The following is a 114353-nucleotide window of genomic DNA, read 5'->3' as shown; positions in this document are numbered from 1 at the left end:
GTACTGGTTGCGCAGCCAGTCGGCCATGGACCGGCCCATCTGCTCCGTCTGCAGGCGCAGTTCGCTGGTTTCGCGGGTGTGCAGCACCCAGTCGTTGAGTTGGCGCACATGCACCCAGTCGGCACGGCGCCAAGCGCCTGTGGCCTTGGCGATGAGGGCCATGTCGCCGCGTGCCTGGGTGATGTGGAGCTGGTCCAGCAGCCAGTCGGCCACGGCGGATTCACTGGACATGCCCGCGTTTTCAATGGCGCTCTCCAGCCCCTCGGAATACGAAAAACCGCCCACAGGCAAAGCCGGGGAGGCCAGCCACATCAGCTGCAAAAAGCTGGCGGCGGGCAGGGAGGCGGTGCGGTCCAGGCGCATGAAATCGCTGCGACGTCTCAGTGGTCGTGGTTGCAGTGGGGGCCATGCACATGGCCCTGGGCCACGACCGGGATGGACACGAGGCGGGCAGGGGCCGGAGCGTGGGCGTGGTCATGCGCGTGGTCATGCGCATGGTCGTGACCGGCATCGTGGGAATGCCCATGGTCATGCCCACCGCCATGCCCTGTCGCATAGGCGCCGCCTTCGGGTTCAAAGGGAAGGTCTTGTGCTTTCACGATGAGGTGCATGGCGCGCAGCATGTCGGCCAGCACATGGTCGGGCTCGATCTTGAGGTGGTCGGGCTGCAGTTCGATGGGCACATGGCGGTTGCCCAGGTGGTAGGCGGCGCGTGTCAGGTCAAACGGTGTGCCATGGTTGGCGCAGTGGGTGATGACCAGCACGGGCTGCGGCGCCGCAATCACGCGCACCAGCGAGCCGTCTTCGGCTACCAGCACATCGCCGCCGCGCACCAGGGTGCCGCGCGGCAAAAAAATGCCCAGTTCGCGCCCGGCCGAATCGGTGGCCGCAAAACGGCTTTTCTGGCGAACGTCCCAGTCGAGTTCGACCGTGGTGGCGCGCTTGAGAAAAACGGGTGCAAGGCCTTGGCCATGGGGGATGAGTTTGGAGACCTGGATCATTGATGGAGCGTCAGAAAAGGAAGTAGCGCTGCGCCATGGGCAACACCGTGGCGGGTTCGCAGGTGAGCAATTGTCCATCGGCGCGCACGGTGTAGGTCTGCGCGTCCACTTCCATTGTGGGCGTGTAGCTGTTGTGCACCATGTCGCGTTTGCGGATGCCACGGATGTTGTGCACGGCACTCAAGGTTTTGCGCAAACCAAAGCGCTCGCCAATGCCCGCAGTCAAACCCGCTTGCGAGACGAAGGTGAGCGAGGTCTTGGCAATGGCGCCACCAAACGCGCCGAACATGGGGCGGTAGTGCACAGGCTGCGGTGTGGGGATCGATGCATTCGGGTCGCCCATGGCGGCCATGGCGATCAGCCCGCCCTTGAGGATGAGCGCGGGCTTCACGCCAAAGAACGCGGGTTTCCAGATCACGATGTCGGCCCATTTGCCGACTTCGAGCGAACCCACTTCGTGGCTGATGCCGTGTGCAATGGCGGGGTTGATGGTGTACTTGGCCACGTAGCGCCTGATGCGCTGGTTGTCATTGCGGGCCGTGTCACCAGCCAGCCAGCCGCGCTGTACCTTCATCTTGTGCGCGGTTTGCCAGGTGCGCAGGATGACCTCGCCCACGCGGCCCATGGCCTGGCTGTCGCTACTCATCATGCTGATGGCACCCAGGTCGTGCAGGATGTCTTCGGCGGCGATGGTCTCCTTGCGGATGCGGCTTTCGGCAAAGGCCAGGTCTTCGGCAATGCTCGCGTCCAGGTGGTGGCACACCATGAGCATGTCCACATGCTCGTCCAGCGTGTTGTGCGTGTAGGGCATGGTGGGGTTGGTGGACGAGGGCAAGAAGTTGTCCTCGCCCACCACCCGCAGGATGTCGGGCGCGTGCCCGCCGCCCGCGCCTTCTGTGTGAAATGCGCAAATGCCGCGCCCGGCCACGGCGGCAATGGTGTTCTCCACGAAGCCCGATTCATTGAGCGTGTCAGAGTGGATAGCGACCTGCGTGTCCGTCTCGTCCGCCACATCCAGGCAGTTGCTGATGGCCGATGGCGTGGTGCCCCAGTCCTCGTGCAGCTTGAGGCCAATGGCGCCCGCGCTGATCTGCTCGTGCAGCGCATCGGGCAGGCTGGCGTTGCCCTTGCCGAGGAAGCCCAGGTTCATGGGGAAGGCGTCGGCCGACTGCAGCATGCGCTCCATGTTGAAGGGGCCGGACGTGCAGGTGGTGGCCAGCGTGCCGGTGGCGGGGCCGGTGCCACCGCCCAGCATTGTGGTGATGCCGCTGGCCAGGGCCTCTTCGATCTGCTGCGGGCAGATGAAGTGGATGTGGCTGTCGATGCCGCCCGCAGTGACGATGTTGCCCTCGCAGCTGATGACCTCGGTACCGGGGCCGATGATGATGTCCACGCCGGGCTGCACGTCGGGGTTGCCCGCTTTGCCGATGGACGCGATGCGCCCGGCCCGCAGGCCAATGTCGGCCTTGAAGATGCCGGTGTGGTCGATGACCAGGGCATTGGTCAGCACGGTGTCCACCGCGCCGCTACCGCAGGGGCCTGTTCCAGTCCCGGCGTTGGTGCGCTGGCTTTGCGCCATGCCGTCGCGGATGGTCTTGCCGCCGCCAAACTTCACCTCTTCGCCATAGCTGCCTGCGCGCAGCGTGTGGTCGGCTTCCACTTCAAGGATGAGTTCGGTGTCGGCCAGGCGCACGCGGTCGCCCACGGTGGGGCCGAACATTTCGGCGTAGGCGCGTCGTCCAATGGTTGCCATGGGGTGTGCTCCGCGAGAACTGATTACTATGTTTTTGATAGCTGCTGGCGCTTATCCATCAAGCGCTAGAGGCTGTTTTGGCTTGAAATTTCTACAGCGCGCCGTGCGTCAGCCTCTGAAAGCCGAACACGCGGCGCTCGCCCGCGTAGTCCACCAGCTCCACGGTGCGCTCCTGGCCCGGCTCAAAGCGCACGGCGGTGCCCGATGCGATGTTGAGCCGCATGCCGCGTGCGGCGGCGCGGTCAAAGCCCAGGGCGTTGTTGGTCTCGGCAAAGTGGTAGTGCGAGCCCACCTGGATGGGGCGATCACCAGTGTTGCGCACGACCACCGTGAGCGTGCGGCGGCCGGTGTTGAGCAGGTGTTCGCCCGCGTCGGTAAAGAGTTCGCCGGGGATCATTGGGGGGCTCCTGGGTGACGTTACTTGCGGCCTTGCCAGATAGCCAGGGCCAGCACCAGACCCAGGGCGACAAAGCCCCACAGATCGGTGGCGTGCCAGTGGCTGCCCTGCAGTCTGTGGCCGTCATGGGCAAATGTGGTGGCGGCGCACAGCCAAAGGGCACAGGCCGTGATGAATCGGATCGGTTTTCGGGTAATGCGCAGCATGAAGGCGAGTCCTGTGGGGTTGGGTCAAAGAATGGGCTGATGGACGGTGACGAGCTTGGTGCCATCGGGAAAGGTGGCCTCCACCTGGATGTCCGGAATCATCTCGGCGATGCCGTCCATCACATCGGCGCGGGTCAGCACGGCGCGGCCTTCGCTCATGAGTTGGGCCACAGTCTTGCCGTCGCGTGCGCCTTCCATCACCGCCGCGCTGATCAGCGCCACGGCCTCGGGGTAGTTGAGCTTGAGGCCCCGGGCCTTGCGGCGCTCGGCCAGCAGGGCGGCGGTGAAGATCAACAGCTTGTCTTTTTCGCGAGGAGTCAGTTCCATATCGTTTCACTCAATGCTTGTGTCATTGGCTCGCGCAGCCGCAAGGGCGGCCGAACGCGAGGAGTCAGTTCCATGGTGTGCAGGGGAAAAAATGAAATGGGTGCAGTTCGACATTGCAAAGCAAGCCTCGTGCCGACCCTGCGCCTTGGGGCTACATCGACCAGATGCGTGGCGGCTCGGCACACAGCTGCCACAGCGCTGCGCGCCATGCGGCCCGAACCTGCTGGAGCAGTTGCATGGCGGGCTCCACCTGCGGGGCCAGCGCACGCACCACCAGCACCTGGCCGTTGGGGCTGGTGGCGCCTGCGGAGGCCTTGAGCGCGTGGGCGTCCATCACGGCGCGGGCGGCGTCCAGGGCGGTGTCGCGCCGGGCGCGTTCCAGCGGGGTGCCCACCACAAAGAACAGGCTGGCCATGCAGCGCTGTCCGGCCAGACCCAGCGGGCTCTCCAGCAGGCGGTGATCGGCCGCGTCGATCACGCCGCGCTCCAGCCACCGGCCGGGCGCTTCGATGTGCTGCACAAAGCGCCCGGTATCAAAGGGCTGCCCGGCATGCGGCAGGCCCAGTGCGGTCACATCCCAGCCCATGCACTCGGCGCCAGGGGCGAGGTTCAGCGTGAGGTGGTTCTCGGCATTGCAGGCGTTGTAGCAAAGCGCCTCCAGTGGCAACCACTCCAGCCGCGCACCCTCGGCCAGGGTGAGGTGCGTGCGTTGCAGGGCCCGTTCGCCGGTAGACCGGTAAAAGCGGGTGGCCCCCGGTGTGGTGACGAGGCCATGCGCGCCAGGGCCCACCGTGGCCGTGATGTCCAGCGTGTCGCCGCCCACCAGTCCGCCGGGTGGGTGCACCAGCACGTTGTGGCACACCGCATCGCCCTCGGGGTACAGGCTTTGCAGAATGCGCAGCGGGCCGTTGTGCGCATGGCGGGCGACCGTGCGGGTGCCTTCCAGGGTGTAGTCCAGTTGCAAGCGTGCGTGCCAGGGCATAAGAGTTGTTTGCTATTGAAAAAAATAGCTGATCAGGGTTGGCAGACAGGCTGCAGGGGCTCGTTTTGATCACAGTGCATGCACCCAAAGCGGCGTGCCCAAACCATCTGGCGACGGCAATGCCTACAGCCAGGGCTGGAGCCAGCCCAGCCCGTCCGATGTGGCGTGGGGCGCAGCGCCGCGTGCCGGGCGGTATTCGCAGCCAATCCAGCCACCATAGCCCAGGCTGTCCAGCAGCGTGAACAAATAAGGGTAGTGCACCTCGCCCACATCGGGCTCGTGGCGCTCGGGCACGCCCGCAATCTGAAAGTGGCCCACCTGGCCCGTGGGGATGTACTGGCGGATTTTCATGGCCAGGTCGCCCTCGGTGATTTGCGCGTGGTACAGGTCCATCTGCACCTTGACGTTGGCCGCGCCGATCTCGGCGATCAGCGCATGGGCCTGGTCCTGGCGGTTCAGGAAGTAGCCGGGCATGTCGCGGTGGTTGATGGGTTCGAGCAGGATGTGGATGCCGTGCGGGGCAGCCTGCTCTGCCGCGTGGCGCACGTTGGCGATGTAGCTGGCGCGCACGGTGGATGTGTCAGCGCCCTGCGGCACCACGCCAGCCATGACGTGGATGCGGGGGCATTGCAGCGCGCAAGCGTATGCAAGGGCCTGGGCAATGCTGTCGCGAAACTCCGCCTCGCGCCCGGGCAGGCAGGCCAGGCCGCGCTCGCCCGCATCCCAGTTGCCCGGCGGGGCGTTGAACAGCACCTGCTGCAAGCCATTGGCCTGTAGACGCGTGGCCAGGTCGTGCGCCGGGTAGGCGTAGGGAAAGAGAAACTCCACGCCCTTGAAGCCATCACGGGCGGCAGCGGCAAAGCGGTCGATAAAGTCCACATCGTTGTAGAGCATGGACAGGTTGGCGGCAAAACGGGGCATGCAAATGTCTTTCAGGCTGCGGTGGTGCAGGGCCGGCCTGGAGGGCGTCGGGTGGATGACAAAAGGCGCCAGTGGCGCCCCGGGTGCATTGTCGCCGCCTGTGTCACTCGCCCTGCGAGCCCCGGTGTGCCCAGCCGGTGGTGTGCTTTTCAATCACGCTGAACAGCTCGTACATGGCCATGGCCATGGCGCCCACCACCATCAGGCCCGCAAATGCCAGGCCCATCTGCATGGACGAGCCCGCGCTGATGAGCAGGTAGCCAATGCCCTCGTTGGCCGCTGTCATCTCGGACACCGTGGTGCCCACAAACGCCAGCGTGATCGCTACCTTGAGCGAGCCAAAAAAGTAGGGCATGGAGCGCGGCAGCCCCACCTTGGTCAGCACATCCCAGCGCTTGGCCCCCAGCACGCGCAGCACGTCTTCGAGCTCGGGCTCCAGTGTGGCAAGGCCGGTGGCGATGTTCACCATGATCGGAAAGAAGCTGATGAGGAAGGCGGTAAGGATGGCTGGCCCCACGCCAATGCCGAACCACACCACGAGGATGGGCACGAAGGCGGCCTTGGGCAATGCGTTGAAGGCCGTCATCAGCGGGTACACGGCCGCATAGGCCAGGCGCGAGCTGCCAATCACAAAACCCAGCAACACGCCCACGACGATGGCAATGCCAAAGCCCGCCATCGTGACCCAGTAGGTGCGCCAGGCGTGGGCGGCAATCACACCGCCAAACTCGACCAGCTGCGTGCCGATGGCCCAGGGGCTGGGGAAGATGAACTCCGAGACATTGAAGGCCGAGCAGATGATCTGCCACAGCACGACGATGGCGCCCAGCAGGATCCAGGGGGACCAGCGTTCTGCGGTTTTTTTGTGCATGGTGCTTGTGTGTCGATGGGTGGTTACTGCGGGATGGGGGCGCCAGCTTTGCCTGCACCCTGGCGCAGGGCGCCGATGTGGCCGCGCAGCTCATGCACGATGTCGGTGAACTCTTTGGTGTAGGTGATCTCCAGCTCGCGCGGGCGCGGCAGCTCGATCTCTTTCTTCACCACAAAGCGGCCGGGGCTCTTGCTCATCACATACACGGTGTCGGCCAGAAAGACCGACTCGCGCAGGTCGTGCGTGACCAGAATCACGTTGAATTGCTGCTCGGTCCAGAGGTCGCGCAGGATGCACCACAGCTCCTCGCGCGTGAAGGCATCCAGCGCGCCAAAGGGCTCGTCGAGCAGCAGCATCTTGGGCTCGTGGATGAGCGCGCGGCAGATGCTGGCGCGCTGCTGCATGCCGCCCGACAGCTGCCACGGAAACTTGTCTTCATAGCCCGCCAGCCCTACTTTTTGCAGCAGCTTGCGGGCGCGCTCTTCGTATTCCTTGCGCTTTTGCTTGAAATTGCTGCGGTAGGGCTCGACGATCTCCAGCGGCAGCAGCACGTTGTCTACCGTGGTGCGCCAGGGCAGCAGCGAAGGTGCCTGAAACGCCATGCCCGAGACCTTGAGCGGCCCCGTCACGGGCTGGCCGTCGATGAGGATCTTGCCCATCGACGGCATCTTCAGTCCGGTGGCCAGCTTCATGAAGGTGGATTTGCCACAGCCCGAGGGACCGACGATAGCGATGAATTCGCCTTGCCGGACCTGCAGGTGGATGGCCTCGACGGCGAACTGGTTTTTCGCGCGCAGCTCGTCGTTGTAGGCGAGCCAGACGTCGCGGAAGTCCACAAAATAGGAATCGGCAGCCTGCATCAGGGGTCCGTATAAAGAGGTTGCGCACAGGACCGCGTGTGCGGCCCGTGCATTTCAGTTATCCACAGCGCTGCGCGCCACCCAACACCGCACGAAACTGGCGCGGCCCAAGCCAGCGCCCCCGCGCAAGGGCCGCCATGCCGCGTAGGCGGCGCTTCGCTTGCGTGCACTGGGGGCGTCCCCCTCCCGACTCGCGTAGCGAGTTGAGAGAGGGGGAAGGCGCAAAGCGACTCAGGGGGGGGTTCATTTCTTCGGCAGGATGTTCAGCTCTGCCGCGCTGGGCAGAAAACTCGCGTTCCACACATGGTCGGCATTCACGCGCGTCTTGGTGTTGAACGCATCCGACACCTGCGACGCCATCAGCGCCAGGCGGCCGGGTTGGGCCTGGCCAAAGCCTTCGGCGCGGGCATCGGGGCTGTTGATGACGGTGTCGATGGCCAGTTGCAGGCGGCGGGTTTCGAGTGGCACGTTCACGATGCCATCGCGCGCCTTGACGTGTTCGATGGCGGCAGCCGGGTTGGCAATCACTTCCTTGGCGCCCTTGGTGAAGGCCGAGAGGAAGGCCTTGATGGCAGCCGGGTTCTCCTTGATGAGCTTTGGCGACGCGATGACCACGTTGCCATACAGCTTCACGCCGAAGTCGGCATAGGGCAGCACCAACACATCGGAGGCTTTGGCGCCACGGGCTTCCAGGTTCAGCAGGGAGGTGAAGGTGAAGCCGGTGATGGCGTCCACGTCGCCGCGCACCAGCATGGTTTCGCGCAGCGGTGGGTCCATGGCGGTCCACTGCACGGCGCCGATGCCGTTGGCCTTCTGGAAGATGGGAAACGCGCGGCGGCCTGCGTCGAACACGGGTGCGCCCAGCTTCTTGCCGGTCAGGTCGGCGGGCTTGGTGATGCCGCTCTTCTTGAGCGCCATCACCGAAGCGGGCGTGTTGTTGTAGACCATCATTACCGCCACGGGCTTGTTCTGCGCGTCGGGGTTGTTGGCGTGGAACTCCATCACGGCGGCCAGGTCGGCAAAACCCATGTCGTAGCTGCCCGAGGCCACGCGCTGCACGGCGCCGCCCGAGCCGTTGCCGGCGTCCACCGTCACGTCCAGGCCGGCGGCCTTGAAGTGGCCCTTGGCCACGGGCTGCAGGAACAGGGCGGCGGGGCCTTCAAAACGCCAGTCGAGCTGGAACTTGATGGGGGTGGGCGTTTGCGCTTGTGCCAGCGAGAACGTGCTGACAGCGGCCAGCAGCGCGGCGGACTGCAGGAAAGATCGCTTCTTCATGGGGAGGGCTCCTGTCGGGGAAAGGCGTTGAAAGGTGCCGTCTTCACGGCCGTGTGGCCATGTACTCAGCAAAATCAATGCCCGCTTTCGCCGCAGCAGAGCCAGGCACGAAGCCAGTGTTCCCCGAAGTGGTGCATGGGGGCATGCTGGGTTTCCCGACTGGGGGCGAAACCCTGCGTGCCTGCACCGCCCTGGACTGCAGGGCGCCCGTGGCTCTTGCCGACGCCCTTGTCGGCGTCCTTACCGACGCCCTTGGCTCTTGCCCTTACCTGGGGCGCGCTGCCGCGCTGGCCACGGCCAGTGCCGTCATATTGAGCACCCGGCGCACCGTGGCGGCCGGGGTCAGGATGTAGGCCGTGGCGGCTGCGCCCATGAGGATGGGGCCCACCGTGACGCCGCCACTGGTGGTGGTTTTGAGCACGTTGTAGAGGATGTTGGCGGCATCCAGGTTGGGGCAGATCAGCAGGTTGGCCGAGTCCGTCAGGGTGGAGTCCGCCATGTAGGCGTTGCGGATGTTGGGCTCCAGCGCCGCGTCACCATGCAGCTCGCCGTCGCATTCGATCTCGGGGTGGGCGGCCACAAACAGGTCGCGTGCCAGGCGCATCTTTTTGGCCGATGCGCGCTTGGACGAACCGTAGCTCGAATGCGACAGGAACGCCACCTTGGGGGGAATGCCAAAGCGTTGCACCTCTTGCACCGACATCCAGGCGATGTCGGCCAGCTGCTGGGCCGTGGGGTCTTCATTCACATAGGTGTCGGCAATGAAGAGCGTGCCCCGGTTGGTCATCAGCGCATTGAGCGTGGCGTAGTCGCGCGCGTCCGCCTGGCGGCCGATGATGCTGTGGATGCGCTCCAGGTGCGTCTCGTAGGTGCCCACCAGGCCGCAGATCATGGCGTCGGCGTCGCCCAGCGTCACCATCAGCGAGGCGATGATGGTGTTGGACCGGCGCACGGCGGCCTTGGCCACTTCGATGGACGCGCCATTGCGCTTCATGAGTTGGTGGTAGTGCTCCCAATACTGGCGAAAACGCGGGTCGCCCTCGGGGTTGCACACCTCCACATCCCCGCCCAGCTGCATGCGCAGGCCGGCCTTGGCGATGCGGGCCGCAATCACGGCGGGGCGGCCAATGAGGATGGGCACGGCGATCTTGTCGTCAATGGCCATCTGTGCGGCACGCAGCGCGCGCTCGTCTTCGCCATCGGCATAGGCCACGCGCTTTTGCGCGTCGGGCAGGGCCTTGGCCGCCATGATCACGGGGCGCATCAGCATGCCGGTCTGGTACACGAAGCGCGACAGGGTCTCCTTGTAGGCCTCCATGTCGGTGATGGGGCGCGTGGCCACGCCGGAATCTGCCGCAGCCTGGGCCACGGCGGGCGCGATCTTGAGGATCAGGCGCGAGTCAAAAGGCGTGGGGATGAGGTAGTCGGGGCCAAAGGTCAGCTCTTTGCCCGCGTAGGCGCTGGCCACTTCTTCGCTGATGTCGGCCTTGGCCAGGTCGGCGATCTGGCGCACGCAGGCCAGCTTCATGGCTTCGGTGATCTTGGTGGCGCCGCAGTCGAGTGCGCCCCGGAAGATGTAGGGGAAACAGAGGACGTTGTTGACCTGGTTCGGGTAGTCCGAGCGGCCCGTGGCGATGATGCAGTCCGGCCGCACTGCCTTGGCCAGCTCGGGGCGGATTTCGGGCTCGGGGTTGGCCAGCGCCAGGATGATGGGCTTGGCGGCCATCGTCTTGACCATCTCGGCCGTGAGCACGCCAGGGGCCGAGCAGCCCAGGAACACGTCGGCGCCATTGACGGCATCGGCCAGCGTGCGCGCATCGGTCTGCCGGGCGTAGCGGGCCTTGGACTCGTCATAGCCGCCGGGGCGGCCTTCGTAGATCACGCCCTTGGAGTCGCACATGAAGATGTTCTCCACCTTCACGCCCAGGCCCACCATCACGCCCACGCAGGCAATCGCGGCGGCGCCAGCGCCCGATACCGCGATCTTGACGGCGCCGATGTCCTTGCCCACCAGCTCCAGGCCGTTGAGCAGCGCGGCGCTGGAGATGATGGCCGTGCCATGCTGGTCGTCATGGAACACGGGAATGTTCATGCGCTTGGACAGCTCACGCTCGATGTAGAAGCACTCGGGCGCCTTGATGTCTTCGAGGTTGATACCGCCCAGCGTGGGCTCCAGCGCCGCGATGATGTCGATGAGCTTATCGGGGTCGCGCTCGGCCAGTTCGATGTCGAACACATCGACGCCGGCAAATTTTTTGAACAGGCAGCCCTTGCCTTCCATCACTGGCTTGGCGGCCAGCGGGCCGATGTCGCCCAGGCCCAGCACGGCGGTGCCGTTGGTGATCACGGCCACCAGGTTGCCGCGCGAGGTGTAGTCGAACGCCTTGGACGGATCGGCCTGGATGTCCAGGCAGGGGTAAGCCACGCCGGGCGAATACGCCAGCGACAGATCGCGCTGGTTGGACAGCGGCTTGGTCGGGTTCACCGATATCTTGCCCCGGCTGGGGTTGCGGTGGTATTCGCGCGCGGCATCGCGCAGCGCGGCTTCGGCGGCGGACAGTTCTTGGGTCATTCGGTAATCCTCAACGGTAGGCAAATTGAGCTTACTCCACTGCGGCGAACCCCTTTGTTGCAGGAGGCCCGGGCGGCCTGCAAAAAGCGCTGCCCCGCCAGGCCAGGGGCTGGGGCGGGGCGGTCACCACCGTGGAGGCGTGGCCGTGAATCGGGCTCTTGGGGCAGCGCGGGTGCGACGCGAGTGGGCGTCGGCCTGGCGTGCGGCAGGGACAGCGGCGGAGGTGTCGCGGCTGGCGCCATTGAAGAAAACGTTCAGGACCACGGCTGTGATCGAGGCACGCAGGATACCGGATTTGTCGACCGGTACGGCGACTCAGGCGAGCAGATCGCTCAGGGTGCGCGCGATCACCTTGGTGGCACGGCGCAGGTCTTCGAGATCGAGACGTTCGTCAGCGCGCTTGGCATGCGATTCCAGCACGGTGCGCGGGCCCGCGCCGTAGATCACGCCGGGAATGCCGCGCTCCCCATACAGGCGCACGTCGGTGTATAGCGGCGTTCCAACGGCAGGCACGGGTTCGCCGATTACGGCCTGGGCGTGCTTCTGGATCGCAGCGACCAGCGGCGCATTGCCTGCCAGCGGCGTCATGGCGTTGGCCAGCAGCAGGCGCTTGATGTCCACGCTGATGCCGGCGCGCTCGCCAGCTGCCTGCTCGATCACGCGGCGGATGGTGGCTTCCACCTCCACCGGGTTCTCCTCGGGGATCATGCGGCGGTCGAGTTTGAAGCTGACCTTGCCCGGCACCACGTTGGTGTTGGTGCCGCCCTCGATGCGGCCCACGTTGAGGTAGGGGTGCTGAATGCCTTCGATCTTGGACGTGACCTTCTTGTACCCGTCGTTCTGCGCATACAGCGCGTTCAGGATGTGCACCGCGCCTTGCAGTGCATCCACACCCGTGTGGGGCACGGCGGCATGGGCCATCTTGCCGTGTACGGTTACTTCCATCTGCAGGCAGCCGTTGTGGGCGGTGACCACTTCGTACGAGAAGCCTGCCGCGATCATCAGGTCGGGCTTGGTAAGCCCCTTTTGCAGCAGCCAGCCGGGGCCCAGTTCGCCGCCAAACTCTTCGTCGTAGGTGAAGTGCAGCTCCACCGCACCGCGTTTGGGCTGGGCCACGGCTTCGAGCGCGCGCACGGCAAAGGTGAAGCTCGCAAAGTCGCTCTTGCTCACGGCGGTGGCGCGGCCGTACATCTTGCCGTCCACAATTTCGGCGCCATAGGGGTCGTGCGTCCAGCCTTCGCCGGGCGGCACCACGTCGCCGTGCGCGTTCAGGGCGATGGTTTTGCCGCCCTGGCCGTAGGGGCGGCGCACGATCAGGTTGGTGATGGATTCCATGCCATAGGCCTGAACATCGGCGGCGGGAACGGCGTGTTTTTCAGCTGTGTAGCCAAAGTCCTGCAGCAGCTCGGCAGTGCGCTCTGCATGCGGCGCGTTGTTGCCGGGGGGCGTGTCGGTGGACACGCGCACCAGGGCCTGCAAAAAGCGCACTTCCTCGTCAAAGTGCTGGTCGATCCAGGCGTCCAGGGCGGTGTAAGAGGCCTGCGTGGGGGTGGTCATGGCTGGGTTTCCTCGGCAAGCTGGTGCAGCACCTGGGTGAAGGCGTCCACGGCCAGTTGCATGTCGTTGTTGGTGGTGGATTCGAGCGGGTTGTGGCTGATGCCGGAGTTTTCTCCGCGCACAAACAGCATGGCCTGCGGCAGGATGGCGTGGAGCTTCATGGCGTCGTGGCCCGCGCCGCTGGGCATGCGAAACACAGGCACGCCCAAGGCGTTTACCGCGCGCTCCCAATGGTGTTGCCAGGCGGGTGCGCTGGGGGCTGCTGCGGCGCGCATGGATTCTTCCAGCGTGTAGCGCAGGCCGCGCCGCTGGGCGATACGCGCCAGCTCATCGAGCACGTCGCTCACCAGCGCATCACGCTGCGTGTCGGTGGGCGCGCGCAGGTCCAGGCTGAATTGGCAGCGGCCGGGCACCACGTTGATGGAGCCGCCCGGCACCAACAGCTGCCCGATGGTGCCGACCGAGTCGCCGTCCTGCGCCGCGCGCTGCTCCACGTACAGCGCCAGTTCTGCCACGGCCACGGCAGCATCGCGGCGCCGGTCCATGGGGGTGGTGCCCGCGTGGCTGGCGGTGCCGATCATTTCGGCAATAAAACGCACCCCGCCGTTGATGGAGGTGACCACGCCCAGGGGCAGGTCCAGCTCATTGAGCACCGGCCCCTGCTCGATGTGGACCTCGATAAAGCCCAGGTAGTGCGCTGGGTCGCGCTGCAGCGTGGCAATGTCGTCAATGCACAGGCCTGCGTTGTGCATGGCCGCGCGCATGGTGATGCCGTCGGCGTCCTTCTGGTCCAGCCAGGTGGGGTTGAAGTGCCCGATGAGCGCGCCCGAGCCGAGGAAGGTGGCCTTGTAGCGCTGGCCTTCTTCTTCCGCAAACGCCACCACTTCAATGCCGAACGGCAGGCGGCGGCCGGCGCGGTGCAGTTCGCGCACACAGGCCATGGGCACGAAGATGCCCAGTCGGCCGTCGTACTTGCCGCCGTTGCGCACGGTGTCGTAGTGCGAACCTGTCATGAGGTAGCGCGCGCCTTCTGTGGCCGGGTGGTAGCGCCCCACCACATTGCCCACGGCATCGGTCTCCACACTGTCAAAGCCGCAGTCGCGCATCCAGTGGCTGATGCGCTGTGCACAGGCACGGTGTGCGTCGGTGAGGTAGGTGACGGTGAGCTGGCCCTTTTCGGCAAAGCCGGGGTCGGAGTGCTCGGCGAGCTGTTCGTGCCAGTCCCACACGTCGTTGCCCAGCAAGGGCTCGGCATCCAACTTGTCGTTCAGGCGGATTTCGGCGATGCGGTGGATGTTGCGCAGGGCCTCGGCGCGCTCGAAGTCTGCGTGGTTGTCCAGGCGCCGCGCAAAAGTGTCGATGATCTGCTGTTTGCTCAGCCCCGTGCCCCGTGGCCCGCGCACCGCCAGGATGAACGGGAAGCCGAAGCGCGCGTTGTACTCGGCGTTGAGCTGCTGAATGCGCGCAAATTCCTCGGGCGTGCACTGCGTGAGGCCCGCCTTCGATTGCTCGTGCGTCGATTCGGCCGTGAGGCTTTGCGCCACCATGGCCTTGCCTGCCAGCTCGGGGTGGTCACGGATCAGGCCGAGTTGCGCGTCGGTGCTGGCCGTGCGCACGGCATGGGCCATGGCGTGCTTCAGGTGCGCCAGCGAGCGAAAGGGCCGCTGCGCCAGGGCTTGCTCGGCAATCCAGGGCGAATGTTCATACACACCGTCCAGCAGTTGCAACGCCTCGGCGGCGCTGGCGGTGTTCAGTTGTTCCAGGGTGAGGGGCATGGTGCGTGCTTCAATAAAGTGAGCTGCTTGCGCTTATGGGATAAGCGCCAGAGGCTGATTTGACTCAAAATTTTGGTGCGGGAAACCGCTGCGCCCAGTGGCGTGCGATGTCGATGCGGCGGGCCACCCACACCTTGCCGCGCTGTGCGATGTGGTCCAGAAAACGCTGCAGCGCCGTGATGCGCCCCGGGCGGCCCAGCAGGCGGCAGTGCATGCCAATGCTCATCATCTTGGGGGCGTTGTCGCCGGCGGGGTCGCCTTCTGCGTACAGCGCGTCGAAGGTGTCTTTCAGGTACTGGAAGAACGGGTCAGCGTGCGAATAGCCCTGGGGCAGCGCAAAGCGCATGTCGTTGCAGTCGAGTGTGTAGGGCACGATGAGCTGGGGCACGGCGCTGCCGTCGGTCTTTTGCACCTTCATCCAGAAGGGCAGGTCGTCGCCGTAGTAGTCGCTGTCGTAGGCAAAGCCGCCAAAGTCGGCCACGAGGCGGCGGGTGTTGGGGCTGTCGCGGCCGGTGTACCAGCCCAGGGGTCTTTCGCCGGTCATGCGCTCGATGATGGCCATGGCCTCCGCCATGTGGGCACGCTCCACCGCTTCGGGGATGTGCTGGTAGTGGATCCATTTGAGGCCGTGGCAGGCAATCTCGTGGCCCAGCTCCACAAACGCCGCCGTCAGCTCGGGGTGGCGCTGCAGCGCCGTCGATACCCCAAATACCGTCAGCGCCAACCCGCGCTTTTCAAACTCGCGCAGGATGCGCCACACGCCCGCACGCGCGCCGTATTCGTAGATGCCCTCCATGCTCATGTGCCGCTCGGGGTAGCTGGCGGGGTTGAACATTTCCGACAAAAACTGCTCGCTACCGGCATCGCCATGCAGCACGGCGTTTTCGCCGCCTTCTTCGTAGTTCAGCACAAATTGCACGGCAATGCGGGCGCCGCCCGGCCATTGCGCGTGGGGCGGGTTCTGACCATAGCCAATCAGGTCACGCGGGTAGGGCAGGGTGGTGTCGTAGATCATGGAGTGCAGCAAGAGTCACGGGTGCAGGGTCTGTCAGCGGACAGCGCAGCCGCCAGATGGCAGCGGGGCGTTGGCGGGCAAAGCCTTGGCAAGCAAATGACAGGCCAGCCCGGCATTGGGGCGCCGGCGCTGGAGGGCGCCGGCACGCGCCAAGGCCTCGGCGAGGGCGCTGGCAGGCGACGAAAACATGGACCGGATGATAGGTTGAACGGTGCACAGTGCATACACTTTGGGCACCACACGGCCCGTTTGCGGCCATCCACCTTCAGGAGATTTCACCATGGGCTTGAGCACCCACGTTCTGGACACCATGCACGGCTGCCCCGCGGCCGGCATGGCGGTGTCGCTGTTTTCCACCCAGGGTGACGAGGCCACGCTGCTCCAGCGCCTGGTGCTCAACCACGATGGCCGCACCGATGCGCCGCTGTTTGACAACGCCAGCCTGCGCAAGGGCACCTACCGCCTCACGTTCGATGTGGCGGCTTATTTCAAGGCCCGGGGCGTGGTGTTGCCAGAACCCAACTTTCTCGACCGTGTGAGCCTGGATTTTGGTATTGCGAATGCCGACCAGCACTACCACGTGCCGTTGCTGGTGAGCCCGTGGAGCTATTCCACGTACAGAGGATCGTGAGGAGTGCTCCTGAAAAAGGAGCTTATCGCGCTTTATCGGCGGTGATTTGTGCCAAGAAAGTGCTTGAAACCTATAAAAAGCAGGCGTCAGCAGCTCTGTTTTTGTGAGCGCGGCGTGCCAGGGCGCCAAGACGTTCTCAGAGCTGGCCTTCGGTCAGGGTGTCCAGCTGAAAATGCCCACTTTTGTCCCACAGCCAGGTATCGGTGTAGACGACCCGGCCCATGCGCGCAGGCACCGGAAACGGGGCCGCGGCGCGCACGGTGCGCTCGATCTCGGCAACCACTTCCGGCGCATGGCGCGGTGCGCGCATCCAGTGCAGCTTGGTGACGTGGCCGCTGCGGTCAATGGCTACTTCCAGCACGCCAATGGCGTACAGCATGGGCGGCAGCTTGCCCTTGAAAACCCGCTGGGGGTTCAGGTTGTACACGTGGGTTGCCGCGTCGCGGCGATAGGCGCGCGCGCTGATGGCCGCCGAGGGGCTGGGCAACGCCGATCTGCCCGGTGCCTGCCCTGCGTTGGTGCTGGGCATGCGGCTGTCGGGAGGTGGCGGCGGGGCTTCCGGGGCAGATTTGCAGGCCGCAACGATGGCACCCACGGCCGCCATAAGTCCGGCCAGCAGCCAGTGGCGGCCGGTTCGGGAAGAACGTTGGGGCAAAGTGGGTGGCATGGTGCGGTCGCTATGCTGGTGGGCACGGTCCATGCGAGCTGTGCATGGTGTGCCGTGAACATACTGAAAGTTGGTTGTGACTGATCTGTTGTTGCTGCTGGAGGGCCTGAAGGCCGCCCCGGCCTGTCTGGTGACCGTCGAGTCTACACAAGGCTCTGCTCCGCGGGAAGTGGGGGCCTGGATGGCTGTTTTTGCCAACAGTCTGGTGGGCACTATCGGCGGCGGGCATATCGAACACCAGGCCATTGCCCAGGCGCGACGTCGGCTGAGCGGGCTTGCCGGTGCGCCGCGGCAGCGCTACGCGCTTGGCCCGGCCCTGGGGCAGTGCTGCGGGGGCGTGATGCACCTGGGGTTTGAGTTGGTCGGGGCGCAGCATGCGCAAAGCCTTCAGCAGCGCCTGGCGCCAGCGCTCTACCCTGTGGCCTTGTTTGGTGGTGGGCATGTAGGCCATGCATTGGCGCGCGTGCTGGCGCCGCTGCCGTTTGCCCTGACCTGGATCGACAGCCGCGACGGGGTTTTTCCAGATCCTGCACCCGAGGGCGTGCGGTGTGAACACTCTGAACCAGTGCAGCTGGCCGTGCCCCGGCTGGCCCCTGGCAGCCGCGTGCTCATCATGAGCTTCAGCCACGCCGAAGACCTGGACGTGGTGGCTGCCTGCCTGCGCCGCCAGCGCGAGCAGGGCGATCTGCCGTTTATCGGTCTTATCGGCAGCAAGACCAAGTGGGCCACGTTTGCGAACCGGCTGCAGGGGCGGGGTTTCATGCCGCACGATCTGGCGCAGGTGACCTGCCCGATCGGTGTGCCGGGCATACACGGCAAAGCGCCCGAGGTGATTGCGGTGGCAGTGGCTGCACAGCTGCTGCAAACCCTGTACGCAGCGCCAGCCCTGGAAAAAGTGCGAGCGTCGGTAACAGCCATGCACCCGCATCCTGGGTAATGCCTGCCGCAGCTGGGCCACCGGGCTTCGGTGGTGTGTGCGCTGACCAGGAACAGTTCCTGCATACACTTTGTGCCGAAACGTGAGAATGGTGGGTCGCAGCGGTGCCCCGGCAGTGTGTTGCCATGGTGCGCGGCCCTTTTGTCTGCTCAGAGCGCCCGCAGTGGTGAGCAGGTTGCACATGTGGCGCGCGCTTTGGCGTGCCGCGAAGGTTGAGAACCGTAAACATGGAAAGCTATCTTCTCGACTGGGCCAACCTGCTGCTGCGCTGGGTCCACGTCATCACAGCGATTGCCTGGATTGGCTCGTCGTTCTACTTCGTCTTTCTGGACAGCAGCCTCACGCCGCCCGAGGATGAAGACCTGAAGCAACAGGGCGTGAGCGGTGAGCTATGGGCCGTGCACGGCGGCGGGTTCTACCACCCGGTCAAGTTTGCGGTGTCGCCGCCCCGGCTGCCCAAACACCTGCATTGGTTTTTCTGGGAGAGCTACAGCACCTGGCTCAGCGGGTTTGCGCTGTTCACGGTGTCGTACCTCTACAGCGCCAGCACTTACCTCATCGACAAGTCGCGCATGGACTGGGCGCCCGCCACCGCCATCGTGGTGGCGCTGGCGTTCTTCGTGGTGTTCTGGCTGCTGTACGACGCCATCTGCCGCATCTTCGGCCAGCGCAAGAACGGCGACGCCGTTGTGGGCGCACTCGTCTTTGTGCTGGTGTGCGTGGCCTCGTGGCTGGCCTGCCATTGGTTTGCAGGCCGCGCGGCGTTTTTGCTGGTGGGCGCCATGATGGCCACGGCCATGAGTGCCAACGTGTTCTTCTGGATCATCCCCGGCCAGCGCACGGTGGTGGCGCAGATCAAGGCAGGCCTGCCGGTGGACCCGATTCACGGCAAACGTGGCAAGCAGCGCAGCGTGCACAACACCTATTTCACGCTGCCGGTGCTGTTTGCCATGCTCAGCGGCCACTACAGCTTTACCTGGAGCCATCCGCAAAACTGGCTGGTGCTGATCATGATGATGTTCGCGGGAGCGGCCATTCGCCAGTTCTTTGTGATGCGCCATGGCTACAAGCTGGGCAAGAGCGGTAATCCGCTGCCGTATGCGCTGGTGGGGGTGGCCGTGATGGTGGCCATGGTGGCCTGGCTGCGGCCTGCGCCGCCGACGGTGCAGATGGTGCAGATGGGTGCTACTGATTTAGTAGCTAAGGGCGCTTATCCCATAAGCGTTACAGGTCAAATTGACTATAAATCAGTGCAAAAAGTGCTGGAGCAGCGTTGCTACATGTGCCATGGCGAGCAGGTACAGATGAAGAACCTGCGGCTGGATTCGACCGCCCTGGTCAAGCAGCACGCCCAGGCCATTTACCAGCAGGCCGTGGTGCAAAAGCTCATGCCCATGAACAACGCCACACAGATGACCGACGAAGAACGCGCACTGATCGGGCGCTGGTACCAGGCGGGTGCCGCCACCCAGTGACCGGGTGGCGGGGTTGGATGGGCCGGATGCAATGATCCGGCGCGCATATCAGCCGGGTACCGTGTCGTGCAGGCCAAGGCCCCTCAGGTACACATCCAGCGCCGCACGGCCGTTGGCCTGCAGGTCAAATGCTTCGGTATTGAGCAGCCATTGGTGCACCAGCCCTTCCACCAGCACCTGCAAGCCCCGGGCGGCAAAGTCCAGCGCCATGGGTGGGGGCTGGCCGCGGGCGGCAAAGGCGCGTTGCAGCGCAGCATGGTTGCGCGCCACGCAGCCGCCGTGCACGCTCAGGTGGCGCTCCAGCACGGCGCCCATGTCGGTGGTGTATTCGACCTGGTGGGTGGCGATCTTGAGGACGCGGCAGGTTTGCTCGTCGGTGGCAATCAGGCGCAGCGCCTCCAGCATGGCACTGCGGATCTCGGCCACGGGGTGGGCTGACTGCTCCACATACGCCACCACCAGGGTTTGCTCCAGCGGCAGGGTCACGCGCTCCATCATGGCGTTGAACAGATCGGCCTTGTCCTTGAAATGCCAATAAATCGCCCCCCGCGTGGTGCCTGCGGCCGTGGCAATGTCATTCAGGGAAGTGTGTGAAACGCCACGCGATTGAAACAATTGTTCCGCAGCATCCAGAAGGTTGTTGCGCGTGGTCTGTGCGTCCGCCTTGGTGCGTCGGGCCATGAAATACCTCACTTGATGGGGTGTATTCGTCACTATACATACATTCTTGAATGTATGTATGCTTTAATGCAAGCCTTCGTTGCCGTGCCGTGGGCCATGTTGCAGGCCTGTGCGCAGATCGGCGCGCCACACTAAACTGGTTCACTCTGCGGATTTGCCGCACCTTTTTCTCCAAGGAACACCATGTCTGCCTTGCCCAATGTCAAGACTGCCCCCGTTGTTGCCTCTGCCTTGTCCCCTGCGCGTGTGCGCCTGGGCGTTGCGGCGGGTGGCCTGTCCGTTGTATTGCTGTTGGCGGCCTGTGGCAAGTCCGAGGCGCCACCGGCGGCGGCCGGTGGCGGCATGCCGCCACCCGAAGTGGGCGTGGTGGTGGCCACACCGGGTGATGTGGGTTTGGTGACCGAGCTGCCCGGGCGCCTGGAAGCCTCGCGCGTGGCGCAGGTGCGGGCCCGTGCTGCCGGTATCTTGCAAAAGCGGCTGTTTCGCGAAGGCAGCGACGTCAAGGCAGGGCAGGCCCTGTTTACGATTGACGCCGCTCCCTATGCGGCGGCGCTGCAAAGTGCCCAGGCCACGCTGGCCCGCGCCCAGGCCAACCTGACGCAGGCGGCCGCGCTGGCCGAGCGCTACAAGCCACTGCTGGCCGCCAACGCGGTCAGCCAGCAGGAATACGCCAACGCCGTGGCGGCGCAAAAGCAGGCCGAGGCCGACGTGGCCGCAGGCCGTGCCGCCGTGCAGACCGGCCGCATCAATCTGAATTACGCCAGCGTCACGGCGCCCATTTCGGGCCGCATCGGCCGCGCCCTGGTCACCGAAGGCGCTCTGGTGGGGCAGGGCGAAGCCACGCAACTGGCCGTGATCCAGCAGGTTGATCCGGTGTATGTCAACTTCACCCAGTCGGCTGGCGAGGTAATGAAACTGCGCCGTGCCCTGGCCGATGGCCAGCTCCAGCGCGCCGGGGGCAGCGAAGCCGCCATCGTGCGCGTGGTGCTGGAGGACGGCAGCGAATATGCGCTCCCCGGCAAACTGCTGTTTTCCGACCTGACAGTGGACCCGAGCACCGGCCAGATCACGCTGCGCGCCGAGGTGCCCAACCCCAAGGGTGACTTGCTGCCCGGCCTGTATGTGCGCGTGCGTCTGGAGCAGGCCCAGGTGGCCAATGCCATCACGCTGCCCCAGCAGGCAGTGACGCGCACCCAGCAAGGCGACAAGATCACGGTGGTAGGCGCCGATGGCAAGCTCAGCCCGCGCATGGTGAAGGTGGGTGCCGCGCGCAACAACCAGTGGATCGTGCTGGAAGGCCTCAAGGCCGGTGAGCAGGTCATGGTCGATGGCTTTCAGAAGCTCCAGATGATGCCGCCCGGCACGCCCGTGAAGGCGGTGCCCTGGCAAGCCCCCGGCAGCGCCGCTGCTGCACCCGCTGCCGCTACACCGGCCGCTGCACCTGCGGCCAGCGCCCCCGCTGCTCCCGCCAGTGCCGAGCAGAAATAAGGAGCCAGCCCCATGGCCAAGTTCTTTATTGACCGCCCCATCTTTGCGTGGGTGATTGCCTTGTTCGTCATGGTGCTGGGCGCCGTGTCGATCACCAAGCTGCCCGTGTCGCAATACCCCTCGGTGGCACCGCCGAGCATCGTGGTGAGTGCCGCCTATCCAGGTGCTTCGGCACAAACCCTCGAAGACAGCGTGCTGGCCGTGATCGAGCGTGAGATGAACGGCGCGCCCGGCCTTGCCTACATGGAGGCCGTGAGCCAGGCCAACGGCACCGGCACCCTCACACTCAGCTTCGAGCCGGGCACGAATCCCGACCTGGCGCAGGTCGAGGTGCAAAACCGACTCTCGCGCGCTTCGCCGCGGCTGCCAGCGGTGGTGAACCAGCAGGGCGTGCGCGTGGACAAGTCGCGCAGCAACTTCTTGCTGTTCACCATGCTGTCGTCGTCCGACCCCAAGTTCGACGTGAATTCGCTGAGCGACTACGCCGCGCGCAACGTGGTGCCCGAGCTGCAGCGCCTGCCCGGCATCGGCCAGGTGCAGTTGTTTGGCGCCGAGCGTGCCATGCGCGTGTGGGTGGACCCGGCCAAGCTGCAGGGCTTCAACCTGTCGGCGGCCGACGTCGCCAGCGCCATCCAGGCGCAGAACGCGCAGGTGTCTGCCGGTAGCCTGGGCGAGTTGCCCAACATGAGCGGCCAGAGCATCTCGGCCACCGTGGTGGTGCCCGGGCAGATCAGCTCGACCAAGGAGTTTGGTGAGATCGTGCTGCGCGCCAATGCCGACGGCTCCACGGTGCGCCTCAAGGATGTGGCGCGCATCGAGCTGGGCGCCCAGTCGTATGCCACCACCGCCCGCCTGAACGGCAAGCCCGCCACCGGCATGGGGGTGCAGTTGTCGCCCTCGGGCAATGCGCTGGCCGCTGCCACAGCCGTCAAGACCCGCATGGCCGAGCTGGAAAAATACTTTCCGCCTGGCGTGAGCTGGACCATTCCCTACGACAGCTCCAACTTCGTCAAGATTTCCATCAAGCAGGTGGCCGTGACCCTGCTCGAAGCCATCGTGCTGGTGTTTCTGGTGATGTATCTGTTCTTGCAGAACTTCCGCTACACCATCATCCCGACCATCGTGGTGCCGGTGGCGCTGCTGGGCACCTTTGGTGCGCTGCTGGCCATGGGCTTTTCGATCAACGTGCTGACCATGTTCGGCATGGTGCTGGTGATCGGTATCGTGGTGGACGACGCCATCGTGGTGGTGGAAAACGTCGAGCGCATCATGAACGAGGAAGGCCTGCCCCCGCTGGAGGCCACGCGCAAGGCCATGGGCCAGATCTCGGGCGCCATCATCGGTATCACCGTGGTGCTGATCTCGGTGTTCTTGCCGCTGGCGTTCTTTGCCGGCTCGGTGGGCAACATCTACCGCCAGTTCTCGGCGGTGATGGGTGTGTCGATTGCTTTTTCGGCCTTCATGGCGCTGTCGCTCACGCCCGCGCTGTGCGCGACCTTGCTCAAGCCGGTCGAGGCCGGGCATGGCCATTCCAAGAAGGGCTTTTTTGGCGGTTTCAACCGCGGCTTTGCCCGCACCGCCAAGGGCTATGAAGGCTGGGTGGCCAAACTGCTGCGCCGGGGCGGCCGCATGATGGTCGTCTATGTGGCGCTGATCGCTGCCGTGGGGGTGCTCTACATGCGCCTGCCCACCTCGTTCTTGCCCAACGAAGACCAGGGCAATCTCCTCGTCAACATCCAGTTGCCGCCGGGCGCCACGCTGGAGCGCACGCAGGCCGTGGTCGAGAAGGTCGAGGACTTCATGCTCAAGCAGCCCGAAGTCAAGAACATGGTTGCCGTGTTGGGCTTCAGCTTCTCGGGCCAGGGGCAAAACGCCGGCCTGTCTTTTGTGACCCTGAAGGACTGGTCCGAGCGCGCGGGCGCCGAGCACACGGCAGAGGCCATTGCCGGCCGTGCCATGGGCGCGCTGTCGGGTGTGCGTGACGCCTTCATCTTCGCGCTGAGCCCGCCCGCCATTCCTGAGCTGGGGGTCAGCTCGGGCTTCACCTTCCGCCTGCAAGACCGTGGTGGCAACGGCCACGATGCTCTGGTGGCGGCACGCAACCAGATGCTGGGCATGGCCTCCAAGAGCAAGGTGCTCGCGGGCGTGCGTCCAGACGGTCTGGAAGACGCCCCGCAACTGCAGGTCGACATCGACCGCGACAAGGCCAGCGCGCAAGGCGTGAGTTTTTCCGCCATCAACAACGCCATCTCCACGGCGCTGGGCTCGGCCTATATCAATGACTTCCCGAACGCCGGGCGTCTGCAGCGCGTGGTGGTGCAGGCCGAGGCCCAGGCCCGCATGCAGCCCGAGGACATCCTCAGGCTCACGGCGCTGAACAGCCAGGGCAAGGCCGTGCCGCTGTCGTCGTTTGCCACCACGCGCTGGATCAGCGGTGCCATGCAGACCGTGCGCTACAACGGATACCCCGCCATGCGCATTGCCGGTGGCGCGGCGCCCGGCTTCAGCACGGGCGACGCCATGGCCGAGATGGAGCGCATGGCCTCGCAGCTGCCCGCGGGCTTTGGCTTTGAATGGACGGGTCAGTCGCGCGAAGAAAAGCTGGCCGGCTCGCAGGCCATGGTGCTGTATGGTTTTGCCATCCTGGCAGTGTTTTTGTGTTTGGCAGCGCTGTATGAAAGCTGGTCGATTCCGCTGTCGGTCATTCTGGTGGTGCCTCTGGGGGTGCTGGGCGTGCTGCTGGGCATCACCCTGCGCGGCATGACGAATGACGTGTATTTCCAGGTGGGGCTGATCACCATCATCGGCCTGTCGGCCAAAAACGCCATCCTGATCATCGAGTTCGCCAAAGACCTGCAGGCGCAGGGCAAGGGCGTTATTGAGTCGGCACTGGCTGCGGCCCACCTGCGTTTCCGTCCGATCATCATGACCTCGCTGGCGTTCATTCTGGGTGTGGTGCCACTGGCCATTGCCTCGGGTGCCAGTTCGGCCAGCCAGCGTGCCATTGGCACCGGCGTGATCTCGGGCATGGTGGTGGGCACCTTCCTGGCCGTGTTTTTCGTGCCGATCTTCTTCGTGGTGGTGCGCAGCCTGTTCAAGGGCAGCGCACGCCAGCGGCAATTTGATGCCCAGCACTCGCACCAGACGGACACAGGAAACACCCATGCTTGATATTTTTACGCCCCGCCGGGCTGCCGGCATTCGCACGGCCCGCCTGCCCGCTGCCACGGCACTTGCCGCCGTGGCGCTGCTGGCCGGTTGTTCCATGATTCCCACCTATGAGCGCCCGCAGGCCCCTGTGGCGGCGCAGTGGCCCGCTGTGGGCGCTGCCCCAGGCACCACCGCCACCACGGCTGCGGCTGATCTGCCCTGGCAGGACTTTGTGGGCGATGCGCGCCTGCGCGAGCTGGTGGAGATGGCGCTGCAAAACAACCGCGACCTGCGCTTGGCGGTGCTATCCATCGAGCAGGCCCGCGCGCAGTACCAGATTCGCCGTGCCGACCAGGTGCCCACCATCAACGCCGCCGCCACGGGCAACCGCCAGCCGGCGGCTGACGGCAGCGGCGGGATCAGCAGCGCCTACACCGCTGGTCTGGCCATGGCGTCCTGGGAGATCGACTTTTTTGGCCGTGTGGCCAGCCTGAAGGAAGCGGCCCTGGCGCAATTTCTGGCCACGCAGGAGGCGCGCAGCGCGGTGCAGACCAGTCTGATTGCATCGGTGGTCAGCACCTGGCTGAGCCTGCAGACCAACGAAGAACTGCTGAGCCTGACGCAGCGCACCATGGTCACCCGGGACGACTCGCTGCGGCTCAATCGTTTGCGCTTTGACCAGGGCGTGACCTCTGCCCTGGACCTGCGCCAGGCCGAATCCCTGACGGCGGCTGCGCGGTCCACCCTGGCCCAGCAGCAACGCCTGCGCGCGCTCGATGTGAACGCGCTCACGCTGCTGGTGGGGCAACCCGTGCCCGAGCGGTTGCTGCCCAATGTGCAGGCCGATGGCGGCGCAGTGGCGCTGCGTGATGTGTCCGAAGGCATGCCATCCGACCTGCTGGAGCGCCGCCCGGACATCCGCCAGGCCGAGCAGCAGCTGATTGCGGCCAACGCCAACATCGGTGCGGCGCGGGCAGCGTTTTTTCCGCGCATTGCCCTGACGGCCAGCGCTGGCACCGCCAGCAATGCGTTGTCGGGCCTGTTCAAGAGCGGTTCGTGGGGCTGGACGCTGGCGCCCCAGGCCGTGCTGCCCATTTTTGATGCCGGGCGCAACCAGGCCGGGCTCGACTCGGCCCGTGCCGGGCGCGAGATTGCGGTGGCCCAGTACGACAAGGCCATTCAAAGCGCGTTCCGCGAAGTGGCCGATGCCCTGGCCGGCCGCGCCACGCTGGGCGAGCAGGTGCTGGCCCAGCAGGCACAAGCCACCGCCGAGGCCGACCGCTTCCGCCTGGCCGACCTGCGTTACCGCAACGGCGTGGCCAGCTACCTGGATGTGCTCGATGCCCAGCGCGCCCTGTTTGCCACGCAGCAGGCGTTGGCCCAGTCGCAGCTGGCGCAGCGGCAAAACCAGGTGGCGCTGTACAAGGCGCTGGGAGGCGGCTGGCGCGATACAGCGGCCACCATCGCACCCGCTGCCCCGCAAAACTGACGGCGGCTTGCCGGGGGGCGTGACCCCGGCTGCTGACCGTTAGCCAGCGGCGTTTTTGCCCCGGTTGGGTTAAAGAGGGGCCTGCGCCGTGCCGGCAGCGCCCGCTTTTTAAAGCGCGGGGCCGCGGCGACAATGGTTGCCATGCAAGCACCTTCTGACGTTTCGGGCGAGGCCCTGCCGGATTACCGCACCCAGCCGCGCGCATTTTTGCAAGCGCTTTTCCATACCGCCGTGCGCAGCGCCCAGCCGCTGCAAGGCATGCGGGCCTGGCTGCCCGAGCCGCCGCGTGGGCGCACGCTGGTGCTGGGCGCCGGCAAGGCGGGCGGCTCCATGGCGCAGGCGCTGGAGGCCCTGTGGCCTCCCGAAGCGCCGCTGTCGGGCCTGGTGGTCACGCGCTATGGCCATGTGCCGCCCCGGCCAGACGGACTGGTGCAGCGCATTGAAGTGGTCGAGGCCGCGCACCCCGTGCCCGACGCGGCGGGCATGGCGGCGGCTGAGCGCATGCTGGCACTCACGGCGGGGCTGACGGCCGACGACCTGGTGCTGTGCCTGGTGTCGGGCGGCGGCTCGTCGTTGCTCACCTTGCCCGCAGACGGCCTGGCGCTGGCAGACAAGCAGCGCATCAACCGCGCCCTGCTCGAAAGCGGGGCCAGCATTGGCGAGATGAATTGCGTGCGCAAGCACCTCTCGCGCATCAAGGGCGGGCGCCTGGCCGCGGCCTGCGCGCCTGCGCGTGTGGTCACGCTTGCCATCAGTGATGTGCCGGGCGATGACCCGTCGGTCATCGCCAGCGGCCCCACGGTGCCCGATGCCACCACCTGCGCCGATGCGCTGGAAATTCTGGCGCGCTACCGCATCGACGTGCCGCCGCCCGTGCGCCAGGCCCTGCAAAGCGGTGCGCTGGAGACGCCCAAGCCGGCAGATGGCGCCTTTGCCGGGCATTCAGTGCACCTGGTGGCCACACCCTGGCAGGCACTGGAGGCGGCAGCGGCCATGGCGCGCGGGGCGGGGCTGGCGGCCTACATCCTGTCCGACGAGATGGAAGGCGAATCCCGCGAGGTGGGGCGTGTGCACGCGGCACTGGCGCGCGGCGTGGCGTTGCGCGGCCAGCCGTTTGAGCGACCCTGCGTGATTTTGAGCGGCGGCGAAACCACCGTGACGGTGCGCCCGCGCCGTGAGGGCGCGGCCCCTGGCCGGGGCGGGCGCGCCGGCGAGTTCTGCCTGGGGCTGGCGCAGGCGCTGCAGGGCATGGACTGCGTGTGGGCGCTGGCGGCCGACACCGATGGCATTGATGGCATCGAAGACAACGCGGGTGCGCTGGTCACGCCCGACACGCTGGCCCGTGCCGCAGCGGCGCAGCGGGCAGTGGCCGATCACCTGGACCGCCACGACGCCTATGGCTACTTCGAGGCGCTCGGTGATCTGGTCATCACCGGGCCCACGCATACCAACGTGAATGACTTCAGGGTGCTCCTTGTTTTATAGCTTCTAGCGCTTGCTGAATAAGCGCTTGAGGCACTTTTGACTCAAATTTGATGGGGTGGTGGCCGCCAGCGCCGTGGCATGAAAAAAGGCACGGCAGATCGCTCTGCCGTGCCTTGCAAGCGCCCGAGGGCGCGGCGATCAGAAGCGGTGGCGGATGCCCACGCCGAAGCTGTTGCCGTTGGTCTGGCTGGTGATTTTGTCGTTCATGTACATGGCGTACACGTCGGTGCGCTTGGACAGGTTGTAGTCGTAGCCCAGCGTGAAGGTCTTGCGGCTCACGTCGGGGGTGGACCACTCGGTTTTCACCCACTCGGCGAGCAGCTTGCCATTGCCCAGGGGGGCGGAGGCGCCCACCTGGTAGGTCTTGCCCTTGGTGGAGGCGGTGTCGTCGATCTTCTTTTCGCCATAGCTCAGGTAGGGCTTGACCATGCCGAAGTCGTAGGCGCCCAGCAGCATCCAGTATTTCTGGTTGTTGGCCAGCAGCGTGTTCACCGGGTTGTTGATGTCGGCGTTTTCATAGAAGCCGGTCAGGGTTAGCGGGCCACCAAAATAGAAGAAGTTGACGCCCACGTTGTTCTTGCCGCTCTTGCCCGCCTGTTCGCCAAACTGGTATTGCAGGTTGGCCTTGAAGCCGCCGATGTCTGGCGTGGAGTACACGATCTGGTTGCTCCAGCCCGTGTCGGCGGGGGTCATGGAGCGCCAGCCGGTGCCGTTGAACAGCGGCACATCCTTGTGCAGGATCAGCGGGGAGAACGTGAACGAGTCACCCAGCGGGTTGCCCACCACCGAAGGCAGGAAGTTGGGCGCCATCCAGCGGCCCAGCAGCACCGAACCAAAACCGCCCGACAGGCTGACGTTGGCATCGCGCGAGAAGAACGTGTCGCCGGTAAAGCGCCCTTGCCTGCCGGTGTCCACCTTGATGAACGAGGTCAGGTTGAAGTGGGCCTTCAGGCCGCCGCCCAGGTCTTCGGTGCCCTTCATGCCAAACCACGAGGTGGTCAGGCCACCGCTATCGACCACCGACTTGCTGGAGGCGTCGCCAGCCATCTTCATGGAGCCGGCAAACACGTCCACCAGACCGGTGAGCTGGACGGAGCTTTGGGCGTGGGCCCCGGCGGCACACAGCAGTGCGGCGCCCAAGGCAATCAGGTTTTTTTTCATAGAAACTCCTGCAGGGGGTTGTAAGTGCCGGTTATCCCGGCCAGAAAGGGCATGACACCGTCATGACAGTGCGTTGCGCCCTGCATGATCGTGTCACCAACAATCTGTTGCAAGTTCTATGCCGCATGAGTGCTTCAACTGTTGTTTTTCGTGTTCTCCGTGTTTTTGATCCGGCGCATACGGCAGGTGTGCGCCCTGGCAGGGTCAAACTCACATTTGATCTTCCTCAAAACGCGCAGCACTATCGCGCGGCAAAGTGGGCTACATGTTGCCATCCACATTCTTCTCCCTTCCTGCCCAGATCGAAGTGCTCGCCGCCGGCGAAGTGCTTCGCAGGCGCAACCAGACGCTGACTTCGGTGCTGCACCTTGAAAGCGGGCGGGTACTGCGCGGCGTGTATGAGGACGGGCGCATGCGCCACCAGCTGGGCGTGGTGGAAGGGCCTTTCTGGCTGGATGCGGCTTCCGCGATGCTGGAAAAGCCTTTTCCCGTGGACATGGTGGCAGAGACGCGCATTCAGGTGCGCCGCCTTCCGATCGAAGAGTTCCGGCGCGGGTGTGCGTCGCTGCCGCCCGTGGCACAGGGGCTGCTGCGGGACATGGCCACCGGGTACCGCCAGCAGTCCGAGCTGGCCGTGAGCCGGCTGGCGCAGGATGCAGAGGCGCGCTGCGCCCAGTGGCTGCTCAACCATGCACTTCCTGATCACAGCGGCGCCATGAGCGTGACGCTGCACCAGCGCAAGCGCCTCATTGCCGCGCAGCTGGGTATCGCCCCCGAGACCTTTTCGCGTGTTTTGCGCCACCTGCGCGAGCATGGGCTGATTGCAGGCACCGGCAACGTGCTCAATCTTCCGCAGCCGCACGCGCTGCAGTCCGTGGCGGGTTGCTGACCCCATTGCCCAGTCTGTTGGCTCAGGGTTTTTCCTTGGGCTGAAACGAGGGTTCCACCCATGCGCCCAGGGCGGGGCGCTGCGTATATTTGCCGGAGACTTCTCTGGCAAAGCCTGTACCCATGTCGCACCTTCTCCCTCCTTTTGCCCTGGGCCTGCGGCGCGCGGGATGCGCATGACGCCTTGGGCGCGCACGCCGGCTCCCACCGATTCGCCAGGCTGGCGGTGGCCCGGTTCGCTGGTGTTGCGCCTCATGCTGGTGGCCCTGTTGGCTGTGGCCGTGTCGGGGGCGCTGTCGGCGTGGCTGGCTTCGCTCGCCTCGGAGCGCGAGTCCATCCGCCGCCTGGTGGGCCAGCAGACCGAAGAGGTCGAGGTGATGGCGCGGCTGCTGGCCAGCAAGATCGAGCAAAGCCAGAAAGTGCTGCGCACCGTGGCCGAGGGCATCACACCGGACATGCTCAATTCGCCGTCGTCCCTGGAGTGGCTGTTGCAGCAGGGTCTGCCCGCTGTGCAGTTTTTCGATTCCATGCAGGTGGCCCGCCACGACGGGGCGTTGCGTGTCAATCTGCACTCTGGCCGCCTGGAAGACGCAGCCAACCTCGACCCTTCAGAGCGCGATGCCCTGCGGCGCACGCTGACGGGGGGCAAACCCCTGGTGTCCGAGCTGGTGGCGGGCCGTACCGCCGAGGCGCGGGTCATGTTCACCATGCCGCTGCGCCGCGAGGATGGTTCGGTCATGGGGGTGGTGGCCGGGGCGCTCAAGCTGCAGTCGCAAGGGCTGCTGCCGCCGTCCATGACGCTCCCGGCGCGCGACGACTCGCGGCTGATTGTTTTTACCCGCGATGGCACCATCCTCTCGCACCCGGATCCGGTGCGCATTCTGGGAAACGTGCGCGATGAAACGGGGCTGGGCCCGGTGTACACCGGGTGGCTGCAGCAGGCGCAGCCGGTGGCCGGGCGCGGCACCACCGAGGTGCTGCCGGCGCACATCGTGAGCATGGCCGGAATGCCGCTGCCGCAGTGGTTCGTGGCCCGTGTGAGCGATGCCCGCGCCATGCTGGCGCCCCTGGAAGGTGCGCAGCGCAAGGCGTGGTGGCTTGCCGCCGCGCTGATCGGTGCCAGCATGGCCCTGCTGGCGGGGCTCATGGTGTGGATGGCGCAGCCACTGGCCCAGCTGTGCCACAGCGCGTTGCAGCTGGCGCGCGGGCCGCGCGGCGACGGCATCGTGTGGCCCCGCGCCTCGGGTGAGGTGGGAGCCCTGGTGCAGGTGTTTGAAGGCCAGGTGCAGCACAGCGCGCAGCAGCGCCAGCAGCGGGACCATCTGGAGGGGCAGTTTCAGGCCATCCTGGAGAACGCCTCCGTGGGTATCGTGATCACCCGGCTGGGCATTTTGGAGGTGGTAGGGCGGCAGGCCTGCCAGATGCTCGGCTACAGCGCCGAGGAGTTGCAGGGCCGCCCAGCGCGCACCCTCTATGCGTCGGATGAGGACTATGTGCGGCTGGGCGAACGCGTGCAGGCCCAGTTTGTGGCCCACGGTGCGTTTGACGGGGACGTGTGTTTCATGCGCAAGGACGGCAGCCCCGTCTGGGCGCGGGTGCAGGGCCGGGGCGTGCGGGCGCACGACACGGCGGGTGGCACCGTCTGGATTCTGGAAGACCTGACGGCCGCGCGCGAGGCGCAGCAGCAGCAGGACTGGGCCGCCATTCATGACCCCTTGACCCAGCTGTGCAACCGGGACGCGTTTGTCCAGCGCATGGGGGTGCTGCTGGCTGAGCGGTCGGCGCGGGCGCGCACACCCGGCGTTGAAGCCGCGGATGCCGCCGAGGGCGAGGGCGATGGTGTGATGCTGTTCCTTGACCTGGACTATTTCACCGTGGTCAACGATGTGGCCGGCCACGATGCGGGGGACGACGTGCTGCGCCATGTGGCGCGACTGCTGGAGTCGCAGGTGCGCCAGATCGGCTGGGCAGCGCGCCTGGGCGGCGACGAGTTTGCCGTGGTGCTGCCCGGCTGTTCGCTTGCCCGCGGGCAGGCGCTGGCCGAGCAACTGCGCGCCGCAGTGCAAGCGTGGGAGCCTTCGTACCAGGGGCGCAGCTTCACGCTGGGGGTGAGCATTGGCTTGGTCGTGCTGGATGCCAGCTTGCAGGATGTGCCTTCGGTGCTGTATGCGGCCGATATGGCGTGCTACGACGCCAAGCGGGCGGGGCGCAACCGGGTGGAAACGCGCCATGCCGACCAGGCTGCGGCCTCGGGGCGTATGGCGTTGGGGCCGGTGTAGGGGGTGGTTTTTCAGCCTTCTTGCTGGGGTGTGTTTTTTTGGTGTTTTTGGGCTCTGGCGCTTGTGGGGTAAGCGCTGGTAGCTATGGTTTTTGTATTTTATGGTGTACTTTTTTTGAGGCCGGAGGCCGGGTCTCGCCCCGGCGGGCGAGGTACTTGTTCTTTGCTTCGAGGCAAAAGAAAGTGAGTCGCCCGCCGGGGCGAAATCCCGGCCTCCGCCCCGAACTCAGGCATGCACTCAGGCATGAAACCCAATCAGCACCCAAGCTTCGACAGGCTTCCCCGAACGGGTGACGAGACTGTTTGCTATCAAAAAATAGCTGCTACCGCTTTATCCAAAAGCGCCAGAGCCGGAAATCAATCAATCAATCAATCAATCAATCAATCCACTAGCCGGCCAAGTGCCCGCAACACATTCTCCGCCGTCGCCGGCGCCGTCAACACCACCTGCGCCGCAGCATCCACCCCCCCGCGCCCCGCCGCCACCGCATTGCGCAACGCCTCATACACACTGATCGCCAGCATGAACGGCGGCTCGCCCACGGCCTTGCTGCCGCCCACGTTGTCCTCGCGGTTGGCCTCGGGCCACAAGTCCACCTTGAAATGCGCCGGAATGTCGCCCGTGGCCGGAATCTTGTAGGTGCTGGGCGCGTGGGTGGCTAGGTAGCCTTTGTCGTTCCACACCAGCTGCTCGGTGGTGAGCCAGCCCATGCCCTGCACAAAGCCGCCTTCGATCTGGCCGATGTCGATGGCGGGGTTGATGCTGTGGCCCACGTCGTGCAGGATGTCCACGGCCAGCACGCGGTTCTCGCCCGTGAGGGTGTCAATCACCACTTCGGTGCACGCTGCGCCGTAGCTGAAGTAGTAGAACGGCCGCCCGGTGAGCGTGGCCTTGTCGTAATGGATCTTGGGCGTGCGATAAAACCCGTCGCTCCACAGCTGGATGCGGTTGGCATAGGCATCTTTCACTACGGCATCGAAGTTGCGCACCGTCTTGGGCGAGATGACCTGCCCGTCCGCAAAGCGGATGGCGCCTGCGCCGCAGCCATCGAGCCCGCAGACGAATGCGGCCAGGTTGTCGCGCACATGGCGTGCCGCGTATTGGGCGGCGCGGCCGTTGAGGTCGGTGCCGCTGCTGGCCGCCGTGGCGCTGGCATTGGGCACCTTGCCGGTGTCGCTGGCGGTGACCAGCACGCGGGCGAGCGGCACGCCTAGCTCGTCGGCCACGATCTGCGCCACCTTGGTGTGCAGGCCTTGCCCCATTTCGGTGCCGCCGTGGTTTACCTGCACGCTGCCATCGGTGTAAACATGCACCAGCGCACCCGCCTGGTTGAACAGCGTGGCCGTGAAGCTGATGCCGAACTTGACCGGTGTGATGGCCAGGCCACGCTTGAGCACCGGGCTTTGCGCGTTCCAGGCGGCGATGTCGGCCTGCCGCTGGCGGTAGCGCGATGTTTGCTCCAGTTGCGGCAGCAGCGCGTGCAGGATGTTGTCCTCCACCGTCATCTGGTAATGGGTGACGTTGCGGCCCTCGCTGGCGTCCTTGCCATACAGGTTGGCCAGGCGCACGTCCTGCGCATCCAGCCCCAGCGTGCGGGCAATGTCGCCCAAAATGGCCTCGATCACGATCACGCCCTGCGGGCCGCCAAAGCCGCGAAACGCCGTGTGGCTTTGCGTGTTCGTCTTGCAGCGGTACGAGGCGATTTCTACGTCGCTCAGGTAATAGGCGTTGTCGGCGTGGAACACGGCGCGGTCGGCCACGGGGCCTGACAGGTCGGCGCTGAAGCCGCAGTTGGCGGCCATCTGCAGTTTGAGGCCCGTGATGCGGCCCGTGTCGTCAAAGCCCACGTCGTACTCGTAGGCAAACGGGTGGCGCTTGCCGGTGACCATGAAGTCTTCGTCCCGGTCCAGCCGCAGCTTGACCGGGCGGCCGAATTTGTGGGCCGCCACGGCCGCCCACACGGCCAGGTGCCCGGCCTGCGTTTCTTTGCCGCCAAAGCCGCCACCCATGCGACGGCACTCCACGCGCACGGCGTGGTTGTCGATGCCCAGAGCGTGCGCCACCCAGTGCTGCACTTCGCCGGGGTGCTGCGTGCTCGAATGGATCGACCACTGCTTTTGCTCTTGCGGGATGGCATAGGCAATCTGGCCTTCAAGGTAGAAATGCTCCTGCCCGCCCACTTCGAAGGCGCCTTGCAGACGGTGCGGCGCTTGCGCAAGGCCCGTGGCCGCGTCGCCCCGGCGCACGAACACCGGCGGCAGCACATAGCTTTCGGCCTGCAGCGCCGCCTGCACCGAAAGTACAGCGGGCAGGGGCGTGATGTCGAGCTGCACGGCGCGCGCCGCACGGCGGGCCTGCATGACCGAATCGGCCACCACCAGGCCGATCACCTGGCCCATGTGCTGCACGGTGTCCACTGCAAACACTGGTTCGTCGTGCGCAAAGGCGGCCAGCAGCTTGTCGCCCGGCACGTCGGCCGCCAGCACCACGCCGCGCACGCCGCTCAATGCCAGCGCGGCACGCGCATCCACGCCGTTCAGGCGGCCATGGGCCACCGTCGAGAGGATGGGCGCTGCATACAGCGTGCCCTTCACCTCGGGCAGGTCGTCGATGTAATGGGCGGCGCCCGCCACCTGGGCGCGTGCGCTTTCGTGGATGTGTGACTGGCCCATGGCGGGGCCGGTGGAGGATGGCGGCACCTGGGGAAACAGCGTGTGGGGGGTGTTCATGCCACGGACTCCAGGTCAAGATCTTCAAGGCTTGCGGCCTGCTGGCCCTGGCTCTCCAGCCAGTAGCGCTGCAGCAGGTTGCCCAGCACCGCGCTGCGGTAGGCGCCGCTGGCGCGCATGTCCGAGATGGGGCTGAGCTCGGCCTGCAGTGCCAGCGCGGCGCGCTGCACGGTGACCTCGGTCCAGGGCTGGCCCTGCAGGGCGGCCTCGGCCTGCCGCGCGCGCGCCGGGGTGGCGGCCACGCCGCCCGCGCCAATGCGGGCGCGCTGCACCACGCCGCCTGCGATGTCCAGGTTCAGCGCCAGGCACACGGCCGAGATGTCGTCGTCAAAGCGTTTGGATACCTTGTAGACGGCCAGCCTTTCGGTGTCCGCAGGGCGCGGCACGAGGATGTGCACCAGCAGCTCGTCGGGGGCCATCGCGTTCTGGCGGTAGCCGGTGTAGAGGTCTTCCAGCGCGAGTGTGCGCTCACCGCGCGTGCTGGCCAGCACTACCTGGGCGCGCAGGGCGATCAGCAGCGGCATCGAGTCGCCAATCGGCGAGCCGTTGGCCACGTTGCCGCCCAGCGTGCCCGCGTTGCGCACAGGCAGGCCGGCAAAGCGGGTGGCAAAGCGGTGCAGCTGCGGCCACTGCGCGGTGAGTGCGGCAAAGGCATCGGTCAGCGTGACCGCCGCGCCGATGTGGATGTGCTGCGGCGTGGTGTCTACCGTGCGCAGCGCGGCCACGCGCGTCACATCCAGAATCTGTGCATATTGCTTGTGCAGCTTGGTGATCCACAGCCCCACATCGGTGCAGCCAGCCACCACCTGGGCGTGCGGGTGCGCGGCCCGGGCGGCCAGCAGGGCGGGCAGTGTGGTCGGTGAAATATATGAAAAATTGGCCTCTAGCCCTTTGCTGGTAAGCGCAAGTAGCTCTAATTTTTGTAGCAACTGGGGTTCGTTCACCGCTACGGCGGGCAGTGTGGCCATGTGCTGCGCGGCGTCCAGAATGGGGCGGTAGCCGGTGCAGCGGCACAGGTTGCCCGAGAGTTCTTCCTGCGCCAGTGCGCGGGTGACGGGCTGGCCCTGGCAAACGTGGTTTTGATACATCCCAAAGAGACTCATCACAAAGCCGGGAGTGCAAAAGCCGCACTGGGAGCCGTGGCACTGCACCATGGCTTCCTGCGCAGGATGCAAACCTACTGCGCGAACGGGGGGCGTCGTTGCGCCGGAAAGGGTAGCGGGCCCCTTTGCTTCCCGCTCGTCGTAATCCTCATGGACCTGCATGCCCATTCCGGTTCCTGCGCTCCGTACGCCTAGCCCGCCGTCCGCTCGCGTCGGTTTGTGGGGCAAGGCAACCGGCTGGATCAGCGGGTCTTCCGTCAGGTCCTCCACCGTCCACAGTGCCATGCCATCGATCGAATGCGCCAGCCGGATGCAGCTGTTCACCGCGCTGTAGTGCACCTTGCCATCGCGCGCCTCGCCCAGCACCACGGTGCAGGCGCCGCAGTCGCCCTCGCCGCAGCCCTCCTTGGTGCCGGTGCAGCCCAGGTCCTCGCGCAGCACCTGCAGCAGCGTGCGGTCGGGTGGTACATTGCCCAGCGCCACCGGCTGGCCACGGCGCAAAAATTGCAAGGGTCTGGTTGTCATATGAAAAATGCCACTTTGATGCGTGGAGATCGTAAACACGTTGTGGGAAAGCGGAGCACCAGAGCGCACCCGGCACTGGCGCAAGCTTATGCCGCCCCGGCCAGTGTCGCAATTTCCACGCCAGATGCGGGGGTCGCCGTGGCATGGGCAAACGCCCTGTGCCGTGGTGGCTTTGCTGCTAAAAGGATAGCTGCTTACGCTTATGGAACAAGCGCAGGAACCTGTTTTGAATCCAATCGACATTCGTGAAAACTGAGAGACAATCGCCCGCATGAGTTCCACCCCTAACTTCCGCCAGCCAGGCCCGTCGGGCATGTCCGGCGCCATGCCGCCCCGGCTGCAGCTGGTGGGCATTACCAAGCGCTACCCGGCGGTGGTGGCCAACAGCGATGTGGCGCTGACGGTGCAGCCCGGCGAGATCCATGCCGTGCTGGGCGAAAACGGCGCGGGCAAATCCACGCTGATGAAAATCATCTACGGCTCGGTCAAGCCCGACGAAGGCGGCGTGCACTTCAACGGCCAGGCGGTGCAGGTGCGCAACCCGCAAGAGGCGCGCGCGTTGGGTATTGCCATGGTGTTCCAGCATTTCAGCCTGTTCGACACCCTCACGGTGGCCGAAAACGTGTGGCTGGGCCTGGACAAGCGCATCACACTGTCCGAGGTCACGCAGCGCATTACGGCCAAGGCGTCTGAATACGGGCTGGACATCGACCCCCTGCGTCCGGTGCACACACTGAGTGTGGGTGAGATGCAGCGCGTCGAAATCATCCGCGCACTGCTCACCAACCCCAAGCTGCTCATCCTGGACGAGCCCACCTCGGTGCTCACGCCCCAGGCGGTCGAAAAACTGTTTGTGGTGCTGCGCAAGCTGGCGTCCGAGGGCTGCAGCATCCTCTATATCAGCCACAAGCTGCACGAGATCCGGGCGCTGTGCACGGCCTGCACGGTGTTGCGTGGTGGCAAGGTCACCGGCGTGTGCAACCCGGCTGAAGAATCCAATGCGTCCCTGTCGCGGCTGATGATCGGCGCCGAGCCGCCCGCGCTGGAGCACCGCTCCGTGCAAACCGGCGCCACCGTGCTGAGCGTTCAGGGCCTGTCGCTGCCGCGCGCCGACCAGTTCGGGGTGGATTTGATCGACCTTCAGTTCGAGGTGAAGGCGGGTGAGGTAGTGGGCATTGCCGGGGTCTCGGGCAACGGGCAAAAAGAGCTGCTCTACGCACTGTCGGGCGAAGACCAGCGGGCCGGGCCGGCCAGCATCCAGGTGGCGGGCCAGAACGCGGGGCGCATGGGCCCGGGCCAGCGCCGTGCGCTGGGCCTGCACTTTGTGCCGGAAGAGCGGCTGGGGCGCGGCGCCGTGCCCACCATGGGCCTGGCGCACAACCTGCTGCTCACGCGCACCAATGCCGTCAATGGCAGTGGCTGGATCCAGGTGGGGGCACTGCAAAAGCATGCCCAGTCCATCATCGAGCGCTTTCACGTGAAGGCGGGTGGCCCCAATTCGGCGGCCAAGTCGCTGTCGGGTGGCAACCTGCAAAAGTTCATCGTGGGACGCGAGATCGATGCCAACCCCACGTTGCTCATCGTCTCGCAGCCCACCTGGGGCGTGGACGTGGGTGCGGCCGCGCAGATTCGCGGCGAGATATTGGCCTTGCGCGACGCTGGCTGCGCCGTGCTGGTCGTGAGCGAGGAGCTGGACGAATTGTTTGAAATCTGTGACCGCCTGCATGTGGTGGCCAAGGGGCATCTGTCGCCTTCGGTGCCCCGTGCCGAAGCCACGGTGGAGCGCATTGGCGAGTGGATGAGTGGCCTGTGGCATGCCGACGTGCAGGCGCACCTGGCCCGCAACCGCGAGCAGCTTGCCGCGCTGACCCAGGGGGTGCCGCATGTTCCGACTTGAACCCCGACCGCAGGTTTCGCGCTGGTGGAGCTATGGCTCTCCGCTGCTGGCCCTGGCCGTCACGGTGCTGATTGGTGTGGCCTTGTTTGCCGCGCTGGGCAAAGACCCGGTGCGCGGGCTGCAGGTGTTCTTCTGGGAGCCGGTGCGCTCGGCCTACGCTGTGGGTGAGCTCATGGTCAAGGCCACGCCGCTGCTGCTGATTGCGCTGGGGCTGGCGGTGTGCTTTCGCTCCAACGTCTGGAACATCGGCGCGGAGGGGCAGTTTGTCATTGGTGCCGTGGTGGCCGGTGGTGTGGCGCTGCTGGCCGACAAGACCACGGGCCCTTGGATCGTTCCCGCCATCTTGCTGGCCGGTGTGCTGGGCGGCATGGCCTGGGCGGGGCTGACGGCGCTGCTGCGCGACAAGTTCAACGCCAACGAAATCCTGGTCAGCCTGATGCTGGTTTATGTGGCCACGCTGGTGCTGGGTTACCTGGTCTATGGGCCCTGGAAAGACCCCATGGGCTACAACTTTCCGCAAACCAAGACTTTTGAGAAGGTCACGCAGATTCCGCGCCTCATGCAGGGCTCGCGGGTGAGCATTGGCCTGCTGCTGGCGCTGGCGGCCGCTGGTGCGCTGTGGGTGTTCTTGTTTCGCACGCGTGCCGGCTTTGCCCAGCAGGTGGGCGGGCTGGCGCCCGCAGCAGCGCGTTACGCAGGCTTTTCGTCGCGTCGGGCGCTGTGGACGGCGCTGCTGGTCTCGGGCGGTGCGGCAGGCCTGGCGGGCGCGCTGGAGGTGGCTGGCCCCCTGGGCCAGCTCACGCCCTATGTGCCGGCGGGCTACGGCTTCGCGGCCATCATCGTGGCCTTTGTGGGGCGCCTGCACCCGGTGGGCATGGTGTTTTCGGCCATTCTCATGAGCATGTTCTATATCGGCGGAGAGCTGGCGCAGTCGCGCATGGGCTTGCCCAAGTCGCTGACCGGCGTGTTCCAGGGCCTGCTGCTGTTCACGCTGCTGGCCTGCGACACGCTGATCGCCTACCGCGTGCGATGGGTGGGTGCCCGCAAGGAGGTGCGTTGATGGAATCGTATGCATTGCTGATCGGCGCCACGCTGAGCGCGGGCACCGTGCTGGCACTGGCGGCGCTGGGACTGCTCATCAACGAGAAGGCCGGCATCGTCAACCTGGGGGCCGAGGGCATGATGCTGTGCGCCGCCATCGCTGGCTTTGCCACCGTGGTGCACACCGGCAACACCTGGCTGGGCTTTGCCGCGGGCATGGCAGCGGGGGCGTTGCTGGCGGCCATCTTTGGCGTGCTGGTGATTTGGCTCAACACCAACCAATACGCCACTGGGCTGGCGCTCAGCCTGTTTGGTGTGGGTTTTTCGGCGTTTGCGGGCATCAGCTATGTGCAGGCCAAGCTGCCCGAGTTGCCCAAGTACGCGGTTCCCGTGCTGGGCGATGTGCCGCTGCTCGGGCCCGCGCTGTTCCAACAGCACCCCTTGGTCTACCTCACCATGCTGCTGGTGGCGGGGCTGATCTGGTTCCTGTACCGTTCGCGTGCGGGCCTGGTGCTGCGTTCGGTGGGTGAGTCGCCCGAGTCGGCCCATGCGCTGGGCTACCCCGTGCGCCGCATCCGGCTGGCGGCCGTGATGGCGGGTGGCGCCCTGTGCGGCCTGGCGGGCGCCTACATCTCCACCGTGTATACGCCGCTGTGGGTGGAGGGCATGGTGGCCGGGCGCGGCTGGATCGCGCTGGCGCTGACCACCTTTGCCACCTGGCGCCCGGCACGCGTATTGCTAGGTGCTTACCTGTTTGGTGGCGTGACCATGCTCCAGTTCCATTTGCAGGCCACCGGCGTGCAGGTGGCCAGCCAGTTGCTGAGCATGCTGCCTTACGTGGCCACCATCGTGGTGCTGGCGCTGATTTCACGCAATCCGGCGTGGATTCGGGTGAACATGCCGGCATCGCTGGGTAAACCGTTCTATCCTGGCTCCTGAAATTTTGCTTACATTGTTCCAACCCCTTTCTCATTCATAAGGAACCTACATGACTGATCTCCAGAAACGCTCCCTGCTCAAGGTCGCCGCGCTGTCTGCCGTGGCTGCTGCCGCGCTCGTGGGCTGTGGCAAGAAGGAAGAGCCGGCACCGGCCCCAGCGCCCGCGCCTGCCCCCGTCACCGAAGCACCCGCACCCAAGCCCGAGCCTCTGAAGATTGCATTTGCCTACGTGGGCCCCGTGGGCGACGGTGGCTGGTCTTATGCGCACGACAACGGTCGCAAGGCCCTCGAAAAGGAATTCGGCGACAAGATCGAGACGAGCTTTGTCGAAAGCGTGCCCGAATCGGCCGATGCCGAGCGCGTGCTGCGCGACATGGCGGGCCAGGGCAACAAGCTGATTTTTGGCACCACCTTCGGCTACATGGAATCCATGCTCAAGGTGGCGGCCGACAACCCCGGCATCAAGTTTGAGCACGCCACCGGCTACAAGACGGCCGAGAACATGCGCACCTACGACAGTCGCACCTACGAAGGCGCCTACATGGCTGGCGTGATCGCAGGCGCCATGACCAAGACCAACACCTTGGGCGTGGTGGGCTCGGTGCCGATTCCTGAAGTGATCCGCAACATCAACAGCTTCACGTTGGGTGCGCAGTCGGTCAATCCCAAGATCAAGACCAAGGTGGTGTGGGTGAACGAATGGTTCAGCCCACCCAAGGAAACCGAAGCCGCCACCAGCCTGATCAACGGCGGCGCTGACGTGCTGTTCCAGAACACCGACTCGCCTGCCGTGCTCAAGACCGCTCAAGAGAAGGGCAAGCGTGCCTTCGGCTGGGACAGCGACATGACCGCCTACGGCCCCAAGGCCCACCTGGCATCGGCCGTGATCAACTGGGGCCCTTACTACGTGAAGGCGACCAAGGATGCACTGGAAGGCACCTGGGCCACGGGCCAGAACTGGTGGGGCGTGAAGGAAGGCGCCATCGACATCGTCTCCATGGCTGACGACGTGCCAGCGGAAACCAAGGCCAAGGTCGAGTCCATCAAGGCAGGCCTGAAAGACGGCAGCTTCGCCATCTGGAAGGGCCCCATCGTGGGCCAGGACGGCAAACCCGTGCTGGAAAAAGACGTGGTGGCCGACGACAAGTTCCTGGGGGGCATCAACTTCTACGTCAAGGGCGTGGAAGGCAAGATCCCCGGTGGCGACAAAAAGTAAGCGCTGCGCTGGCTGACCGTCTCACCCTGGCCGCCTTCGGGCGGCCTTTTTTTGGCTGGCAGTGGCTTGCCGGTGCGGGCGCGCCGTTTGCATACTGCGCCGGGCACGGCATCATGTGCCTTGCGCCGCATCCCTTGTCCCGCGGCATCACTTTGGGAGTCTGCTGATGTTTAAAGTGCCCCCTGTTTCCGCACGGCGACTGCAAGAGTTGCTGCGCGCCATGCCCAAGGCCGAACTGCATATCCACATTGAAGGCTCGCTCGAACCCGAGCTGATCTTTGCCCTGGCGCAGCGCAACGATGTTCCGCTGCCCTATGCCAGCGTAGAGGCCCTGCGGCAGGCCTATGCCTTTACCAACCTGCAGAGCTTTCTGGACATCTACTACGCCGGGGCCAGCGTTTTGCTGCATGAGCAGGATTTTTACGATATGGCCCGCGCCTACCTTGCGCGAGCTGCTATGGATAACGTAGCGCATGCAGAGATTTTCTTTGACCCTCAGACCCACACCGCACGCGGCGTGGCGATCGAGACGGTGATCAACGGCCTGCACCGCGCCTGTGAGGACGCGCGCTCCGAGCTGGGCATCAGTTCCACACTGATCCTGTGCTTCTTGCGCCACCTCAGCGAGGCCTCGGCCTTTGAAACGCTGGAGCAGGCGCAGCCCCTCTTGGACAAGATCGTGGGCGTGGGCCTCGATAGCAGTGAGCTGGGGCATCCGCCAGAGAAATTTGCACGCGTCTTTGCCCGCTGCCGTGAGCTGGGCCTGCACCTGGTGGCCCATGCGGGCGAAGAGGGGCCGCCGGCCTATATCTGGAGCGCCCTCGATGTGCTCAAGGTCGAGCGCATCGACCACGGCGTGCAGGCTGTGCACGATGCGGCCCTGATGCAGCGCCTGGCGCAAGACCGCATCCCGCTCACGGTGTGCCCGCTGTCGAACCAGAAGCTGTGCGTGTTTCCCGACCTGAAGAACCACAACCTGCGCCAGTTGCTCGACGCCGGCCTGTGCGCTACCGTCAACTCCGACGATCCGGCCTACTTTGGCGGCTATATCAACGAGAACTTTACCCAGGTGTTTGCCGCAACAGCCATGACGGCCCGGCACGCCTACCAGCTGGCGTTCAACAGTTTCGAGGCCAGCTTTGCGAGCAATGCCGACAAGCGTGTGTGGGAGCACCGCCTGAAGGAAACCTTCGAGCGCTTCGTCGAGCACGACTGACCACGCGACGGACCAGGCGCCCCGCCGTCGCCGCGAATCCCCGGCGCGGGTGCGGTGCGGGTGCGGCCTCAGCCAGCGGCAAGGGCCGCGCGCAGCCTGGCCGCATGGTCGTGCAGCACCTCGGCCGATGGGTCTTTGCGCGGCCACGACAGCGCAATGCCATCCTGCGCATGGCGCGGCACCACATGCATGTGAAAGTGAAACACGGTCTGGTCGCCCTCGCGGCCATTGGCCTGCAGCAGCGTCAGCCCCGGCGGGTTGAACACCGCCATCACCGCACGGGCGACATGCTGGGCCGTCTGCATGACGGCGGCTGCCTCTTCGGGGGTGATGTCCAGCAAAGTGGCCGCGTGGCGTTTGGTGGCCACCAGCACATGGCCTGGGTTGACCTGGCCCAGGTCCATGAAGGCGATGGTCAGTGCATCCTCATACACCCGGGCGGACGGAATTTCGCCCGCCACCAGGCGGCAAAAGATGCACTGGCCAGGAGGGGATGTGTCGACAAACATGGGCATCGCGGGGCTCCTCTAGGTGATGGTGCAAGGGGTTGCTGTGTGGTCATTGCCATGTGCGGCAGGCGGCCTCGCTGAAACGGCGCCGGCGCGCACAGGCCAGTCCGCATTTTGCCGCCCCGGGCCGCAGCCTGGAGCACCGCCGCAGTGGACGGAATCCCGGTGCACCAGGTGGGCGGCGGACGTGGGCGTGACATTGCCACCGCCGAGGGCGCTGTCACGGGGGCTGTCGTGGGCTCACGGATGGATGAGCAGGGGGGGGGTGATGCAGGATGTGCAGCGTTGCGCCAACGCACCAGACCAGTCGCAGCCCGATCGCTGCCGCCGACATGTCGCTGGGCTTGACCGCAGGCTGTGCGCGGACTCCCGGCTTGGCGGGCCCGCAGGGTGCCTTCGGCGCCACTGGCGCAACGGACAAAAACGGCAGCACCACGGTGAATGTTCCGGCGCGGTAAGGGCGTTGGGGCTGGCCTGCGGTGATGGGGCCCGCCTGATAAAATGCTTTGCAAAGACCGCTGTCCCGGCGGTCTTTTGCTTTTTCAGTCTCCGGGACCATGTAGAGGAACACCATGTACAAAAACCTCGCTGCCGCGCTCGCGGCCGCCTGTTTTTTCGCCCCCGTTTTTGCCCAGACCCCCGCCACGACCAAGGCGCATGCCGCGCCCGTCAAGGCGGGCTTCGTTTATGTCTCGCCCATCACCGAAGCGGGCTGGACGCGCCAGCACGACGAGGGCCGCAAGGCCGTCGAGGCGGCCCTGGGCAGCCAGGTCCAGACCACCTTCGTCGAGAACGTGCCCGAGGGGGCCGATGCCGAGCGCGTGATTCGCGACCTGGCGGCCACGGGCCACCAGATCATCTTTACGCCCAGCTTTGGCTACATGGAGCCCACGCTCAAGGTGGCGCAGGACTACCCGAACGTCAAGTTTGAGTCCATCACGGGTTACAAGACCGCCCCCAATGTGGCCTCTGCCAATGCGCGTTATTACGAGGGCCGTTACCTCGCGGGCATCGCGGCGGGCCGCATGAGCCAGACCGGCGTGGCGGGCTATGTGGCCGGCTTTCCCATCCCCGAGGTGCTGCAGGGCATCAACGCCTTCGCGCTGGGCATGCGCTCGGTGAATCCGCAGGCCACGGTCAAGGTGGTGTGGCTCAACGTCTGGTTCGATCCGCCCAAAGAGCGCGACGCCGCCATGGCGCTGTTCAACCAGGACGTGGACGTGATCGCGTTCCATACCGGCTCCACCGCAGTGATGGCGGCGGCGCAAGAGCGCGGCAAGCTGGCCGTGGCCTACCACTCGGACATGCGCCGCACCGGGCCCGATGCGCAGATCGTGGCGGTCACCCACCAATGGGGCAGCTACTACACCGAGCGCGTGCGCGCGGTGCAAAACGGCAGCTGGAAAAGCGGCAGTGTGTGGGGCGGCGTGCGCGAGGGCATGATTCGCGTGGGCGACTTTGGCAGCCGTGTACCTTCTGCCGTGCAAAAAGAGGTGCTGGCCGCGCAAAAGGCGGTGGGCGCCGGCAGGCTGCACCCGTTTCGTGCGGGCAAGGCCGCTGTGCGCGACAACGCAGGGCAGGAGGTCATCCCAGCCGGGCAAACCCTTTCGGACCTGCAGATTTTGCAGATGAACTGGCTCGCCGAAGGGGTGCAGGGCAAGCTGCCCCGCTGATACGCATTGGCGGGGCCGGGCGCGGCAGCGCTTGCTACCGCTAAGCTAGCGGCCATGCCTGTATTTCGCTCCGCCCTTTTGCGCTTTGCCGACGACGGCATGGCCCTGTTCGACCCCGATGGCCTGCTGGCCGTGGGCCCCGATGCACAAGGGCGCCAGCGGGTGCTGGCAGCGGGGGCCTGGTCTGACCTGGCCCCCCGCTTTGGCAGCGGACCCGTCGAGCACCTGCCGGGCCGCATCATTGCCCCCGGGTTTGTGGACATGCACATCCACTTTCCGCAGACCGATGTGATTGGCTCGCCAGCCGATGGCCTGCTGCCCTGGCTGGAGAACTACACCTTTCCCCATGAAAAACGCTTTGTAGCGCCCGACTATAGTGCGCAAGTAGCTCAGTTTTTCATAGCAGAGCTGCTGCGCAATGGCGTGACCACGGCACTGGCGTTTGCCACATCGCACCCCGCGTCGGCTGAGGCGCTGTTCGCGGAGGCGCAGCACCACCAGATGCGCCTGATCACCGGCAAGGTGCTACAAGACCGCCACTCGCCTGATGGCGTGCGCGACGACACCGAGCAGAGCCTGATCGACACCGAGGCCCTCATCCAGCGCTGGCACGGCGTGGACCGCCTGGGCTATGCCATCACACCGCGTTTTGCGCCCACCAGCACGCCAGAGCAGCTGCGTGGCGCCGGGGAGCTGGCGGCGCGCTACCCCGGTGTGTGGATCCAGTCGCATGTGGCCGAAAACCTCGATGAAATTCGCTGGGCGCACGAGCTGTTCCCAGCATCGCGCAGCTACCTGTCGGTGTACGACGACTTTGGCCTGCTGCGCGAGCGCGCCGTGTATGCCCATTGCATCCATCTGGACGAACACGACCGCGCTCTGATGCGCGACACCGGGGCGGTGGCGGCTGTCAGCCCCACCAGCAACCTGTTTCTGGGCAGCGGCTTTTTCGACTATGCCGAGGCCGATCGCGTGGGAATGGGCTACGGTCTGGCCAGCGACGTGGGCGGCGGCACCAGCTTCAGCCCGTTTCACACCATGCTGGCAGCGTATTACGTGGGCAGGGAGGGGCAGGCAAAGCGCGGCCTGAGCCTTTCGCCCCAGCACCTGTGGTGGCAACACACCGCGGGTGCGGCCAGGGCGTTGGGGCTGGCGGGCGTGGTGGGCAATCTGCAGCCCGGGTGCGAGGCCGACTTCATCGTCCTCAACCCCCAGGCCACGCCGCTGCTGGCGCGCCGCACGGCCCAGGCGGGCAGCATCGATGAGCTGCTGTTTGCCATGATCGTGCTGGGCGACGACCGGCTGGTAGAAAAAACAGTCATTTCTCAAGCAAAATACGGCTCTTGCGCTTGATGGTCAAGCGCTGATAGCTATCAAAAACGTAGTACTGGCCAGGAGCACTCCACCATGAGTATCAAAAGCGACAAATGGATCCGCCGCATGGCGGCCGAGCACGGCATGATCGAGCCCTTCGAGCCTGGCCAGGTGCGTGAGGTCGAAGGGCGAAAAATCATCAGCTACGGTACCAGCAGTTATGGCTACGACATCCGCTGTGCGCCCGAATTCAAGGTGTTCACCAATATCCACAGCACGGTGGTGGACCCCAAGAACTTCGACGAAAAAAGCTTTGTTGATTTTCACGGCGACAGCTGCATCATTCCGCCCAACAGCTTCGCGCTGGCGCGCACGATGGAATACTTTCGCATCCCGCGCAACGTGCTCACCATCTGCCTGGGAAAGAGCACCTATGCGCGCTGCGGCATCATCGTCAACGTCACGCCGTTTGAGCCCGAGTGGGAGGGTTATGTGACGCTGGAGTTCTCCAACACCACGCCGCTGCCCGCGCGCATCTACGCGGGTGAGGGCTGCGCCCAGGTGCTGTTTTTCGAGAGCGACAAGGACGACGTCTGCGAAGTCTCCTACAAAGACCGGGGCGGCAAATACCAGGGCCAGGTGGGCGTGACGCTGCCCAAGGCCTGAGCGGCGCCCGCACGCGGTGGCTTCAGACGGCGGTGTCGGGAGCCTCCGGCGCATTGGCGTGAGCTGTCAAACCACTGACACAGAAGCTTCATAGATTGGACCCTTTTATCCATCTGGAGGTTCCATGAAGAAATCAGCGATTGCACTGGCGGTTAGCGTAGCCTTGTCCGGGCTTTTGGCAGCGTGTGGCGGTAGCGACGACGGCCCGGCGGAGGTTCCCTCGGTCAGCAATCCAGGCAAGTTCTTCAACCGCACGGCCACGTTTGCGGTGTGCTCGCAGGTGGGCGCCTCGTGCGAAGACAGCACGCCCACGGCGGCAGAAATCGTCGCTGCCAGCGAAGACGGCATGACCCTGGTCTACACCAACAGCCTCAAGGGTGAGGTCGGTTTTGTGGACATCGTCGATCCCGCCGCGCCGAAGGCCCTGGGTCGCCTGGCCATGGGCGGCGAGCCCACCTCGGTCACCGTGCTGGGCGCTCATGCGCTGGTGGCGGTGAATACCTCGCAGAATTTCATCAACGCCTCGGGCAAGCTGGTGGTGGTGGACATCGCCAAGCGCAGTGTGGTTACCGAGATTCAGCTGGGCGGCCAGCCCGATTCGGTGGCGCGCAGCAAGGACGGCAAGTATGTGGCCGTGGTCATCGAGAACGAGCGCGACGAGAGCCTGGGCAATGGCGCACCGCCCCAGGCGCCTTCGGGCTACCTGACCATCGTGGACTCGGTGGGCGCGCCCGCCACCTGGAAAACCCGGGTTGTGGAACTCAAGGGCCTGGCGACGCTGTTCCCCGAAGATGCCGAGCCTGAGTATGTTTCCATCAACGACGACAACGTGGCCGTGGTCACGCTGCAAGAGAACAACCACATTGCGCTGGTCGATCTGCCCACGGGCAAGGTCACCAAGCATTTCAGCGCCGGCGCAGTCACGCTCAGCCAGGTCGATTTGACCGATGCGCCGCGCCCCAACATCGTCAGCCTCACGCAAACCCAGGCCAATCGCCTGCGCGAGCCCGATGGCGTGACCTGGTTCTCCAAGACCCAGTTCGCCACCGCCAACGAAGGCGATCTGAGCGGCGGCAGCCGGGGCTTCACCATTTTCAACAGCGATGGCACGGTGGGCTACGACGCCGGCAACACCCTTGAGCACTTGGTCGCACGCATCGGCCACACCAACGACAAGCGCTCGGACGCCAAGGGCAACGAGCCCGAGAACGTGGCCTTTGGCCGTTTTGATGGCACCGATTACCTGTTTGTCGCATCCGAGCGCTCCAGCGTGCTGGCCGTATACGACATGGGCCAGAAAAACCAGCCCGTGTTCAAGCAAGTGCTGCCCGCAGCGCTGGCGCCCGAAGGCGTGCTGGCCATCCCCTCGCGCAACCTGCTGATCGCGGCCAGCGAGAACGATGACCGCGCCACCAGCTCCACCTTGCGCTCGGCACTCAACATCTACCAGTACCAGAGCGCACCCGCGGCCTACCCGACCATCCAGTCGGTTAACCGTGCCGATGGCACGCCGATTCCCTGGTCGGCGCTGTCGGGTCTGGCCGCTGCGGCCAGCGGCACCGTGGTGTATGGCGTGGATGACAGCTTCTTCCGCGGCAACCGGATTTTCGAGATCGACACCAGCGCCAAGCCCGCCAGCCTCCAGCGCGAGATCCGCATCACCGATCCGAACGGCAAGATTGCCGCTCTGGCCGCCGTGCTGCCCGCCGCCAAGGACGCCAACGCCTTTGATGCCACCGACCTGGCCGCGCTGGTGAACGCCGACGGCAGCGTCAACCTTGACCCTGAAGGCATTTCGCTGGCCTCGGCTGGCGGCTTCTGGATTGCCTCCGAAGGCAACGGCACGGTGGGCGAGGCCGCCCGCCCGGTGCTGTCGGCCAACCTGGTGTTCAAGCTCTCGGCCATCGGCGTGGTCGAAGAAGTCATCCAGCTGCCTGCCGACGTGAACGCCAAGCAGCAGCGCTTTGGCTTTGAGGGCATTGCCGAGTCCAATGGCAAGTTGGTGGTGGCCTTCCAGCGCGCGTGGGCGGGCGAGACCCAGCCGCGCATCGGCGTGTACGACCTGGCCGCCAAGACCTGGCAGTTCATGTTCTATCCGCTGGACGCCGTTACTTCGCCCAACAAGGGCTGGGTGGGGCTGTCGGACATCACGGCGCTGGGCAACAACCGCTTTGTGGTCATCGAGCGTGACAACCAGGGCGGCCCCGATGCCCGCGTCAAGAAGCTTTACCGCATCGACCTGAGCGGCATGGCCAATGGCGCCACGCTGATCAAGACCCTGGTGCGCGACGTGCTGCCCGACCTGCGCAAGACCAATGGTCTGGTGGTCGAGAAGAGCGAGGGCCTGGCAGTGCTGGCCAATGGCGATGCGCTGCTGGTCAACGACAACGACGGCGTGGACGAGAACAACGGCGAAACCTGGCTGCTCAACCTGGGCAAGCTCAATCTGAACTGATGCACGGCAGCGCGCAGGCCGGGCGCCTGCGCGCACTGCGCTGTGCGCCAGCAGGTGGGTGCTTTCCCGCCTTTCACTTTTTTGCCGTTCTCCACGCTTTCCACGTTTTCGCTGTAGCCGCTTTGATTTGTGCCGCCAAGCGTCGAATACTGCTGGGCTGCCGGCAGATCAATCGGTAAAGCCATCGCGCGCCGCACGGTGCACAACGCCGATGGCACGAATGGCACCACCTGCAGGGCAGCGCGTAAACTGCACAGACTTGCGCCCGCACCGCTGGGCGCGCCAGGAGGTGCATCATGAAATGGGAAGGCAACCGCGAATCGGACAACGTGGAAGACCGCCGCAGCGGGGGCGGCGGGATGCCCGTGTTCGGGGGGCGCAGCATTGGCATTGGCACCATCGTCATCGCCTTGCTGGGTGGCTGGGCGCTGGGTATCAACCCGCTGACCATTTTGAGCCTGCTCAGCGGCGGCGGTGCGCCCACGGCGCAGGTGCAGCAGGGCCCTGCCCAGCGCCCGCCCGCCGATGACACCATGGGGCGCTTTGTCGCGACCGTGCTGGCAGACACCGAGGATGTCTGGCAAAGCATCTTTCGCCAAGGCGGCGGCACCTACCAGGAGCCGCGTCTGGTGCTGTTCCGGGGCGCCACGCCCACGGCGTGTGGCACGGGCCAGGCCGCGATGGGCCCTTTTTATTGCCCGGCCGACCAGAAGGTGTACATCGATCTCGGTTTTTACGAAACGCTCAAGAGCCGCCTGGGGGCGCCGGGCGATTTTGCGCAGGCCTATGTCATTGCCCACGAGGTGGGCCACCATGTGCAGAACCAGCTGGGCATCAGCGCCAAGGTGGACCAGATGCGCGGCCGCGTGAGCCAGGCCGAATACAACGCCCTGTCGGTGCGGCTGGAGTTGCAGGCCGACTGTTTTGCCGGTGTGTGGGCGCACCACGCACACAATGCGCGCCAGATTCTGGAGCAGGGCGACGTGGAAGAGGCCATGAACGCCGCCGCCAAGATCGGCGACGATGCCCTGCAGCAGGCGGGCGGGGGCGCCGTGGTGCCCGAAAGCTTTACGCACGGCAGCAGCGCCCAGCGCCAGCGCTGGTTCAACAACGGGCTGCAAAACGGCAATGTCAAGGGATGTGACACGTTTTCCAGCCGCAATCTTTGATTTTGTGGTGCCGTGTGTGGGCACAGCGGGGGTGTCCTGGGAACCTGCGGTGCGAAAGCGAAATACTGAAAATATGGCGCTGACGCTTATTGATAAAGTGCTGGTAGCTATATAAATAATAGCTATTCACGGGGCGCAACGTCGGCGTTGTGCGCCCGTCGTGCAGGGGCAACGCGCAAAATAACGCTTCTTGAGCCACCGGTGCGACAATAGCGGGCTAAATGACAAGTTCTTTTTCCAATCTATCGCTGGCCGAGCCGCTGGCGCGCGCCGTGGCCGAAATGGGCTACGAGTCCATGACGCCCATCCAGGAGCAGGCCATTCCGGTGGTGCTCACAGGGCAAGACGTCATGGGCGCTGCCCAGACCGGCACCGGCAAGACCGCGGCGTTCTCGCTGCCCCTGCTGCAACGCCTGCTCAAGCACGAGAGCAGTTCCACATCTCCCGCCCGTCACCCCGTGCGCGCCCTGGTGCTGCTGCCCACGCGTGAGCTGGCCGACCAGGTGGCCCAGCAGATTGCGCTGTACGCCAAATACACCAAGCTGCGCAGCACCGTGGTTTTTGGCGGCATGGACATGAAGCCGCAGACCATTGAGCTGAAAAAGGGCGTCGAGGTGCTGGTGGCCACGCCGGGCCGTCTGCTGGACCACATCGAGGCCAAGAACGCGGTGCTCAACCAGGTCGAGTATGTAGTGCTCGACGAGGCCGACCGCATGCTGGACATCGGCTTCTTGCCCGATCTGCAGCGCATCCTTTCGTACCTGCCCAAGCAGCGCACCACGCTCTTGTTCAGCGCCACGTTCTCGCCCGAAATCAAGCGCCTGGCTGGCAGCTACCTGCAAAACCCCATCACCATCGAGGTGGCCCGGCCCAACGAAACGGCCTCGACGGTGGAGCAGCGCTTTTACAGCGCCAACGACGACGACAAGCGCCGCGCCATCCACCAGGTGCTGCGTACGCGCGGCATCAAGCAGGCCTTCATCTTTGTGAACAGCAAGCTCGGTTGTGCACGCCTGGCCCGCAGCCTGGAGCGCGAAGGCCTCAAGACCACCGCGTTGCATGGCGACAAGAGCCAGGACGAGCGGCTGAAGGCACTGGATGCCTTCAAGCAGGGTGAGGTTGATTTGCTGGTGTGCACCGACGTGGCCGCCCGTGGCCTCGACATCAAGGATGTGCCGGCCGTGTTCAATTTCGACGTTCCCTTCAACGCCGAAGATTACGTGCACCGCATTGGCCGCACCGGCCGTGCCGGCGCTTCTGGCCTGGCTGTCACCCTGGTGTCGGGAAGTGATGCCCGCCTGGTGGCCGACATCGAGAAGCTGCTCAAGACCAAGCTCGATATCGAAGCACTTGAATACGACGAAGACCGCCCGAACATCCAGCAGCAGGGGCGCATCAACGACGGGCGCCGCGCCTGGCGTGAGGCCGGTGCATCGGCCGAGCCGCGCAATGATGCCGCGCGCCGTGACGCCGCTCCGCGCGAACGCGAGCGCCGCGAACCGCGCGAGCCACGTGAATACCGGGGCTTCCGTCCCGCCGTGGCTTCGCGCGATCCCTTCTTCGAAAAACCCTACGAATCAAGCACCGCTGATGTGGCGCCCGCCTGGGAGGCTGCGGCCAAGTCGCCCGCCCGCAGTGGCGTGTCGGCCAATATCAAGCCCAAGCGCAAGGTGGCAGCCCTGTTCAAGGCGGTACCGCCAGAGACAGCGGTGGCCGCACAGCCACAGCCAGAAACCTCGGCTCAGTAAGCTGCTGACTTTGCATGCGGCGGCGTTTTTTGAAAACGCCCCCGAATGCAAGCTTCGCGCCCATGGTAGCGCTGCTGGGGCCGCGGTGAATTTGCCGTCGCTTTCAATGAAAAAGGCACTCAGCCCTTATGTGGTAAGCGCGAGGTGCTATCAAATTCAATTGGTGGAATGCGCTTCGTGCAGGTGGGGTTCTTGGGTGCGCCCAGGCGCAATCCGCTCCAGCACGGCAGCGTCCACTTGGCGGAAAGAGAGCAGTTTTCCACCCCGCCGCTCCGCGAAACGGCGGGCCGCGTCGGCCGAGGCGAATGCCGGCAGATTGCCCGCACGCATCGGTCCCCGGGCGGACGAGCCGTCCACGTACACCGCTGTCTCGGCTGCGATCCAGGTCTTGGAGTCCGCATCGGTGACATAGCTCGCCACCAGTTCTTGCGCCGTGCGCCCCTGGCTGTATTTCGCCACGTCGGCCAGGTACTGGAACAGGCTCAGCGGGGAGTCAAAGAAATGTGCATCGCCGTTGGCAAAAATGATCTGGGCTGCCCATTCGGCTGATCGTGCAGGGTACATGCCGCACACCGGGCAGCGTGCATCCGTCGGGATGGCCCGGGGGGCTTCCAGGCGCTGGCCTGAAGCGGGATCGAAGGGCGTGGGCGGCGCCACCACACACACATCATCGGGCAGCGCCTGCCCGGCTGCACGAGGGTCCGCCCCCGGTGCATAGAACTTCCAGGCAACCGCGGACGACGCAAGCGCGCCCACACCCGCTAGGCCTGCGAACAGGGCCCGGCGCCTGTTGGGTGGCTGTCGCAGTGCGTGCATGGCTTACATGCGCGTGTCGTGCAGCGCCGCGCCCGACAGGTCGACCATGTCGGCCGTGATCTCGCCAAAGCGCAGCACTTTGCCACCGTATTCGGCGGCAAATTTCACAGCGTCGGCCTCTTGCGCAAAGCTGGCAATGGTCGGCCCCATGGAGCCGTGGCGCTTGCTGCCCAGCACGTAAATGGCGGTCTTGGCGTCGATCCAGTGGCCCACCGGCTGCTCCCACTTGGCCTTGCCCATGTCCTGCACAAACACCGCCTTGGCCGCGCGCACCTGTTCGCCGGCCAGCAACGTGTTGAACAGTTCGACCGTGTCGCAGAAAAAGCTCGGTTGCGCCTGCCCGGCGTAATGCACTTGTGCCTTGGGGCCGGGGTAGTCGGACAGCAACATGCCGTCGAGCTCGCAGCTGGTGGAGCGGTCGATCTCGACCGGGGCGAGTGTCTGGGCGCTGCCGCCTTGCTCACCGCAGCCGGTCAGGCCGCCCAAGGCGCCCAGGGCAGTCACCGCTGCCAGCCCCCCCAGAATGTGGCGACGGCGGCAGGAACAGGTCATGTTTTTCATTTGAATCTCCAGCGGGCCAGCGCGAGCGGCAGCACAATCCAGGCCACCATGACGCCGCCCATGATGGCGGGACTGCCCAGCGAAGACGGAACGATGCTGGCCAGGCCATAGAGCGTGCGCACTTCGTCGAGCGAAAAAACGTTCAGGATACGGAACACATCGGCCGGGTTGAGCAGCAGCAGCCAGGCAAATGCATCGCCGCCAAAGCTGCCGCCGGTGGCTACCAGCACGCCCAGCAGCAGCAGGTCAAACACCAGCACAAAGAAGAACCACATGGCAATGGCCAGGCCCGAGGCGCGGGTGCGGTCGCGGGCGATCACGGACATCAGCACGGCCATGCTCAAAAATGCCAAGCCCAGCAGCACCGAGCTGATCATGAAGCCAATGTAGTGGTACAGCCCGGACCAACTGACGTGTTGATACAGCAGCACCGCGACCAGGCCAAAACCGACCAGCGTGGACAAGGTCAGCGCCGCCGCCAGGCCCAGGTATTTGCCCAGCAGCAGCTCCAGCCGGGTGATGGGCAGCGACAGCAGCAGGTCGAGCGAGCCGCGCTCGCGCTCGCCCACGATGGCATCAAAACCGAGCAGCAGCGCAATCAGGGGGATCAGGTAAATCACCAGGCTGACCAGGCTGGCAATGGTGAACTCGATGGAGCGAAAGCCCACCGCGCCCTGCTGCGCACCGCCAAAGTAGGCAATGACGAGCGAGAACACGGCAAACACCAGCGCCACGGCCAGCACCCAGCGGTTGCGGATACGGTCGCGGAATTCCTTGCCGGCAACGGTGAAGATTTGTGTCAATTCCATGGACAGTCCTTTCAGTCCGAAAACCCGAAGAACACGTCTTCCAGCGAGGGCTCGTGCATTTTGATGTCGAGCACGCGCGCCCCAAAGGGGGCCAGTGCGGCCAGCACGGCCATTTTTTGCTCGCGCGGGCAGGCCAGGCGCAAGCCCTGGGCGGTTGGCTCGGGGGTGGCTGCCGTGGCGTGTTCTAGCGCCTGCGCGATGGCGGGCGTGTCTCCTGCTTGCAGTTGCAGCTCAAACACCAGGGGCATGTGGGTTTGCTCGCGCAGTGCCTGCACGCTGCCCACGGCCTGCACTTTTCCGGCCGATAAAATCGCCAGGCGCCCGACGCGCTCTTGCAGTTCGGCCAGGATGTGGGAGGTGATGATGATGGTCACGCCTTCGGCCTGCAGGCCGCGCAGCGTGGCATAAAAGTCGCGGATGGCTTGCGGGTCGAGGCCACTGGTGGGCTCGTCCAGAAACAGCACCTGGGGCGAGCCCAGTAGCGCCTGCGCAAAGCCCAGGCGCTGGCGCATGCCCTTGGAGTACTCGCGCACCGGACGCTTGCCCGCATGGGCCAAACCCACCCGATCAAGTGCTGGCTGGCACTGCGCCAGGGGGGCGCCCTTGAGCTTGGCAAAAAAACGCAGGGTTTCGAGGCCGCTCAGGTTGTCATAGAGCACCACGTTCTCGGGTAGGTAGCCCAGGTGGCGGCGCGCAGCCCGAAAACCGCGTCCGCGAACTGAAGCACCGCCGACCAGGATCTCGCCGCTGGTGGCCGGGATCAGGCCAAGCATCATTTTGAACAGCGTGCTTTTGCCCGCGCCGTTGTGGCCGATGAGGCCAAAAATTTCGCCGCGCGCGATGTCCAGGTCTACCCCGTCCACCGCATGCAAAGCGCCGTAATGTTTGGTCACGCCGCGCAGCGAAACCGCCATGCTGTTATTGACCGGGGAAATGCTTGCCACGCCACTCACTCCAATTTTGATGGGTCGGAACCATGCGCGGCTTGGGGTCAACGACCGAGGGCACGCGAAGGATCGGAAATTGCTGGCCCACCAGGCGCAATGCCTGCACTGCGGGGCTGGCCAGCAACAATTTCATGCTCGGATAGCGCCAGCTGAGCCGGTCCACCATGTCGTTGGCTTCATAGGGTACGTCGCCCACGCCGTTGCCGTCGCGATCCCACCCCAGGTAGTTGGCCCAGTGGTTGCCGCTCTCGACGCCCCAGCGTTCGTCGCGTGCGCCCACATAGCGCACCTGTTCGCGGTTGCCGATGAAGTCATTGCCCTCGACCACGTTGCGCGTGGACCCGGCGGACAAATGCACGCCCACCACGTTGTCCACCACCAGGTTGTTTTTCAGCTCGGCGTATTCGACGTCGTAGATGAAAAAGCCCCGGTTGTTGCCTGCCACCACATTGTTCTCGACCACCGAGTCCTGCACCGAGCGCAGCATGATGCCGTGGTCGGAGTTGCCCCAGGCCCGGTTGCCACGCACCACCTGGTCGCGCACTTCCATCAGCGCCAGGCCGCCCCGGTTGTAGTAGGTTTCGTTGTTTTCCCAGACGTTGTAGTACGAGGTCATGTAGTGCGTGCCATAGCGGCTGTGATGCAGCTTGTTGCCCCGGAACACGGCGTGGTGCGATACGTCCACATACAGCGCATCGCGTACGAAGCTGACGTTGTTGTGCAGGATCTGCGCACGCTGGGTGTTGTAGAGCTGAATGCCGTTGCCGCGCTTGGCCGAATTGAAATCGCGCTTGCCCGTGATGAGGTTGCCCTCAATGCGCACGTCGTTGACCTTCTCGATCCACAGGCCAAACAGGTTGTAGGTCAGGTCGCAGTTTTGCACTACCGCGCGGTGTGCCCCGGGGTAGAGGTAGATGCCGGCGTTTTGATCCTGGAGGCTGCTACCAGAGTCGCGCACGATCAGGCCCTCTATGACCACGTCGGGAGCCGTCACGCGGATGGTGTCGCCACTCAACCCGCCACTGAGCGTGGGTCGGTTCAGGCCGCGCAGCGTGAGTGGTTTGTCGATCAGCAGGTTGGCACGGTACAGGCCGCGTTCTACCTCGATCACGTCACCGGCCGCGGCGGCGGCAACGGCAGCTTGCAGATCCTGCCCCGGATGGACGATGACCGTGGCAGCGCCTGCGGGCTGTGCAACTATCCAGCCCAGCATGGCAGCGCAGACCAGCCGCAGCATGACACCCTTCATGGCACCAGCCAGCCCATGGATTTGAATGCCAGGAACAACACGGCACCGATCATCAGGTTTTTGAAACCCACGTAGCTCACCATGTCCATGACACCGGCAACACGGTACTGGTCGCGCCACCACAGGCCGTCTTTAACGTAGCGTTTACCAGAGAGGCGAATGAGTACTTCATAGACGCTCCAGCCAAACCACCAGCCAATGATCGCGCCGGACGACAGCGTGCCCATGGCCGTCATCAACCAGGCCACCGTCGCGGCCGCGGCAAGCGAGAGGCCCGCGATTTGCAGCGCACGCTGCGATCGCCAGCCGTCAACGCTCCATGGCCACAGGTGATCGCGCACTTCCAGCCACAGCCATTGCAGGCCGCGCGCGCCGTTTTTATGCGCTGGCAGCGTAGGAGGCGTTGGCATGCGCGGATCGGGGCCTTGGGCCGCTTTGGCGCTGATCTGCTCGGTGAAGCTGGTCGCCGGGTGGATCGGAATGAAGTAGCCGTTGACGCCAATCGGCGTGATCTCCAGGCCGTCTTTTTCGCGGCGCTTGCGTTCCTTGGCCAGGGGCGGGCAGCCCTTGGTGTCGGTGTACAGGATCATGCAGTCCAGGCAATGCAGGCACTCGCGGTGGTCGATGCGGCCGTCTGCGTCAATCGCCTGTGCACCGCAGCCCACGGCGCAGGCCTTGCAGCTGTTGCAGTCCTGCTTGCGCTTGAGGCCGAACCAGCGGAACGTGCTGGGCATGGCCAGCGATGCGCCCAGCGGGCAGATGTATTTGCAGTAGGGCCGCTCGATGAAGATGGACACGCCCAGGATGGCGGCCACGAACAGGCCGTAGGGCCAGGCGCGGTTCATCACGCCGACCAGGAAGGTGGTCTTGAAGGGCTCGACCTCGGACAGTTTTTCCGCCAGGCCCATGGAGAACATGGACACGGCGAGTAAAAAGAAGAAGACGGCGTATTTGATCCATTTCAGGCGGTCATGCCACTTCTGCGGCAGCTGGGTCTGGAAACGCTTCAGACCCACCGCCCGGGCGATCTTGTAGATGGCTTCCTGCAGCGAACCGAACGGGCACATCCAGCCGCAGAACAGGCCGCGGCCAAACAGGAACACCGTGACGATGATGAAGATCCAGAACAGGAAAATAAACGGGTCGGACAGGAACAGCGACCAGGTCCACTGGAACAGCAACGAATGGAACCAGGTCAGTACCTGGGTGATGGAGGGCTGGGCCATATAGCCAAACCCGACCCAGAAGATGCTGATGGCCCAGAACGTGTATTTGAAGGCGTTCACCGGCCACTTGTTCTTGTGCGTGGACAGCCGCGTGAGCTTTTCGCGCAAGGCATAAACCACGGTGACGGCCACCAGCAACAGCGCGAACAGGCTGATGGGCAGGGCCTGAGACTTCCAGATGCGCACCCAGGGGGCGTCGGGCTCCTTGACCACGGGGCGACCGCCCTCCAGGCTGCTGGCGGGAAGCCAGTATTTGGACTCGAACACTGCAAAACTGCGGTGGCCCGTGGCGCGGTCCACCCGGTTGCCCAGGAAGGCCAGCTTCCAGGGGTAGGCGGCAGAGAACGAATGCGAGCGGATGATGAAGATGGCAGATTCGGTATAGCGCGGCGCGCCCGCAGCCTCCAGGCCGTAGAGGTTGTACGAATCAAGGTCGCGGAAGGTGAAGGAGTCCGCTCCCTGCTTGACCTGCACGCGGTCGTAAATGCCACCGCGCACGAAGCCCGAACCCTTGAAGGATTCCTGGCCGCCCGTCTTGATGATGAACAGCGCGTTCTCACCCTCCTTCAGGCGCGAGCGAAGATTCTCAAAACCGCGGTCGCCCAGCAGGCTGCGGGCAATGTCGGGGTGGTTTAGGTCGCCAAACCACATTTCGATGAAAGGCTCGGGGCCGCGCGGCAGACCCACCTGCTCGGGCTTGACGAACAGCCGCTGCACCACGCCCATTTGCTCGAGTTGCGCCCAGTCGTACTTCTGGCCGGTGGTGACGAAGCGCGCGGGCTCGCGCACCGTGGGCGCGATGATGCCGGTCTGGCGTGCCACGGCGGCGCCCGCAGCCATGACCACCTGGTTTTGCGCAACGACAGTGACGGTGGCGCCTGATATGGCGTCCAGTCCAATCACGTTCTCGTCGGGGCGCGAGGGACCGACCTCGATGGTGTCGGTGACCGACTTACCCAGGTACTGGTTGTTGAAATTGATAAGGGCGGATTCGGGAATGCCCAGCAGCAGGATGGGCTCGGAATGCTTGAGCACCTTCACGCCGACGAAATGGCCCTGGGTGTCCATCCCGATGAGCGTGACCACCGGCTTGCCCGAATAAGCGGGCGTGTCGGTGATGTCGGTGGACAGCATCACGTAGCCCAGCAGCTTCTTCTGGGCCGAGTCGTTGTCGTAAGCCTCCACATAGGGCGGCTGGCCCTTGCGGTCGGAAAAATGCGTGGCACCCGGAAAAACCTCGGCACAAGGCAACAGCGAGCACATGGCAGGCGTGGTGGCCAGGTTGTCAGGCAGTTCCGCCTCGTAGGCACTGGCGTGGGCGCGGGGCGCCAGCAGGGCGAGCGCCATGAACAGTGCAAAACAGAAGGCTGCGAACCGTGGACCGAGGGAGGGCATAAATACTATCCAAACAATAGCAGGTACCGCTTGCAGAACCTGCGTTACAGGCCAACTTGACCTAAATCCCCTGGGGCATGCCCCAGGGGATTGCACGTCATCAGGCCTCGACGATCATGCGCGTGCGCATCTCCAGGTGCAACGCATGGCAGAAGGTGGAGCAGTAGGCCCAGAACACACCGGGCTTGTCGGCAATGAAGGTCACCGACTTGGTCTCCAGCGGGTTGATCACGAACTGGATGTTGTACTTGGGCACAGCGAAGCCGTGGGTCAAGTCTTCGATCTTGTCGAGATTGGTAAGGATCAGCGTGACTTCATCGCCCTTCTTCACTGTGAATTCACGCAGGCTGAAGGCAGGCGCCTGGGACGTGAGTTTCACCGTGACCTTCTTGCCATTGCGGAAGACACCGGATTCCTTGGCGTCCTTGACGGCCAAGGGGAACTCGTTCAGGTCATACACCTGCTTGGGCTTGACGATGTCACGCTTGAAGATGATGAAGTCGTGGGGCTCGCCGCGTACCGGGTGGTCGGCCAGCAGCACCATCTTGTCGCCGGAGATGTCGATCAGTTGCTCGTTCTCGGGGTGGAAGGGGCCCACCGGCAGAAAACGGTCCTTGGAGAACTTGCAGCCCACGGCGAGGTACTTGCCGTCGGCGGCGATGGTCTCGGAGTGCGTGGCATTGATGTGGCCGGGCTGGTAGTGCACGTCCAGGCGGTCTACCACGTACTTCGCGTTCTTGTCGCCCGCATGGAACTTGATGGCCGCTTCCACGTTCCACTTGACCACCTGGCTGTCCAGGAAAAGTGTGGTGTAGGCGTTGCCGCGGCCGTCGAAAGCCGTGTGCAGCGGGCCCAGTCCGATTTCCACCTCGGCGACGATGGCGTCGTCGATTTTCTCCATCTTACCGTCGAACCAGTCCAGCACCTTGGTCAACTCGATCACGGTGGCCGTAGGCGACAGTTTGCCGGCGCAGATGAAGTATTTCTGGTCGGGGCTGGCGTTCACGCCGTGGGGGTTCTTGGGAACGCTCACATAGGCGGTAAGGGCCGTCTTGGCGTCCTTGTTGGCCTCGCGGGTGCCGTCCACGACAGGCACCTTGGACGCGCCGTACGTCTTGAACTTGCCGGCCTTCACTGCCTCTTCGATGCGGGCAACGTTGAAGAACAGGCAGGCATCGCGCTCGGCCGACATCATGTCTTCGTAGTGGACGCCGTTTTCGGTGTTGTACTGGTTGGTGGCAGCCAGTTTGCCGTCGAACGAAGTCGCCGTCAGGTCACAGTTGCCGTCGATCAGCACCTGCCAGCGCACTTCCATGGTTTCTGCGTCCACGCAGGTGAACAGCGAGCGGTACTTCTCGGCTGCGTTCACATCCTTGCCATCGTTGGGCAGGGGAATGCCGAATTCGGCGCCGCAGAACACGCGCGTGGTGTAGTTGATGGCCTGATCGACCGGGTCGCGCTTGTCGGGGAAAATGCCGTGAAAGCCCTGCACGTTGGGCAGTTCGGTGATCTTGTCGCAGATGAAGTAATCGAGGCGGATGCGCGCAATACGGCTGTTGATCTTGTCGTTGACCCAAGCGTAGCGGCCATCGTAGTTTCCGTCCTTGTAGGAGCCATGCAGGTGGTGGGTGTCAGCCACGGTGTAGCGCAGGCTACCGTCGGCCTTGGTGCCCATGACGGCCTTGGATTCATTGGTAACGCCCCAGCCCACCAGCGCATCGGGCACGAAGCAGGGGATGCGCAGAAGCTCGCGACCGGAAGGCAGGCCCAGCACGCGCACGTCGCCGTTGTGGCCGCCGCTCCACAGGCCATAGTATGTGTCGAGTTCACCGGGTTTGAGGTGCGTTGCATTCGCTCCACCGGAGTGGGCTGCAGCAGGTGCCGCGACAGGGCCCGATGCTGCTTGTGCTGGCGCATTGGCTGGCTTGTCGTTGCAAGCTGCCACACCGGCAGTCAGGCCTGCCAGTGCCGCGGTATTGATGAAACGGCGACGGCCGATACCGACGGTTTCTGGTTTGACTTCTCTCTTATCGCTCATGGTTCACCTCTTTAGGATTGGCTCAGAAAAAACGGGGGGGCCCGCGCCGGTGGTGGCGCTGCAGTTGCAGCAACAGCGCGGGGAAAGGAACGCAAGCAGGGAAGGGGCGCAACCGCAGGCGTTGCTGGCGGCAGCGAATAAGCGTCGGTGGGAGGCACGCCGCCTACCAGGCACAGGGGGCAGTTCTGTGTATCAGCGTCGGATTCGATAGCGCCCTCGTCGGTGAGGGCGAAGAACTTCAGGGCACCAGAGGTGGTGCAGACGACATCCAGCATCTTGGGCTGGAATATTGGCGTCGCAGTGGCTGCGCCGAGCGACATCAAAAACCACGCCAGCACCCACAAACGGAATCGGGCCATGGGATTGGTTGTGTTCATGGAGGTCGAATATAGGTTCATTCAAAGTGAATCAAATTGATCTAAGTCACATATTGACGGCCGAAAGGAGGGCGCTTGTCAAGCCGGTCGGTCTATAGTGTGGGCGTTGTCCACCATGCATCGCATCCTGCTTGTTCTTATGATGTTCACCGGGTGTGTCGTTCCGGCAGGGTTGAGTTGGGATGGGATGCCTTGCAAAGTGGCTGGACGGTGCGCCCTGGCATTGCCTTGGTGCGCTCAGAGCCTTCCTGGCCTTGCCAGGAGCTTTTTCCGTTCTTCTTTTTATTGACCTTGAGTACAGGAATATCCCCATGAAAAAACTATCTGGTTTGGTTGCACTTGCGGCTCTCTCTTTGGCACTCGGTGCCTGTGGCGACAAGAAGTCGACTGAAGCGGCCGCGCCGTCGGCAGCACCGGCCGCAGCACCCGCACCTGCACCTGTAGCCGCTCCAGCACCAGCCGCCGCTCCTGCTGCGGCACCTGTAGCGGAAAACTCGGTCGGCAAGAGTGTGTATGGAAAAACTTGTGCCCTGTGCCATGGCGCTGGCGTGGCGGGTGCTCCCAAGCCCGGTGACAAGGCCGACTGGGGCCCGCGCATTGCCCAGGGCAAGGACCTGCTGTACAAGCACGCGATTGAGGGTTTCACGGGTGCCAAGGGCATGATGCCGGCGCGTGGCGGTGGTACATCCTTGACCGATGATGAAGTGAAGGCCGCTGTGGACTTCATGGCTGATCAATCCATCTGATCCGGACGCACCATGAAATCCGCTGAATCGACGATGTTCAGCCCGACCAGGCGCCGGGTGGCCATGGCGCTCCCCTTGCTGGGGTGCGTGTCGTGGGCTTCGGCGGCCCCGGTTTCCCGGGCGCCGCAACGTGAATCGCGTGCCTTGATGGGCACGCAGGTCGATATCGTGGTGGATGGTGGTGGCGAGCCTTTGCTGCGCCATGCTGTTGATCACGCCTATGCTGAAATGGCGCGGCTGGAAGCGCTTTTCAGTCGCTACCAGCCTGACAGCGTGGTCAGCCGCATCAGCGCTGCAGCCGGTGTTCAGCCGGTAGCCGTTCCGTCAGAAGTGATGGCGGTGCTCAAAACGTCGCAGCAGTTGTTCCGGCTCAGTGGTGGTGCCTTCGACGTCACCGTGGGTTCCCTCAAGGGGTGGAGCTTCGAGGCCGGCCGAAAGACGGTTCCGCCCGCTGGCGTGTTGGCACGACAACGGCAACTGGTCGATGCCCGTCGCCTGGTGCTGGACGAGCAGGCGGGCACTGCCTATCTCGCCCGGCAGGGCATGGCCCTGGATCTGGGGGGCATTGCCAAACTGCCCATCCTGGAAGCCGGCATGCGGGTGTTGCGCCAGCAGGGCGTAAGCAACGCACTCATCAACGGTGGCGGCGACGTGCTGGTGATGGGGCAGCTGCAGGGGCGTCCATGGCGTGTGGGTCTGCGTGATCCGCGTGCGCCAGAGCGCCTGCTGGGTGCGCTGTCTGTTGAGGGCCAGGCGGTGGTGGCATCGTCGGGTGACTACGAGCGCTATTTCTTCGTGGGTGGCAAGCGCGAGCACCATATTCTGGATCCCCGCACGGGATACCCAACCGTCGGTGTGCATGGCGTCAGTTTGCTGGCCCGTGACGTGGCGCAGGTGAATGGTCTGGGTGCTGCCATGATGGTGCAAGGCCCGCAGGGCGGAAAAGCGCTGGTGGCACGCCAGCCGGGGGTCGAGGCGCTGGTGGTCTCTGGCGACCGCGGCGCTTGGTATTCCCCGGGCATGGCCGCGGCACTGTCACGCGGGACTGCTTGAAAGCGACCGGGCGACTTCTTCAGGTGCCAGGGGCTTGTGCTTGCTCGCACCGCACCTGAAGAAGCTCGCGTTCATCGAGTGAGCTGCCAAAGCGCACCGCGCTCAGACAGCCTCCCCACACACACCCCGTGTCCAGCCCCAGGCAATGCGGGCGGTTCAGCCAGCCCAGCGTGGACCAGTGTCCGAAGGCGATCAAGGTATCGGCCGTGGAACGGCCAGGCACGTCAAACCAGGGCATCAACCCGGGTGGTGCAGCACTGGCGCTCTCGGTGCTATCAAAATCCATGACCCCCTGGGCTGAGCAAAAACGCAGCCGTGTGAGTGCATTCACAATCACGCGCAAGCGGTCCGGGCCCGTCAAGGAAGCGTTCCAATGATCCGGGGTGTTGCCATACATCTGCTGCAGAAATGCCGGCAGATCGGCGCTCTGCAAAACACGGTGCACTTCGTCGGCCAGATCCAGGGTTTCGGCCGCAGTCCAGGCGGGCAGCACGCCCGCGTGCACCATCAGCAAAGGTGTTCCACCGTAAACATGCTGGCGGGCCAGCGGCTGCAGGCGCAGCCATTGCAGCAGCGCGTCGCGGTCAGGGGCCTCCAGAATGCTGGCCAGCGTGTCGCGTCGCGAGGGTTTGCGGGCGCCATGTGCGGCCGCCAGCAGATGCAGGTCGTGGTTGCCCAGCAGGGGGCGCAGGGCATCGCCGTGCGCCATGCATCGGCGCAGCACGGCGGCGGAGTCGGGGCCCCGGTTGACGAGATCGCCCAGAAGGTAGACGGTATCCCTGCTCGCAGAAAAACCGATCAGGTCGAGCAGACGCCCCAATGCGCTGTCGCAACCCTGGATATCGCCAATACAGTAAAGTGCCATGGTGTTCGTTTTACCTTTTGATTCATGGATTTTCTGCTGATCGCGCTGCTGACACTGCTCAACGGCGTGTTTGCCATGTCGGAACTCGCTTTGGCTTCCAGCCGCAAATCCAGGCTCGCTGCCATGGCGGAGGGCGGTGACAAGGGGGCTCAGGCTGCCCTTACCTTACTCGACAATCCCACGCAGTTCCTGTCGTCGGTGCAGGTAGGCATCACATCCATTGGCATGATCAACGGCATCATTGGCGAGGCCGCGTTCAGCAGCCGCCTGGGTGTGTGGTTGCAGACCATGGGGGTGCCGGAAAGCGCGGCCAGCGTGAGCGCCACGGCCATCGTGGTCACGGTCATCACCTTCATCACCATTGTGTTTGGCGAATTGGTGCCCAAGCGCATTGGCCAGCTTTACCCCGAAACCGTTGCGCGGTTTGTGGCGCGCCCCATGACGTGGGTGGCACAAGGCGCCAAGCCCTTTGTGCGCCTGCTGTCGCTGTCCACGCAGGGCGTGCTCAAACTGCTGCGGGTGGACAACGATGCGGGCCGAATGGTGACCGAAGAAGAAATCACCGCAAGCCTTGATGAGGGGCGTGATGCGGGCGTTATCGAGCATCACGAGCACCAGATGGTGCAAAACGTGTTTCGTCTGGACGACAGGCCCCTGACGTCGCTGATGGTGCCGCGCACCGATGTTCAATGGCTCGATGCCAGCCTGACCGTGCTGGAAGGCCTGCGCATGGCGGGCACTGGCGGCGAACAGGGCGCCCATTCGTGGTACCCGGTGTGTCGCGGTTCGCTTGACGAGGTGGTGGGTGTAATCAGCGTGGCGCGCATGCTGGAGTTGGGCCCTGAGGCTCCCGGCACTGTGGAGTCTTATGCGCAGCCTGCAGCTTTTCTGCCCGAAACGCTGAGTGGAATGGAATTGCTGGAGCAGTTCCGTGCACGGTCGGGCCGCATGATATTTGTGGTGGATGAATATGGTGTCGTGCAAGGCATCATGACGCCGCGCGATTTGCTGGAAGCCATTACCGGGGAACTGCAGCCGGGCGCATCGGCTGATGCCTGGGCGACGATGCGCGACGACGGAACCTGGTTATTGGACGGTTTGATGCCCGTGACCGAACTCAAGGCAAGGCTCGATATTCGGGATTTGCCCGAAGAAGACCGTGGGCGCTATAACACGCTGGCGGGCCTTCTGATGGCCGAATCCGGCCATTTGCCTGCAGTAGCCGAGCGTATTGCCTGTGCCGGGTGGATATTTGAAATTCTGGATCTGGATGGAAAGCGAATTGACAAGGTGCTCGCGCAACCCGACTCCCTGGCGCAGGAAGGCTGAATATCCAGCGCGCCGCACAGGATCGGAAAATTTTGTTGAAATTGACTCGTAGTTTGAAGAGTGCCTGCACAAAGCTGACATTATTCTTATAATGCAGACTTCTTCAAAACCACCTTTAACTACACACCATGTCCAGCTACAAAGAACTCCTGAAGCAGCGCGAAGCCCTTGAGCAGAAGATCAATGAAGCCCGGCGCAATGAGCTGTCGGAAGCGGTCTCGCAAGTTCGTGCTTTGGTGACGGAGTTTGGCCTCACCGCGCAGGATGTTTTTCCAGCAGGCAAGGCACGCAGCGCCAGCGCTGGTTCCAAGGTAGCCCCCAAATACCGCAACCCTGCCACCGGACAGACCTGGACCGGCCGTGGCAAGGCCCCCAAGTGGATTCAAAATGAGAACCGTGAGCAGTTCGCCATTTAATCCATTTCTGCATTCGTTCAAAAAGTCCGCCTTGGCGGACTTTTTTATGGCCATTCACTCCGCAAGGGGTGGGTGGCAATTGCCGCGGTGGCGCGCATGGCTGCCCGCCCGCTTTGTCTTGATCGGCCGCAATAACGTGCGATAAAGCATAAATGGATGCGCGTATTACCCGGCCTGTCATTCCCTGGTTCTGAACGAAGACGGCAGAATCTGCTGCGACCTGATTGAAATAGCACAAGCGTTCTATTTGTAACGCTGCACACTTGAGAGCTCACGGTATTGCATGGCAGGCCCGCTGTGGCAGCAATGGGCAATAGCGGGTGCAACGCCCGTGCGGGGCCGACTCCCATCTCGCACGTGAAACAGTATGGCGCCTGTTTCTGTATGGCCCCACGATTGCACCGCCCGGTGAGACTGCCAGAATAGGCCTTGTTGTTCCTTACCGGAGTTCACCATGGCCTCGTCGTCCAAGCCCGCCCGCCACGCTTTTGCCTCCACGCTGAAGAGTTTCAAGACTGCGTCCGGCAAAGCAGGCCAGTTGTATTCTCTGCCCGCGCTGGCCAGGCAGTTTCCACAGGTCAACCGATTGCCCGTGTCGATTCGCATCGTGCTCGAATCGGTGCTGCGCAATTGCGATGGGCGCAAAGTGACTGCCGAGCATGTGCAACAACTCGCCCAATGGGCGCCCCAGGCCGCGCGCAAGGATGAGATCCCGTTTGTCGTTTCGCGCGTGGTGTTGCAGGACTTCACCGGTGTGCCGCTGCTGGCCGACCTGGCCGCCATGCGCAGCGTGGCTGCCAAGCTGGGCAAGAACCCCAAGAAGATCGAGCCTCTGGTGCCCGTGGACTTGGTGGTGGACCACTCCATCATGGTCGATCACTACGGCCAGAAGAATTCGCTCGACCTGAACATGAAGCTCGAATTTCAGCGCAACCGCGAGCGCTACGAGTTCATGAAATGGGGCATGCAGGCCTTTGACACCTTTGGCGTGGTGCCGCCGGGCTTTGGCATCGTGCACCAGGTCAACCTCGAATACCTGGCGCGCGGCGTGCACAAGCGCAAGGAGGGCTACGCGTCGGCGAAGGCCGGCGCACTCCCTGTGTACTACCCCGACACCCTGGTGGGCACCGACAGCCACACCACCATGATCAACGGCATTGGCGTGGTGGGCTGGGGCGTGGGCGGCATCGAGGCCGAAGCCGCCATGCTGGGCCAGCCGGTGTATCTTTTGACCCCCGATGTGGTGGGCATGGAACTCACCGGCCAGCTGCGCGAAGGCGTCACCGCCACTGACCTGGTGCTCACCGTGACCGAAATCCTGCGCCAGCACAAGGTGGTGGGCAAGTTTGTCGAATTTTTTGGCGAGGGCACGCGCACCCTGGCGCTGCCCGATCGCGCCACCATTGGCAACATGGCGCCAGAATATGGTGCCACCATGGGCTTTTTCCCGGTGGACGAGCGAACCATCGAGTACTTCAAGGGCACGGGCCGCACCAAGAGTGAGATCGAAGCATTCGAGGCCTATTTCAGGGCCCAAGGGCTGTTTGGCGTGCCGCTGGCGGGCGAGGTGGATTACTCGCAGGTCGTGAAGCTCGACCTGGGGCAAGTCACCCCCAGCCTGGCTGGCCCCAAGCGCCCGCAAGACCGCATCGAGCTGGGCAAGGTGGCGGGCCAGTTTGCCGACCTGTTCAGCAAGTCCAATGCCGACAACGGCTTCAACCGCCCAGCCGATTTGCTGCACACGCGCTTTCACATCCACCGCCGCGATGAGGTGGTGGTTGGCGCCACGCCAGATGGCAAGCCCACCCCCATGGGGGCGCCGCGCTTTGTGGCCGAGATGGAGTCCAACAAGCCGGCGCTGGCCACTGCGCATGAAGAGGCCAGCGCGGCCACGCTGCCTGCCAAGGGCACCGACCCCACAGTGGGCAATGGCGACGTGCTGATTGCTGCCATCACCAGCTGCACCAACACCAGCAACCCCAGCGTGCTGCTGGCGGCTGGCCTGCTGGCCAAGAAAGCCGTGGAGGCGGGGCTCAGGGTGCAGCCGCACATCAAGACTTCGCTCGCACCCGGCTCGCGCATCGTCACCGAATACCTGCGTGAAACCGGGCTGCTGCCGTATCTGGAAAAGCTGGGTTTTGCACTGGCCGGTTACGGCTGCACCACCTGTATCGGCAATGCGGGCGACCTCACGCCCGAACTCAACGAGGCCATCACCAGCAACGACCTGGTGTGCGCCGCCGTGCTGTCGGGCAACCGCAACTTCGAGGCGCGCATCCACCCCAATCTCAAGGCCAACTTTCTGGCCAGCCCGCCACTGGTGGTGGCCTATGCGATCGCCGGCACGGTGCTCAGGGACCTGATGACCGAGCCCGTGGGCCAGGGCAAGGGGGGCAAAGACATTTACCTGGGCGACATCTGGCCGAGCAGCGACGAGATTCACCGGCTCATGAAGTTCGCCATGAAGGGCAAGGCCTTTCGCGAAAACTACGCCAAGGTCGCCACCGACCCTGGCAAGCTGTGGAAAAAAATCAAGGGGGTGGCCGGCACCACCTACACCTGGCCTGCCAGCACCTACATTGCCGAGCCGCCATTTTTTGCCAATTTCGCTCTCGAAAAAGGAGCTACTAGCGCAGAAGGGGTGGGCGCTACAGGCCAAAATGGTCAGATAACAGTGCAGGGTGCCCGCATCATGGCGCTGTTTGGCGATTCCATCACCACCGACCATATCTCGCCCGCTGGCTCCATCAAGACCAGCTCGCCCGCCGGCCAGTGGCTGGTGCAGCACGGTGTGCAAAAGGCCGACTTCAACAGCTACGGCGCGCGCCGCGGCAACCACGATGTGATGGTGCGCGGCACCTTCGCCAACGTGCGCATCAAGAACCTCATGATTGCACCCACGGCCGATGGCTCGCGCGAGGAAGGCGGCGTCACGGTGTTCCAGAACGAGGGGCCGCTGCGGGGCGAGAAGATGTTCATCTTTGACGCGGCCATGCAATACATGGCACAAGAGACACCCACGGTGGTGTTTGCCGGCGAGGAATACGGCACCGGCTCCAGCCGTGACTGGGCCGCCAAAGGCACGCAGCTGCTGGGCATCAAGGCCGTGGTGGCGCGCAGTTTTGAGCGCATCCACCGCTCCAACCTGGTGGGCATGGGCGTGCTGCCCCTGCAGTTCAAGGGCGGCGATTCGTGGCAATCGCTGGGCCTGACAGGTGCCGAGGTGATTGATGTGCTGCCCGACGCCGCGCTCACCCCGCAAAGCGATGCCACGCTGGTCATTCACCGCGAAGACGGCACGCGCCAGCAAGTGGTGGTCACGCTGCGCATCGACACGCCGATCGAAGTGGACTACTACCGGGCGGGTGGCATCTTGCCGTTCGTGCTGCGCCAGCTGCTGGCGGGCTCCTGACAGGGCCAAACGCCAAAACGACAAAGCGTAAAAACGCCCAAACACCCAAGCGCCCAAACGCGCGCGACCCGGCCGGGCGTCGGCGGCGCGCGGCACAATGGGAGGATGAGAAAACAGTTGTTGATCGCGGGGGGCGGCATTGGCGGTTTGGCAGCCTCCCTGGGTGCATCGCGCGCGGGGTGGGAGGTGCGGCTGTATGAGCGCGCCGCCGCATTCACCGAGGTGGGTGCAGGCGTGCAGTTGGGGCCCAATGTGGTGCGCCGCCTGCAGGCTTGGGGTTTGCAGCGGCCGCTGCAGGATGTGGCGGTATTTCCTGAGCGGCTGCAGGTTCGCAGCGCACTCACGGGCCATGAGCTGGCTGCGCTGCCCCTGGGCGCCACCGCGATAGAGCGCTACGGCGCGGCCTACGCCACCATCCACCGTGCCGACCTGCATGGCCTGCTGCTGGCCGCCGTTGGCAAATACACCGACACGCAATTTCATCTGGACCACGCAATCGACCGCTTCACCGACGCCGAGGGCGTGGTGACGGTGCGCACCAGCCGTGGCAAGGACGTGGAAGGCGATGCCCTGTTGGGGGCTGATGGCCTGTGGAGCCGCATCCGTACACAGCTGCTGGGCGAGCAGCATCCCCGCGTGTCGGGCCACCTGGCTTACCGCGCCCTGGTGCCGCAGCAGGCGCTGCCCAAGGCGTTGCGCACCCGCCACGTCACTGCGTGGCTGGGGCCGCGCCTGCATGTGGTGCAGTACCCCGTGCGCCGGGGCGAGCTGCAGAACCTGGTGGTCATCGTGCAGGGCCCCGCGCCGAACGACCTGGAAAACTGGGACCACGCGGCCAACAGCGCCGACCTGGAAACGGCGCTAAAGGGCACCTGCACAGCGCTGCAGCAGGTGGTGCGCGGTGTGGTCCAGGCAGGCGGTGGCTGGCGCCTGTGGCCGCTGTGCGACCGCCCGCCCGTGCGCGGGCCGAACGAGATGGCCCAGGGCGTGGTGGCCTTGCTGGGCGACGCCGCCCACCCCATGCGCCCGTATCTGGCCCAAGGCGCGGGCATGGCCATTGAAGACGCCGCCGAGCTGCAACGCGCGCTGGCCATGCACGACCTGGATGTGCCGCTGCGCCTGCGCCGCTACGCGCTCAACCGCTGGCAGCGCAACGCGCGCGTGCAGGCCCGCTCCACGCGCAACGGCCGCATCTTTCACGCCACGGGCCCCGTGCGCTGGGCGCGCGACGCTTCGCTGCGCCTGCTGGGCGAGCGGCTGCTGGACGTGCCCTGGCTGTACCGGGGCGATGGCTCCAGCGCCAGCTCTCTCTAGTTGTGGGTGGTTGATTGCTATTAATAATATAGCTTTTGGCGCTTTATTCATAAGCGCTGGCGTGCGTTTTATGCCAAATCTTTGCCCTGCACGCCGGGGTGTTGCAGCAGCGGCGATGCCGGCAGCCAGCGGAACGCGATGGAGCCGAGTGCCAACAGCGCGGCAATGGTGGCCATCACCGCGCGGTAGGGCTCCAGCCCCAGGCCCTGCGCCCAGTCGGCGACCCAGCCGGTGAGCGACTGCACCAGGCCCACGCCCAGAAACATGGCCATGGTGAACACCGACAGCGCGCGCCCGGTCAGGTCGGGCGGGTACGACGAGCGCACGTCCGAATACTGCAGCACCGAATAGCCCGACAGCACCGCAATGCACACCACCAGGGCCAGGTTCAGCGTGGCGTGGTGCACCAGCCCCACGCACAGGTACAGGGCCGCCACCAGCAGCGAAAAGTTGGCCATCCAGGCGCGCCGGCGTGCCGGGCCGGGGTCGATGCGGCCAAAAAAGGCCGGGCTGAACAGTGAAATCAGCGACATGCCCAGGGCCATGTTGCCGCTCTCGACCAGCGTGAACGCATAGCGGTCGATCAGCATCGGGCCAATCCACAGCCCGCGCAGCGCCAGAAACGAGGCGTAGCCCACCATGCCCAGCAGCAAGATGCCCAGCGTGTGCGGCAGCATGAACAGCGCGCCGTAGCGGCGCACGGCGGTGCCCCAGCGCTCGCGTGCAGGTGCCGGGCCGGCCAGGGCGGGCTCGTGCACGCGGCGCCAGATCAAGAGCCACGCCAGCGCCGACAGCACGGCCAGCAGCACAAAGCCGCTGCGCCAACCCCACTGCTGCACCAGCCAGGCCAGCGGCGTGCCGGTGAGCAGCAGGCCCAGCCCGCCCACGCCCATGCCCACGCCCGACAGAAATGCAAAGCGCGAAGCCGGAAAATACCGCGCAATGAACACCGTGCAGGCCAGAAAGGCGGGCGCGCAGCCCACGCCAATGAGCAGCTGCCCCAGCATCAGCCAGCCGTAGTTGGGCGCCCAGGCCGACACGGCCGCGCCGGCAATGGCCAGCGGAAAGGCGCTGAGCAGTGTGCGGCGCAGGCCATACAGGTCCATGCCGATGCCCATGAAAAATTGCGTCACGCCAAACGACAGGCCAAACAGCCCGGCAAACGCCCCCAGCGACGCCGGCGAAAGGCCAAAGTCGCCCTGCAGGCCCGGAGCCATGATGGCGGTGACGGTGCGGTAGGCCTGGCTCAGCGCAAAGGCCGAGAGCAGCGCCAGCAGCATGAACCACAGCGTGGCCTTCGATGGTGGCAGGGGGGCCTCTGGCGTGGCAGGCGGCGCGGGCGGCGGGTGTGTGGGGGCGGTGTCGGGATGGGGCACAGGCGGTGAAGCGGAAATGGTTGCGGGGCGGGGCGTCGTGCGCAGGTAGCAGACTACCAGCCGCCGCGTGCAGGCGCTGTCGCGGTGGTGGCACTCTGCTTTTAATAGCTGCTCGCGCTTTATACACAAGGGCTAGAGGCCGATTTGGCTCAAATTTTACAGATCGGTGCGCAGTTTCCAGATTTCGGGAAACAGCACCACATCCAGCATCTTGCGCAGGTAGCTCACGCCGCCGGTGCCGCCCGTGCCGCGCTTGAAGCCGATGATGCGTTCCACCGTGGTCACATGGCGAAAGCGCCAGAGGCGAAAGGCGTCTTCGAGGTCGGTGAGCTCCTCGCCCAGCTGGTACAGGTCCCAGTGCTGCGCGGGGTCGCGGTACACGGTGAGCCAGGCGCGCTCCACCGCATCGCTTTCGGCGTAGGGCAGCGTCCAGTCGCGGTCGGTGTGGCTGGCGGGCACGGGAAGGCCGCGCCGGGCCAGCAGGCGCAGGGCTTCGTCGTACAACGATGGGGCCTCGAAGGCGGCCTGCACCTGGGCCAGCAGGTCGGGTCGGTGGGCGTGGGGCTGCAGCATGGCGCGGTTTTTGTTGCCCAGGGCGAATTCGATGCTGCGGTACTGGTAGCTCTGAAACCCGCTGGAGCTGCCCAGATAGGGCCGCATGGCGCTGTATTCGGGCGGCGTCATGGTGGCCAGCACGTCCCAGGCGTGCACCAGCTGCTCCATGATCTTTGACACGCGCGCCAGCATCTTGAACGCGGGCTGCAACGCATCGCCTGCGATGTGGCCGATGGCGGCGCGCAGCTCGTGCAGCATGAGCTTCATCCACAGCTCGCTGGTCTGGTGCTGCACGATGAACAGCATCTCGTCGTGCGCGGGCGACAGCGGTTTTTGCGCGCTGAGGATGGCGTCCAGCTGCAGGTAGTCGCCGTAGCTCATGCTCTGGCTGAAGTCGAGCTGGGCGCGCTCGGCATGCACGATGGATTCGGGCGTTGCGCTGGCAGGGTTTTGGGAAAAGGGGCACATGGCGGGGTTCCTTCTCGGTCAGGTCACGGCGTGGCGCTGGTTGAATTCGGGGCGCTGCCATTCGGCGGTGTCCAGCACCTGGCGCAGATGCTCCACGGCATTCCACACGTCTTCAAAGCCGATGTACAGCGGCGTGAAACCAAAGCGCAGGATGTCCTTGTGCGGGCCATTGCCGCCGTCGCCTCGACGGAAGTCGCCAATCACACCGCGTGCGATCAGCGCCTGCACGATGGCGTAGGCGCCGCTGCCCTGTCCGTTCACGCCTGCGCCTTCGTCACGGGTCCAGCACACCTGCGAGCCGCGCCGGGCATGCTCGCGCGGGGTGGCCAGGCCCAGGCCGTGGCCTGCGCAGCGTTCTTCCACCAGCTGGATGAACAGGTCGGTCAGCGCCAGCGACTTGGTGCGCAGCGCCGCCATGCCGCCCAGGGCTTCGGCGGCAGTGAACACATCCAGCCCGCATTGCAGGGCCGACAGGCTGATGATGGGCTGCGTGCCGCACAGATAGCGCGTGATGCCCGGTGCGGGCTGGTAGTCGGGTGTGAATGCAAATGGCGTGGCGTGGCCCCACCAGCCCGACAGTGGCTGCATGAACTTCAAATCCGGCCGGCTGGCATGGCGCGGGTGCACCCACACAAACGCCGGTGCGCCCGGGCCGCCGTTCAAATACTTGTAGCCGCAGCCAATCGAAAAATCAGTGTCCGCGCCGTGCAGATCGACGGGCACCGCACCCGCGCTGTGCGCCAGGTCCCACACGCACAGGATGCCGGCTGCATGGGCGGCGGCGGTGGTGGCGGCCATGTCGTGCATGGCGCCGGTGCGGTAGTTCACATGCGTGAGCATGAGTACGGCCACATCGCTGGTGAGGGCGGTGGCAATGTCCTGGGGCTCCACCAGCACCAACTCCAGCCCGCGCTCCTTGCACAGACCTTCGGCAATGTAGAGGTCAGTGGGGAAGTTGCTGCGCTCGCTCACGATGCGGCGGCGCGCGGGGCTGTCTTCGCGGGCGATGTTCAGCGCCGCGCTCAGTACCTTGTAAAGATTGATGGAGGTGCTGTCGGTGCACACCACCTCATTCGGGCCCGCGCCGATCAAAGGGGCCAGCTGGTTGCCCAGGCGTTGGGGCAGGTCAAACCAGCTGGCGGTGTTCCAGGACTGGATGAGGTCGGCCCCCCATTCGCGCGTGACCACGTCGGCCACGCGGGCGGCGGTGGCCTTGGGAAGCACGCCCAGCGAATTGCCATCGAGGTAGATCACGCCTGCGGGCAGGCTGAAGTGATCGCGCAACGGCGCCAGCGGGTCTTGTGCATCCAGGGTGCGGCAGTCTTGGTGGGTGGTGGTCATGGCAGCCAAGGTTAGTTGCTACTATTGTGATAGCTGTTGGCGCTTATCGCATAAGCGCCAGAGGCCAAAAAGGCTTGAAACCGGTGCATCACAGCGTGCGCAGAACGGCGCGCACGGGCGAGGCATCGGCGGTGGTCAGCTTGAGCGGCAAGGCGATGAGTTCGTAGTCGCCCTCGGGCACTTCGTCGAGCACCAGGTTTTCCAGCACGCGCAGGTTGCGGCGGCGGATGACCTGGTGGCTGGGAAGCTGCTTGCTGTCGGCCGGGTCGATGCTGGCGGTGTCAATGCCCACCAGCAGCACGCCCAGGTCGGCCAGGCGTTCAATGGTGTCGGGGGCGTAGGCGGTGATCTGGCCGTCCCATTGCATGGGGGCTTTGGCGTAAGTGCGCACCAGCACGCGCTGCGGCAGGGTGGCGTCCACGGCGTGGGCAATGTGCTGCCACTCGATCAGCGGGCCGCAGCCGATGGCGTGCACCACGCGGCAGGGGCCCAGAAACGCGTCGAGTGACACATCCCCAATGGCGGCGCCGCGCTCGTCGTAGTGCAACGGCGCGTCGGCGTGGGCGCCCACATGGGGCGACATCGTGATGGCGCTGACGTTGACGGGGCAATCTGGCGCCATGGTGGCGCACCAATGCTGCTGGTAAGGCGTGTCGCCGGGAAACACCGGTGTGCCGGCGTGGACAGTGGGGGAAATGTCCCAGAGCTTTTGCATGGACCACAAGGTAGCGCGCTGGCCCGTTCGTGGTGTCGCTTTATGGCAACGCGGGCCGAAATCCGATCACCGTGAAGCGGGTGAATGGATTTGCGCAGCATCAAGAAAGCGCTTTTCTGCCATCGAAGCCGCCTCCGTTCATCTGGTTGAGATCATAAAATGAGAACTATTTTCATTTAGAAGCTGGTGAAGCCCTTGACCGATCTGCCCCGCAGCGCTGCCGCCGCCCCCGCCCGTGAACAGCCCCTTGGCCTGGCCGATCTGCCGCTGCGCGTGGATGCCTGGGTGAGCGCGTTGCGCATGGATGTCGCGCCCCAGGATGGCGATGTGCTGCTGCGGCTGCTGGAAATCGGTTTTCTGCCGGGTGAGCGCGTGCGTGTGGTGGCGCGGGCGTTTCCGGCAGGCGACCCGCTGGCCGTGCGCGTGGGGCGCACCACCTTTGCCCTGCGCCGGCGCGAGGCGGCGCTGGTGGGTGTCAGCACCACGGCACCGGTGGGTGAGGTGCAGGCATGAACGCGCCGGCCGCCCCCCTGAGCCTGGCGCTGTTGGGCCACCCCAACAGCGGCAAGACTGCCCTGTTCAACCTGCTCACCGGAAGCCGCCAGAAGGTGGCCAACTATGCCGGCGTGACCGTGGAGCGCAAAGAGGGCCTGCTCACCACCCCCTCGGGCCAGCGTGTGCGCGTGCTCGATCTGCCGGGCGCTTACAGCCTCAACGCCCTGAGCGCCGACGAGGCCGTCACGCGGGACGTGGTCACGGGCCAGCGTGCTGGCGAGGCGGCGCCCGACCTGCTGGTGTGCGTGGTCGATGCGACCAACCTGCAGCTTGGTCTGCGCATGGTGCTGGAGACGCAGGCCATGGGCATCGCCATGGTGCTGGCGCTCAACATGAGCGACGCCGCGCGCCGCGCGGGCATCACCATCGACCGCGCCGTGCTCGAGCGCGAGCTGGGTATGCCCGTGGTGGAAACCGTGGGCATCCGCAAGGGCGGGGCGCATGAGCTGCTGCAGTTTCTTGATGGCTGGCGTGCCCAGGGCGCGGTGCAGGCCCGGCCCTGGCAGCCCCAGGGCATGGAGCAGGTGCTGAAAACCCAGCAGGAGGCACGCCGCATCCTGCGCCTTGCGGTGCACGAGCCAGCCGAACCGATGCGCCTGGACGACGCCATTGATCGCGTGGTGCTGCACCCGCTGTGGGGCATGCTGCTGCTGGCGGCCACCATGTTCCTGATGTTCCAGGCGGTGTTCAGCTGGGCCGCGCCGCCCATGGAGGCCATCAAGGACGGCGCCGAGGCGCTGGGCCAGTGGGTGCATGCCAGGCTGCCCGATGGCGCGCTGCGCAGCCTGCTGGTTGATGGCATCCTGGCCGGCGTGGGCGGGGTGCTGGTGTTTTTGCCGCAGATCCTGATCTTGTTTCTGTTTATCCTGGCGCTCGAAGACTCGGGCTATCTGCCACGGGCGGCCTTTCTGCTGGACCGCCTCATGGGCACGGTGGGGCTGTCGGGCCGCTCGTTCATCCCGCTGCTGTCCAGCTTTGCCTGCGCCATACCGGGCATCATGGCCACGCGCACCATCACCCACTGGCGCGAGCGGCTGGTCACCATCATGATCGCGCCGCTCATGACCTGCTCGGCGCGCCTGCCGGTGTATGCGCTGCTGATCGCCGCCTTCATTCCTGCGCGCACCGTGTGGGGCGTTTTCAGCCTGCAGGGCCTGGTGATGTTCGCGCTGTACATGGGCGGCATCCTGAGCGCCATGGCCGTGGCGGCGGTGCTGAAGATCTGGCGCGGCCCCATGCGGGCCACGCCCCTGCTGATGGAGCTGCCGCCGTACCGGTTGCCCAACCTGCGCAGCCTGGCGCGGGGCCTGTACGAGCGGGCCACGATTTTTTTGAAGCGCGTGGGCGGCATCATCCTGGCGCTCACGGTGCTGCTGTGGTTTCTGTCGTCGTATCCGGCCGCACCCGAGGGGGCCGTGGGCCCGGCCATCCAGTACAGCTTTGCCGGGCAACTGGGCCGCGCGCTGGAGGTCATCTTTGCGCCCCTGGGTTTCACCTGGCAGATTGCCGTGGCGCTGGTGCCCGGCATGGCGGCGCGCGAGGTGGTGGTGAGTGCGCTGGGCACGGTGTATGCCCTGTCGGCCTCGGGTGACGATGTGGCGGCCCAGCTGGGGCCGCTGATCGCCCAGCAATGGTCGCTGGCCACGGCGCTGTCCCTGCTGGTGTGGTTTGTGTTTGCTCCCCAGTGCCTGTCAACGCTGGCCACGGTGCGGCGCGAGACCAACTCGTGGCGCTTGGCCTTGCTGATGGCCGCGTATCTTTTTGGGCTGGCGTATGGCGCCAGCTGGCTGACCTACCGGTTGGCGCTGGCGTGGGGAGGCGCCTGACCATGTGGCAAGACATTGCGGTGGGAGCCATCGTGGCCCTGGCAGCGGGCTATGCGGCGTGGTACTGGTTGCCCGCTGCGCTGCGCAGGCGCCTGGGCGCTTTGCGGCCAGGGCTGGGCAAGGCACCGTCTTGCGGGGCTTGCAGCGATTGCGGGGGCTGCGCTACGCCCTTGCACGCACCCGATGCGCAGTCGCCGCAGCGCAAGGCGGTGTGGATAGCCCCGAAGCGCTGATGGGTGGAACGGGCGCAGCGCGTCTTATCAGGTCTGTATGGACCGGGGACATTGTTAACAGGTGTGCGAGGACATGGTTAACACTTTCGGTGAACTTCGCCGGAGGTCTATATGCCATGGAAGGCTTGCAACACCATGAACCTGAGACAGGAATTCGTTGAGCTGGCAAGGCAAGAAGGGGCCAACGTGCGTGAGCTGTGCCGACGCTTTGGCATCAGTGCCCCAACCGCGTACAAGTGGCTCAATCGCTTTGAAGAGCAAGGCAGTGAGGGGCTGGTAGATCGATCGCGCAGGCCCCGCAACAGTCCAAGCAGCTCCTCACCGCAGGTAGAGGCGGCCGTCATCGCGGTACGCACCGAGCACCCCTCGTGGGGCGGGCGCAAGATCAGCTGGCGTTTGCAGCATCTGGGTGGGCCCTGTGTGGCTCCCAGCACCGCCACCTCCATCCTGCGCCGCCACGGCCTGATCACGTCCGAGGCCAGCGAAGCGGCCAAGCCCTGGCAGCGGTTCGAACGTGAAGAGCCCAACGCACTGTGGCAAGCCGACTTCAAGGGTCACTTTCAGACTCTTCAGGGGCGCTGTTCGCCGCTGACCATGCTGGATGATCACTCGCGCTTTAACCTGGCTTTGCAGGCCTGCGGCAAGACTGCCACCGAGGTCGTTCAAGCGCACATGACAGAAGTATTCAGGCGCTATGGCCTGCCCGCGCAGATCAACTTCGACAACGGCGCTCCCTGGGGCTCACCAAGTGCGCCGGGCCAGCTCACAGTACTGGGCGTGTGGCTGGTACAACTGGGCATTCACGTCAGTCACAGCCGACCCTACCACCCGCAAACCAATGGCAAGGACGAGCGCTTCCATCGAACACTGGAGATCGAGGTGCTCAAGGGACGGTGCTTTGAGAGCTTGGAGAGGGTACAGGCGGCGCTGGATCGCTGGCGTGCGGTCTACAACCATCAGCGCCCGCACCAAGCACTGCATGGAGCTACACCGGTCACGTGCTATCGGCCCAGCAAGATAGCGTTCCCGGAGCAATTGAGCCTGCCCGAGTACAGCAGTGAAGACGAAGTGAGCACGGTCGACTGGAACGGGATCCTGAAGTTCAGGGGCAAGCGATACAAGCTGAGCAATGCCCTGCATCGCCACAAGGTGGGTATCCGGCCCAAGCAGGACAAGGACGGCTGCTTTGAGGTGTTCTTCGCACACCATCGCTGCTTGGTAATTGACCTGGCTGACACCGAGGCCGTTTAATCAGATCTGTAAACCATGTGTCCGCACACCTGTTAACAATGTCCCCGGTCCATACACAGGTCAAAAGAGCTGGATCTTCCCCAAAAATTGTTGTTACATTTGCAAAACAACGGCTGCTCCTATGCGTGATGCGATTGCGGAGGGGGCGGTTTTTTTGCGCCCGTTTGTGGGCGACCATTTTTCGCCACCGCCGCACCTGCTCCATGACCGCCGAACCTGCTGCGCCAGCCCACTGGGTCGTTCGCATGAACTACCGCAATCGCAGCGTGTCCTGGCTGATCTTCGTTGCGGTTCTTTCGGTTCACTTTCTGGAGCGCGGTCATGGCCCCTGGGCATGGTGGCTCATGGTGCTGCAGTTTCTGGTTTATCCGCATGTGGTTTATTTGCGGGCCCGCCACGCCAGGGATTCGCTGACGGCGGAAATCCACAATCTGCTGCTGGACAACTTCTGTTTCGGTCTGTGGGCCGCAGCGCTTGGTTTTCCGCTGTGGATTGTTTTCACCCTGGTCATTTGCGGCTGCATCAACATGACTGCGTTCCGGGCGCTCAAGGGGGTGCTGCAGGCATTGGCGGCCGCAGCCGCCGGGGCGACGTTGATGGTGGCGCTGGACGGGTGGCGTTTTACCCCCGAGACCTCGCTGCGCGTCAGCCTCATGAGCATGCTGTGCCTGTCGGCATACCTGGTCTTGTTTGCCCGCGACGCCCACACCCGCACCGTCGCGCTCAGCGCCACGCGGGCCCGGCTGCGCCAGAGCGAAGCGGCGCTGCAAAGCCAGCTGCAGGCCATTCAGTCCTTGCAGGACCAGTTGACCGAGCAGGCCAATCGCGACCCGTTGACCGGCCTCTACAACCGCCGCTACCTCACCACGGCGCTGCAACGTGAAATCGACGCTTGCGCTCGCGAGGGCGCCACGCTGGCCCTGCTGCTGATCGATCTCGATCTTTTCAAACAGATCAACGACCGCCATGGTCACGCGGCCGGGGACGATGTCCTGTGCCAGATCTCGGCCCTGCTGCTGCAGTCCATGCGACCGAGCGACATCTGTTGCCGCTATGGCGGGGAAGAGTTTTTGCTGGTTTTGCCTGGCATGGGGCTGCAAACCGCCGTGGAGCGTGCGCAAGCCCTGCGCCAGCAGGTGGCCGAGCGGCGCTGGCTGGCCGATGGTCAACCGATTGGCGTCACGCTGTCGGTGGGGGTGGCTTGTGCACACAACGCCCGGGTGGCACCGGCGGCGCTGATCGACCTGGCGGACCGGGCGCTCTACCAGGCCAAGGCCGAGGGGCGCAACCGGGTGTGCGTGGCGGGGGATGCACCGACACAGGCGCCACAGGCCGATGGCATGTCAATGCCGCCGCTTCCGGTGCAGTAACGCACAGTCCTAACGCACGGGCCTTGCCGCGCCGTCAGGCCCAATACGCTTGGGCGGGGAAGGGCGGCAGCCCTTGGCGCATGCGCGCCCGGTCGCAGGCCTGGCTGCCAGCCGCAAACTCGCGACAGGGCGAGGGGCGCCATTCGTAGATGCCGCAGGCCGCCTGTGTGCCCACCTTGCCCGTGAGTGCCGCGCAGCGCGGCGGGCTGTGGTCGGTGCCGCGCATGCGGCTGGTGGCGCCCGTCACCTCCACCACCAGACCATCGGGCACGTCGCCGCCCATCTCCTGCGTTTCGTGCACCGAGAAGTCCACGCGAAAACTCGCGCAGCAGGCGCCGCAGGTGAGGCAGGGGTGGGTCATGCGCCTTGGCGGCCGAGCAAAAGGGTCGCCATGAGCGCTTTTTGCACGTGCATTCGGTTTTGGCTTCGGCCCACAGCCTGCGGCTGCTTCACATCCGCTGCGCGGATATGAGCCTGCGCCGAAACAGGCTGCTGGCGCTGGCGCACCACCGTGTCGCATGTCATGCAACGCGGCCGAGCAAAAGGTACTCCATGAGTGCCTTTTGCACGTGCATCCTGTTTTCTGCTTCGTCCCACACCACTGACTGCGGGCCGTCGATCACATCGGCCTCGACTTCTTCGCCACGGTGGGCGGGCAGGCAGTGCATGAACAGGGCGTCGGGCTTGGCGGCGGCCATCATCTCTTGGTCTACACACCAGTCGGCGAAGGCCTTTTTGCGTTCTTCGTTCTCGGCCTCGTAGCCCATGCTGGTCCACACATCGGTAGTGACCAGGTCCGCACCTTGGCAGGCTTCGAGCGGATTGCTAAAAAATTGATAGCTGCTTGCGCTTGTTCCGCCTGCACCAACGGCCAATTTTTCATCAATTTCGTAGCCACGGGGTGTGCTCACATGCACCTTGAAGCCCAGCAACGCAGCCGCCTGCAGCCAGGTGTTGGCCATGTTGTTGCCGTCGCCCACCCAGGCCACGGTCTTGCCCTGGATGGAGCCACGGTGCTCGATGAAGGTGAAGATGTCGGCCAGGATCTGGCAGGGGTGGAATTCGTTGGTCAGGCCGTTGATGACCGGCACGCGCGAGTGGGCGGCGAAGCGCTCGATCTTGGTCTGCTCGTAGGTGCGGATCATCACCAGGTCCACCATGCGGCTGATGACCTTGGCACTGTCATCAATCGGCTCGGCGCGACCGAGCTGGCTGTCGCCCGTGGTCAGGTGCACCACGCTGCCGCCCAGCTGGTACATGCCCGCCTCAAAGCTCACGCGCGTGCGGGTGCTGGCTTTCTCGAAAATCATGGCCAGCGTGCGGTCCACCAGTGGGTGGTGTTTTTCGTAGGCCTTGAACTTTTTTTTGATGAGCGCGGCGCGCTCGAACAGGTAGGCGTATTCGTCGGCGGTGAGGTCGTTGAACTGCAGGTAATGTTTCATGGCGCTCTCGTTGCGGGCTGGCTTATTGCGCCAGCAGGGCTTTGACCAGAGGGGTGAGTGTGGCGACGATTTCGTCGGCCTCGGCAATGGTGAGAATGAGCGGTGGCACCAGGCGGATCACGCTGTCGGCCGTCACGCTGATCAGCAAGCCGGCTTCGGCCGCGCGGCCCACCAGCACGCCGCAGGGCTTGGTCAGCTCCACGCCCAGCATCAGGCCCTGGCCGCGCACTTCTTTCACACCGGGCAGGCTGCCCAGTGCGTGTTGCAGCGCGGTCTTGAGGTGCAGGCCCACCGTCGTGGCGTTGTGCAGCAGGCCGTCTTCTTCCATGATGCGGATGGTTTCATTGCCGGCACGCATGGCCAGCGGGTTGCCGCCAAAGGTGGTGCCGTGGTTGCCGGGTTGCAGCACGTTGGCCGCCTTGGGGCCAGCCACCACGGCGCCAATCGGCACGCCCGAGCCCAGGCCCTTGGCCAGGGGCATCACATCCGGCACGATGCCGGCCCACTGGTGGGCAAACCATTTGCCGGTGCGGCCCATGCCGCACTGCACCTCGTCGATCATCATCAGCCAGTCGCGCTCGTCGCACAGCTTGCGCAGCTGCTGCAGGTATTCAACGCGCATGGGGTTGATGCCGCCTTCGCCCTGGATGGTCTCGAAGAACACCGCCACCACGTTGGGGTTGCCCTCGGTGGCTTTTTTGATGGCGTCGATGTCGTTCACCGGCACGCGCACAAAACCCTCGACCAGCGGTCCAAAGCCACTGTAGATCTTGGGGTTGCCCGTGGCCGACATGGTGGCAATCGAGCGGCCATGAAAGGCCTTTTCATACACCACGATCTCGGGCTTGGCGATGCCTTTGTCCACGCCGTACTTGCGCGCGATCTTGATGGCGGCCTCGTTGGCTTCCAGCCCCGAGTTGCAGAAGAACACGTTGGTCATGCCCGAGCGCTCTACCAGCCTGGCGGCCAGCTGCTCTTGTCCCGGCACGTGGTAGTAGTTGGACGAATGCATGATCTTGCCGATCTGGTCCTGCAGTGCGGGCACCAGCTTGGCGTGGTTGTGCCCCAGCGTATTGACGGCAATGCCGCCCAGCGCATCGAGGTACTGCTTGCCGTTCACGTCCCACACGCGGCAGCCTTGCCCGTGCGACAGCGCAATCGGCACGCGGCCATAGGTGTTCATCACGTGGGGCGAGGCGGCCTCAATGAAAGCGGTCATGCAGTGTTCTCCAGACGTTGCGGTAAAGGGCCGGCCCGTGCTGGCCGCCACCCGAAAAGACGATGCACGATTCTAGGGCGAGCGCATGCGCCCGACGATGACGATTGCGCATCACTGCAATGCGCTGATGGGGAGGAGGTGGGTCAGCTCTTATATAAGAGTTAGAATGCAAGACGTGGCGTGGCAAGCAGCGATCCTGCGGTATCCGCCCTCTACCAAGCAGACCCCCGATGGTTTCTCCCTCCTCCAAAGAAGTCTTTATTCAGGGCATCACCCACGAAGGGAAAACCTTTCGACCCAGCGACTGGGCCGAGCGGCTGGCCGGGGTGATGAGCAGCTTTCGGCCCGGCGGCGCCAAGCCTGGCAGCCATCTGAGCTATTCCCCCTGGTGCATTCCCACCACGCTCAATGGCGTGAAATGCGTGGTGGTCAACAGCGACCTGCGCGACCACGAGCCCATGGCCTGGGATTTCGTCATCAATTTCGCACGCGACAACAACCTGCAGGTGGCAGAAGCCTGCCTGCTGCCCGACCCGCCCGCGGAGCCTCTGCAACGCTGACTCCAGTCCGCTGCTGCAGGCAGGGCGCTTGGGCTGCGCCCACAAACCTTTGAAGTGTCGAGGACAGAGCGGTCTCGGCTGGAGCCGATCCCGGTCTGTCCCCGATTCAGCAGGGTGCCAGCAAAGGCGCGCTTTGCCCAACAAAAAACCGCCCGAAGGCGGTTTTTTGCTTTGCTGGCAGCGCACCCGTTACAAACGGCGAACGGTGTGACCCGTCCGGGCTGTTTACCTGCCGGGGCAGGCGGTGAATTAAGCGGCTGCGAGTGCCAGGGCTTTCACCTTGGCAGACAGGCGGCTCTTGTCACGAGCTGCCTTGTTCTTGTGGAAGATGCCCTTGTCGGCCACGGTGTCCACCACGGCTTGCATCTTGGCGAACAGTTCGCTCGCCTTGGTCTTGTCGCCAGCCAGAATAGCCTTTTCGACGTTCTTGACAGCGGTACGGTATTTGGAACGCAGCGAGGTGTTTGCGGCGTTGATCTTGACGTCCTGACGGACGCGCTTGCGGCCCGACGCCAGGCGCGGGTTCTTCTTTTTTGGTTTAGCGGATGCCATTGATGTGTTTCCTTGTGTCTGAGGATGATGCCAGCAAAGCCGACGATTATAGCCCAATCAGGCTCACGGTGGCTGCGGCGCTGAACCGGAGTGGTGCGTTCGCCAGCGCCGCTATGGAACTGGCTTGAGCTGGCCACGGCTGGTGTGTCCCCCTTTGGGGGAAGGCGCGCAGTGCCTCAAGGGGGCTACACTTCCCGCGGTGTCCCTGTTCAAAGCCGCCTCCACCGTCTCCCTCCTGACCCTGGCCTCCCGCGTGACGGGCCTGGTGCGCGACCTCCTGATGGCCTCGATGTTTGGTGCCAACGCGCTGACCGATGCCTTCAATGTGGCCTTTCGCATTCCCAACCTGTTCCGGCGCCTGTTTGCCGAGGGCGCTTTCAGCCAGGCGTTCGTGCCGGTGCTGGCCGCTTCCAAGGCCCAGCATGGTGATGCCGCCACGCGCGTGCTGATTGCCGCAGTGGCCACAGCGCTGGCGTGGGTGCTGCTGCTCACTTGCGTGCTGGGAGTGGTGGGTGCGCCTCTTTTGGTGTGGCTGCTGGCCAGCGGCTTGCGCCAGAGCCCGGACAGCTTTGATGCCGCCGTGCTGATGACGCGCTGGATGTTCCCCTACATCGGTTTCATGTCGATGGTGGCGCTGTCAGCGGGGGTGCTCAACACCTGGAAGCGTTTTGCCGTGCCCGCCGCCACGCCGGTGCTGCTGAATCTGTGCATGATCGCTGCGGCCTGGCTGGGTGCCCCGCAACTGGCCGCCCGTGGCATCGAACCCATTTACGCGATGGCCGGGGGGGTCATGCTGGGTGGCGTGCTGCAGCTGGCGGTGCAGTTGCCTGTGCTGTACCGGCTGGGCCTGCTGCCGCGCATCGGCGTGAGCTGGCGCGCCGTGCGCGCCGCCTGGGCCGAGCCCGGCGTGCGCCGCATTCTCACGCTGATGGCTCCGGCACTGTTGGGCGTGGGTGTGGCGCAGATTTCGCTCATGATCAATACCCAGATCGCTTCGTACCTGACGCCGGGCAGCGTCACCTGGCTGTTTTATGCCGACCGGCTGATGGAGTTTCCCACCGCGTTGCTGGGCGTGGCGCTGGGCGTGGTGCTGACGCCCCAGCTTGCCGCCGCCAAGGCCGCGGGTGACGCGCAGCGTTATTCGGCCATGCTCGACTGGGGTCTGCGCATCGTGGTGCTGCTGGCCGTGCCCAGCGCGGTGGCACTGCTCACCTTTGCCACGCCCCTGGTGGCCACGCTGTTCCACCACGGCGCCTTGCTCGACAGCGACGTAAGCAAGATCGCCATCGCCCTGGTTGGGTATGGGGCCGGTTTGCTGGGGCTGGTGGCCATCAAGGTGCTGGCGCCCGGTTATTACGCCAGCCAGGACATCCGCACGCCCGTAAAAATTGCCATGGTGGTGTTGGTCATCACGCAGTTGCTCAATGTGGCTCTGGTGCCGTTCATGGCCCACGCGGGGCTGGCGCTGTCGATTGGCCTCGGTGCGCTGGTCAATGCACTGTGGTTGCTGGTGGGGCTGCTGCGCCGCGGCAGTTACCGGCCCCAGCCCGGCTGGGCACGTTTTGCCTTGCAGGTGGTGGCCGCCAGTACCCTGTTGGCAGTTTTGTTGCTGTGGGCGGCGCAGTATTTCCCGTGGCTGGAGATGCGATCGCGAAGTGGCCAGCGTGCGGGTCTGCTGGCCCTGGTGCTGTGCGCCTCGGTGGTGCTGTATTTCGGGGCGTTGTGGGCCGCCGGATTGAAGCTGCGCCAGATGCTTCGGCGCTGACGCCGCCGCGCCGCGTGCGCACAGCAATGACCCTCAAACCCGCGCTGGGTGTGGCTTGACGTGCCCCGGCGCCCACCGTACAACCCTGCCATGTCTCTGAGCTATTCCGTTCCGACCGCACTGGAATATTTTGCCGCGCTGGTGCAAAGCGACGAGCACTTTCCCCTGCTCGAAGCCGCCGCCAGCCTGGCGCAAGATGAATACATCGACCTGGATGTGCAGCAGCTCTTGGGTGATGTGGATCAGCTGCTGGCCCGGCTGCAGCGCCGCTTGCCCGCCGATGCGCCCGCGTTGCAGCGCCTGCGCATGCTCAACCAGTTCTTTTTTACCGATCTGGGCTTTGCCGGCAACATCAACAACTACTACGACCCCGAAAACAGCTATCTGAATGCCGTGCTGCGCACGCGCCGCGGCATCCCGATATCGCTCGCCGTGCTGTGGATGGAGCTGGCCCAGGGCCTGGGGTTGCGGGCCCGCGGCATTGCGTTTCCCGGGCACTTCATGGTCAAGGTGATGCTGCCCAAGGGGCAGGTGGTGATGGACCCCGTGTCTGGCCAGTCGCTCAGCAGGGAAGAGCTTTCCGAGCGGCTGGAGCCTTTCAAGCGCCAGAGCGGCCTGGTGGACGACTACGACGTGCCGCTGGGCCTTTACCTGCAGGCGGCCATGCCGCGCGACATCATTGCCCGCATGCTGCGCAACCTCAAGGAAGTGCACCGCACGCAGAAAGACTGGCAGCGCCTGATCTCCGTGCAGGACCGCCTGATCGTGCTGCTGCCCCAGGCCTGGGGCGAGTGGCGCGACCGCGGGCTGGCGCATGCCGAGCGCGGCAATGTGGCGCAGGCGGTGTCCGATCTGCAGACCTACCTGGCGCATGTGGAAGACGGACTTGACGTGGCTGCGATCGCCGACCGGCTGGTGGAGTTGCGTCGCCTGGGGAGCTGACCTTTTTTGGGCCGATGCTCGCATTCAGCGATCAGGCTCGCCACCCTGAGAGCGCGTTCCCGGCTGCCCGAACTGGTGCCATGCCCGGCGCAACCGCGCATCTGAGCTGAACCCGCCAGCGCTGGCGTCCGGGTGGCGTGGCGCCCGGTCCGCAGCGCTGCTCCGGCAGCCGGCAGGCGGATGCGGCGCAGGTATTGCAGGGGCGCGATTCCCGCAGTTTCCAGCAACAGCCGGGTAAGGTGGCGGTGCGAGGTGCGCGCCACCTGTGCCATGGCCAGCGCGCAGGCCGCTACGTGATCCAGGGCAAAAAACGCGCTGGCCCGTAAGCTGCTATTGTGGACAGGGTTTTCCCTGATGAATGGCACCCCGCACCCATGTCCCGTCGCTCGCCTCTGTTCTCCCTGTCCGCTCTGACGCGCGCCTATCAGCGCAACCTCAAGGCCTTTGCGCGCGCCACCAAGCCGGTGCGTGCCGCAAAGCCCGTGCGTGCCGCAAAGCCCTTGCGTGCCAAGGCGGTAGCCGTGTCGCGTGCGCGGCCCAAGGCGGCGCCCGTTGCCCGCACGCCGCGCAAGCCGCTGCCCGCCAGTGGCGAGTGGCTTGCCGGCATTGCCCCTGGCCCTGCAGGCGCGCGGCGCTTTCACCTGTATGTGCCGCCGGGGCTTGCCTTGCGTGCGGGCGAAAAACTGCCACTTTTGGTGATGCTGCACGGCTGTGGCCAGACCGGGCGCGAGCTGGCGGCCAGTTCGCGCATGAACCGCCTGGCGGTGCGCCATCGCTTTCTCGTGCTCTATCCCGAGCAGGAACGCCTGGCCAATGCCCATGGTTGCTGGAACTGGTTTGACCGCCGCAGCGGCAAGGCCGATGCCGAGGCGGCCACGCTGCTGGCTGCCATCGAGCTGGTGGCCCGGCGCCACCCGGTGGACATGGCCCGCGTGGCCGTGGCGGGCCTGTCGGCCGGTGCCAGCATGGCTGCCCTGCTGGCGGCGCGTTACCCCGACCGGTTTTGCGCCGTGGCCATGCATTCGGGGGTGGCCCCCGGCACGGCCGACTCTGCCGCCACCGCCATGGCGGCCATGCATGGGCGCCGGGAAGCACACCTGCCTGACCCGCCGCAGGCGCTGGCTGCCGAAGGGGCAGCCATGGCGCCGCTGCCGCCGTTGCTGATCCTGCATGGTGATGCGGACAACGTGGTCTCGGTGCGCAACGCAGCCGCCACAGCCGTGCTGTGGGCCGAGTCTTTGGGCGCGCGCGCAGGCCCGGTGCGCACCATGCAGCGCGGCCGGCGCCATGCGGTGCGGGTGACCGAGTACAAGGCGCGCGGCCGTGCGCAGGTCACGCTGCGAGAAATTGTGGGCCTGGGCCACGCCTGGAGTGGCGGCGCGCCCGGCCTGAATTACAGCGATCCGGCGGGGCCAGACGCCTCGGCACTGGTGTGGGCGTTTGTGGCGCGCCAGTTCAAGAAAATTTGAACAAAATTGGCCGCGAGGCCTTATTGGATAAGCGCTAAGCGCTATTATTTTTGATGGCCACTACGCCATTCACAACCTGTCGGTGATCTGGCGCATTGCCGCCCCCCGCCAGGGCGGGCGAGGGGTGTGCAATGGCTCAGGACAGCCGCAGGGGGGCGGTGCCCGCCGAAAGTGCGGCGTGCGCCCCCCCCTGTGAGGAGCCCAGTTGGAAGGTGGCCACCACCTGCGTCAGCTCTTGTGCCTGCTGCTGCAGCGATGCAGCGGCTGCGGCGGCTTGCTCCACAAGCGCGGCATTTTGCTGTGTGCCCTGGTCCATCTGCGATACCGCCTGGTTGATTTGCTCGATGCCGTCGGTCTGCTCGCGGCTGGCCTGGCTGATTTCTTCGATCATGGTCGACACCCGCAGCACGCTGTCCACCACCGCCTGCATGGTGGTGCCGGCCTCATGGGCCAGGTGCGTTCCGGCCTTGACCTGTTCGGCGGAATTGCCGATGAGGGCCTTGATTTCTTTGGCAGCCTCGGAAGAGCGCTGCGCAAGGCTGCGCACCTCGGTGGCCACCACGGCAAAGCCGCGGCCCTGCTCGCCCGCGCGGGCGGCTTCCACGGCGGCATTGAGCGCCAGGATGTTGGTCTGAAAGGCAATGCCCTCGATCACCCCCGTGATGTCGGCCACCTTGCGCGACGAGGCCTCAATGGAGCCCATGGTCTGCACCACTTTTTCGACCACCGCGCCACCCTTGCGTGCCACGTCGGAGGCCGACTGCGCCAGCACGCTGGCCTGGTGCGCGTTGTCGGCGTTCTGCTTGACGTTGGAGGTCATTTCTTCCATCGAGGCGGCGGTTTGCTCCAGGGCGCTGGCCTGCGATTCGGTGCGGCTGGACAGGTCGTGGTTGCCGGCCGCGATCTGTTGCGACGCGCTGGCAATGTGCTCGGTGCCGCTGCGCACCCGCTGCACGATGCGGTGCAGGTTGCCCTGCATGGCCTGGATGTCCAGCATCAGGCTCGATTGGTCGCCGGGCCGGGTGGTCACCGCCACCGCCAGGTCACCTTGGGCGATGCTGCGCGCAATGCTGCGCGCATAGTCGGGCTCACCGCCCAGCTGCCGCAGCAGGTTGCGCGAAACCAGGGTGCCCAGCACCAGCAGTGCTGCGCCCAGCACCAGCGCCACCACGCCAAAGCCCAGGGCACGCTGCCAGATGGCGGCGTTGACCGTGTCGATGTACACGCCCGAGCCAATCACCCAGCCCCAGGGCTCAAAGCCCTTGACGTAAGAAGTTTTCTCCACCGGGGTGTCGCTGCCGGCCTTGGGCCACATGTAGGGCACAAAACCAGCGCCTTGGGCCTTGACGGTGCGCACAAACTCCACAAACAGTGCCAGACCGTTGGGGTCCTTGTTGCCGCTGAGGTCTTGCCCGTTCAGCTCGGGCCGGATGGGGTGCATCACCATGCGGGGATGCATGTCGTTGATCCAGATGTACTCATTGCCGCTGTAGCGCAGGGCCTGAATGGCCGCCGCTGCGCGTTGCCTTGCCTCTTCGTCGGGCATCGTGCCCTTGCTGCTGAGCGCCTGAAAATGCACCGCAATGCCGTGGGCGACCTCCACCACCTGGCGGACGCCGGTCTGACGCTCTTCGAGGATCAGCTTGCGTTCGGACACCAGGAACCAGGCCGTCATGACCACCATGCCCAGGAGGGCGCACAGCACCAGGAGTGCCAGTTTTCTTGCAATAGTCATGGAGCGTTTCAGAGGGAAAAGAGAGATGAAAGACCAGAAACCCGTGGATCAAGGCGGGAGATGGCGCGTGTTACATGCAGATTCTATTCTTTGATGCCTGAAACACTCAACGGGCATGCCTGGGGGTTCTGGGTTTGAGCATTGGTGTTGCGCAAACGCGGCGGCTGCAGGAAACCAGGCCGCCAATGCCGCCTGCGTGCAGCCAAAGCCGCTACACCAGCCTCGCCGCCACCAGTTCTTTTTTGAGATAGGCGTAAAACAGCGGCGCTGCCACCAGCCCGGCAGGCCCGAAAACGGCCTCGGCCACAAACATCACCGAGAGCAGTTCCCACACGCCCATCTGCGTGCGGCGCCCCACCACCTTGGCGTTGATGACGTATTCGGCCTTGTGAATCAGTATCAAGAACCCCAGGCAGGCGGCGGCGGCCAGTGGCGACACCGACAAGCCCACGATGGTGATGACCACGTTGCACACCAGGTTGCCCACAATGGGCACCAGCCCGGCCACAAACGTGAACGTGATCAGCATCGGCGTGTAGGGCAGTCGCAGGTCCCATAGCGGCAGCACGAACAGCAGGAACAGGGCCGTGAGCAAGGTGTTGAAGGCGGCAATCCAGAACTGCGCCGCCACGATTTGCCGGAACGCCTCGCCAAACAGCGTAATGCGCGTTTTGAGCTGCTGGGCCAGCGGGGCCTGCGCCAGCACCGGTGGCCGCACAGCGGCGAGCGCACCGATCAGCAGACCCACATAGGCGAACAACAACCCGGCCAGCCAGGCGCGACCGGCCATGGCCAACGAGCCCGCCTTGGCACCCAGGTAGTTGGCGATGATGCGCTGGATTTCCGCAGCGCCCTCGGGCAGATGGGAGGCCACATCCACCGGCAGCTTCAGGCGCAGCTCCAGAACGGTGCGCGCCATGTAGTTCAGAAGTTCCTGGTATTGCTGCGGGGCAGTGACCAGGTAGCCACGCGAGTGCGTGAGGCCCGCCGCCAGCAGTGCCAGCGGCAACAGCATCACCAGGGCCGCAGCGGCAATCTGTGCCGCACGCAGGCTGGGGGCTGTTGGGGCGTTGTGGCGCTGCAGGCGCCTCAGCCCTTGTGCAAACCAGCCCGTGAGTGCGCGGGTCAGCAGAAAGCCCAGGCACACGCACAGCAGGCCGGGCAACAGGCCACGCCACATCACCAGCAGCAGCGCTGCCGCCATCAGCAGGTAGCTGGCCACCACAATGCCCTGGCTCAGGGTGCGCGGTGGTGGCGTGGCGGGGGCGTGCTCAGGCTGTGTGGCGGCGTTGGGGGCCGGAGAAGGGCGTTGCGCCATGCGCGACGAGGGGGTGGAACGAACCCGGCGCCGATCAGGCCACCACTACGGCGGCACCTTCGCCGCGCGGCGCAATGGCGCCAATGGTGTAGACCTGCTCGCCCGCGGCCCGCAGCGTGGCGGCCGTGGCTTCGGCGTTTGCTGCATCCACCACCACCACCATGCCAATGCCGTTGTTGAAGGTGCGGTTCATCTCGATGTCGTCAATGCCGGCGGTCTTTTGCAGCCAGGCAAACAGCTCGGTCTGGGGCCAGCTGCCTTTTTGCAGGTGGGCAGCGGTGCCCTCGGGCAGCACGCGCGGGATGTTCTCCAGCAGGCCGCCGCCGGTGATGTGGGCCAGCGCCTTGATGGGATGTTGCGCCAGCGCGGCCAGCACGTTCTTCACATACAGGCGCGTGGGCTCCATGACGGCCTGCTTGAAGGGTTTGCCGTCTAGTGTGGCGGGCAAGGTGCCCGCTGCCTCGGCACGCTCGATGCACTTGCGCACCAGCGAGAAGCCATTGGAGTGCACGCCGCTCGATGCCAGGCCCAGCACCACGTCGCCGGGCTTCACGTCCTTGCCGGTCAGGATTTTCGATTTTTCGACCGCGCCCACGGCAAAGCCTGCCAGGTCGTATTCGCCTGCAGGGTACATGCCGGGCATTTCTGCGGTTTCGCCGCCAATCAGGGCGCAGCCCGAAAGCTCGCAGCCCCTGGCGATGCCGCCGACCACGGCCGCGGCCGTATCCACATCCAGCTTGCCGCAGGCGAAGTAGTCCAGAAAGAACAGCGGCTCGGCACCTTGCACCAGCACGTCGTTCACGCTCATGGCCACCAGGTCGATGCCCACGGTGTCGTGCATGTTCCATTCAAAAGCCAGCTTGAGCTTGGTGCCCACGCCGTCGGTGCCGCTGACCAGCACGGGTTCCTTGTAGCGCTTGGGCACCTCGAACAGTGCGCCGAAGCCGCCGATACCGGCCAGAACGCCCTCGCGCATGGTCTTTTTGGCCAGCGGCTTGATGCGCTCGACCAGGGCGTCGCCTGCGTCGATGTCAACGCCAGCGTCTTTGTAAGACAGGGGGGAAGGAGTGGATGCGGAAGAGCTCATGGCAGGGATGGCACGGACCAGCGTGCGCGGCAGACTAAAATTTGCGCAGATTTTACGGGTTGTGCACCGCGCACCGTCCGTTCACCCTTACTTCCTGCTTCGTTTTGACTTTCACGCCCATGCTGTCCCCTGTGATCCATCCCTGCGCCTGCCCTTGTGTCAGCAGGCTGCAGCCATGAAACAGCTGGCCCTGGACATCGGCCTGGCCACCGGGCCCACTCTGGCGCGGTTTTTCGCCGGCCCCAACGAGGCCGCGCTGCAGCATCTGCGGCTGTGGGCAGGGGAGGGTAGCCAGCCGGACACCCGTTCACCGGTGCCCACCTACCTGTGGGGCGAGGCGGGCAGTGGCAAGACCCACCTCCTCAAGGCGGTGCGCCAAGCCTTGAGCGACCAGGGCGCCAGCGTGGGCTGGCTCGATGCTTCGGTGGCCAGCGCGGCCGAGTTTGACGAACGCTGGGCTGCCGTGGTGCTGGACGATGTGCACCTTTACAGCACCGCCCAGCAGGCCATGGCCTTCAACTGGTTTGTAAATGCCATCAGCCCCGCCAACGGTGCGCCGCGCTGGGTGCTGGCGGCCGGCAACCTGCCACCCGCCGACCTGCCGCTGCGCGACGACCTGCGCAGCCGCTTGGGCTGGGGCCATGTGTTCCAGTTGCAGGTGCTCGACGAAACCGCCCGCCGTGCCGTGCTGCGCCAGGAAGCAGATGCCCGGGGCGTGTTTCTGGGCGACGAGGTGATGGACTTCATGCTCAACCGTTTCTCGCGTGACCTGGGCAGCCTCATGCAACTGCTCGATCAGCTGGATGCCTATGCGTTGCGCACCCAGCGCGCCATCACCATCCCGCTGCTCAAGGCGATGCTGGAGTCGGAATGACGCACAACACTCTGGGGCGCCGCGCGCCACACCAAATAACCAATGACTGATATCCCGCCCAATCGCCCCCGGCTGACGCTGTTCGACCTGGACCACACGCTCTTGCCCATTGACTCCGACTACGAGTGGGGCGAGTTCACCATCCGCATTGGCTGGAACGACCCCGTAGAGTTTGCGCGCCGCAACGACGAGTTCTATGCGCACTACCAGGCGGGCACGCTCGATGTGCATGACTATGTGCGTTTTGCCATCGAGGCTGTGCGCCAGCGCGGGCCCGAGGCCGCCGCCGCCGCCCATGCCCAGTTCATGCGCGAAGTGATCGAGCCAGCCATTCGGCCGCAGGCGCGCGATCTGCTGCGCCAGCACCAGGCCGCCGGCGACGATGTGCTGATCATCACCGCCACCAACGAATTCGTGACCCGGCCCATTGCCCAGGCCCTGGGTGTGCAGCAGTTGCTGGCCATGCAACTGGCCCGCGATGCGCAGGACTGGTACACCGGCGAAATCGACGGAATTCCCACCATGCGCGAAGGCAAGGTGCTGCGCATGGAACAATGGCTGGCCGAGCGGCGGCTGGCGTGGGAGGATGTGGAGAGCACCTTCTACAGCGATTCCATGAACGATGTGCCGCTGTTGGAAAAAGTGAACCATCCGGTGGCCACCAACCCTGACGCCCGGCTCAGAGCGCTGGCGCATGAGCGCGGCTGGCGCATACTGGACCTGTTTTCGGACGGCACAAACCAGAATGCACAGCCCGCCACCGCGCAGGATGCCGCACCCTGAAACTGCACCTTGACCGCATGTTTGCGCCGCTCCACCTGTTTACTGCATACCCATGATCAAGAAGTTCATCAACAAACTGCTCGGCAAATCCACGCCCGGCACCTCGGGCGGCAAGCCGCATTTCGGCAAGCGTGAAGAGGTGCCCGCCTCGGTGCATGGCATCAACCCCGAGCTGGTGGACCGCCGCGCCGCCGACGTGGTGGCCACCCTCAAGCAGGCGGGCTTTGAGGCCTACATCGTGGGTGGCGCCGTGCGCGACCTGCTGCTGGGCCTGCGCCCCAAAGACTTCGACGTGGCCACCAACGCCACGCCCGAGCAGGTCAAAGGGCTGTTTCGCCGCGCCTTCATCATCGGCAAGCGCTTTCGCATCGTGCACGTGGTGCATGGCCGGGGCCGTGAGCACGAGGTGATCGAGGTCTCCACCTTCCGCGCCTACCTCGACAACGCCGCTGCAGGCCAGGTGGCGGGCAACGAAAAGACCAGCAAGGCCCAGCTGTCGGGCATGCAACATGCCGTGGATGCCAGCGGCCGCGTGCTGCGCGACAACGTGTGGGGCCCGCAGGACGAAGACGCCACGCGCCGTGACTTCACCGTCAACGCCATGTACTACGACCCGGTGAGCCAGATCGTGGTGGACTACCACAAGGGCCTGCAGGACGCCAAGAAGAAAACACTGCGCATGATTGGCGACCCCGCCACGCGCTACCGCGAAGACCCCGTGCGCATTATTCGCGCCGTGCGGTTTGCGGCCAAGCTCAGCGCCCTGGGCTTCACCATCGAGACCAAGACTGCCGCGCCCCTGGTGCAGTCGCAACTGTTGCTGGCCGAGGTGCCGCAAAGCCGCATGTTTGACGAAATGCTCAAGCTGCTGCAAACGGGGCATGCCATTGCCACTATCGAGCAACTGAAGAAGCTGGGGATGGCCAAGGGCATCTATCCGTTGCTGGACGTGGTGGTGGAGCGTGCCGCCACACCGTTTGTGAACGCCGCCCTCACCGACACCGACCGCCGGGTGGGCGAAGGCAAGCCCGTGGCACCCAGCTTTTTGCTGGCCTGCGTGCTGTGGGAGGACGTGCGCAATGGCTGGACAGAGCGCCAGAACCAGCGCCAGCACCCTCTGCCGGCGCTGCAGGAGGCCATCGACGACGTGTTTGACCAGCGCATTGGCGACGTGTCGGGTCGCGGCAAGCTGGCGGCCGACATGCGTGAGATCTGGGTGATGCAGCCGCGCTTTGAAAAGCGGGTAGGCAGCGGGCCCTTTGGCATGGTCGATCAGTTGCGTTTTCGCGCAGGATTCGACTTCTTGCGCCTGCGTGCCGACGTGGGCGAGGTGGAAGAGGCCCTGGCTGAATGGTGGCAAGACTTCCAGGGCGCCAGCGATGAACGCCGCGAAGACCTCATGGACCAGGCCCGCGAAGAGCAGAAAGCCCGCCAAAAGACCCAGCCTGTAGTCAAACGCGTGCCACGCAGCGCACCCGCCGCAGGGGCTGCGCCCCGTGAGGCGGCCGCCGGTACGGCATCTTTGCCCGACGCCGCCGCGCCGCTGGCTGACGGCGATGCGCCCAAGAAGCGCCGCCGCCGCCGTCGCAAGCCCGGTGCTGGCAATGGCGAAGGCGCTGCCTCTGCCGCCGCTGGCGAATAAGCGGGGTTTTCTTCATGCAGGGTGCCGCACCCCCGGTGGTCAACCCTGTACTTGCGCCTGAGGCCTCCGCTGCCCCCGCAGCATCTGCGCCCGTGTCTGCCTGGATCGGCCTGGGTGCCAACCTGGGTGACCGGCTGGCCACCCTGCGCACCGCCCTGTCGGCCATGGGGGCCCTGCCGGGCACGCGCGTGCAGGGCGTTTCATCGCTGTATGGCAGTGCGCCGGTGGATGCGGGCGGGCCCGACTATCTGAACGCTGTGGCGCAGGTGCAAACCACCCTGGTGCCCCATGCCTTGCTGGCGCAACTGCAGGCGATCGAGCAGGCTGCCGGACGCGAGCGCCCCTACCGCAACGCCCCGCGCACGCTGGATCTGGACATCCTGCTGTATGGCGACGAGGTGATCGACACCCCCACGCTCACGGTGCCGCACCCGAGGCTGCACGAGCGCGCGTTTGCGTTGTGTCCCCTGGCCGAACTGGCACCCGAGCGCGTGCCGGCGCACCAGTTGGTGGGCGTGGCAGCGCAGCGCATCGACCGGGTGCAGGGCGCTGACTGGGCGATTCAGGCAACACGTCAAGTCAGTTAGTCAGGTGTTGGAATGCTCCTGAATATATAGCTGCTTGCGCTTATGGAAAAAGCGCTGCAGCCATATTTCATATAAATAAATGAGCGCTACCTGCCGTCGCGGCGGAAGGCGATCACCCCATCCATCAATCCACCTTGGCGCCCGAGGCTTTCACCAGTGACTGGTATTTGTCCCGTTCGCTGGCCATGAAGGCGTCGAATTGCTCGGGGGTGGTGGGCACGGGCTCGGCGAGCAGTGCGCCAAAGCGGGTTCTGGTTTCGGGGGCGTTGAGTGCGGCCACAAAGGCCTTGTTCAGCTTGGCGATCACCGGCTTGGGCGTGCCGGCGGGCGCCACCAGGCCCCACCAGGTGTCGATCGAGAAGCCCTTGAAGGTGCTGGACAGCGGTGGCACGCCGGGCAGGGCCGGGCTGGCCTGCAGGCTGGTCAGGGCCAGGGCCTTGAGTTTGCCGGCGCGGATGTTGGGTGCGGCGGTGGCAAGGTTGTCGATATTGAAGTCCACCTCGCCGCTCAGCAGGGCCAGCTGGGCCGGGTTGCCGCCCCGGTAAGGGATGTGCAGGGCAAAGATGCCCGCGCGCTGCTTGAACATTTCGCCCGCCAGGTGGCCCGCGCTGCCGTTGCCGCCGCTGCCATAGTTGAGCTTGGCCGGGTTGGCCTTGGCATAGGCGATGAGGTCGGCCACGCTGTTGATCTTCAGTTGTGCCGCCTTTTCGGCGTTCATGACCAGCACGTTGGGCACGCGCACCATTTGGGTGATGCCGGCAAAGTCCTTGGCGGCGTCGTAAGGCATGCGGGCATACAGCCAGGGGTTCACGGCATGCGTGGCGGTGGCGGCAATGCCGATGGTCAGGCCATCGGGGGCGGCCTTGGCGATGGCGTCGGCGCCAATGTTGCCACCCGCGCCGCCCTTGTTGTCGACGATCACCGTGCCCAGCGAGTCACGCACCCGCTCTGCCAGCGCGCGGGCCGTGATGTCCAGCGGGCCACCGGGGGCGTAGGGAACGATCAGGCGAATGGGTGCGCCCGTGTCCTGGGCCATGGCCAGGGAAGAGGAAAAAACCGCTGCGGCAGCGGCACTTGCGAGGAGGATGTTTCGGCGGTTCATGGCGCCATTGTGCAAAAAACGGAGCGAGCCCCCTGAAAAAAGGCCGCTGGCGGGTGCGATGGGCACCGTGTCGGCGGCCTGCATCCTGGCCAACCGGCAATGTTCAGCCGTGCTTGTCGGCCTCGGAGGTGAAGGAGTCGGCAAAAAATTCGTCGGGCGGCAGGCCGCGCTCGGCGCTGTAGGCGGCGCGTGCCGAATCGACCACGATGGGGGCGCCACAGGCATACACCTGGTGGCCCGACAGGTCGGCAAAATCCTGCAGCACGGCCTGGTGCACAAAGCCGGTGCGGCCCGTCCAGCCGTCTTCGGGCAGGGCATCGGACACCACGGGCACATAGGTGAGGTTAGGCATTTGCGCGGCGCGCGCCAGCATCCAGTCGTGCAGATACAGGTCACCCGGCCGACGGCCGCCCCAGTAGAGCGTGGTGGGGCGCGTGATGCCCTTGAACTGCATGTGCTCGATCAGCGCCTTGAGGGGCGCAAACCCGGTGCCCGATGCCAGCAGCACGATGGGCTTGTCCGAGTCCTCGCGCAGGAAAAAGCTGCCAAACGGGCCTTCGACGCGCAGGATTTCCTTTTCCTTCATGGCGCCGAACACATGGTCGGTGAATTGGCCGCCCGGCATGTGGCGGATGTGCAGCTCCAGCCCCGGCGCCTCGGCCTGGGTGTGGGGGGCGTTGGCCATGGAGTAAGCGCGGCGCACTCCACCTTGCAGCATGAACTCGATGTATTGCCCCGCGTGGTAGCGGAAGGTGTCGGCCGCGGGCAGCTGCAGGCGCACCTGCATGACATCGTGCGATTTTTTCTCGAAAGCGGCCACGCGCACGGGCATCTTCTTGACGGGGAAGGCGCTTTCGTCGGTGACCTGGCGCGATTCGAGCACCACGTCGGTCAGCGGATGGGCGCAGCAGGTCAGCACAAAACCTGCGGCTTCTTCGTCGGCCGTCAGGGCTTTGGACTGGTGCGCGCCATGGTGCACGGCGCCGCTGATTTTTTTGCATTTGCACGAGCCGCAGGCGCCGTCCTTGCAGCCATAGGGCAGACCCACGCCGCTGCGGATGGCCGCCGCCAGGATGACTTCGTCTGCGTTGGCACTGAATGCGCGGCCGCTGGGTTGCACGGTGATCTGGAACGCTGCGTTGGCCGTCTCTGTGCTGGTCATGGTGTGGGTATCCTTGGGCTATTCTTCAAGTTGTCTTCATGCGAACGGCCCCGATTTTGCCCTTAGAACCTGATCGCTCTCTTAACAGCCCCACGGCCTGCCACCGCGTATGGCCACAGCGCGCGCCTGCAGCACGCCAGAGCCACGGCAAGCGCCGTGCCATTGTGGCGCAGTGGCACCGCATGGGCGCCGTGCAGCGCCGCTTGCAGCCAGTGCGCGCCGCATTGCGCAGCACGGAGGTGACCCCATGAGCACCGTGGCGGTCACCAGCGGGCTGGGCGCGTTGCCCTCGCGATTTCGCCGCGAGCGCCTGCTGATCGTGGGCTATGGCGATGTGGGCCAGCGCCTGGCGCGCAGCCTGGTCGCCGGCCCGGGGGCGCAGCGCCTGCGTGTGCTGGCACTCACCTCCCAGGCCGAACGCGTGGGCAGCCTGCGTGCGCAGGGGGTGACGCCGCTGGTGGGCAATCTGGACCACGCTGCCACACTGCGCCGCCTTTCGGGCCTGGCCACCCGCGTGGTGCACCTGGCGCCACCGCCCGGCGAAGGCGGCGGCGGCGCCGCCTGGTGGCGTGACCCGCGCACCGTGGCCCTGGCGCGGGCTTTGCGGCTGCGCAGCCTGCCCGTGTCGCTGGTGTATGCCTCGACCAGCGGGGTGTATGGCGACTGCGCGGGTGCCCGGGTGCCCGAAACCCGCACCGTCGCGCCGGGCACGCCCCGGGCCCAGCGCCGCGTGAATGCCGAGCGCGCCGTGCGCCACCTGGGGCGCGCTGGCGTGCGCGCCAGCATCCTGCGCATTCCGGGCATCTACGCGCCCGACCGCGAGGGCGGAACGCCTGAAGCCCGGCTGCGCAGGGGCACCCCCGTGCTGACTGCGCAAGACGACGTTTACACCAACCACATCCATGCCGACGACCTGGCGCGCGCCTGCCTGGCCGCGCTGTGGCGTGGCAAGCCCCAGCGGGTTTACAACGCCAGCGATTCCAGCGAAATGAAGATGGGCGACTATTTCGATCTGGCCGCCGACCTGTATGGCCTGCCGCGCCCGCCTCGGGTGCCGCGCAGCACGGCGCAGGATGCGCTGCCGGTGATGCTGCTGAGCTTCATGAGTGAATCGCGCCGGCTCGACAACCAGCGGCTGCTGGGCGAACTGGGCCTGCGGTTGCGCTATCCGACCGTGGCGCAGGGGCTGCGCGCCTGATCTGCAAGCACACGCTGTCAGCGTGGATAGCTGTTGCCTTGGTCGTCGTAGCACCGGAACACGTTGCACTGCGTGATCCTGCGCGGGGGAGGCGGCGGAGGGGGCCGGCTGTAAACCGGGTGGCGCGGCGGAATCACCACCAACGGGGGCGCAGGCTCCTGCCGGGCCGCGCGGGCTTTTTCCAGCTCGGCATAGGCCTCGGGGCCCAGGCAGTCCAGGTCCACCTGGCGCTGCGCGGTTTCGATTCGCAGGTTCTGGTCATAGGTACCGCCTGCACTGCTTGCGACGACATCGAGGTTGCGGCGCGACCGGGCGCATTCGGCTGACCGCGCATAGTCCTGGGGACGGGCCGCCGGGCGAGCGGCGCGCTCTGCCTGTTCACGTTCCCGCCGGGCGTCACGGTCGGCGTCGATTTGCCGGGTGGCCGCTTCGAGCTGCTGTTGCTGGTGTTTGCGTTCCAGTGCCTCGGCCGCCTGCTCGCGCTCGCGCTGGATTTCCTGCGGTGTCTTGCGGGGCTCCACCTCGCGCACCGATGCGGCGCCCGGGCAGTTGCCATCGGTGTAGGTGACCTGGCCGGTGCGCGCATCGGTGCAGCGCAGCACCTGGGCCTGCGCGGTGAAACACACCAGAACGGCACAGGCGGCCAGGCAGTTGCGCAGGATGGGCATGGCGGTGTTCCTCAATTCTTAGCTGCCCTGGCCCCGGGGGGCGTCGGTTCTCCAGCGGGGCTGGTCCGGGCGATTGTGGCGGGGGCCGTCGCCCGACGGACGGCGGTCGTCATCGCGGCGTTGCCGATCGGCTTGGTCCCGCTGGGACTGCTCACGGCGCGCCTGGTCACGGCGAGCATCCTGGGCCTGGCGGGCTTCCCGGTCTCGCATGGCTTCGCGTTCGCGATGGGCTTCACGCTCGCGTTGCGCCCGCTCGCGTTCGCGCCAGTCATGGCGGTCGTCGTACCGGCGCCCGAAGTAGCCGGGTGGCGGTGCCACCGGGTAGCCATAGACGGGAGGCGGGCTGCCATAAATGTAGGCGGGCTGCTCATACACCCCGTAGCCGGTGGGCTGGGGCGTGTAGTAAGGGTCGCCAGGAACCACGGCGCAGCCCGTGGCCAGCACGGCAAGTGCGGTGGCGAAAACAACGCGGACAGGTAGGTGTGTCATGGTGGTCAGATTCTGGCGTGGCACAAGGCGTTCCGGCCTTTGCGTAAAGCCCATGAAAAGCGCCCCGGCGGGGTGTTACAACTTTGCAGGCTCGCCCAGTGCATTAGACGCCTGACAGGGGCTTGTGGTTGACCTGTCCCGCAGCCCAACGCCGTGGGGGTCGCGTCGACCGGCGGCATCGCGCCACCGCGGCGCACAATCCGCGCCCTCTGACGGCTCGCCAAAGGGGGGGTGAAATGCTATTGTTTGTATAGCTGTATGCGCTTATCCAATAAGGGTTGAAGGCGATTTTGTCTTGAATATCGCCTGTGCCCCGTTCAGGAGGGGAGCACCCGCCGCATGGCATCGGCCAGGTCTTCTGCCACGAACTTGGCCACATAACCGTCTGCGCCGACGCTGCGCACATGGTGTTCGTTGGCCGAGCCCGAGAGTGACGAGTGGATGATCACCGGCAGCCCATGAAAGCGCGCATCCTGCTTGATGTGGCGCGTCAGGGTGAAGCCGTCCATCTCGGGCATTTCGAGGTCGGTCAGCACCAGCGCCACCTTGTCGAGCATGGTCTTGCCTTCGGCAGCAGCCTGGATGGCCAGGGCATTGAGCCGGTCCCAGGCCTCCTTGCCCGACTTCACCATTTCGAAGGGGGCGTGCAGCAACTGCAACTCTTGCTCGATGAGCGAACGGGCCACAAACGAGTCGTCGGCCGCAAGGATGATGGTGCCGGGTTTCAGTTGGAGGCGCGGTCCCACCTTCTGGGCATCCACCTGGTTGCCTTCAGATGGCGACACCAGCTGCAAGATGGCCTCGACATCCAGCACCTGCGCCAGGCGCGAACCATCGGTGTTGCCATCCAGCCGCGCAATACTGGTCACCAGCTTGCCGGCGGCGCCGCTGGCCTCGGCGGACAGCACCTGTTTCCAGTCGAGCCGCACGATGTCTTCCACCGACTCCACGGCAAACGCCTGCGTGGTGCGCGCATATTCGGTCACCAGCATGATGTTCAGCCCGGTCTTGGGCTTGCAGCCCACAATGGCCGGCAGGTCCAGCACCGGGATGATCTGCCCGCGCAGGTTGACCACCCCCAGCGAATACGCCGTTGCACCCGCAATGGGGGTGATGCTGGGCATGGCCACGATTTCACGGATCTTGAAAACGTTGATGCCAAAAAGCTCGGATTTGCCCAGTGCGCTGTCGGCGCCCAGGCGAAAAAGCAGCAGCTCGAACTGGTTGGTGCCTGTGAGGTTGGTGCGCTCTTCAATATCTCGCTGCACGTTTTTCATGGGAATGTCCTTTGCGTGGATACGCGTTTTTACAAATTTTAGAAGCAGAAGCGCTCGGGCAGTGGGAAATATCAGCCCGCGCCGACAAAGCCGGCCGCAGCCTGGCCGGCGGTGCCCACCGTGCAGGGCCGAAAGCCCCCGCACCATGCGCGGCTGTTACAAGCGGTGGTGGGCCGCACCGGGCCAGACCGGGCCAAACCGCCGTATGCTCTGCGCCTTTTTCCCGTTCTGCCCCGCACCCATGACCCACACCGACACCGACGACGACACCCCCACCCCCATCCACGAACCCCGCCTTTGGAGCGACGAGCGCTGGACGGCACGCGTCATCAAGAACGAGGACGACGATGGCTGGGCCGTGTCGATGACGCTGCAGGGCGAGGCCGAGCCTGCGCTGGTAGGGCCGTGGACCATGGGGCGCGACAAGAAAAACCCCAAGCCACTCGATGTGTCGGCCTTCAACACCCTGGTCAAGACGGCCAGCGAGGTGCTGCGCCGCCATGAGCAGCAGCTGCACGCACAGCTCAACAAGAACGTGACGATCACCACGGCCCAAGGCCAGCGGCTGCGCGTGGCCCTGGTCATCGTGCCCGATGAAGAGGGTGCCACGGCCACGCTCAGCGCGCAGGACGAGTTGGGCGAGGAACTGGCGCGCGCGCCCGCGCCGCCCAGCTTCAAGCTCACGCCCGCCAGTGCTCTGGCCTGGGTGGAAAGCGGTTTTGAGCGGCTCCATTGACCGGTGCCGCCGGGCTGTGCGGCAATGCCTGGGGCTTGTTGCGCCGCTCGCCTTGGGACCCGTCCAGGGGCTTCGGAGTGATCTGCCAGAACGACACTTGAGATATCCAGGGGCCGGACTCTCAGGTCTGAATGCTATATAAATAATAGCTGTTGCCGCTTGATTTTATTGGGCTGTAGCCCGTTTCCCCCGGATTTTCGGCGACAGAAAAAAATCCACCCCGGCGCCGCCCCCTCGGGTAACGGAGGGGCTACCGGGGGGCGGCCGTTGATTCAGGCCGCCGTCAGCCGACGGGCTTGCCGGCCCGGCCCGGGGGCTGTTGCATCGTGCCCCTCGCCGGGCAACAGCCGGAACACGGCCACGGCGTCCACCAGCTGCTGCGCCTGCACCTTCAGGCTGTCGGCGGCGGCAGCGCTTTGTTCGACCAGTGCCGCGTTCTGTTGCGTGGCCTGGTCCATCTGCGTCACGGCTTCGCCCACCTGGGCCACGCCCGCGCTTTGCTCGCTGCTGGCGGCGCTGATCTCGCCCACAATGTCCGTCACGCGGCGGATGGCGCTGACCACTTCGGTCATGGTCGCGCCCGCCTTGTCTACCAGCGTGGTGCCTTGTTCCACGCGCTCCACGCTGGCGTGGATGAGGGCCTTGATCTCTTTGGCGGCCTCGGCGCTGCGCTGGGCCAGGCTGCGCACCTCGCTGGCCACCACGGCAAAACCGCGGCCCTGCTCGCCGGCGCGCGCGGCTTCCACGGCGGCGTTCAGCGCCAGGATGTTGGTCTGAAAGGCAATGCCGTCGATCACGCTGATGATGTCGGCAATCTTCTTGCTGCTGTCGTTGATGCCCTTCATGGTGGCCACCACCTCGGCCACCACATCGCCACCCTGCACCGCCACGGTGGATGCGTTCACGGCCAGCTGATTGGCCTGGCGGGCGTTGTCGGCGTTGGCCTGCACGGTGGAGTTGAGTTCTTCCATCGACGCCGAGGTTTCCTCCAGCGCGCTGGCCTGTTGCTCGGTGCGCGCCGAGAGATCGTTGTTGCCATGGGCGATCTCGCTGCTGGCGGCCGCCACGCTGTTGGCGTTGCTGCGCACATTGCTCACTACGGGCGACAGGCTCATCTGCATGCCAAACAGGGCGTTGAGCAACTGTGCAATCTCGTCCTTGCCGCGCACCTCGGTTGCCACCGTGAGGTCGCCACCGGCCACCGCTTGCGACACGCGCACGGCGTTGTCCAGCGGTTTCACCACCGTGCGGCTAAAGGCAACCGCCCCGCCAATGCCCAGGGCGCACACCACCAGCATCACCACCAAACTGATGGTGGTGGCGGTTTGCGCGCTGGCCGCGGCGCGCGCTGCCACGTCGCCGCTGGCCTTGGCGATCAGCGCTCCCGCCTGGTCGATCAGCTGCGAGGGATCGCGGTCCATGCCCGCCACCGCCTTGTCGCCCACCTGGGGGTCGTGGTTGGCCGCCTTGAAGGCTTCAAAACCCTGGCGGTAGGCGGCGCCCATGCGCTCGTGGGCCTGCACAAACTGCGACACGCGCTCGCGCCCCTCGCCTGCAGGCAGGGCGGCCAGCAGTTTTTGCGCCTGTTCGTTGATGGATTTTTCCTGCTTTTCAAACGCCGCCCAGTAGCGCGTGAGCTGCGCCGGGTCTTTGCCGCGCAGCAGCACGTTTTTCCACTCTTGCACCTGCACCTTGAAGTCATTGAGCATGCTGGATGCCATTCGCTCATGCTCGAAACTCTGGGCCACGGAGGTCTGGTAGGTGTCGAGCGCCTGGTTCAGGCGGCTGATGCCAAACAGCGCCGCCGCCAGCAACAGCAGCAGCGACACGGTAAAGGCCAGGGGGAGTTTGAGGCTGAGCTTCATGGGAAGTCCTTTGGTTGCACAGGCCGATGCGACAACAGCGAATGGCTGCCACCGGTTTCAGGCGCACTGCCCACAGGCGCGCGTCGATTCCCGCGTCATTGTGGGAATAAATGTATTTATTTGTACGTGAAGATTTTGCAACGCAAAAATGGTCTGTGGCGGGTTTTTTGCAGGCGTGGGCGTCCCGTGCACCCCCGGTGTGGCTTGCAAGCACGCAGCCAGCCGCCCCAACAAAACGGCCTTGCCGGTGAAGACAAGGCCGAAGTGCGGCGGGTGAAAGGCTGCGCCTTCGACCTTCAAACTACAAAGGCGCCTCTACCGCAAGCTCCCCAGCTGGCGAATTTCCACTGAAGGCGCCATCCCGCGCGGCAGGCAGGCAGCCCCCCGCGAACCGATGTGTGGCCAGCGGGGATGCTTGAGTGCGCAAATAGCTACTAAATAAATAGCTATTTGCGCTCGTGGATAAAGGGCTACAGCCCATTTTGATTTGAATTCAATCCAGGGTGAGCTTTTGCTTGGCTACGACGTCCTTGTACACGGCCAGCTCTTCGCGCATTTGCTTGGCGAATGCCTCAGGGGTGTCGGCCATGATGATGGAGCCCGTTTCCTCGATGCGCTTGCGGATGGCCGGGTCTTGCACCACCTTGCGGACGGCGGCATTGATCTTGTCCACGACATCCTTGGGCAGTCCCTTGGGGCCGATGATGCCGTAATAGGCCATGCGGTTCACCGACTCCAGGCCCAGCTCCTTGAAGGTGGGCACATCGGGCAGGGCAGGCACGCGCTGGGGCGCTGCGACCACCAGGGCGGTGAGGCGCTTTTCCTTGATGAAGGGCAGGGCCGAAGGCAGGTTGTCAAAAATCAGCGGCACCTGGCCCGCCACGGCGTCGTTCAGGGCAGGGCCCGAGCCCCGGTAGGGCACATGCACCATGAAGGTCTGGGTGCTCAACTTGAACATTTCCATCATCAGGTGCGTGATGCTGCCGTTGCCCGGCGATGCGTAGGCGTATTTGCCCGGCTCCTTCTTCACGGCGGCCAGCATGCCCTTGTAGTCCTGGAAGGGCAGCTTGGGGTGGGCCGCAATCACATTGGGCGTGGCGGCAATGTTGATGATGGGCGTGAAGTCGGTGGCGACGTTGTAGGGAATCTTGGGGTTGATGGCCGGGTTGGTGGCCGTGGTGGACACGGTGGCCATGCCCAGGTTGTAGCCGTCGGGGGTGGCACGCGCGGTTTCGGCCGCACCAATGCTGCCGCCGCCACCGCCCTTGTTTTCTACCACCACCGGCTGGCCCAGCTCGCGGCCCAGCGGCTCGGCGATGATGCGCGCAATCAGGTCGGTGGTGCCGCCTGCGGCAAAGGGCACCAGCAGGCGGACGGGCTTTTGCGGGTAGCCCTGTGCGTGGGCGGCGGTGCCGAAAAGGGCCAGCAGGCTCAGGGCCAGGGCGTTGCGACGGATCATGTGGTGTCTCCTGTTGTTGAAAGGGGGTGCGTATCGGGTCGGTCAGCGCAGCGCAGTGCGGCGGCCGCAGGGCCGCCTGCCTATGGGGAGGCAGCGTGTCAGAGGACCTGCTTGTCGCGCAGTGCAGCAATGGCTGGCGCGTTCAGGCCCAGTTCGGCCAGCACCTCATCGGTGTGCTGGCCCAGTGCGGGGGGTGCGTTGCGCAGCACGGGCGGGTTGGCCGACAGGCGCAGCGGGCTGGCCACGCCGGCGATCGAGGTGATCCCGTCGTCCGCCGATCGGGGCAGCTCCACGCGCAGGCCGCGCGCTTTGACCTGGGCGTCGTCAAACGCCTGGGCAATGGTGTTGACCGGGCCGCAGGGCACGGCCTTGTCTTCGAGCAACGCAATCCATGCGGCCGTGGTGCGTGTGCGCGTGACCGCCTCCATGGCGGGGATGAGGTCGGTGCGGTGCTTCACGCGCAGCGTGTTGGTGGTGTAGCGCGGGTCGCTGGCCCAGCTCGGCTGGCCCGCAGCGGCGCAAAAGCGCTGGAACTGTCCGTCGTTGCCGATGGCCAGCAGCATGTTGCCGTCCTGCGTGGGGAAGTCCTGGTAGGGCGCGAGGCTCGGGTGGCTGTTGCCCATGCGGCCGGGCGCCTCGCCCGTGGCGAGGAACCCCGACGCCTGGTTGGCCAGCACGGCCATGCCCACGTCGAGCAGCGCCATGTCGATGTGCTGGCCCACGCCCGTGCCGTTGGTGGCGTTGTCGCGCACATGCAGCGCAGCCAGGATGGCGTTGCTGGCATAGATGCCGGTGAACAGGTCGATCACCGCCACACCCACGCGCAGCGGGCCGCCGCCGGGTTCGCTGTCGGCCCGGCCGGTGATGCTCATCATGCCGGTCATGGCCTGCACCATGAGGTCGTAACCGGCGCGCTCGGCATACGGCCCGCTTTGCCCGAAGCCGGTGACCGAGCAGTAGATCAGGCGCGGGTTGAGTGCGCGCAGGCTCTCGTGGTCCAGGCCGTACTGTTTCAGGCCGCCGACCTTGAAGTTCTCCACCACGATGTCGGCCTGCAGCGCCATTTGTTTGATCAGCGCCTGGCCCTCGGGCGTAGCCATGTCGATGGTGACCGAGCGCTTGTTGCGGTTGCAGGCCGTGAAGTAGCTGGCCTGGTTCGTGTCGTTGCCCTCGGCGTCTTTCAGGAAGGGCGGGCCCCACTGGCGCGTGTCGTCGCCCAGGCCGGGACGCTCCACCTTCACCACATCGGCCCCCAAGTCGGCCAGCATCTGGGTGCACCAGGGGCCGGCGAGCACGCGGGAGAGGTCGAGCACCTTGATGCCCGCCAAGGCGCCAGTGGAGGAGGGGAGTGTGGTCATGGGTGTCAATTGCTATTGAATTTATAGCTTATGGCGCTTGCTGCATAAGCGCTAGAAGGCAAAAACACCGCAAAGGCGGTGTTTTTGCAGCGGCTTGGGCCGTTTCAGCGTGCCTTAGTTGGCAAACGCTGCAATGCCCGTCTGCGCACGGCCCAGAATCAGCGCGTGCACATCGTGCGTGCCTTCGTAGGTGTTGACCACTTCCAGGTTCACCAGGTGGCGCGCCACGCCGAATTCGTCGCTGATGCCGTTGCCGCCCATCATGTCGCGCGCCAGGCGGGCAATGTCCAGCGACTTGCCGCAGTTGTTGCGCTTGATCAGCGAGGTGATCTCCACCACGTTCTGGTGCTCGTCCTTCATGCGGCCCACGCGCAGCGCGGCTTGCAGGCCCAGCGTGATTTCGGTCTGCATATCGGCCAGCTTTTTCTGGATGAGCTGGTTGGCCGCCAGGGGGCGGCCAAACTGCTTGCGGTCCAGCGTGTACTGGCGCGCGGTGTGCCAGCAGTATTCGGCCGCGCCCAGCGCGCCCCAGGCGATGCCGAAGCGCGCGCTGTTCAGGCAGGTGAAGGGGCCCTTCAGGCCCTGCACTTCAGGGAAGGCGTTTTCTTCGGGCACGAACACGTCGTCCATCACGATTTCGCCGGTGACCGAGGCGCGCAGGCCCACCTTGCCGTGGATGGCGGGGGCGGTGAGGCCCTTCATGCCCTTGTCCAGAATGAAGCCGCGGATGGGGCCGACGGTGCCGCCTTCGCTCACCTCTTTGGCCCAGACCACGAACACGTCGGCCACCGGGCTGTTGGTGATCCACATCTTGCTGCCCTTGAGCTTGTAACCGCCATCGACCTTGTGGGCGCGCGTAGCCATGCTGCCGGGGTCAGAGCCGTGGTCGGGCTCGGTCAGGCCGAAGCAGCCGATGAATTCACCACTGGCCAGCTTGGGCAGGTATTTCTGCTTTTGCGCCTCGGTGCCGAAATCGTTGATGGGCACCATCACCAGCGAGCTTTGCACGCTGGCCATGGAGCGGTAGCCCGAGTCCACGCGCTCGATCTCGCGGGCCACCAGGCCGTAGCTGACGTAGTTCAGGCCGGCGCCGCCGTACTGCGTGGGGATGGTAGGGCCCAGCAGGCCCAGCTCGCCCATCTCGCGGAAGATGGTGGTGTCCATCTTCTCGTGGCGGAATGCTTCGAGCACGCGGGGGGCCAGCTTGTCCTGGCAATAGGCGTTGGCGGCGTCGCGGATGGCGCGCTCGTCATCGGTCAGTTGCTGGTCGAGAAGAAAGGGGTCATCCCATTGAAATGCGGCGTGGGCCATGCGTGTCTCCAGATCAAACAAGAACAAGAAAAGGGCGGGGCCAGGCCCTGCAGAATGCGCATTGGGCGATGACTTGGACGGGATCGTAGGCCGATGCCGGAGCCTCTGCAAGCGAGTTCTTTTCATCCAGATATGCGCTTTATGAATTTATGGAATACTGGCGCAAGGGGCTCATGCAGGGTGCTGGGCCAGTTTCAAGTTCCTGTTCATCATGCGCCGCAACATTCCATCGACCCAGGCCCTGGCCTGTTTTGAAGTCGCCGCCCGCCACGAGAGCTACACCCGCGCCGCGCAAGAGCTTTCGCTTACGCAAAGCGCCGTGTCGCGCCAGATCCAGGCGCTGGAAGAGTTTTTGGGCGTGCAGCTGTTTCGCCGCACCCGCCACGGCGTGGTGCTGACGCCGGCGGGCGCGCACTACGGCCGCCAGGTCGCGCGCTGGCTGCAGGGCCTGGAGCGCGACACCCTCGACGTGATGGCCCACCAGGGCGAGGGCGGCACCCTCACGCTGGCGGCGGTGCCCACCTTTGCCACGCGCTGGCTTATTCCGCGCCTGCCGCAACTGGCACAGCAGCACCCCGACATCGTGGTGCACATCGAAACCCAGACGCGGCCATTTTTGTTTGCCGACACCACGTTTGATGCTGCGCTGTATGCCGGCACGCCCGAGCAGGTGGCCAACTGGCCCGGCGTGCAGGCGCTGCTGCTCATGCACGAAGACGTGCTGCCCGTGTGCAGCCCGCGCCTGCTCGAACACGCCGCGCCGCGCGGCCGGGGCCGCGCCCACCAGCCCGTGGCCGCCGAGGCGCTGGCCGACTTGCCCCTGCTGCAGCAAAGCACGCGCCCCTATGGCTGGCGCCAGTGGTTTGATGCGATGGGGGTGGACGCCCCCCACGCGCTGGACGGGCCGCGCTACGAGCTGTTTTCCATGCTGGCTGTGGCCGCCACGCACGGCATGGGCGTGGCGCTGATTCCGCCCCTGCTCATCGAGGCCGAGTTGGCCAGTGGCGAGCTGGTGGTGGCCTGCGCCCGGCCGTTGCGCGGCGAACGCGCCTACTACCTCGTCAGCCCCGCGCAGGCGCAGCCCCCGGTGCTGGCCGCGTTTGCGCGATGGCTGCTGGGCATAGCAAAGGGTGATTTGCCCGCACCCTGAAGCGCAAGCGCGCTGCCCCGGCTGCAGGCCCGTCAGTTCAACGGGCAGGGCCAGTTTCTGGGCGCGGGCGCTTGCGTTGCGCAAGCCATCGGTCTAACCTGATGCCGCCAGTGGCATGCACAACCGCGACCCGGAGACCCACCATGACGAACACTTACCACGCAGCGCATTTCGACCCCACCGTGGACGAAATCGATGTTCTCAAACGGCTGGAGATGGGTGAGGTCATCACCCAGGACGGCGCACTCAAAGAGCACCTGTCAGGGCGGCTGCTGGAGTGGGGGCTCATCAGCAAAAATGCCGGCGGCGAAATGGCCATCACCCCCCAGGGGCGGCAACTGATTCGCCGGCAGGACAACTGAGCTCCCCGTGGCGCACCAGCGCCACTCGATAACCGTCACCCGTCACCCGGCACACCAAGCCAAGGCCGGTGCGGCAACTCTTTACGGCGCCTTGTTACCGTCAATCCTTGCGTACTGACCGGGGTATTGCACCCCGCAACATCCCCCGCGCCGCGATCGCCCTATGCTGGGTGTTCGGTCATTCTTTATTTTCCAGGAGCCTGCGTGCGCGCATCGTCCCCCGTTCGCACAGCATTGTGTGCTGCCACTCTGGCCACATGTGGTCTGCTTCTGCAAGGCTGCAGCACCATCAAACTGGCCTACAACCAGGTGCCACACCTGGCTTATTGGCAGCTCAACAGCTACCTCGACCTGTCAGAAACCCAAACCGATCGCGTGCGCGACGAACTGGGTGACCTGCACCAATGGCACCGCGGCATCATGCTGCCCCGGCATGCCGAGCTGCTGCAAAAGGTGCAGCAGCAGTTGCCGTCTGCCATGTCGCCTGACCAGGCCTGCCGCACCTACGACGCGGTGCGCACCCAGCTCGACAAGGTGGTAACCCAGGCCGAGCCCAAGCTGGTGTGGCTGGCAACCCAGCTCACCGACGCCCAGATCCGCAACCTGCAAAAGAAACAGGCCAGCAGCAACGCCGACTGGAAAGAGGAATGGGTTGACCTCGCGCCCGACGAACTGCGCGAGCAGCGTTTCAAACAACTCTCGTCACGCGCAGAAACCTTTTACGGAACCCTGGACGAACCGCAAAAAGCCGCACTGCGCGCGTATATCGCCCAGTCATCGTTTGACCCCCAGCGCACCTACGCCGAACGCCTGCGCCGCCAGAAAGACCTGGTGCAAATGCTGCAAAAAATTGCCCAAGACCGCGCCAACACCGAGCAGGCCCGCACCCTGCTGCGCGGCTATATCGCCCGCTTCAACACCTCGCCCGACGCGGCCTATCAGCGCTATGCGAAGACGCTGGTGGAAGAAGGCTGCGAAGGCTTCTCGCGCGTGCACAACACCATGACGGCGGCGCAGCGGTTCAAGGCGGTGCAGTCGGTGAAAGGGTATGAACAGGACTTCCTGGTGCTGGCGGCACAGTAAGAGTCTGTTCAAAGCACAACAAGCCATGACAAGACCGCACGCTGCTGCAACTGCGTGGCCTCGGTTCTGGCCCCAGCTGCGGTGTGCGCCCGTTGCGCGCGCCAAATCCCGGCCGCAAGCGCATGCGCAAATGCTGTCATGCTCAACCCTCTATCCCTCTGGTACCTGTATGCACGTCCGCTCTTGTTGCACTTTGGTCATCGCCATGACCCTGGCGGGCTCCGCTATGGCGCAGCCCGCGGTTGCGGTGCACGACAGCACCTCATGCGCTGCAGAGCAGACCGAACTCGAAAAGCGCATCGACCTCGCCCGTGCCAAGGGGCGAATGCTGCTTCGCCAGCAACTCGCTGACCAACTCGCCACGCTGCAACACGATTGCAAGCTGCTTTCTGCCGATCAGGGCAGTGCCGCCAACATTCAAAGGCTGGAGAGGGAAATACGGGCACTGAGGGCCGAGCTGGAAGCGGCCGAGGAACAACTGCGCAAGTTGAAAGGTGACGCCAGCCGCTGAACGGCCCCTGGGCTGTCGTCCATGCCCCCTTGGGGGCCGTGTCGTCGCATTCGCCTCACCGCGTGGCTTTGCCGGTGCGAGGCGGGCCTGGAAAATGCGCCGAAAATGGCACTTTAGCCAATGGAAAGCCCCTGTGAATCAACACGTTGCCCATGCCCAGCTGATCGCCACTTACAAAAGGGCGCAGGCAGACGCCGCCCACAAGCAAGGGCTGATCAAGGCTGTAGCAGCCAAGGGCCCCAAGGCCATCCAGGCGGCTGTGGATACGGCCGCCAAAGCAGCCAAACGCAGGGATGGATATGCGCAAAAGCTCGCCGAGCTGGGGGTGGCTCTCCCGGATTGAGCGGGGCTTGGGGTAACACCTGCCACCACCACCGCAACAACATATGGCACGCCCTGACCCGCGTTGATTGAATCGGCGGTCGCGGGCAGGGGCGGTAGTATCCGGTAACAACTGCACGCCGCCTTTGCATGCACAGGGATGGTGCGAACTGCCGAATGGACAAAACAAAACTCTCCGAAAGCGACATTGGCGACAAGTTCATCCGCCCTGCTCTGGTGCAAGGCGGGTGGGACAGCATGGAGCAGATTTTTGCCCAATACCCCTTGCGCGCGGGCCGTGTCGTGGTGCGCGGCAACAAGGCCTACCGCGACGAGAGCACGGTGCTGCGCGCCGACTACGCGCTGTTTTACAAGCCCAACATCCCACTGGCGATTGTCGAGGCCAAGAAATCACGACTCTCCATGAGCGCTGGCATGCAGCAGGCCATCGCGTACGCCCAGTTGCTCGATGTGCCATTCAGCTTCTCCAGCAACGGCGATGGTTTCGTGTTCCGCGACGCCACCCTGGCCACCGGCGTGCTGGAGCAGAACCTCACGCTCGAAGAATTGCTGCGCCGCACTGCCCGCGGTCAGCGCCTGCTTCACTTTTTCAGGCAGGCGCTGCTCCAGGTACTGGTTGATCTCGCCGGCGCGGACATTGAGGATGCGGTAGATGCCGAAGTCGAGTTCGGGGCGGTCGATCTGAAAGATCTCGCGCAGCTTGGTGACGAGTTCGTTGTATTTGCTCATGTTCGTCTTCTGGTGTTCGCTCAGGTACGGTGCGCTCAGGCGTAGGGCTGGAATTGGTTGTTGTCCCGGCTGAGCAGTTGCATCAGCTTGGGGTGAATGAAGAGCTTCTCTTTCCCAAACGGCATTTCGCGCAGCACGCCCAGGGCAGAAAGGTCGTGCAGGTAGCGTGAGGCGGCCTGGCGCTGGGCGATGCCTTTGTCCACCAGGTTGCCGATGCGGCAATAGGGCTGCTCAAAGATCACGTCCACCAGCTCGCGGGTGTAGATCTTGGGCAGGCGGGTGCGCACATGCTCGGTGGTGTGTTCGGCCAGCGCGCGGATGGCGGCGATCTTGCCGGTGGTCCATTTGGATGTGTCGGCAACGGCCTGCAGCATGAAGAGCAGCCAGGGCTCCCAAGCGCCGTCGCGCGTGACACTGAGCAGCAGGCGGTAGTAATCGGCTTTGTGGGCGATCACATGGCGGCTGAGGTACAGGATGGGCAGATTCAACAGCTCTTCCTGGATGAGGTAGAGGATGTTGAGCACGCGGCCGGTTCGGCCGTTGCCGTCGGTGAACGGGTGGATGGCTTCGAACTGGTAGTGACCCACGGCCATGCGGATCAATGGGTCCAGCTCGGTCTGCTTGTGCAGAAAGCGCTCCCAGTTGGCCAGCATGTCGCGCAAGCGGGCTTCGCCTTCGGGCGGGGTGTAGACCACCTCGGCGGTGCGGTCGTTGGCGAGCTGGGTGCCCGGGGTGCGGCGGATGTCCATGTCCACCCCTTTGAGGGTGCGGCAGACGTCCACGGCGGTGGCGGTGCACAGCGGCCGGGCCTTGAGCGACTGAAAGCCTTGGTGCAGCGCGGTGCGGTAGCGCAGGGCTTCTTTGGTGGCCGGGTCGGCGTTGTCATGCCCCTGCGCGTACTGGAACAGCTGGTCGGTCGTCGTGACGATGTTTTCGATTTCCGAGCTGTCTTTGGCTTCCAGCAGCGGGATGGTGTTGATCAACATCGCTTGGTTGGGGATGAGCTCGGCGGCCTGCTTGAGCTCGGCCAGCGCGGCGCGGGCCTCGATGCAGGCCTTGAGCACGGCCCGGCTTTCCAGCTCGTGCGTCGGGGGCAGCGCGGGCAGCTGGTTGTGGGGCTGTTCGGGGTGCCAGGCAGAGGCAGCGTTTGTCATGATGCAAAAATCTTGTTTTATCGACAGGTTGGCAGCTTAGCAGGCTGCTGAAATACCCTCCACCTTCACTCCTCGGTTGACGCCTTGCCACGACAATCAAGGCACCCCTACCGACCAGACAGACGAGCCATCCATG

Annotated in this window: 99 protein-coding genes and 2 pseudogenes (1 of these 101 running past the window's edge); 48 read left to right on the top strand and 53 right to left on the bottom strand. The window is 65.0% G+C overall.

Annotation, left to right across the window (positions count from 1 at the left end):
- From B7Y64_RS02775 to B7Y64_RS02700, 16 genes are all read right to left on the bottom strand, one after another.
- Positions 1-363, bottom strand: the 5' portion of a protein-coding gene (locus tag B7Y64_RS02775) for an urease accessory UreF family protein (protein ID WP_291326498.1). Its footprint begins 348 nt before the window's first position; 363 of the gene's 711 nt are visible here — the first part of the coding sequence; its start codon is at positions 361-363; its stop codon lies beyond the left edge, outside the window.
- Between the two features lie 17 nt (positions 364-380).
- A complete protein-coding gene (gene ureE, locus B7Y64_RS02770; RefSeq protein WP_291326501.1) occupies positions 381-1001 on the bottom strand; it encodes an urease accessory protein UreE in 621 nt (206 codons plus the stop codon).
- Positions 1002-1011: 10 nt separating this feature from the next.
- The gene (ureC, locus tag B7Y64_RS02765) at positions 1012-2754 is read right to left on the bottom strand and encodes an urease subunit alpha (protein WP_291326503.1); all 1743 of its coding nucleotides are present in this window, start codon (positions 2752-2754) and stop codon (positions 1012-1014) included.
- A 91-nt stretch (positions 2755-2845) separates the two neighbouring features.
- Positions 2846-3151 (bottom strand): urease subunit beta, encoded by a 306-nt coding sequence (locus tag B7Y64_RS02760; protein WP_291326505.1) that lies wholly within the window; start codon positions 3149-3151, stop codon positions 2846-2848.
- Positions 3152-3171: 20 nt separating this feature from the next.
- The gene (locus B7Y64_RS02755) at positions 3172-3357 is read right to left on the bottom strand and encodes a hypothetical protein (protein ID WP_291326507.1); all 186 of its coding nucleotides are present in this window, start codon (positions 3355-3357) and stop codon (positions 3172-3174) included.
- 24 nt (positions 3358-3381) lie between these two features.
- Positions 3382-3684 (bottom strand): urease subunit gamma, encoded by a 303-nt coding sequence (locus B7Y64_RS02750; RefSeq protein WP_121454940.1) that lies wholly within the window; start codon positions 3682-3684, stop codon positions 3382-3384.
- A gap of 151 nt (positions 3685-3835) precedes the next feature.
- Entirely contained in the window at positions 3836-4666 is an 831-nt protein-coding gene (locus tag B7Y64_RS02745; protein ID WP_291328323.1) for an urease accessory protein UreD, read from the bottom strand.
- A 123-nt stretch (positions 4667-4789) separates the two neighbouring features.
- Positions 4790-5587 (bottom strand): 2-oxo-tetronate isomerase, encoded by a 798-nt coding sequence (gene otnI, locus B7Y64_RS02740; RefSeq protein WP_291325420.1) that lies wholly within the window; start codon positions 5585-5587, stop codon positions 4790-4792.
- 103 nt (positions 5588-5690) lie between these two features.
- A complete protein-coding gene (locus tag B7Y64_RS02735; protein WP_024816059.1) occupies positions 5691-6458 on the bottom strand; it encodes an ABC transporter permease in 768 nt (255 codons plus the stop codon).
- Positions 6459-6481: 23 nt separating this feature from the next.
- The gene (locus B7Y64_RS02730) at positions 6482-7318 is read right to left on the bottom strand and encodes an ABC transporter ATP-binding protein (RefSeq protein ID WP_291325418.1); all 837 of its coding nucleotides are present in this window, start codon (positions 7316-7318) and stop codon (positions 6482-6484) included.
- A gap of 243 nt (positions 7319-7561) precedes the next feature.
- Positions 7562-8593, bottom strand: coding sequence for an ABC transporter substrate-binding protein (locus B7Y64_RS02725; protein ID WP_114656009.1), 1032 nt, complete (start codon positions 8591-8593; stop codon positions 7562-7564).
- Between the two features lie 265 nt (positions 8594-8858).
- Complete coding sequence (locus B7Y64_RS02720; protein ID WP_291328319.1) at positions 8859-11165, bottom strand: NADP-dependent malic enzyme; 2307 nt, start codon at positions 11163-11165, stop codon at positions 8859-8861.
- 315 nt (positions 11166-11480) lie between these two features.
- Complete coding sequence (locus B7Y64_RS02715; RefSeq protein ID WP_291328317.1) at positions 11481-12722, bottom strand: ArgE/DapE family deacylase; 1242 nt, start codon at positions 12720-12722, stop codon at positions 11481-11483.
- Entirely contained in the window at positions 12719-14497 is a 1779-nt protein-coding gene (gene uraD, locus B7Y64_RS02710; RefSeq protein WP_291325820.1) for a 2-oxo-4-hydroxy-4-carboxy-5-ureidoimidazoline decarboxylase, read from the bottom strand. Before uraD ends, B7Y64_RS02715 begins: the two co-directional genes overlap by 4 nt.
- A 64-nt stretch (positions 14498-14561) precedes the next feature.
- Positions 14562-15512, bottom strand: a complete 951-nt coding sequence (gene puuE, locus B7Y64_RS02705) for an allantoinase PuuE (protein WP_291325818.1) — start codon at positions 15510-15512, stop codon at positions 14562-14564.
- A 33-nt stretch (positions 15513-15545) separates the two neighbouring features.
- On the bottom strand, positions 15546-15701 hold the full coding sequence (locus tag B7Y64_RS02700) for a hypothetical protein (protein WP_291328315.1): 156 nt from the start codon (positions 15699-15701) through the stop codon (positions 15546-15548).
- A gap of 91 nt (positions 15702-15792) precedes the next feature.
- On the opposite strand from B7Y64_RS02700, the gene uraH reads away from it, so the two are divergent.
- Positions 15793-16143, top strand: a complete 351-nt coding sequence (gene uraH, locus B7Y64_RS02695) for a hydroxyisourate hydrolase (protein ID WP_024816050.1) — start codon at positions 15793-15795, stop codon at positions 16141-16143.
- A gap of 136 nt (positions 16144-16279) precedes the next feature.
- On the opposite strand, the gene B7Y64_RS02690 is transcribed toward uraH, so the two are convergent.
- The gene (locus B7Y64_RS02690; protein ID WP_024816049.1) at positions 16280-16747 is read right to left on the bottom strand and encodes a hypothetical protein; all 468 of its coding nucleotides are present in this window, start codon (positions 16745-16747) and stop codon (positions 16280-16282) included.
- A 139-nt stretch (positions 16748-16886) separates the two neighbouring features.
- On the opposite strand from B7Y64_RS02690, the gene xdhC reads away from it, so the two are divergent.
- Together xdhC and B7Y64_RS02680 are read left to right on the top strand one after the other, a co-directional pair.
- Positions 16887-17747 carry a xanthine dehydrogenase accessory protein XdhC gene (gene xdhC, locus B7Y64_RS02685; RefSeq protein WP_291325816.1) on the top strand — a complete coding sequence of 287 codons (861 nt, stop codon included), beginning with the start codon at positions 16887-16889 and terminating at the stop codon, positions 17745-17747.
- Between the two features lie 227 nt (positions 17748-17974).
- Positions 17975-19222, top strand: coding sequence for a urate hydroxylase PuuD (locus B7Y64_RS02680; RefSeq protein WP_291325814.1), 1248 nt, complete (start codon positions 17975-17977; stop codon positions 19220-19222).
- 48 nt (positions 19223-19270) lie between these two features.
- On the opposite strand, the gene B7Y64_RS02675 is transcribed toward B7Y64_RS02680, so the two are convergent.
- On the bottom strand, positions 19271-19903 hold the full coding sequence (locus B7Y64_RS02675; protein WP_291325812.1) for a TetR family transcriptional regulator: 633 nt from the start codon (positions 19901-19903) through the stop codon (positions 19271-19273).
- 183 nt (positions 19904-20086) lie between these two features.
- Here B7Y64_RS02675 and B7Y64_RS02670 point away from each other — a divergent pair, with 183 nt between their 5' ends.
- From B7Y64_RS02670 to B7Y64_RS02655, 4 genes are all read left to right on the top strand, one after another.
- Positions 20087-21391, top strand: a complete 1305-nt coding sequence (locus B7Y64_RS02670; protein ID WP_291325810.1) for an efflux RND transporter periplasmic adaptor subunit — start codon at positions 20087-20089, stop codon at positions 21389-21391.
- Between the two features lie 12 nt (positions 21392-21403).
- Complete coding sequence (locus tag B7Y64_RS02665) at positions 21404-24562, top strand: efflux RND transporter permease subunit (RefSeq protein WP_291325808.1); 3159 nt, start codon at positions 21404-21406, stop codon at positions 24560-24562.
- Positions 24555-26030, top strand: a complete 1476-nt coding sequence (locus tag B7Y64_RS02660) for an efflux transporter outer membrane subunit (RefSeq protein ID WP_291328313.1) — start codon at positions 24555-24557, stop codon at positions 26028-26030. The genes B7Y64_RS02665 and B7Y64_RS02660 overlap by 8 nt, the downstream gene beginning before the upstream one ends.
- Positions 26031-26171: 141 nt before the next feature.
- Positions 26172-27515, top strand: a complete 1344-nt coding sequence (locus B7Y64_RS02655) for a glycerate kinase (protein WP_291325806.1) — start codon at positions 26172-26174, stop codon at positions 27513-27515.
- 138 nt (positions 27516-27653) lie between these two features.
- Here the strand turns inward: B7Y64_RS02655 and B7Y64_RS02650 are convergent, their stop codons facing one another.
- Positions 27654-28676, bottom strand: a complete 1023-nt coding sequence (locus B7Y64_RS02650) for a porin (RefSeq protein ID WP_291325804.1) — start codon at positions 28674-28676, stop codon at positions 27654-27656.
- Positions 28677-28941: 265 nt separating this feature from the next.
- On the opposite strand from B7Y64_RS02650, the gene B7Y64_RS02645 reads away from it, so the two are divergent.
- Together B7Y64_RS02645 and B7Y64_RS02640 are read left to right on the top strand one after the other, a co-directional pair.
- Positions 28942-29565 (top strand): Crp/Fnr family transcriptional regulator, encoded by a 624-nt coding sequence (locus B7Y64_RS02645; protein WP_024816040.1) that lies wholly within the window; start codon positions 28942-28944, stop codon positions 29563-29565.
- 175 nt (positions 29566-29740) lie between these two features.
- Complete coding sequence (locus B7Y64_RS02640) at positions 29741-31843, top strand: diguanylate cyclase (RefSeq protein ID WP_291328311.1); 2103 nt, start codon at positions 29741-29743, stop codon at positions 31841-31843.
- 380 nt (positions 31844-32223) lie between these two features.
- Here the strand turns inward: B7Y64_RS02640 and xdhB are convergent, their stop codons facing one another.
- Together xdhB and B7Y64_RS02630 are read right to left on the bottom strand one after the other, a co-directional pair.
- The gene (gene xdhB / locus B7Y64_RS02635) at positions 32224-34572 is read right to left on the bottom strand and encodes a xanthine dehydrogenase molybdopterin binding subunit (protein ID WP_291324208.1); all 2349 of its coding nucleotides are present in this window, start codon (positions 34570-34572) and stop codon (positions 32224-32226) included.
- Positions 34569-36200: an FAD binding domain-containing protein gene (locus B7Y64_RS02630; protein ID WP_291324209.1), complete on the bottom strand. Its 1632-nt coding sequence runs from the start codon at positions 36198-36200 to the stop codon at positions 34569-34571. The genes xdhB and B7Y64_RS02630 overlap by 4 nt, the downstream gene beginning before the upstream one ends.
- A 313-nt stretch (positions 36201-36513) precedes the next feature.
- Between B7Y64_RS02630 and B7Y64_RS02625 the strand changes: the two genes are divergently transcribed.
- The 5 genes from B7Y64_RS02625 to B7Y64_RS02605 all read left to right on the top strand — a co-directional run bounded on the left by B7Y64_RS02625 (position 36514) and on the right by B7Y64_RS02605 (position 42509).
- A complete protein-coding gene (locus tag B7Y64_RS02625) occupies positions 36514-38097 on the top strand; it encodes an ABC transporter ATP-binding protein (protein WP_291324213.1) in 1584 nt (527 codons plus the stop codon).
- Positions 38084-39157 carry an ABC transporter permease gene (locus B7Y64_RS02620; RefSeq protein ID WP_291324210.1) on the top strand — a complete coding sequence of 358 codons (1074 nt, stop codon included), beginning with the start codon at positions 38084-38086 and terminating at the stop codon, positions 39155-39157. The genes B7Y64_RS02625 and B7Y64_RS02620 overlap by 14 nt, the downstream gene beginning before the upstream one ends.
- Positions 39157-40077, top strand: coding sequence for an ABC transporter permease (locus B7Y64_RS02615; RefSeq protein ID WP_114655912.1), 921 nt, complete (start codon positions 39157-39159; stop codon positions 40075-40077). The genes B7Y64_RS02620 and B7Y64_RS02615 overlap by 1 nt, the downstream gene beginning before the upstream one ends.
- A 49-nt stretch (positions 40078-40126) precedes the next feature.
- Positions 40127-41293 carry a BMP family ABC transporter substrate-binding protein gene (locus B7Y64_RS02610; protein WP_291324211.1) on the top strand — a complete coding sequence of 389 codons (1167 nt, stop codon included), beginning with the start codon at positions 40127-40129 and terminating at the stop codon, positions 41291-41293.
- A 166-nt stretch (positions 41294-41459) separates the two neighbouring features.
- Complete coding sequence (locus B7Y64_RS02605; protein ID WP_291324212.1) at positions 41460-42509, top strand: adenosine deaminase; 1050 nt, start codon at positions 41460-41462, stop codon at positions 42507-42509.
- 68 nt (positions 42510-42577) lie between these two features.
- Here the strand turns inward: B7Y64_RS02605 and B7Y64_RS02600 are convergent, their stop codons facing one another.
- The gene (locus B7Y64_RS02600) at positions 42578-43024 is read right to left on the bottom strand and encodes an HIT family protein (protein WP_024816031.1); all 447 of its coding nucleotides are present in this window, start codon (positions 43022-43024) and stop codon (positions 42578-42580) included.
- Positions 43025-43590: 566 nt separating this feature from the next.
- On the opposite strand from B7Y64_RS02600, the gene B7Y64_RS02595 reads away from it, so the two are divergent.
- From B7Y64_RS02595 to B7Y64_RS02570, 6 genes are all read left to right on the top strand, one after another.
- Positions 43591-44691, top strand: a complete 1101-nt coding sequence (locus B7Y64_RS02595; RefSeq protein WP_114655907.1) for a BMP family ABC transporter substrate-binding protein — start codon at positions 43591-43593, stop codon at positions 44689-44691.
- A gap of 54 nt (positions 44692-44745) precedes the next feature.
- The gene (guaD, locus tag B7Y64_RS02590) at positions 44746-46044 is read left to right on the top strand and encodes a guanine deaminase (protein WP_291328309.1); all 1299 of its coding nucleotides are present in this window, start codon (positions 44746-44748) and stop codon (positions 46042-46044) included.
- A 54-nt stretch (positions 46045-46098) separates the two neighbouring features.
- Positions 46099-46671 (top strand): dCTP deaminase, encoded by a 573-nt coding sequence (gene dcd / locus B7Y64_RS02585; RefSeq protein WP_024816027.1) that lies wholly within the window; start codon positions 46099-46101, stop codon positions 46669-46671.
- Positions 46672-46795: 124 nt separating this feature from the next.
- Positions 46796-49126: an esterase-like activity of phytase family protein gene (locus tag B7Y64_RS02580; RefSeq protein WP_291326641.1), complete on the top strand. Its 2331-nt coding sequence runs from the start codon at positions 46796-46798 to the stop codon at positions 49124-49126.
- 296 nt (positions 49127-49422) lie between these two features.
- Positions 49423-50295, top strand: coding sequence for a neutral zinc metallopeptidase (locus B7Y64_RS02575; protein WP_291326643.1), 873 nt, complete (start codon positions 49423-49425; stop codon positions 50293-50295).
- A 221-nt stretch (positions 50296-50516) separates the two neighbouring features.
- Positions 50517-52043 carry a DEAD/DEAH box helicase gene (locus B7Y64_RS02570; protein WP_291328307.1) on the top strand — a complete coding sequence of 509 codons (1527 nt, stop codon included), beginning with the start codon at positions 50517-50519 and terminating at the stop codon, positions 52041-52043.
- A 156-nt stretch (positions 52044-52199) separates the two neighbouring features.
- Here B7Y64_RS02570 and B7Y64_RS02565 read toward each other — a convergent pair whose 3' ends face one another.
- From B7Y64_RS02565 to B7Y64_RS02530, 8 genes are all read right to left on the bottom strand, one after another.
- Entirely contained in the window at positions 52200-52859 is a 660-nt protein-coding gene (locus B7Y64_RS02565) for a nitrous oxide reductase accessory protein NosL (RefSeq protein WP_291326982.1), read from the bottom strand.
- 3 nt (positions 52860-52862) lie between these two features.
- The gene (locus B7Y64_RS02560; RefSeq protein ID WP_024816023.1) at positions 52863-53411 is read right to left on the bottom strand and encodes a nitrous oxide reductase accessory protein NosL; all 549 of its coding nucleotides are present in this window, start codon (positions 53409-53411) and stop codon (positions 52863-52865) included.
- A 5-nt stretch (positions 53412-53416) separates the two neighbouring features.
- The gene (locus tag B7Y64_RS02555) at positions 53417-54229 is read right to left on the bottom strand and encodes an ABC transporter permease subunit (protein ID WP_024816022.1); all 813 of its coding nucleotides are present in this window, start codon (positions 54227-54229) and stop codon (positions 53417-53419) included.
- Positions 54230-54240: 11 nt separating this feature from the next.
- Positions 54241-55143 (bottom strand): ABC transporter ATP-binding protein, encoded by a 903-nt coding sequence (locus tag B7Y64_RS02550; protein ID WP_291326984.1) that lies wholly within the window; start codon positions 55141-55143, stop codon positions 54241-54243.
- A gap of 4 nt (positions 55144-55147) precedes the next feature.
- A complete protein-coding gene (locus tag B7Y64_RS02545; RefSeq protein WP_291326986.1) occupies positions 55148-56425 on the bottom strand; it encodes a nitrous oxide reductase family maturation protein NosD in 1278 nt (425 codons plus the stop codon).
- Positions 56422-59046, bottom strand: coding sequence for a NosR/NirI family protein (locus B7Y64_RS02540; protein ID WP_291326988.1), 2625 nt, complete (start codon positions 59044-59046; stop codon positions 56422-56424). The genes B7Y64_RS02545 and B7Y64_RS02540 overlap by 4 nt, the downstream gene beginning before the upstream one ends.
- Before the next feature lie 100 nt (positions 59047-59146).
- A complete protein-coding gene (nosZ, locus tag B7Y64_RS02535) occupies positions 59147-61084 on the bottom strand; it encodes a TAT-dependent nitrous-oxide reductase (RefSeq protein ID WP_291326990.1) in 1938 nt (645 codons plus the stop codon).
- 11 nt (positions 61085-61095) lie between these two features.
- Positions 61096-61461 (bottom strand): hypothetical protein, encoded by a 366-nt coding sequence (locus tag B7Y64_RS02530; protein WP_291328305.1) that lies wholly within the window; start codon positions 61459-61461, stop codon positions 61096-61098.
- 311 nt (positions 61462-61772) lie between these two features.
- On the opposite strand from B7Y64_RS02530, the gene B7Y64_RS02525 reads away from it, so the two are divergent.
- Both B7Y64_RS02525 and B7Y64_RS02520 read left to right on the top strand, forming a co-directional pair.
- The gene (locus B7Y64_RS02525; RefSeq protein WP_291326657.1) at positions 61773-62207 is read left to right on the top strand and encodes a c-type cytochrome; all 435 of its coding nucleotides are present in this window, start codon (positions 61773-61775) and stop codon (positions 62205-62207) included.
- A 12-nt stretch (positions 62208-62219) separates the two neighbouring features.
- Positions 62220-63260 carry an FAD:protein FMN transferase gene (locus B7Y64_RS02520; RefSeq protein WP_291326655.1) on the top strand — a complete coding sequence of 347 codons (1041 nt, stop codon included), beginning with the start codon at positions 62220-62222 and terminating at the stop codon, positions 63258-63260.
- 19 nt (positions 63261-63279) lie between these two features.
- Here B7Y64_RS02520 and B7Y64_RS02515 read toward each other — a convergent pair whose 3' ends face one another.
- The gene (locus B7Y64_RS02515) at positions 63280-64125 is read right to left on the bottom strand and encodes a symmetrical bis(5'-nucleosyl)-tetraphosphatase (RefSeq protein ID WP_291328303.1); all 846 of its coding nucleotides are present in this window, start codon (positions 64123-64125) and stop codon (positions 63280-63282) included.
- 24 nt (positions 64126-64149) lie between these two features.
- Here B7Y64_RS02515 and B7Y64_RS02510 point away from each other — a divergent pair, with 24 nt between their 5' ends.
- From B7Y64_RS02510 to B7Y64_RS02495, 4 genes are all read left to right on the top strand, one after another.
- Positions 64150-65454 carry a hemolysin family protein gene (locus B7Y64_RS02510; protein ID WP_024816014.1) on the top strand — a complete coding sequence of 435 codons (1305 nt, stop codon included), beginning with the start codon at positions 64150-64152 and terminating at the stop codon, positions 65452-65454.
- A gap of 128 nt (positions 65455-65582) precedes the next feature.
- Complete coding sequence (locus B7Y64_RS02505; RefSeq protein WP_024816013.1) at positions 65583-65870, top strand: H-NS histone family protein; 288 nt, start codon at positions 65583-65585, stop codon at positions 65868-65870.
- A gap of 454 nt (positions 65871-66324) precedes the next feature.
- Positions 66325-69282 carry an aconitate hydratase gene (locus tag B7Y64_RS02500; RefSeq protein WP_291328301.1) on the top strand — a complete coding sequence of 986 codons (2958 nt, stop codon included), beginning with the start codon at positions 66325-66327 and terminating at the stop codon, positions 69280-69282.
- Positions 69283-69387: 105 nt separating this feature from the next.
- Positions 69388-70596 (top strand): FAD-dependent monooxygenase, encoded by a 1209-nt coding sequence (locus B7Y64_RS02495; RefSeq protein WP_291326057.1) that lies wholly within the window; start codon positions 69388-69390, stop codon positions 70594-70596.
- Between the two features lie 68 nt (positions 70597-70664).
- Here the strand turns inward: B7Y64_RS02495 and B7Y64_RS02490 are convergent, their stop codons facing one another.
- The 4 genes from B7Y64_RS02490 to kynB form a co-directional block, all read right to left on the bottom strand.
- A complete protein-coding gene (locus tag B7Y64_RS02490) occupies positions 70665-71906 on the bottom strand; it encodes an MFS transporter (RefSeq protein ID WP_291326061.1) in 1242 nt (413 codons plus the stop codon).
- Between the two features lie 222 nt (positions 71907-72128).
- Positions 72129-72995: a tryptophan 2,3-dioxygenase gene (gene kynA / locus B7Y64_RS02485; protein ID WP_111864977.1), complete on the bottom strand. Its 867-nt coding sequence runs from the start codon at positions 72993-72995 to the stop codon at positions 72129-72131.
- 18 nt (positions 72996-73013) lie between these two features.
- On the bottom strand, positions 73014-74336 hold the full coding sequence (kynU, locus tag B7Y64_RS02480; RefSeq protein ID WP_291326055.1) for a kynureninase: 1323 nt from the start codon (positions 74334-74336) through the stop codon (positions 73014-73016).
- Positions 74337-74424: 88 nt separating this feature from the next.
- On the bottom strand, positions 74425-75051 hold the full coding sequence (gene kynB / locus B7Y64_RS02475; protein ID WP_291326053.1) for an arylformamidase: 627 nt from the start codon (positions 75049-75051) through the stop codon (positions 74425-74427).
- On the opposite strand from kynB, the gene B7Y64_RS02470 reads away from it, so the two are divergent.
- The 6 genes from B7Y64_RS02470 to B7Y64_RS02445 all read left to right on the top strand — a co-directional run bounded on the left by B7Y64_RS02470 (position 75050) and on the right by B7Y64_RS02445 (position 80286).
- Positions 75050-75214: a hypothetical protein gene (locus B7Y64_RS02470; RefSeq protein WP_291326051.1), complete on the top strand. Its 165-nt coding sequence runs from the start codon at positions 75050-75052 to the stop codon at positions 75212-75214. The genes kynB and B7Y64_RS02470 overlap by 2 nt on opposite strands.
- Positions 75215-75246: 32 nt before the next feature.
- On the top strand, positions 75247-75564 hold the full coding sequence (locus B7Y64_RS02465) for a FeoA family protein (protein ID WP_291326049.1): 318 nt from the start codon (positions 75247-75249) through the stop codon (positions 75562-75564).
- Complete coding sequence (gene feoB, locus B7Y64_RS02460) at positions 75561-77432, top strand: ferrous iron transport protein B (RefSeq protein ID WP_291326047.1); 1872 nt, start codon at positions 75561-75563, stop codon at positions 77430-77432. The genes B7Y64_RS02465 and feoB overlap by 4 nt, the downstream gene beginning before the upstream one ends.
- A gap of 2 nt (positions 77433-77434) precedes the next feature.
- The gene (locus B7Y64_RS02455) at positions 77435-77665 is read left to right on the top strand and encodes a hypothetical protein (RefSeq protein WP_024816004.1); all 231 of its coding nucleotides are present in this window, start codon (positions 77435-77437) and stop codon (positions 77663-77665) included.
- A 111-nt stretch (positions 77666-77776) separates the two neighbouring features.
- Positions 77777-78916: an IS481 family transposase gene (locus B7Y64_RS02450; protein ID WP_024813185.1), complete on the top strand. Its 1140-nt coding sequence runs from the start codon at positions 77777-77779 to the stop codon at positions 78914-78916.
- 203 nt (positions 78917-79119) lie between these two features.
- Positions 79120-80286, top strand: coding sequence for a sensor domain-containing diguanylate cyclase (locus tag B7Y64_RS02445; RefSeq protein ID WP_291325117.1), 1167 nt, complete (start codon positions 79120-79122; stop codon positions 80284-80286).
- Positions 80287-80320: 34 nt separating this feature from the next.
- On the opposite strand, the gene B7Y64_RS02440 is transcribed toward B7Y64_RS02445, so the two are convergent.
- From B7Y64_RS02440 to B7Y64_RS02430, 3 genes are all read right to left on the bottom strand, one after another.
- The gene (locus B7Y64_RS02440; protein ID WP_291325116.1) at positions 80321-80647 is read right to left on the bottom strand and encodes a YkgJ family cysteine cluster protein; all 327 of its coding nucleotides are present in this window, start codon (positions 80645-80647) and stop codon (positions 80321-80323) included.
- A gap of 160 nt (positions 80648-80807) precedes the next feature.
- Entirely contained in the window at positions 80808-81728 is a 921-nt protein-coding gene (gene argF, locus B7Y64_RS02435) for an ornithine carbamoyltransferase (protein WP_291325115.1), read from the bottom strand.
- Between the two features lie 22 nt (positions 81729-81750).
- A complete protein-coding gene (locus B7Y64_RS02430) occupies positions 81751-82947 on the bottom strand; it encodes an aspartate aminotransferase family protein (RefSeq protein WP_291325114.1) in 1197 nt (398 codons plus the stop codon).
- A gap of 230 nt (positions 82948-83177) precedes the next feature.
- Here B7Y64_RS02430 and B7Y64_RS02425 point away from each other — a divergent pair, with 230 nt between their 5' ends.
- Positions 83178-83507 carry a DUF3579 domain-containing protein gene (locus B7Y64_RS02425; protein ID WP_024815999.1) on the top strand — a complete coding sequence of 110 codons (330 nt, stop codon included), beginning with the start codon at positions 83178-83180 and terminating at the stop codon, positions 83505-83507.
- 249 nt (positions 83508-83756) lie between these two features.
- Here the strand turns inward: B7Y64_RS02425 and rpsT are convergent, their stop codons facing one another.
- The gene (rpsT, locus tag B7Y64_RS02420; protein ID WP_024815998.1) at positions 83757-84059 is read right to left on the bottom strand and encodes a 30S ribosomal protein S20; all 303 of its coding nucleotides are present in this window, start codon (positions 84057-84059) and stop codon (positions 83757-83759) included.
- A gap of 199 nt (positions 84060-84258) precedes the next feature.
- On the opposite strand from rpsT, the gene murJ reads away from it, so the two are divergent.
- Both murJ and B7Y64_RS02410 read left to right on the top strand, forming a co-directional pair.
- Positions 84259-85824, top strand: coding sequence for a murein biosynthesis integral membrane protein MurJ (gene murJ / locus B7Y64_RS02415; protein WP_291325112.1), 1566 nt, complete (start codon positions 84259-84261; stop codon positions 85822-85824).
- Between the two features lie 90 nt (positions 85825-85914).
- Positions 85915-86766 carry a tetratricopeptide repeat protein gene (locus B7Y64_RS02410; RefSeq protein ID WP_291325111.1) on the top strand — a complete coding sequence of 284 codons (852 nt, stop codon included), beginning with the start codon at positions 85915-85917 and terminating at the stop codon, positions 86764-86766.
- Between the two features lie 24 nt (positions 86767-86790).
- Here the strand turns inward: B7Y64_RS02410 and B7Y64_RS02405 are convergent.
- Positions 86791-87041: pseudogene (locus B7Y64_RS02405) on the bottom strand (helix-turn-helix domain-containing protein); the annotation flags it as partial.
- Between the two features lie 99 nt (positions 87042-87140).
- Here B7Y64_RS02405 and B7Y64_RS02400 point away from each other — a divergent pair.
- Positions 87141-88235: a PHB depolymerase family esterase gene (locus B7Y64_RS02400; protein ID WP_291328297.1), complete on the top strand. Its 1095-nt coding sequence runs from the start codon at positions 87141-87143 to the stop codon at positions 88233-88235.
- Between the two features lie 136 nt (positions 88236-88371).
- Here B7Y64_RS02400 and B7Y64_RS02395 read toward each other — a convergent pair whose 3' ends face one another.
- The 3 genes from B7Y64_RS02395 to purM all read right to left on the bottom strand — a co-directional run bounded on the left by B7Y64_RS02395 (position 88372) and on the right by purM (position 92375).
- Positions 88372-89970, bottom strand: a complete 1599-nt coding sequence (locus B7Y64_RS02395; RefSeq protein ID WP_291325109.1) for a methyl-accepting chemotaxis protein — start codon at positions 89968-89970, stop codon at positions 88372-88374.
- A gap of 211 nt (positions 89971-90181) precedes the next feature.
- Positions 90182-91288 carry an AI-2E family transporter gene (locus B7Y64_RS02390; protein WP_024815993.1) on the bottom strand — a complete coding sequence of 369 codons (1107 nt, stop codon included), beginning with the start codon at positions 91286-91288 and terminating at the stop codon, positions 90182-90184.
- A gap of 34 nt (positions 91289-91322) precedes the next feature.
- On the bottom strand, positions 91323-92375 hold the full coding sequence (purM, locus tag B7Y64_RS02385; protein WP_291325108.1) for a phosphoribosylformylglycinamidine cyclo-ligase: 1053 nt from the start codon (positions 92373-92375) through the stop codon (positions 91323-91325).
- 175 nt (positions 92376-92550) lie between these two features.
- On the opposite strand from purM, the gene hda reads away from it, so the two are divergent.
- The 4 genes from hda (at position 92551) to folK (ending at position 96261) form a co-directional block, all read left to right on the top strand.
- On the top strand, positions 92551-93249 hold the full coding sequence (gene hda, locus B7Y64_RS02380) for a DnaA regulatory inactivator Hda (RefSeq protein WP_291325107.1): 699 nt from the start codon (positions 92551-92553) through the stop codon (positions 93247-93249).
- A 42-nt stretch (positions 93250-93291) separates the two neighbouring features.
- Positions 93292-94032 carry an HAD family hydrolase gene (locus B7Y64_RS02375; protein ID WP_291325106.1) on the top strand — a complete coding sequence of 247 codons (741 nt, stop codon included), beginning with the start codon at positions 93292-93294 and terminating at the stop codon, positions 94030-94032.
- A gap of 52 nt (positions 94033-94084) precedes the next feature.
- Positions 94085-95674 carry a polynucleotide adenylyltransferase PcnB gene (gene pcnB / locus B7Y64_RS02370; protein WP_291325105.1) on the top strand — a complete coding sequence of 530 codons (1590 nt, stop codon included), beginning with the start codon at positions 94085-94087 and terminating at the stop codon, positions 95672-95674.
- Positions 95675-95766: 92 nt separating this feature from the next.
- Positions 95767-96261, top strand: a complete 495-nt coding sequence (gene folK / locus B7Y64_RS02365; protein ID WP_291325103.1) for a 2-amino-4-hydroxy-6-hydroxymethyldihydropteridine diphosphokinase — start codon at positions 95767-95769, stop codon at positions 96259-96261.
- 124 nt (positions 96262-96385) lie between these two features.
- Here folK and B7Y64_RS02360 read toward each other — a convergent pair whose 3' ends face one another.
- Both B7Y64_RS02360 and B7Y64_RS02355 read right to left on the bottom strand, forming a co-directional pair.
- A complete protein-coding gene (locus B7Y64_RS02360) occupies positions 96386-97363 on the bottom strand; it encodes a tripartite tricarboxylate transporter substrate binding protein (protein ID WP_291325102.1) in 978 nt (325 codons plus the stop codon).
- 103 nt (positions 97364-97466) lie between these two features.
- Positions 97467-98525 (bottom strand): CDP-6-deoxy-delta-3,4-glucoseen reductase, encoded by a 1059-nt coding sequence (locus tag B7Y64_RS02355; protein WP_291325101.1) that lies wholly within the window; start codon positions 98523-98525, stop codon positions 97467-97469.
- A gap of 247 nt (positions 98526-98772) precedes the next feature.
- On the opposite strand from B7Y64_RS02355, the gene B7Y64_RS02350 reads away from it, so the two are divergent.
- Positions 98773-99723: an NAD-dependent epimerase/dehydratase family protein gene (locus B7Y64_RS02350; protein ID WP_291325100.1), complete on the top strand. Its 951-nt coding sequence runs from the start codon at positions 98773-98775 to the stop codon at positions 99721-99723.
- A gap of 17 nt (positions 99724-99740) precedes the next feature.
- On the opposite strand, the gene B7Y64_RS02345 is transcribed toward B7Y64_RS02350, so the two are convergent.
- The 3 genes from B7Y64_RS02345 to B7Y64_RS02335 form a co-directional block, all read right to left on the bottom strand.
- Entirely contained in the window at positions 99741-100391 is a 651-nt protein-coding gene (locus tag B7Y64_RS02345) for a DUF4124 domain-containing protein (RefSeq protein ID WP_291325099.1), read from the bottom strand.
- 18 nt (positions 100392-100409) lie between these two features.
- Positions 100410-100880 carry a hypothetical protein gene (locus B7Y64_RS02340; protein ID WP_291325097.1) on the bottom strand — a complete coding sequence of 157 codons (471 nt, stop codon included), beginning with the start codon at positions 100878-100880 and terminating at the stop codon, positions 100410-100412.
- A 317-nt stretch (positions 100881-101197) separates the two neighbouring features.
- The gene (locus B7Y64_RS02335; protein ID WP_291325076.1) at positions 101198-102157 is read right to left on the bottom strand and encodes a chemotaxis protein; all 960 of its coding nucleotides are present in this window, start codon (positions 102155-102157) and stop codon (positions 101198-101200) included.
- A gap of 241 nt (positions 102158-102398) precedes the next feature.
- Between B7Y64_RS02335 and B7Y64_RS02330 the strand changes: the two genes are divergently transcribed.
- Entirely contained in the window at positions 102399-102893 is a 495-nt protein-coding gene (locus tag B7Y64_RS02330; protein ID WP_291325074.1) for a hypothetical protein, read from the top strand.
- 272 nt (positions 102894-103165) lie between these two features.
- On the opposite strand, the gene B7Y64_RS02325 is transcribed toward B7Y64_RS02330, so the two are convergent.
- The 4 genes from B7Y64_RS02325 to B7Y64_RS02310 all read right to left on the bottom strand — a co-directional run bounded on the left by B7Y64_RS02325 (position 103166) and on the right by B7Y64_RS02310 (position 108886).
- Positions 103166-104758 (bottom strand): methyl-accepting chemotaxis protein, encoded by a 1593-nt coding sequence (locus B7Y64_RS02325; protein WP_291325073.1) that lies wholly within the window; start codon positions 104756-104758, stop codon positions 103166-103168.
- Between the two features lie 493 nt (positions 104759-105251).
- Entirely contained in the window at positions 105252-106217 is a 966-nt protein-coding gene (locus B7Y64_RS02320; protein WP_291325071.1) for a tripartite tricarboxylate transporter substrate binding protein BugE, read from the bottom strand.
- Positions 106218-106315: 98 nt separating this feature from the next.
- Positions 106316-107575, bottom strand: coding sequence for a CaiB/BaiF CoA-transferase family protein (locus B7Y64_RS02315; RefSeq protein WP_291325069.1), 1260 nt, complete (start codon positions 107573-107575; stop codon positions 106316-106318).
- A 114-nt stretch (positions 107576-107689) separates the two neighbouring features.
- Entirely contained in the window at positions 107690-108886 is a 1197-nt protein-coding gene (locus tag B7Y64_RS02310) for an acyl-CoA dehydrogenase (RefSeq protein WP_291325068.1), read from the bottom strand.
- 211 nt (positions 108887-109097) lie between these two features.
- On the opposite strand from B7Y64_RS02310, the gene B7Y64_RS02305 reads away from it, so the two are divergent.
- The 6 genes and pseudogenes from B7Y64_RS02305 to B7Y64_RS18985 form a co-directional block, all read left to right on the top strand.
- A complete protein-coding gene (locus tag B7Y64_RS02305; protein WP_291328295.1) occupies positions 109098-110036 on the top strand; it encodes a LysR family transcriptional regulator in 939 nt (312 codons plus the stop codon).
- A gap of 143 nt (positions 110037-110179) precedes the next feature.
- On the top strand, positions 110180-110398 hold the full coding sequence (locus tag B7Y64_RS02300) for a hypothetical protein (RefSeq protein ID WP_291328293.1): 219 nt from the start codon (positions 110180-110182) through the stop codon (positions 110396-110398).
- A 204-nt stretch (positions 110399-110602) separates the two neighbouring features.
- Positions 110603-111481 carry a DUF6279 family lipoprotein gene (locus tag B7Y64_RS02295; protein WP_291328291.1) on the top strand — a complete coding sequence of 293 codons (879 nt, stop codon included), beginning with the start codon at positions 110603-110605 and terminating at the stop codon, positions 111479-111481.
- Positions 111482-111686: 205 nt separating this feature from the next.
- Positions 111687-111992, top strand: coding sequence for a DUF1090 family protein (locus tag B7Y64_RS02290; RefSeq protein ID WP_291328289.1), 306 nt, complete (start codon positions 111687-111689; stop codon positions 111990-111992).
- Positions 111993-112125: 133 nt separating this feature from the next.
- A complete protein-coding gene (locus B7Y64_RS02285) occupies positions 112126-112335 on the top strand; it encodes a hypothetical protein (RefSeq protein ID WP_035242155.1) in 210 nt (69 codons plus the stop codon).
- 155 nt (positions 112336-112490) lie between these two features.
- Positions 112491-112880, top strand: a pseudogene (locus B7Y64_RS18985) (type I restriction endonuclease); the annotation flags it as partial.
- Positions 112881-113098: 218 nt separating this feature from the next.
- Here B7Y64_RS18985 and fic read toward each other — a convergent pair.
- Positions 113099-114217 carry a protein adenylyltransferase Fic gene (gene fic, locus B7Y64_RS02275; RefSeq protein WP_291328284.1) on the bottom strand — a complete coding sequence of 373 codons (1119 nt, stop codon included), beginning with the start codon at positions 114215-114217 and terminating at the stop codon, positions 113099-113101.
- Positions 114218-114353: the final 136 nt, after the last annotated feature.

The sequence above is a fragment of the Acidovorax sp. 35-64-16 genome (assembly GCF_002281195.1).
GTDB classification, from domain to species: Bacteria; Pseudomonadota; Gammaproteobacteria; order Burkholderiales; family Burkholderiaceae_C; genus Acidovorax; species Acidovorax defluvii.
This window is presented reverse-complemented; position numbering and strand designations above follow the sequence as displayed.

Coding starts and splice junctions, on each gene's coding strand:
- pcnB (WP_291325105.1), top strand. CDS start 94,085: ATGATCAAGAAGTTCATCAACAAACTGCTCGGCAAATCCACGCCCGGC.
- B7Y64_RS02305 (WP_291328295.1), top strand. CDS start 109,098: ATGCGCCGCAACATTCCATCGACCCAGGCCCTGGCCTGTTTTGAAGTC.
- B7Y64_RS02675 (WP_291325812.1), bottom strand. CDS start 19,903: ATGGCCCGACGCACCAAGGCGGACGCACAGACCACGCGCAACAACCTT.
- hda (WP_291325107.1), top strand. CDS start 92,551: ATGAAACAGCTGGCCCTGGACATCGGCCTGGCCACCGGGCCCACTCTG.
- B7Y64_RS02450 (WP_024813185.1), top strand. CDS start 77,777: ATGCCATGGAAGGCTTGCAACACCATGAACCTGAGACAGGAATTCGTT.
- B7Y64_RS02430 (WP_291325114.1), bottom strand. CDS start 82,947: ATGACCGCTTTCATTGAGGCCGCCTCGCCCCACGTGATGAACACCTAT.
- B7Y64_RS02665 (WP_291325808.1), top strand. CDS start 21,404: ATGGCCAAGTTCTTTATTGACCGCCCCATCTTTGCGTGGGTGATTGCC.
- B7Y64_RS02655 (WP_291325806.1), top strand. CDS start 26,172: ATGCAAGCACCTTCTGACGTTTCGGGCGAGGCCCTGCCGGATTACCGC.
- B7Y64_RS02595 (WP_114655907.1), top strand. CDS start 43,591: ATGTACAAAAACCTCGCTGCCGCGCTCGCGGCCGCCTGTTTTTTCGCC.
- B7Y64_RS02440 (WP_291325116.1), bottom strand. CDS start 80,647: ATGACCCACCCCTGCCTCACCTGCGGCGCCTGCTGCGCGAGTTTTCGC.
- B7Y64_RS02630 (WP_291324209.1), bottom strand. CDS start 36,200: ATGACAACCAGACCCTTGCAATTTTTGCGCCGTGGCCAGCCGGTGGCG.
- B7Y64_RS02540 (WP_291326988.1), bottom strand. CDS start 59,046: ATGCCCTCCCTCGGTCCACGGTTCGCAGCCTTCTGTTTTGCACTGTTC.
- B7Y64_RS02325 (WP_291325073.1), bottom strand. CDS start 104,758: ATGAAGCTCAGCCTCAAACTCCCCCTGGCCTTTACCGTGTCGCTGCTG.
- B7Y64_RS02360 (WP_291325102.1), bottom strand. CDS start 97,363: ATGAACCGCCGAAACATCCTCCTCGCAAGTGCCGCTGCCGCAGCGGTT.
- B7Y64_RS02750 (WP_121454940.1), bottom strand. CDS start 3,684: ATGGAACTGACTCCTCGCGAAAAAGACAAGCTGTTGATCTTCACCGCC.
- B7Y64_RS02350 (WP_291325100.1), top strand. CDS start 98,773: ATGAGCACCGTGGCGGTCACCAGCGGGCTGGGCGCGTTGCCCTCGCGA.
- B7Y64_RS02660 (WP_291328313.1), top strand. CDS start 24,555: ATGCTTGATATTTTTACGCCCCGCCGGGCTGCCGGCATTCGCACGGCC.
- puuE (WP_291325818.1), bottom strand. CDS start 15,512: ATGATCTACGACACCACCCTGCCCTACCCGCGTGACCTGATTGGCTAT.
- purM (WP_291325108.1), bottom strand. CDS start 92,375: ATGAGCTCTTCCGCATCCACTCCTTCCCCCCTGTCTTACAAAGACGCT.
- B7Y64_RS02730 (WP_291325418.1), bottom strand. CDS start 7,318: ATGCAGGCTGCCGATTCCTATTTTGTGGACTTCCGCGACGTCTGGCTC.
- nosZ (WP_291326990.1), bottom strand. CDS start 61,084: ATGAGCGATAAGAGAGAAGTCAAACCAGAAACCGTCGGTATCGGCCGT.
- B7Y64_RS02640 (WP_291328311.1), top strand. CDS start 29,741: ATGACGCCTTGGGCGCGCACGCCGGCTCCCACCGATTCGCCAGGCTGG.
- B7Y64_RS02610 (WP_291324211.1), top strand. CDS start 40,127: ATGACTGATCTCCAGAAACGCTCCCTGCTCAAGGTCGCCGCGCTGTCT.
- B7Y64_RS02690 (WP_024816049.1), bottom strand. CDS start 16,747: ATGGCGGCCGTGGGTGCCATCGTTGCGGCCTGCAAATCTGCCCCGGAA.
- B7Y64_RS02395 (WP_291325109.1), bottom strand. CDS start 89,970: ATGACTATTGCAAGAAAACTGGCACTCCTGGTGCTGTGCGCCCTCCTG.
- B7Y64_RS02725 (WP_114656009.1), bottom strand. CDS start 8,593: ATGAAGAAGCGATCTTTCCTGCAGTCCGCCGCGCTGCTGGCCGCTGTC.
- B7Y64_RS02300 (WP_291328293.1), top strand. CDS start 110,180: ATGACGAACACTTACCACGCAGCGCATTTCGACCCCACCGTGGACGAA.
- B7Y64_RS02335 (WP_291325076.1), bottom strand. CDS start 102,157: ATGAAAAACGTGCAGCGAGATATTGAAGAGCGCACCAACCTCACAGGC.
- kynB (WP_291326053.1), bottom strand. CDS start 75,051: ATGCAAAAGCTCTGGGACATTTCCCCCACTGTCCACGCCGGCACACCG.
- uraD (WP_291325820.1), bottom strand. CDS start 14,497: ATGCCCCTCACCCTGGAACAACTGAACACCGCCAGCGCCGCCGAGGCG.
- B7Y64_RS02555 (WP_024816022.1), bottom strand. CDS start 54,229: ATGGAATTGACACAAATCTTCACCGTTGCCGGCAAGGAATTCCGCGAC.
- B7Y64_RS02310 (WP_291325068.1), bottom strand. CDS start 108,886: ATGGCCCACGCCGCATTTCAATGGGATGACCCCTTTCTTCTCGACCAG.
- B7Y64_RS02495 (WP_291326057.1), top strand. CDS start 69,388: ATGAGAAAACAGTTGTTGATCGCGGGGGGCGGCATTGGCGGTTTGGCA.
- B7Y64_RS02615 (WP_114655912.1), top strand. CDS start 39,157: ATGGAATCGTATGCATTGCTGATCGGCGCCACGCTGAGCGCGGGCACC.
- B7Y64_RS02760 (WP_291326505.1), bottom strand. CDS start 3,151: ATGATCCCCGGCGAACTCTTTACCGACGCGGGCGAACACCTGCTCAAC.
- argF (WP_291325115.1), bottom strand. CDS start 81,728: ATGAAACATTACCTGCAGTTCAACGACCTCACCGCCGACGAATACGCC.
- B7Y64_RS02720 (WP_291328319.1), bottom strand. CDS start 11,165: ATGACCCAAGAACTGTCCGCCGCCGAAGCCGCGCTGCGCGATGCCGCG.
- B7Y64_RS02520 (WP_291326655.1), top strand. CDS start 62,220: ATGAAATCCGCTGAATCGACGATGTTCAGCCCGACCAGGCGCCGGGTG.
- kynA (WP_111864977.1), bottom strand. CDS start 72,995: ATGTGCCCCTTTTCCCAAAACCCTGCCAGCGCAACGCCCGAATCCATC.
- B7Y64_RS02470 (WP_291326051.1), top strand. CDS start 75,050: ATGGACCACAAGGTAGCGCGCTGGCCCGTTCGTGGTGTCGCTTTATGG.
- dcd (WP_024816027.1), top strand. CDS start 46,099: ATGAGTATCAAAAGCGACAAATGGATCCGCCGCATGGCGGCCGAGCAC.
- B7Y64_RS02735 (WP_024816059.1), bottom strand. CDS start 6,458: ATGCACAAAAAAACCGCAGAACGCTGGTCCCCCTGGATCCTGCTGGGC.
- B7Y64_RS02355 (WP_291325101.1), bottom strand. CDS start 98,525: ATGACCAGCACAGAGACGGCCAACGCAGCGTTCCAGATCACCGTGCAA.
- guaD (WP_291328309.1), top strand. CDS start 44,746: ATGCCTGTATTTCGCTCCGCCCTTTTGCGCTTTGCCGACGACGGCATG.
- B7Y64_RS02560 (WP_024816023.1), bottom strand. CDS start 53,411: ATGACCTGTTCCTGCCGCCGTCGCCACATTCTGGGGGGGCTGGCAGCG.
- B7Y64_RS02425 (WP_024815999.1), top strand. CDS start 83,178: ATGGTTTCTCCCTCCTCCAAAGAAGTCTTTATTCAGGGCATCACCCAC.
- B7Y64_RS02345 (WP_291325099.1), bottom strand. CDS start 100,391: ATGCCCATCCTGCGCAACTGCCTGGCCGCCTGTGCCGTTCTGGTGTGT.
- B7Y64_RS02375 (WP_291325106.1), top strand. CDS start 93,292: ATGACTGATATCCCGCCCAATCGCCCCCGGCTGACGCTGTTCGACCTG.
- B7Y64_RS02550 (WP_291326984.1), bottom strand. CDS start 55,143: ATGGCGGTTTCGCTGCGCGGCGTGACCAAACATTACGGCGCTTTGCAT.
- ureC (WP_291326503.1), bottom strand. CDS start 2,754: ATGGCAACCATTGGACGACGCGCCTACGCCGAAATGTTCGGCCCCACC.
- B7Y64_RS02340 (WP_291325097.1), bottom strand. CDS start 100,880: ATGACACACCTACCTGTCCGCGTTGTTTTCGCCACCGCACTTGCCGTG.
- B7Y64_RS02500 (WP_291328301.1), top strand. CDS start 66,325: ATGGCCTCGTCGTCCAAGCCCGCCCGCCACGCTTTTGCCTCCACGCTG.
- B7Y64_RS02715 (WP_291328317.1), bottom strand. CDS start 12,722: ATGACCACCCCCACGCAGGCCTCTTACACCGCCCTGGACGCCTGGATC.
- B7Y64_RS02570 (WP_291328307.1), top strand. CDS start 50,517: ATGACAAGTTCTTTTTCCAATCTATCGCTGGCCGAGCCGCTGGCGCGC.
- B7Y64_RS02600 (WP_024816031.1), bottom strand. CDS start 43,024: ATGCCCATGTTTGTCGACACATCCCCTCCTGGCCAGTGCATCTTTTGC.
- B7Y64_RS02620 (WP_291324210.1), top strand. CDS start 38,084: ATGTTCCGACTTGAACCCCGACCGCAGGTTTCGCGCTGGTGGAGCTAT.
- uraH (WP_024816050.1), top strand. CDS start 15,793: ATGGGCTTGAGCACCCACGTTCTGGACACCATGCACGGCTGCCCCGCG.
- B7Y64_RS02525 (WP_291326657.1), top strand. CDS start 61,773: ATGAAAAAACTATCTGGTTTGGTTGCACTTGCGGCTCTCTCTTTGGCA.
- B7Y64_RS02650 (WP_291325804.1), bottom strand. CDS start 28,676: ATGAAAAAAAACCTGATTGCCTTGGGCGCCGCACTGCTGTGTGCCGCC.
- B7Y64_RS02390 (WP_024815993.1), bottom strand. CDS start 91,288: ATGGCGCAACGCCCTTCTCCGGCCCCCAACGCCGCCACACAGCCTGAG.
- B7Y64_RS02745 (WP_291328323.1), bottom strand. CDS start 4,666: ATGCCCTGGCACGCACGCTTGCAACTGGACTACACCCTGGAAGGCACC.
- B7Y64_RS02645 (WP_024816040.1), top strand. CDS start 28,942: ATGTTGCCATCCACATTCTTCTCCCTTCCTGCCCAGATCGAAGTGCTC.
- B7Y64_RS02530 (WP_291328305.1), bottom strand. CDS start 61,461: ATGAACACAACCAATCCCATGGCCCGATTCCGTTTGTGGGTGCTGGCG.
- B7Y64_RS02625 (WP_291324213.1), top strand. CDS start 36,514: ATGTCCGGCGCCATGCCGCCCCGGCTGCAGCTGGTGGGCATTACCAAG.
- B7Y64_RS02515 (WP_291328303.1), bottom strand. CDS start 64,125: ATGGCACTTTACTGTATTGGCGATATCCAGGGTTGCGACAGCGCATTG.
- B7Y64_RS02605 (WP_291324212.1), top strand. CDS start 41,460: ATGTTTAAAGTGCCCCCTGTTTCCGCACGGCGACTGCAAGAGTTGCTG.
- ureE (WP_291326501.1), bottom strand. CDS start 1,001: ATGATCCAGGTCTCCAAACTCATCCCCCATGGCCAAGGCCTTGCACCC.
- B7Y64_RS02670 (WP_291325810.1), top strand. CDS start 20,087: ATGTCTGCCTTGCCCAATGTCAAGACTGCCCCCGTTGTTGCCTCTGCC.
- feoB (WP_291326047.1), top strand. CDS start 75,561: ATGAACGCGCCGGCCGCCCCCCTGAGCCTGGCGCTGTTGGGCCACCCC.
- B7Y64_RS02320 (WP_291325071.1), bottom strand. CDS start 106,217: ATGATCCGTCGCAACGCCCTGGCCCTGAGCCTGCTGGCCCTTTTCGGC.
- B7Y64_RS02755 (WP_291326507.1), bottom strand. CDS start 3,357: ATGCTGCGCATTACCCGAAAACCGATCCGATTCATCACGGCCTGTGCC.
- B7Y64_RS02290 (WP_291328289.1), top strand. CDS start 111,687: ATGACCCTGGCGGGCTCCGCTATGGCGCAGCCCGCGGTTGCGGTGCAC.
- xdhB (WP_291324208.1), bottom strand. CDS start 34,572: ATGAACACCCCCCACACGCTGTTTCCCCAGGTGCCGCCATCCTCCACC.
- fic (WP_291328284.1), bottom strand. CDS start 114,217: ATGACAAACGCTGCCTCTGCCTGGCACCCCGAACAGCCCCACAACCAG.
- B7Y64_RS02680 (WP_291325814.1), top strand. CDS start 17,975: ATGGAAAGCTATCTTCTCGACTGGGCCAACCTGCTGCTGCGCTGGGTC.
- B7Y64_RS02455 (WP_024816004.1), top strand. CDS start 77,435: ATGTGGCAAGACATTGCGGTGGGAGCCATCGTGGCCCTGGCAGCGGGC.
- B7Y64_RS02445 (WP_291325117.1), top strand. CDS start 79,120: ATGACCGCCGAACCTGCTGCGCCAGCCCACTGGGTCGTTCGCATGAAC.
- B7Y64_RS02330 (WP_291325074.1), top strand. CDS start 102,399: ATGACCCACACCGACACCGACGACGACACCCCCACCCCCATCCACGAA.
- rpsT (WP_024815998.1), bottom strand. CDS start 84,059: ATGGCATCCGCTAAACCAAAAAAGAAGAACCCGCGCCTGGCGTCGGGC.
- B7Y64_RS02505 (WP_024816013.1), top strand. CDS start 65,583: ATGTCCAGCTACAAAGAACTCCTGAAGCAGCGCGAAGCCCTTGAGCAG.
- kynU (WP_291326055.1), bottom strand. CDS start 74,336: ATGACCACCACCCACCAAGACTGCCGCACCCTGGATGCACAAGACCCG.
- B7Y64_RS02565 (WP_291326982.1), bottom strand. CDS start 52,859: ATGCACGCACTGCGACAGCCACCCAACAGGCGCCGGGCCCTGTTCGCA.
- B7Y64_RS02575 (WP_291326643.1), top strand. CDS start 49,423: ATGAAATGGGAAGGCAACCGCGAATCGGACAACGTGGAAGACCGCCGC.
- B7Y64_RS02700 (WP_291328315.1), bottom strand. CDS start 15,701: ATGTTTTCGTCGCCTGCCAGCGCCCTCGCCGAGGCCTTGGCGCGTGCC.
- B7Y64_RS02545 (WP_291326986.1), bottom strand. CDS start 56,425: ATGAAGGGTGTCATGCTGCGGCTGGTCTGCGCTGCCATGCTGGGCTGG.
- B7Y64_RS02510 (WP_024816014.1), top strand. CDS start 64,150: ATGGATTTTCTGCTGATCGCGCTGCTGACACTGCTCAACGGCGTGTTT.
- otnI (WP_291325420.1), bottom strand. CDS start 5,587: ATGCCCCGTTTTGCCGCCAACCTGTCCATGCTCTACAACGATGTGGAC.
- B7Y64_RS02410 (WP_291325111.1), top strand. CDS start 85,915: ATGTCTCTGAGCTATTCCGTTCCGACCGCACTGGAATATTTTGCCGCG.
- B7Y64_RS02580 (WP_291326641.1), top strand. CDS start 46,796: ATGAAGAAATCAGCGATTGCACTGGCGGTTAGCGTAGCCTTGTCCGGG.
- B7Y64_RS02315 (WP_291325069.1), bottom strand. CDS start 107,575: ATGACCACACTCCCCTCCTCCACTGGCGCCTTGGCGGGCATCAAGGTG.
- B7Y64_RS02400 (WP_291328297.1), top strand. CDS start 87,141: ATGTCCCGTCGCTCGCCTCTGTTCTCCCTGTCCGCTCTGACGCGCGCC.